General features: G+C 60.2%; 115 protein-coding genes and 3 pseudogenes (2 of these 118 cut by a window edge). 59 read left to right on the forward strand and 59 right to left on the reverse strand.

Annotated elements, in window-relative coordinates; genetic code table 11:
* The 5 genes in view from KX928_RS01690 to KX928_RS01710 are tightly spaced (at most 24 nt apart) and all read left to right on the forward strand, a layout consistent with a single transcriptional unit that may run on beyond the window.
* Positions 1–39, forward strand: the 3' end of a protein-coding gene (locus KX928_RS01690) for a Gfo/Idh/MocA family protein (RefSeq protein ID WP_219498152.1). 987 nt of this gene lie to the left of the window's left edge; the window shows 39 of its 1,026 coding nt (coding positions 988–1,026); its start codon lies beyond the left edge, outside the window; the stop codon is at positions 37–39.
* The gene (locus tag KX928_RS01695) at positions 17–904 is read left to right on the forward strand and encodes a phytanoyl-CoA dioxygenase family protein (RefSeq protein ID WP_219498154.1); all 888 of its coding nucleotides are present in this window, start codon (positions 17–19) and stop codon (positions 902–904) included. The genes KX928_RS01690 and KX928_RS01695 overlap by 23 nt, the downstream gene beginning before the upstream one ends.
* Before the next feature lie 24 nt (positions 905–928).
* Entirely contained in the window at positions 929–1,816 is an 888-nt protein-coding gene (locus tag KX928_RS01700) for an NAD(P)-dependent oxidoreductase (protein ID WP_219498156.1), read from the forward strand.
* 1 nt (position 1,817) lies between these two features.
* Positions 1,818–2,699, forward strand: coding sequence for a DMT family transporter (locus tag KX928_RS01705; protein WP_219498158.1), 882 nt, complete (start codon positions 1,818–1,820; stop codon positions 2,697–2,699).
* Complete coding sequence (locus KX928_RS01710) at positions 2,696–3,568, forward strand: sugar kinase (protein WP_219498160.1); 873 nt, start codon at positions 2,696–2,698, stop codon at positions 3,566–3,568. The genes KX928_RS01705 and KX928_RS01710 overlap by 4 nt, the downstream gene beginning before the upstream one ends.
* On the opposite strand, the gene KX928_RS01715 is transcribed toward KX928_RS01710, so the two are convergent.
* Together KX928_RS01715 and uxaC are read right to left on the reverse strand one after the other, a co-directional pair.
* Positions 3,555–4,772, reverse strand: coding sequence for a mannitol dehydrogenase family protein (locus KX928_RS01715; protein ID WP_219498161.1), 1,218 nt, complete (start codon positions 4,770–4,772; stop codon positions 3,555–3,557). The genes KX928_RS01710 and KX928_RS01715 overlap by 14 nt on opposite strands.
* Positions 4,772–6,184 (reverse strand): glucuronate isomerase, encoded by a 1,413-nt coding sequence (uxaC, locus tag KX928_RS01720; RefSeq protein WP_308342060.1) that lies wholly within the window; start codon positions 6,182–6,184, stop codon positions 4,772–4,774. Before uxaC ends, KX928_RS01715 begins: the two co-directional genes overlap by 1 nt.
* Before the next feature lie 64 nt (positions 6,185–6,248).
* On the opposite strand from uxaC, the gene KX928_RS01725 reads away from it, so the two are divergent.
* Genes KX928_RS01725 through uxuA form a run of 4 tightly spaced genes read left to right on the forward strand, consistent with a single transcriptional unit; the run spans position 6,249 to position 10,523 of the window.
* On the forward strand, positions 6,249–7,289 hold the full coding sequence (locus KX928_RS01725) for a Gfo/Idh/MocA family protein (protein WP_219498166.1): 1,041 nt from the start codon (positions 6,249–6,251) through the stop codon (positions 7,287–7,289).
* The gene (locus KX928_RS01730; protein WP_219498168.1) at positions 7,286–8,293 is read left to right on the forward strand and encodes a Gfo/Idh/MocA family protein; all 1,008 of its coding nucleotides are present in this window, start codon (positions 7,286–7,288) and stop codon (positions 8,291–8,293) included. Before KX928_RS01725 ends, KX928_RS01730 begins: the two co-directional genes overlap by 4 nt.
* Positions 8,290–9,342, forward strand: coding sequence for a Gfo/Idh/MocA family protein (locus KX928_RS01735; protein WP_219498170.1), 1,053 nt, complete (start codon positions 8,290–8,292; stop codon positions 9,340–9,342). The genes KX928_RS01730 and KX928_RS01735 overlap by 4 nt, the downstream gene beginning before the upstream one ends.
* Positions 9,339–10,523, forward strand: a complete 1,185-nt coding sequence (uxuA, locus tag KX928_RS01740) for a mannonate dehydratase (protein WP_219498172.1) — start codon at positions 9,339–9,341, stop codon at positions 10,521–10,523. The genes KX928_RS01735 and uxuA overlap by 4 nt, the downstream gene beginning before the upstream one ends.
* Here uxuA and KX928_RS01745 read toward each other — a convergent pair.
* The 6 genes from KX928_RS01745 to puuE all read right to left on the reverse strand — a co-directional run bounded on the left by KX928_RS01745 (position 10,520) and on the right by puuE (position 17,852).
* Positions 10,520–11,758: a DNA recombination protein RmuC gene (locus KX928_RS01745; RefSeq protein WP_219498174.1), complete on the reverse strand. Its 1,239-nt coding sequence runs from the start codon at positions 11,756–11,758 to the stop codon at positions 10,520–10,522. The genes uxuA and KX928_RS01745 overlap by 4 nt on opposite strands.
* The gene (mutL, locus tag KX928_RS01750; protein ID WP_219498176.1) at positions 11,755–13,569 is read right to left on the reverse strand and encodes a DNA mismatch repair endonuclease MutL; all 1,815 of its coding nucleotides are present in this window, start codon (positions 13,567–13,569) and stop codon (positions 11,755–11,757) included. Before mutL ends, KX928_RS01745 begins: the two co-directional genes overlap by 4 nt.
* Before the next feature lie 102 nt (positions 13,570–13,671).
* Complete coding sequence (locus tag KX928_RS01755) at positions 13,672–15,099, reverse strand: uracil-xanthine permease family protein (RefSeq protein WP_219498179.1); 1,428 nt, start codon at positions 15,097–15,099, stop codon at positions 13,672–13,674.
* A 49-nt stretch (positions 15,100–15,148) separates the two neighbouring features.
* Complete coding sequence (locus tag KX928_RS01760; RefSeq protein ID WP_219498180.1) at positions 15,149–15,637, reverse strand: ureidoglycolate lyase; 489 nt, start codon at positions 15,635–15,637, stop codon at positions 15,149–15,151.
* A complete protein-coding gene (locus tag KX928_RS01765) occupies positions 15,634–16,446 on the reverse strand; it encodes a bifunctional allantoicase/(S)-ureidoglycine aminohydrolase (protein WP_219500050.1) in 813 nt (270 codons plus the stop codon). Before KX928_RS01765 ends, KX928_RS01760 begins: the two co-directional genes overlap by 4 nt.
* Positions 16,440–17,852 (reverse strand): allantoinase PuuE, encoded by a 1,413-nt coding sequence (puuE, locus tag KX928_RS01770; protein ID WP_219498182.1) that lies wholly within the window; start codon positions 17,850–17,852, stop codon positions 16,440–16,442. The genes KX928_RS01765 and puuE overlap by 7 nt, the downstream gene beginning before the upstream one ends.
* 249 nt (positions 17,853–18,101) lie before the next feature.
* Between puuE and deoC the strand changes: the two genes are divergently transcribed.
* Entirely contained in the window at positions 18,102–19,106 is a 1,005-nt protein-coding gene (gene deoC, locus KX928_RS01775) for a deoxyribose-phosphate aldolase (protein WP_219498184.1), read from the forward strand.
* Positions 19,107–19,129: 23 nt separating this feature from the next.
* Complete coding sequence (locus tag KX928_RS01780; protein ID WP_219498186.1) at positions 19,130–21,472, forward strand: aldehyde dehydrogenase family protein; 2,343 nt, start codon at positions 19,130–19,132, stop codon at positions 21,470–21,472.
* Positions 21,473–21,558: 86 nt separating this feature from the next.
* Here KX928_RS01780 and KX928_RS01785 read toward each other — a convergent pair whose 3' ends face one another.
* The 7 genes from KX928_RS01785 to KX928_RS01815 all read right to left on the reverse strand — a co-directional run bounded on the left by KX928_RS01785 (position 21,559) and on the right by KX928_RS01815 (position 30,115).
* Positions 21,559–22,857, reverse strand: a complete 1,299-nt coding sequence (locus KX928_RS01785; protein ID WP_257883555.1) for a M16 family metallopeptidase — start codon at positions 22,855–22,857, stop codon at positions 21,559–21,561.
* Positions 22,858–22,874: 17 nt separating this feature from the next.
* Complete coding sequence (locus KX928_RS01790; RefSeq protein WP_219498188.1) at positions 22,875–24,209, reverse strand: M16 family metallopeptidase; 1,335 nt, start codon at positions 24,207–24,209, stop codon at positions 22,875–22,877.
* 111 nt (positions 24,210–24,320) lie between these two features.
* On the reverse strand, positions 24,321–24,821 hold the full coding sequence (locus KX928_RS01795; protein ID WP_219498190.1) for a DUF3035 domain-containing protein: 501 nt from the start codon (positions 24,819–24,821) through the stop codon (positions 24,321–24,323).
* A 51-nt stretch (positions 24,822–24,872) separates the two neighbouring features.
* Entirely contained in the window at positions 24,873–25,358 is a 486-nt protein-coding gene (gene lspA / locus KX928_RS01800; protein WP_219498191.1) for a signal peptidase II, read from the reverse strand.
* A 14-nt stretch (positions 25,359–25,372) separates the two neighbouring features.
* Positions 25,373–26,959: a bifunctional phosphoribosylaminoimidazolecarboxamide formyltransferase/IMP cyclohydrolase gene (gene purH / locus KX928_RS01805; protein WP_219498193.1), complete on the reverse strand. Its 1,587-nt coding sequence runs from the start codon at positions 26,957–26,959 to the stop codon at positions 25,373–25,375.
* 19 nt (positions 26,960–26,978) lie between these two features.
* Positions 26,979–28,724, reverse strand: coding sequence for a heparinase II/III family protein (locus tag KX928_RS01810; RefSeq protein ID WP_219498195.1), 1,746 nt, complete (start codon positions 28,722–28,724; stop codon positions 26,979–26,981).
* A gap of 119 nt (positions 28,725–28,843) precedes the next feature.
* Positions 28,844–30,115 carry an RsmB/NOP family class I SAM-dependent RNA methyltransferase gene (locus KX928_RS01815; RefSeq protein ID WP_219498197.1) on the reverse strand — a complete coding sequence of 424 codons (1,272 nt, stop codon included), beginning with the start codon at positions 30,113–30,115 and terminating at the stop codon, positions 28,844–28,846.
* 85 nt (positions 30,116–30,200) lie between these two features.
* On the opposite strand from KX928_RS01815, the gene KX928_RS01820 reads away from it, so the two are divergent.
* On the forward strand, positions 30,201–30,395 hold the full coding sequence (locus tag KX928_RS01820) for a DUF1674 domain-containing protein (protein WP_219498199.1): 195 nt from the start codon (positions 30,201–30,203) through the stop codon (positions 30,393–30,395).
* An 85-nt stretch (positions 30,396–30,480) separates the two neighbouring features.
* Here the strand turns inward: KX928_RS01820 and KX928_RS01825 are convergent, their stop codons facing one another.
* Positions 30,481–30,828, reverse strand: coding sequence for a dihydrodipicolinate reductase (locus KX928_RS01825; protein ID WP_219498201.1), 348 nt, complete (start codon positions 30,826–30,828; stop codon positions 30,481–30,483).
* Between the two features lie 83 nt (positions 30,829–30,911).
* Positions 30,912–31,718 (reverse strand): 4-hydroxy-tetrahydrodipicolinate reductase, encoded by an 807-nt coding sequence (gene dapB / locus KX928_RS01830; protein ID WP_257883556.1) that lies wholly within the window; start codon positions 31,716–31,718, stop codon positions 30,912–30,914.
* 101 nt (positions 31,719–31,819) lie between these two features.
* Here dapB and rbfA point away from each other — a divergent pair, with 101 nt between their 5' ends.
* The 12 genes from rbfA (at position 31,820) to KX928_RS01890 (ending at position 42,016) form a co-directional block, all read left to right on the forward strand.
* Positions 31,820–32,233: a 30S ribosome-binding factor RbfA gene (gene rbfA, locus KX928_RS01835; RefSeq protein ID WP_219498205.1), complete on the forward strand. Its 414-nt coding sequence runs from the start codon at positions 31,820–31,822 to the stop codon at positions 32,231–32,233.
* On the forward strand, positions 32,230–32,970 hold the full coding sequence (locus KX928_RS01840; RefSeq protein WP_219498207.1) for a phosphodiester glycosidase family protein: 741 nt from the start codon (positions 32,230–32,232) through the stop codon (positions 32,968–32,970). Before rbfA ends, KX928_RS01840 begins: the two co-directional genes overlap by 4 nt.
* Positions 32,971–33,062: 92 nt before the next feature.
* On the forward strand, positions 33,063–33,974 hold the full coding sequence (gene truB, locus KX928_RS01845; RefSeq protein WP_219498209.1) for a tRNA pseudouridine(55) synthase TruB: 912 nt from the start codon (positions 33,063–33,065) through the stop codon (positions 33,972–33,974).
* 187 nt (positions 33,975–34,161) lie between these two features.
* Positions 34,162–34,650, forward strand: coding sequence for a hypothetical protein (locus KX928_RS01850; RefSeq protein WP_219498211.1), 489 nt, complete (start codon positions 34,162–34,164; stop codon positions 34,648–34,650).
* A 78-nt stretch (positions 34,651–34,728) separates the two neighbouring features.
* The gene (locus KX928_RS01855) at positions 34,729–35,250 is read left to right on the forward strand and encodes a DUF1643 domain-containing protein (RefSeq protein WP_219498213.1); all 522 of its coding nucleotides are present in this window, start codon (positions 34,729–34,731) and stop codon (positions 35,248–35,250) included.
* A 103-nt stretch (positions 35,251–35,353) separates the two neighbouring features.
* Positions 35,354–36,082 (forward strand): calcium-binding protein, encoded by a 729-nt coding sequence (locus KX928_RS01860; protein WP_219498216.1) that lies wholly within the window; start codon positions 35,354–35,356, stop codon positions 36,080–36,082.
* A 196-nt stretch (positions 36,083–36,278) separates the two neighbouring features.
* Complete coding sequence (rpsO, locus tag KX928_RS01865) at positions 36,279–36,548, forward strand: 30S ribosomal protein S15 (protein ID WP_219498218.1); 270 nt, start codon at positions 36,279–36,281, stop codon at positions 36,546–36,548.
* A 168-nt stretch (positions 36,549–36,716) separates the two neighbouring features.
* Positions 36,717–37,307, forward strand: a complete 591-nt coding sequence (locus tag KX928_RS01870) for a LysE family translocator (protein WP_219498220.1) — start codon at positions 36,717–36,719, stop codon at positions 37,305–37,307.
* Positions 37,308–37,378: 71 nt separating this feature from the next.
* A complete protein-coding gene (locus KX928_RS01875) occupies positions 37,379–37,807 on the forward strand; it encodes a potassium channel family protein (RefSeq protein ID WP_219498222.1) in 429 nt (142 codons plus the stop codon).
* Positions 37,808–38,155: 348 nt separating this feature from the next.
* Positions 38,156–40,294, forward strand: a complete 2,139-nt coding sequence (gene pnp / locus KX928_RS01880; protein WP_219498224.1) for a polyribonucleotide nucleotidyltransferase — start codon at positions 38,156–38,158, stop codon at positions 40,292–40,294.
* Positions 40,295–40,443: 149 nt separating this feature from the next.
* On the forward strand, positions 40,444–41,463 hold the full coding sequence (locus KX928_RS01885; protein WP_219500054.1) for an SGNH/GDSL hydrolase family protein: 1,020 nt from the start codon (positions 40,444–40,446) through the stop codon (positions 41,461–41,463).
* A 94-nt stretch (positions 41,464–41,557) separates the two neighbouring features.
* On the forward strand, positions 41,558–42,016 hold the full coding sequence (locus KX928_RS01890) for an Lrp/AsnC family transcriptional regulator (RefSeq protein WP_219498226.1): 459 nt from the start codon (positions 41,558–41,560) through the stop codon (positions 42,014–42,016).
* A gap of 32 nt (positions 42,017–42,048) precedes the next feature.
* Here the strand turns inward: KX928_RS01890 and KX928_RS01895 are convergent, their stop codons facing one another.
* Positions 42,049–42,702, reverse strand: coding sequence for a peroxiredoxin (locus KX928_RS01895; RefSeq protein ID WP_219498228.1), 654 nt, complete (start codon positions 42,700–42,702; stop codon positions 42,049–42,051).
* Positions 42,703–42,862: 160 nt separating this feature from the next.
* Here KX928_RS01895 and KX928_RS01900 point away from each other — a divergent pair, with 160 nt between their 5' ends.
* Together KX928_RS01900 and KX928_RS01905 are read left to right on the forward strand one after the other, a co-directional pair.
* Positions 42,863–44,290: an aldehyde dehydrogenase family protein gene (locus tag KX928_RS01900; protein ID WP_219498229.1), complete on the forward strand. Its 1,428-nt coding sequence runs from the start codon at positions 42,863–42,865 to the stop codon at positions 44,288–44,290.
* Between the two features lie 170 nt (positions 44,291–44,460).
* On the forward strand, positions 44,461–45,495 hold the full coding sequence (locus KX928_RS01905; protein ID WP_219500056.1) for an IS110 family RNA-guided transposase: 1,035 nt from the start codon (positions 44,461–44,463) through the stop codon (positions 45,493–45,495).
* A gap of 374 nt (positions 45,496–45,869) precedes the next feature.
* On the opposite strand, the gene KX928_RS01910 is transcribed toward KX928_RS01905, so the two are convergent.
* The gene (locus tag KX928_RS01910) at positions 45,870–47,516 is read right to left on the reverse strand and encodes a winged helix-turn-helix domain-containing protein (protein WP_219498231.1); all 1,647 of its coding nucleotides are present in this window, start codon (positions 47,514–47,516) and stop codon (positions 45,870–45,872) included.
* Between the two features lie 100 nt (positions 47,517–47,616).
* On the opposite strand from KX928_RS01910, the gene KX928_RS01915 reads away from it, so the two are divergent.
* Positions 47,617–48,201, forward strand: a complete 585-nt coding sequence (locus KX928_RS01915) for a nickel-binding protein (RefSeq protein WP_219498233.1) — start codon at positions 47,617–47,619, stop codon at positions 48,199–48,201.
* Between the two features lie 152 nt (positions 48,202–48,353).
* On the opposite strand, the pseudogene KX928_RS24290 reads toward KX928_RS01915, so the two are convergent.
* The 12 genes and pseudogenes from KX928_RS24290 to KX928_RS01980 all read right to left on the reverse strand — a co-directional run.
* Positions 48,354–49,079: pseudogene (locus KX928_RS24290) on the reverse strand (IS5 family transposase); the annotation flags it as partial.
* 189 nt (positions 49,080–49,268) lie between these two features.
* Positions 49,269–49,694, reverse strand: coding sequence for an SRPBCC family protein (locus KX928_RS01930; protein WP_219498237.1), 426 nt, complete (start codon positions 49,692–49,694; stop codon positions 49,269–49,271).
* Positions 49,691–50,008, reverse strand: a complete 318-nt coding sequence (locus KX928_RS01935; protein ID WP_219498239.1) for an ArsR/SmtB family transcription factor — start codon at positions 50,006–50,008, stop codon at positions 49,691–49,693. Before KX928_RS01935 ends, KX928_RS01930 begins: the two co-directional genes overlap by 4 nt.
* 101 nt (positions 50,009–50,109) lie before the next feature.
* Positions 50,110–50,757 (reverse strand): RluA family pseudouridine synthase, encoded by a 648-nt coding sequence (locus KX928_RS01940; RefSeq protein WP_219498241.1) that lies wholly within the window; start codon positions 50,755–50,757, stop codon positions 50,110–50,112.
* A gap of 45 nt (positions 50,758–50,802) precedes the next feature.
* Positions 50,803–53,247 carry a GcvT family protein gene (locus KX928_RS01945; RefSeq protein WP_219498243.1) on the reverse strand — a complete coding sequence of 815 codons (2,445 nt, stop codon included), beginning with the start codon at positions 53,245–53,247 and terminating at the stop codon, positions 50,803–50,805.
* A gap of 12 nt (positions 53,248–53,259) precedes the next feature.
* Positions 53,260–54,150 (reverse strand): homocysteine S-methyltransferase family protein, encoded by an 891-nt coding sequence (locus KX928_RS01950; RefSeq protein WP_219498245.1) that lies wholly within the window; start codon positions 54,148–54,150, stop codon positions 53,260–53,262.
* Positions 54,147–56,594, reverse strand: a complete 2,448-nt coding sequence (locus tag KX928_RS01955; protein WP_219498247.1) for a GcvT family protein — start codon at positions 56,592–56,594, stop codon at positions 54,147–54,149. The genes KX928_RS01950 and KX928_RS01955 overlap by 4 nt, the downstream gene beginning before the upstream one ends.
* A gap of 3 nt (positions 56,595–56,597) precedes the next feature.
* Positions 56,598–56,972 (reverse strand): GFA family protein, encoded by a 375-nt coding sequence (locus tag KX928_RS01960; RefSeq protein WP_219498248.1) that lies wholly within the window; start codon positions 56,970–56,972, stop codon positions 56,598–56,600.
* A 1-nt stretch (position 56,973) separates the two neighbouring features.
* Complete coding sequence (locus KX928_RS01965) at positions 56,974–57,594, reverse strand: LysE family translocator (RefSeq protein WP_219498251.1); 621 nt, start codon at positions 57,592–57,594, stop codon at positions 56,974–56,976.
* Positions 57,595–57,607: 13 nt separating this feature from the next.
* Positions 57,608–58,180, reverse strand: a complete 573-nt coding sequence (locus tag KX928_RS01970; RefSeq protein ID WP_219498252.1) for a helix-turn-helix domain-containing protein — start codon at positions 58,178–58,180, stop codon at positions 57,608–57,610.
* Positions 58,181–58,320: 140 nt separating this feature from the next.
* A complete protein-coding gene (gene msrC, locus KX928_RS01975; RefSeq protein WP_219498254.1) occupies positions 58,321–58,779 on the reverse strand; it encodes a free L-methionine (R)-S-oxide reductase MsrC in 459 nt (152 codons plus the stop codon).
* Between the two features lie 4 nt (positions 58,780–58,783).
* Positions 58,784–59,956: a thiolase family protein gene (locus KX928_RS01980; protein WP_219498256.1), complete on the reverse strand. Its 1,173-nt coding sequence runs from the start codon at positions 59,954–59,956 to the stop codon at positions 58,784–58,786.
* A gap of 81 nt (positions 59,957–60,037) precedes the next feature.
* On the opposite strand from KX928_RS01980, the gene KX928_RS01985 reads away from it, so the two are divergent.
* The 3 genes from KX928_RS01985 (at position 60,038) to KX928_RS01995 (ending at position 62,704) form a co-directional block, all read left to right on the forward strand.
* The gene (locus tag KX928_RS01985; protein WP_219498258.1) at positions 60,038–60,376 is read left to right on the forward strand and encodes an STAS domain-containing protein; all 339 of its coding nucleotides are present in this window, start codon (positions 60,038–60,040) and stop codon (positions 60,374–60,376) included.
* 39 nt (positions 60,377–60,415) lie between these two features.
* Positions 60,416–60,853: an ATP-binding protein gene (locus KX928_RS01990; RefSeq protein ID WP_257883483.1), complete on the forward strand. Its 438-nt coding sequence runs from the start codon at positions 60,416–60,418 to the stop codon at positions 60,851–60,853.
* A gap of 273 nt (positions 60,854–61,126) precedes the next feature.
* On the forward strand, positions 61,127–62,704 hold the full coding sequence (locus KX928_RS01995; RefSeq protein ID WP_219498262.1) for a gamma-glutamyltransferase family protein: 1,578 nt from the start codon (positions 61,127–61,129) through the stop codon (positions 62,702–62,704).
* 36 nt (positions 62,705–62,740) lie between these two features.
* On the opposite strand, the gene hspQ is transcribed toward KX928_RS01995, so the two are convergent.
* On the reverse strand, positions 62,741–63,067 hold the full coding sequence (gene hspQ, locus KX928_RS02000) for a heat shock protein HspQ (RefSeq protein WP_219498264.1): 327 nt from the start codon (positions 63,065–63,067) through the stop codon (positions 62,741–62,743).
* A gap of 247 nt (positions 63,068–63,314) precedes the next feature.
* Here hspQ and KX928_RS02005 point away from each other — a divergent pair, with 247 nt between their 5' ends.
* Entirely contained in the window at positions 63,315–63,902 is a 588-nt protein-coding gene (locus tag KX928_RS02005; protein WP_219498266.1) for a transglycosylase SLT domain-containing protein, read from the forward strand.
* Positions 63,903–63,908: 6 nt separating this feature from the next.
* Here the strand turns inward: KX928_RS02005 and KX928_RS02010 are convergent, their stop codons facing one another.
* From KX928_RS02010 to KX928_RS02025, 4 genes are all read right to left on the reverse strand, one after another.
* Positions 63,909–64,514: a LolA family protein gene (locus tag KX928_RS02010; protein WP_219498268.1), complete on the reverse strand. Its 606-nt coding sequence runs from the start codon at positions 64,512–64,514 to the stop codon at positions 63,909–63,911.
* A 120-nt stretch (positions 64,515–64,634) separates the two neighbouring features.
* Positions 64,635–67,454, reverse strand: a complete 2,820-nt coding sequence (locus KX928_RS02015; protein WP_219498271.1) for a DNA translocase FtsK — start codon at positions 67,452–67,454, stop codon at positions 64,635–64,637.
* A gap of 17 nt (positions 67,455–67,471) precedes the next feature.
* Complete coding sequence (locus KX928_RS02020; RefSeq protein WP_219500060.1) at positions 67,472–68,653, reverse strand: aminotransferase class I/II-fold pyridoxal phosphate-dependent enzyme; 1,182 nt, start codon at positions 68,651–68,653, stop codon at positions 67,472–67,474.
* A 109-nt stretch (positions 68,654–68,762) separates the two neighbouring features.
* Entirely contained in the window at positions 68,763–70,091 is a 1,329-nt protein-coding gene (locus KX928_RS02025; protein WP_219498273.1) for an amidase, read from the reverse strand.
* A gap of 49 nt (positions 70,092–70,140) precedes the next feature.
* On the opposite strand from KX928_RS02025, the gene KX928_RS02030 reads away from it, so the two are divergent.
* Positions 70,141–71,403, forward strand: coding sequence for an FAD-dependent monooxygenase (locus KX928_RS02030; RefSeq protein ID WP_219498276.1), 1,263 nt, complete (start codon positions 70,141–70,143; stop codon positions 71,401–71,403).
* Here KX928_RS02030 and KX928_RS02035 read toward each other — a convergent pair.
* From KX928_RS02035 to KX928_RS02055, 5 genes are all read right to left on the reverse strand, one after another.
* On the reverse strand, positions 71,400–71,585 hold the full coding sequence (locus KX928_RS02035; protein ID WP_219498279.1) for a Trm112 family protein: 186 nt from the start codon (positions 71,583–71,585) through the stop codon (positions 71,400–71,402). The two genes, KX928_RS02030 and KX928_RS02035, sit on opposite strands and share 4 nt — an antisense overlap.
* Entirely contained in the window at positions 71,582–72,226 is a 645-nt protein-coding gene (locus tag KX928_RS02040) for an LON peptidase substrate-binding domain-containing protein (RefSeq protein WP_219498281.1), read from the reverse strand. The genes KX928_RS02035 and KX928_RS02040 overlap by 4 nt, the downstream gene beginning before the upstream one ends.
* A 27-nt stretch (positions 72,227–72,253) precedes the next feature.
* The gene (gene trxA / locus KX928_RS02045; protein WP_219498283.1) at positions 72,254–73,171 is read right to left on the reverse strand and encodes a thioredoxin; all 918 of its coding nucleotides are present in this window, start codon (positions 73,169–73,171) and stop codon (positions 72,254–72,256) included.
* A gap of 52 nt (positions 73,172–73,223) precedes the next feature.
* Positions 73,224–74,012: an exodeoxyribonuclease III gene (locus tag KX928_RS02050; RefSeq protein ID WP_219498285.1), complete on the reverse strand. Its 789-nt coding sequence runs from the start codon at positions 74,010–74,012 to the stop codon at positions 73,224–73,226.
* A gap of 272 nt (positions 74,013–74,284) precedes the next feature.
* Positions 74,285–74,971 carry a response regulator transcription factor gene (locus KX928_RS02055; RefSeq protein ID WP_219498287.1) on the reverse strand — a complete coding sequence of 229 codons (687 nt, stop codon included), beginning with the start codon at positions 74,969–74,971 and terminating at the stop codon, positions 74,285–74,287.
* Between the two features lie 161 nt (positions 74,972–75,132).
* Here KX928_RS02055 and ribA point away from each other — a divergent pair, with 161 nt between their 5' ends.
* Positions 75,133–76,221 carry a GTP cyclohydrolase II gene (gene ribA, locus KX928_RS02060; protein ID WP_219498289.1) on the forward strand — a complete coding sequence of 363 codons (1,089 nt, stop codon included), beginning with the start codon at positions 75,133–75,135 and terminating at the stop codon, positions 76,219–76,221.
* Entirely contained in the window at positions 76,218–76,715 is a 498-nt protein-coding gene (locus KX928_RS02065; protein WP_219498290.1) for a L,D-transpeptidase family protein, read from the forward strand. The genes ribA and KX928_RS02065 overlap by 4 nt, the downstream gene beginning before the upstream one ends.
* Positions 76,716–76,733: 18 nt before the next feature.
* Here KX928_RS02065 and KX928_RS02070 read toward each other — a convergent pair whose 3' ends face one another.
* Together KX928_RS02070 and KX928_RS02075 are read right to left on the reverse strand one after the other, a co-directional pair.
* Positions 76,734–77,387 carry a YggS family pyridoxal phosphate-dependent enzyme gene (locus KX928_RS02070; RefSeq protein WP_219498292.1) on the reverse strand — a complete coding sequence of 218 codons (654 nt, stop codon included), beginning with the start codon at positions 77,385–77,387 and terminating at the stop codon, positions 76,734–76,736.
* Between the two features lie 104 nt (positions 77,388–77,491).
* On the reverse strand, positions 77,492–78,439 hold the full coding sequence (locus tag KX928_RS02075; RefSeq protein WP_219498294.1) for a porin: 948 nt from the start codon (positions 78,437–78,439) through the stop codon (positions 77,492–77,494).
* 286 nt (positions 78,440–78,725) lie between these two features.
* On the opposite strand from KX928_RS02075, the gene KX928_RS02080 reads away from it, so the two are divergent.
* The 4 genes from KX928_RS02080 (at position 78,726) to holA (ending at position 83,344) form a co-directional block, all read left to right on the forward strand.
* The gene (locus KX928_RS02080; RefSeq protein WP_219498296.1) at positions 78,726–79,232 is read left to right on the forward strand and encodes a DUF3576 domain-containing protein; all 507 of its coding nucleotides are present in this window, start codon (positions 78,726–78,728) and stop codon (positions 79,230–79,232) included.
* An 86-nt stretch (positions 79,233–79,318) separates the two neighbouring features.
* Positions 79,319–81,880, forward strand: coding sequence for a leucine--tRNA ligase (gene leuS / locus KX928_RS02085; RefSeq protein ID WP_219498298.1), 2,562 nt, complete (start codon positions 79,319–79,321; stop codon positions 81,878–81,880).
* Positions 81,867–82,346: an LPS assembly lipoprotein LptE gene (lptE, locus tag KX928_RS02090; RefSeq protein WP_219498300.1), complete on the forward strand. Its 480-nt coding sequence runs from the start codon at positions 81,867–81,869 to the stop codon at positions 82,344–82,346. The genes leuS and lptE overlap by 14 nt, the downstream gene beginning before the upstream one ends.
* Positions 82,343–83,344 carry a DNA polymerase III subunit delta gene (holA, locus tag KX928_RS02095; protein WP_219498302.1) on the forward strand — a complete coding sequence of 334 codons (1,002 nt, stop codon included), beginning with the start codon at positions 82,343–82,345 and terminating at the stop codon, positions 83,342–83,344. Before lptE ends, holA begins: the two co-directional genes overlap by 4 nt.
* Here the strand turns inward: holA and KX928_RS02100 are convergent.
* Complete coding sequence (locus KX928_RS02100) at positions 83,341–83,769, reverse strand: GFA family protein (protein WP_219498303.1); 429 nt, start codon at positions 83,767–83,769, stop codon at positions 83,341–83,343. The genes holA and KX928_RS02100 overlap by 4 nt on opposite strands.
* A 129-nt stretch (positions 83,770–83,898) precedes the next feature.
* Between KX928_RS02100 and KX928_RS02105 the strand changes: the two genes are divergently transcribed.
* Positions 83,899–84,483 (forward strand): glutathione S-transferase family protein, encoded by a 585-nt coding sequence (locus tag KX928_RS02105; protein ID WP_219498305.1) that lies wholly within the window; start codon positions 83,899–83,901, stop codon positions 84,481–84,483.
* On the opposite strand, the gene KX928_RS02110 is transcribed toward KX928_RS02105, so the two are convergent.
* Complete coding sequence (locus tag KX928_RS02110) at positions 84,462–85,646, reverse strand: TIGR03862 family flavoprotein (RefSeq protein WP_219498306.1); 1,185 nt, start codon at positions 85,644–85,646, stop codon at positions 84,462–84,464. The two genes, KX928_RS02105 and KX928_RS02110, sit on opposite strands and share 22 nt — an antisense overlap.
* A complete protein-coding gene (locus KX928_RS02115) occupies positions 85,643–86,977 on the reverse strand; it encodes a mechanosensitive ion channel family protein (protein ID WP_219498308.1) in 1,335 nt (444 codons plus the stop codon). Before KX928_RS02115 ends, KX928_RS02110 begins: the two co-directional genes overlap by 4 nt.
* 73 nt (positions 86,978–87,050) lie before the next feature.
* Between KX928_RS02115 and KX928_RS23910 the strand changes: the two are divergent.
* Positions 87,051–87,179, forward strand: a pseudogene (locus tag KX928_RS23910) (HNH endonuclease); the annotation flags it as partial.
* Positions 87,180–87,236: 57 nt separating this feature from the next.
* Entirely contained in the window at positions 87,237–87,695 is a 459-nt protein-coding gene (locus KX928_RS02120) for a hypothetical protein (RefSeq protein ID WP_219498310.1), read from the forward strand.
* Between the two features lie 273 nt (positions 87,696–87,968).
* On the opposite strand, the pseudogene KX928_RS02125 reads toward KX928_RS02120, so the two are convergent.
* A pseudogene (locus tag KX928_RS02125) lies at positions 87,969–88,931 on the reverse strand (IS1595 family transposase).
* 105 nt (positions 88,932–89,036) lie between these two features.
* Between KX928_RS02125 and KX928_RS02130 the strand changes: the two are divergent.
* Both KX928_RS02130 and KX928_RS23915 read left to right on the forward strand, forming a co-directional pair.
* On the forward strand, positions 89,037–89,246 hold the full coding sequence (locus KX928_RS02130) for a DUF6471 domain-containing protein (RefSeq protein ID WP_219498312.1): 210 nt from the start codon (positions 89,037–89,039) through the stop codon (positions 89,244–89,246).
* Positions 89,247–89,966: 720 nt separating this feature from the next.
* Entirely contained in the window at positions 89,967–90,149 is a 183-nt protein-coding gene (locus KX928_RS23915) for a hypothetical protein (RefSeq protein WP_308342244.1), read from the forward strand.
* A 5-nt stretch (positions 90,150–90,154) separates the two neighbouring features.
* Here the strand turns inward: KX928_RS23915 and KX928_RS02135 are convergent, their stop codons facing one another.
* Both KX928_RS02135 and KX928_RS02140 read right to left on the reverse strand, forming a co-directional pair.
* Positions 90,155–90,763 (reverse strand): enoyl-CoA hydratase/isomerase family protein, encoded by a 609-nt coding sequence (locus KX928_RS02135; RefSeq protein ID WP_219498314.1) that lies wholly within the window; start codon positions 90,761–90,763, stop codon positions 90,155–90,157.
* Positions 90,760–91,509, reverse strand: coding sequence for an SDR family oxidoreductase (locus KX928_RS02140; protein ID WP_219498316.1), 750 nt, complete (start codon positions 91,507–91,509; stop codon positions 90,760–90,762). Before KX928_RS02140 ends, KX928_RS02135 begins: the two co-directional genes overlap by 4 nt.
* A gap of 131 nt (positions 91,510–91,640) precedes the next feature.
* On the opposite strand from KX928_RS02140, the gene KX928_RS02145 reads away from it, so the two are divergent.
* The 6 genes from KX928_RS02145 to lpxK all read left to right on the forward strand — a co-directional run bounded on the left by KX928_RS02145 (position 91,641) and on the right by lpxK (position 97,952).
* Positions 91,641–93,164: a DUF2125 domain-containing protein gene (locus tag KX928_RS02145; RefSeq protein ID WP_219498319.1), complete on the forward strand. Its 1,524-nt coding sequence runs from the start codon at positions 91,641–91,643 to the stop codon at positions 93,162–93,164.
* A gap of 123 nt (positions 93,165–93,287) precedes the next feature.
* Entirely contained in the window at positions 93,288–94,634 is a 1,347-nt protein-coding gene (locus KX928_RS02150) for a TldD/PmbA family protein (RefSeq protein WP_219498321.1), read from the forward strand.
* The gene (locus KX928_RS02155; RefSeq protein ID WP_219498323.1) at positions 94,621–95,415 is read left to right on the forward strand and encodes an inositol monophosphatase family protein; all 795 of its coding nucleotides are present in this window, start codon (positions 94,621–94,623) and stop codon (positions 95,413–95,415) included. The genes KX928_RS02150 and KX928_RS02155 overlap by 14 nt, the downstream gene beginning before the upstream one ends.
* Before the next feature lie 58 nt (positions 95,416–95,473).
* Complete coding sequence (locus KX928_RS02160) at positions 95,474–95,716, forward strand: DUF4170 domain-containing protein (protein ID WP_219498325.1); 243 nt, start codon at positions 95,474–95,476, stop codon at positions 95,714–95,716.
* 6 nt (positions 95,717–95,722) lie between these two features.
* Positions 95,723–96,970 carry a 3-deoxy-D-manno-octulosonic acid transferase gene (locus KX928_RS02165; RefSeq protein ID WP_219498326.1) on the forward strand — a complete coding sequence of 416 codons (1,248 nt, stop codon included), beginning with the start codon at positions 95,723–95,725 and terminating at the stop codon, positions 96,968–96,970.
* Positions 96,957–97,952, forward strand: coding sequence for a tetraacyldisaccharide 4'-kinase (gene lpxK, locus KX928_RS02170; RefSeq protein WP_219498328.1), 996 nt, complete (start codon positions 96,957–96,959; stop codon positions 97,950–97,952). The genes KX928_RS02165 and lpxK overlap by 14 nt, the downstream gene beginning before the upstream one ends.
* A 3-nt stretch (positions 97,953–97,955) precedes the next feature.
* Here lpxK and KX928_RS02175 read toward each other — a convergent pair whose 3' ends face one another.
* Genes KX928_RS02175 through KX928_RS02185 form a run of 3 tightly spaced genes read right to left on the reverse strand, consistent with a single transcriptional unit; the run spans position 97,956 to position 100,268 of the window.
* Entirely contained in the window at positions 97,956–99,077 is a 1,122-nt protein-coding gene (locus KX928_RS02175) for a CaiB/BaiF CoA transferase family protein (RefSeq protein ID WP_219498330.1), read from the reverse strand.
* Entirely contained in the window at positions 99,077–99,745 is a 669-nt protein-coding gene (locus tag KX928_RS02180) for a DsbA family protein (RefSeq protein WP_219498332.1), read from the reverse strand. Before KX928_RS02180 ends, KX928_RS02175 begins: the two co-directional genes overlap by 1 nt.
* A 13-nt stretch (positions 99,746–99,758) precedes the next feature.
* On the reverse strand, positions 99,759–100,268 hold the full coding sequence (locus KX928_RS02185) for a DUF721 domain-containing protein (RefSeq protein WP_219498334.1): 510 nt from the start codon (positions 100,266–100,268) through the stop codon (positions 99,759–99,761).
* 85 nt (positions 100,269–100,353) lie between these two features.
* Here KX928_RS02185 and mutY point away from each other — a divergent pair, with 85 nt between their 5' ends.
* The 3 genes from mutY (at position 100,354) to KX928_RS02200 (ending at position 103,149) form a co-directional block, all read left to right on the forward strand.
* Positions 100,354–101,430, forward strand: a complete 1,077-nt coding sequence (gene mutY, locus KX928_RS02190) for an A/G-specific adenine glycosylase (protein WP_219498337.1) — start codon at positions 100,354–100,356, stop codon at positions 101,428–101,430.
* A gap of 71 nt (positions 101,431–101,501) precedes the next feature.
* Positions 101,502–102,653, forward strand: a complete 1,152-nt coding sequence (locus KX928_RS02195; protein WP_219498339.1) for an alkane 1-monooxygenase — start codon at positions 101,502–101,504, stop codon at positions 102,651–102,653.
* A gap of 70 nt (positions 102,654–102,723) precedes the next feature.
* Positions 102,724–103,149 carry a response regulator gene (locus KX928_RS02200; RefSeq protein WP_219498341.1) on the forward strand — a complete coding sequence of 142 codons (426 nt, stop codon included), beginning with the start codon at positions 102,724–102,726 and terminating at the stop codon, positions 103,147–103,149.
* 146 nt (positions 103,150–103,295) lie between these two features.
* Here KX928_RS02200 and KX928_RS02205 read toward each other — a convergent pair whose 3' ends face one another.
* The 3 genes from KX928_RS02205 to KX928_RS02215 form a co-directional block, all read right to left on the reverse strand.
* Positions 103,296–104,393, reverse strand: coding sequence for a site-specific DNA-methyltransferase (locus KX928_RS02205; protein WP_219498343.1), 1,098 nt, complete (start codon positions 104,391–104,393; stop codon positions 103,296–103,298).
* 86 nt (positions 104,394–104,479) lie between these two features.
* Positions 104,480–105,109: a ribonuclease HII gene (gene rnhB / locus KX928_RS02210; protein ID WP_219498345.1), complete on the reverse strand. Its 630-nt coding sequence runs from the start codon at positions 105,107–105,109 to the stop codon at positions 104,480–104,482.
* Between the two features lie 169 nt (positions 105,110–105,278).
* A complete protein-coding gene (locus KX928_RS02215; protein ID WP_219498347.1) occupies positions 105,279–105,764 on the reverse strand; it encodes a hypothetical protein in 486 nt (161 codons plus the stop codon).
* Positions 105,765–105,938: 174 nt separating this feature from the next.
* On the opposite strand from KX928_RS02215, the gene KX928_RS02220 reads away from it, so the two are divergent.
* From KX928_RS02220 to KX928_RS02240, 5 genes are all read left to right on the forward strand, one after another.
* The gene (locus KX928_RS02220) at positions 105,939–106,226 is read left to right on the forward strand and encodes a hypothetical protein (protein WP_219498349.1); all 288 of its coding nucleotides are present in this window, start codon (positions 105,939–105,941) and stop codon (positions 106,224–106,226) included.
* A complete protein-coding gene (locus KX928_RS02225) occupies positions 106,198–106,902 on the forward strand; it encodes a winged helix-turn-helix domain-containing protein (protein ID WP_219498351.1) in 705 nt (234 codons plus the stop codon). The genes KX928_RS02220 and KX928_RS02225 overlap by 29 nt, the downstream gene beginning before the upstream one ends.
* Before the next feature lie 53 nt (positions 106,903–106,955).
* Positions 106,956–107,441 (forward strand): hypothetical protein, encoded by a 486-nt coding sequence (locus tag KX928_RS02230; protein WP_219498353.1) that lies wholly within the window; start codon positions 106,956–106,958, stop codon positions 107,439–107,441.
* 75 nt (positions 107,442–107,516) lie between these two features.
* Positions 107,517–108,293, forward strand: coding sequence for an HpcH/HpaI aldolase family protein (locus KX928_RS02235; RefSeq protein WP_219498355.1), 777 nt, complete (start codon positions 107,517–107,519; stop codon positions 108,291–108,293).
* A gap of 68 nt (positions 108,294–108,361) precedes the next feature.
* Positions 108,362–109,384, forward strand: a complete 1,023-nt coding sequence (locus tag KX928_RS02240; protein ID WP_219498358.1) for an aspartate-semialdehyde dehydrogenase — start codon at positions 108,362–108,364, stop codon at positions 109,382–109,384.
* A 143-nt stretch (positions 109,385–109,527) separates the two neighbouring features.
* On the opposite strand, the gene KX928_RS02245 is transcribed toward KX928_RS02240, so the two are convergent.
* On the reverse strand, positions 109,528–110,190 hold the full coding sequence (locus KX928_RS02245) for a winged helix-turn-helix transcriptional regulator (protein ID WP_219498360.1): 663 nt from the start codon (positions 110,188–110,190) through the stop codon (positions 109,528–109,530).
* A gap of 81 nt (positions 110,191–110,271) precedes the next feature.
* Here KX928_RS02245 and KX928_RS02250 point away from each other — a divergent pair, with 81 nt between their 5' ends.
* Positions 110,272–111,375 (forward strand): NmrA family NAD(P)-binding protein, encoded by a 1,104-nt coding sequence (locus tag KX928_RS02250; protein ID WP_219498362.1) that lies wholly within the window; start codon positions 110,272–110,274, stop codon positions 111,373–111,375.
* Between the two features lies 1 nt (position 111,376).
* Positions 111,377–111,670 (forward strand): DUF1330 domain-containing protein, encoded by a 294-nt coding sequence (locus tag KX928_RS02255; RefSeq protein ID WP_219498364.1) that lies wholly within the window; start codon positions 111,377–111,379, stop codon positions 111,668–111,670.
* An 84-nt stretch (positions 111,671–111,754) separates the two neighbouring features.
* Here the strand turns inward: KX928_RS02255 and KX928_RS02260 are convergent, their stop codons facing one another.
* From KX928_RS02260 to KX928_RS02270, 3 genes are all read right to left on the reverse strand, one after another.
* Positions 111,755–112,507: an AraC family transcriptional regulator gene (locus tag KX928_RS02260; RefSeq protein ID WP_219498366.1), complete on the reverse strand. Its 753-nt coding sequence runs from the start codon at positions 112,505–112,507 to the stop codon at positions 111,755–111,757.
* Between the two features lie 195 nt (positions 112,508–112,702).
* Positions 112,703–113,305 carry a class I SAM-dependent methyltransferase gene (locus KX928_RS02265; RefSeq protein ID WP_219498368.1) on the reverse strand — a complete coding sequence of 201 codons (603 nt, stop codon included), beginning with the start codon at positions 113,303–113,305 and terminating at the stop codon, positions 112,703–112,705.
* Between the two features lie 245 nt (positions 113,306–113,550).
* Positions 113,551–113,849, reverse strand: partial view of a hypothetical protein gene (locus KX928_RS02270; protein WP_219498371.1) — the 3' portion only. 112 nt of this gene lie beyond the right edge of the window; the window shows 299 of its 411 coding nt (coding positions 113–411); its start codon lies beyond the right edge, outside the window; the stop codon is at positions 113,551–113,553.

Genomic DNA, 113,849 nt, shown 5'->3' on the forward strand with positions numbered 1-113,849 from the left:
GTGGAAGGAGTATCAGATGCCCGAAACGCTCACGCCTGATCAAATCGCCCTTTATCGCGAACAAGGTTATCTGGTGCTGGAAAATCAGATACCCGATGCATGGCTGACCCGCATCCATCGCGAAATAGCCCGTTTCGAAGACGAAGCGCGCGGGATGACCGCCAGCAATGACCGCCTCGATCTGGAGGACAGCCACACCCCGGAAGCGCCACGGCTGCGCCGCATCAAGCTGCCCCACCAGATTTCGGACGTGATGCGCGACTTGATGTATTCGGACCATATTCTGGCGCCCGCCCGGGATCTGATCGGCCCGAACCTGCGGCTGCACACGACGAAGCTCAACATGAAGTCGGCAGGTTACGGGGCAGCGGTGGAATGGCATCAGGACTATGCCTTCTATCCGCACACCAATGACGATATTCTGGCCATCGGCGTGTTGATCGACGATATGGCGGCGGAAAACGGGCCGCTTATGGTCTACCCGGGATCGCACACAGGCCCGGTTTACGACCACCATGTCGATGGCGTGTTCGCCGGGGCCATGATACCGGAAGAGAACGGGCTGGCCCCGCAGGACGCCGTGCAGCTCACCGGCCCCGCGGGCGCCATCAGTATCCACCATGGGCGTATCGTGCACGGGTCCGCGCTCAATACGTCTGACAGGGCACGGCGCATCCTGTTTTACGAAATGATGGCCGCGGACGCCTTTCCGATCATGGGATCGATGACCAAGTGGGACGGGATCGAGGATTACAACAGCCGGATGCTCTGCGGCGAACCGACACTGAATCCGCGCCTGAAGGACATTCCGGTACGCATTCCGCAACCGCAACCGGACGTGCCAATCTCGATTTATGAGATTCAGAAGGGTCTGAGAAAACGGTCTTTTGACACCATCGACTAACCGCAACCGCGAAAAGGACAGGTTATGACACAGCCAAAAATCGGATTTATCGGTCTCGGCCTTATGGGCGCGGCCATGGTGGGGCGTTTGCAGGACAAGGGCTACTCGCTCACGGTGACCGCCAACAGGTCGCGCCCGAATGTCGATGCCGCCGTGGCGCGTGGCGCAACCGAGGTCGCAACCGCGCGCGATGTGGCGGCTGCCAGTGACATCGTGATGCTGTGCATGGACACAAGCGACAGCGTGGAATCGCGGATGCGCGGAGATGAGGGCGTAATTGCCGGGCTGTCATCCGGGGCTATTGTCATCGATTTCGGGACGTCATTGCCCGGCAGCACCCGCACCCTGGGCGAAGAGGTCGCGGCGGCCGGAGGCACCTATCTGGATGCGCCGCTCGGTCGAACGCCGACACATGCCAAGGACGGCCTGCTGAACATCATGACGGCGGGCGACAAGGACGCCTTTGACAAGGTGGAGCCGGTCCTGAAGGATCTTGGCGAAAACGTCTTTCACCTCGGTGCGTTGGGGGCAGGTCATACGATCAAGCTGATCAACAATTTCTTCGGCATGACGGTTGCCAATGCGATGGCCGAAGGCTTTGCCATGGCCGATGTCGCCGGTATCGACCGCGCACAGCTTTATAGCGTGATGGCAGCGGGTCCGCTGCATTCCGGCATGATGGATTTCGTGAAAGGCTACGGCGTGGACGGCGATCCCAACCAGCTGGCCTTTGCCATCAAGAACGCCGCCAAGGATGTAGGCTATTACGCCCGCATGGCCGAAGAGGCGGGCGTGGACAGCATCATGTCGAAATGCGCCCTGACAGCGCTGCGCGAGGCGACCGAGGCTGGCCACGGCGATGATATGGTCAGCCAGATGATCGACTTCTTTGCCGATAAAATGAAGCCGTAGCGTGGCCGTCACCGCAGGCCTGCTGGAAGATCGCCCGCATTTCGGCATCATGCTGATGCTTTGCGCTTGGCTGCTGTTTGCGCTGGTGGATACTGGCGCGAAATGGCTGGTCATCGCGGGGTTTCCGGCTTTCCAGCTGGCTTTCATGCGGTATTTTGGCCATTTCGTCATCTCGATCGCGGTCATCGCCAGGGGAGGCATCGAGCGTGACCGTTTTCAGACCGGGCACATGTGGCAGGTGATCAGCCGCGCGATGCTGCTGATCACGGCGACCCTCTCCAACTTTTATGCGTTGAACTTTCTGCCGCTAACCGTGACCTCGGCGATCATGTTCTCCAGCCCTGTCATCGTGTGCCTTCTGTCGTGGCCGCTGCTGGGAGAGCGTGTGGGCCCCTGGAGATGGTTCGCGATCATGCTGGGGTTCGGCGGCGTGCTTGTCGTTATCCGCCCCTTTGGCGAAGCGTTTCACATCGCCATGTTGATGCCGCTCTACAATTCGGTCAGCCTGGCTCTCTATTCGATCATGACCCGGAAACTGGCAGGCGTCGTGGCGACCGAAACCATGCAGTTCTACATGGGGGCCTTGGGCACAGCCGTGATGCTGCCCTTTGCGATCTGGGCCTGGGAATGGCCCACCAACCTGCTTGATTGGGCGGTGTTGATCAGCCTTGGTGTCTTCGGCTGGGCCGGGCACCAATTGCTGACAAACGCACATCGCTTCGGTTCCGCCAACACGCTCATGCCGTATACGTACTCCTTCATGATCTACCTCTCGATCCTGAGCTACTTTGTGTTCGACCACCTGCCCGACCAATGGACGGTGGTGGGTGCCGCGATTATCGTCGTCTCAGGCCTGATCATCTGGAAAAGAGAGCAGCGATGACCAGAGTTGCCTGCGTCGGCGAAGCGATGATTGAACTGTCGATGAATGGATCGACCGCACAGGTTGGCGTGGCCGGTGATACGCTCAACACGGCGGTCTACCTCAAAAGGTCCGCGCCGGAGCTGGCGGTCGATTACATGACTTGCCTCGGGGACGATCCCTTCTCGCGAAAAATTCGTGACTTCATTGCCGAACAACATATCGGGTGCAGCGCAATCCAGGTCATCCCGGGGAAGTCACCGGGTCTCTACGCCATAACCACCAACGCCGAAGGTGAACGCGCCTTTACCTATTGGCGCAGCGCGTCCGCCGCCCGGGATATGTTCCAGAAGAACAGTGCCTTCGACTTCTCCGCGCTGAATACCTATGACGTCATCTACCTGTCCGGCATCACCATGGCGATCCTGCCGCACCCCGTACGTCTGGCGCTTGTTGCGCATCTGCAAGACACCGACGTGCAGGTCGTTTACGACAGCAATTACCGGCCGGGGCTGTGGGAAGATCAGCGCACCGCGCAGGAAGTTACCCGCGCGCTCTGGGCGCGTGCCGATATCGCGCTCCCCTCGATCGACGACGAAATGGCGCTGTTTGACGAGACAGAAGCGCAGGTTGCGGCGCGCTGCCAGCGATTGGCCGCGACCGGTGCTTTGAAACGCGGTGAACGGGGGCCGTTGTGTTTGGGCACGGATGTTACGCAACACTACCCGGTGGCCGCCACTGTTCTGGATACAACCGCCGCGGGGGACAGTTTCAACGGCGGTTATCTGGGCGCGATCCTGACCGGACGATCGCAAAAGGATGCCTTGCGGGCCGGGCACGATTGCGCGGTGCGGGTGGTCCAGCACCGCGGCGCGATCATTCCTGAATAACCGCCGCCAGATCGGCTGCATCAATCAAGGCCAAGATATCCGCATCCGGCCCCCCGGCTGCAATGACCCGCGCGATCTCCGGTCCCAAGGGATCCTGCACCGCACGGTTTGCCGCCGTCTCCGCCCTGCAGAATGCAAGCCAGGCCCGCACACCCCGACCCAACGCCGGGGCCGTGATGTCATCCGCATGCAACGCGCGGAGGCTCTCGAACATCCGGTACGGCAGCTTTTGCGAACCATCCATCGCGATCTGCCTCAGGCTGTGGTTGATGTGCGGATTGTCAAACCGCGCAATCAGGGCCTCGGCATAGGCAAGCGCTTTCGCTTGCACCTCAGGCGCGAGCGTTTGCGCGGCCTCCGCCATCAGGGCGCGCGCCTCGGCACGTAACCTGCTGTCACCCACCGCTTCGTGTACATAATCGTACCCGGCCAGTATCCCGGCATAGGCCAGCATCGAATGCGCCGCGTTCAGCATGCGCAGTTTGCGCATCTCGTGCGGGGCCACATCGGTAACGAATTGGACATCCCGCCACTCCGGGCGGGGACCGGCGAAACTGTCTTCGATCACCCATTCGCGAAACGGCTCGGTCGGAACGGCCATCTTGTCGCCCGTCACCTGCCGCAGCGTGTCCGTGGTTGCCGGGGTGATCCGGTCAACCATGCTGTTGGGGAAGGTCACGCGGGACGTGTCCAGCGGAAGCGCCGCGCGCGCGGCGAACTCCTGAACCGCGTTGCGCAGCGTGTCCCCATTGTCATTGCGATTGTCGCAACTGAGCACGGTGACCGGCGCCCTCCGCCGCGCAAGCCCATGCGCCAGCAAACCGATTACCGTGCGCGGCCCACGGCCTGAGAGATCTCCGGCAATCAGCGGATCGGACGTGTCCAACCTGTTGTCAGCGCCAAGGTGGTAGCCTTTCTCCGTTACCGTGACGGAGATGATGTGGACATCCTCTGCCACGATCTGGACCAACACCGCCGCGGGGTCTTCTGGCGCCACGAGGATGTCGTCGAACACGGTAATACGCTTTGTGCCCTCTCCCTGAATGGCAAGGGTGTAGTCAAACCCCTGTGCCGCCAGCCCGTCGCGAACAGCAGCGGACCGCAGGCTTACGCCAGTCACCGACCAGCCGCCCGCATCCTGTGTGTAATCAGCCAGATGCGCCCGGCAGAAGTTCCCGACACCGATATGAAGAATGCGGGGCATCAGCCGGACAATCGATAGGCGTCGCGGGCCAGATCGGTCGCCAACAGGGTCGCCAGTGCACGCGCATCGGTCATGCCACAGGCGCTTCTGGCAACCTGCTCGCTCAAATGCAGCGCCACGCCGCGCCGCCAGAGATCATGGCGGGCGGGAATCGACAGGAAGGCCCTCGTATCGTCGTTGAAGCCTGCGAGATTGTAATAACCTGCCGTCTCGACAACCTGATCGAAGTACCGCGCGATGCCAGCGGCGCTGTCGTGGAACCACCACGGCGGTCCGATGCGCAAACAGGGCCAGTGGCCGGCCATCGGGGCCAACTCGCGCGCGTAGGTTGTCTCGTCCAGGGTAAACAGGATCAGGGTGAACTCCGGGGCGTTGCCGACACGGTTCAACAAAGGCTCCAGCCCGCGCACCCAATCGGTGGCAACAGGGATATCAGCCCCCTTGTCACGACCAAACCGCGCCATCACGGCCTGGTTGGTGTTACGCCTGCTGCCGCCATGGATCTGCATGACCAGCCCATCCTCCACCGACATCTGCGCCATTTCGATCAGCATATGGCCATAAAATCGTTGCGCATCTTCCGCCGATCCGGTGCCTGCCCGCAGGCGCTGGAATAGTGTCTCGGGCTCGGCCAGCCATTCGGTGTAAACAGCCTCGATCGCATGATCCGTTGCGGTGGCGCCTGCAGCGATGAAGACGGCGCGACGCTGGCGCAGCGCGGTGAGATACCCATCGAAAGTACACGTGTCTGCCCCGGTCAGAACCGCCAACTGGTCGAGATTGGTGCGAAACGAAGGATCTGCCGGGTCAAGAAGGCTGTCGGGGCGGAAGGTGGGGATCACCCGCCCCTGCCAATCGCTGTCACGAATGGCCTGATGGTGCGCGAGGTCATCCAAGGCGGCGTCCGTTGTCGCCAGAACCTCAATACCGAAACGGTCAAACAACGCCCGGGGGCGGAAATCGGGATGCGCAAGTTTCTCGGCAATCTGGTCGTAGACCTGGTCGGAGGTCGCCGCCGACAAAGGCGTGGAGATGCCAAGCGTTTCGGTCAGGACATAGCTGATCCAGAATCGTGAGGGCGTGCCGAGGAAAAGATGCCAGTTGCTGGCAAACAGCCGAAAGACATCGCGTGGATTGGCCGCCCCTCCGGCGGAGCCTATGCCCAGATCGGCCAAATCCGCCCCTTGCGAAAAAAGCATCCGGAATACGTAGTGATCCGGAACAACCAGAAGGGCGGCCGGGTTCGCAAAAGCCTCGTCATTGGCAAACCATGCCGGGTCGCAATGCCCATGCGGCGAGACAATCGGCGCATCGCGGATTTCTTCGTAGAGCAGGCCAGCGTCACCGGTCAATATCTGCACATATGCCCCCAGAAATCCTGTATTTTTGCTGACAATACCACGAATTTTCACGAGTGCATCTTTTGCTTGGCCTTTTGTCGGTTTCCTGCAAATCTCGCCGCAGCTGGGAGGAGACATGAGGATTGCGCTGATCGGGCTGGGCATGGTGGCAGATACCCATCTGGCCGCAATTCAGCATTCTGACAAAGGGCTTCATCTGGTAGGGGTGTTCGGGCGCGATCCTGGACGCGCGCAGATGTTTTCCGACAAGGCGTCCGGCGCGTTGGGATACCCGGTTGCCCGCTTCACCACCGCCCGCGAGATCGCAAACAGCCCGGAAATCGACTTCGTGATCCTTGCGACGCCACCAGACGCGCGCCATGAAATCGTTGACATGATGGCTGCGGCGGGCAAGCCGATCCTGATGGAAAAACCCATCGAAAGGACCCTCGCTGCCGCCAATAAAATCGTCGCCACCTGCGCCAGCCAACAGGTGCCGTTGGGGATCGTGTTCCAACACCGTGCGCGGGCTGGATCGCAAGCCATGAAACAAAAGGTGGACGCAGGCGTTCTGGGTCAGATAGCCACGGTGGATATCAGGGTTCCCTGGTGGCGCGAGCAAAGCTATTACGACGCGCCCGGGCGGGGCACATACGCGCGCGACGGCGGTGGCGTGATGATCAACCAGGCCATTCACACGCTGGATCTTGCGCTGTGGGTGCTGGGCCCCGTTCTGAATGTGCAGGCCCTGATGCGCAGCACTCCGCTGCATCATCTTGAGGCGGAAGACTGGGCCGGCGCCCTGTTCGAGATGGATAATGGCGCAATCGGCACGCTGATGGCGACCACAGCCGCCTACCCGGGCGGCGCGGAAAGCCTGAGTGTGCAAGGCACCAAGGCGTCCGCACATCTGGCGTCGGGCGTTCTGACGGTGACCCTCATGGATGGTCGTATCGAGACGATCGGATCGCAGGCCGACACCGGCGGCGGCGCTGATCCCATGGCCTTTACGCATGCGTGGCACCAGACGATCATCGAAGATTTCGCCAACTGCCTGAAAAGCGGCGCACCCCCCATCGCGGACGGTCACAGCAGCCTTGCAGCGCACCGCGTCATTGACGCCATGGAACGGGCGACCGTATCCGGAGAACGTACAAAGGTATCGCACGCAACATGACCCTTTCCTTTGTCGCCCTCGGGCTGGATCACAGACACATCTACGGCATGACAGAAAACATGCTTGAGACCGGCGCGCGCTGCGTGGGTTACTGGACCGAGGGTACGCCCGAAACACTGCGAGGTTACACCAAGCGGTTCCCCGACATCCCGCGCATTGAAAGGCTGGAGGCCGCACTGGATTGCGGTGCATCGCTTGCCTTGATCTCCGCCATTCCGGCGGACCGGGCGGCACTCGCCATTCAGGCGATGCAGCACGGCATGGATGTCATGACCGATAAACCCGGCTGCACAACGCATGCGCAACTTGACGATATCAAAGCCTGCGCGGCACGGACCCGGCGCATCTGGTCCGTCAATTTCTCCGAACGGTTTGAAGTGCCCGCCGTGACGCGAGCGACCGAACTCGTCGAGGATGGGGCCATCGGCAGGGTCGTGCACACGGTCGGTTTGGGACCGCACCGGCTGAACCGCGCAACCCGTCCCGATTGGTTTTTCCGGCGCGCAAGCTACGGCGGCATTCTGACGGACATCGCATCGCACCAGATTGACCAGTTCCTGCACTTTACCCGCGCAACCGACGCCGAGATCACGCACGCCTTCGCGGCCAACCACGCCAACCCCGACGACCGGGAGTTGCAGGACTTCGGTGAGCTGTCTTTGCGCAGTACAAATGCCTCCGGTTTCATTCGGGTGGACTGGTACACGCCTGACGCATTGCCGACATGGGGGGACGGGCGTCTCACGCTTCTGGGCACGCAAGGGTATATCGAGCTCCGGAAATATGTGGATGTCGGGGGGGCTACGGGGACCGATCACGTCGTTCTGGTGAACGGGGACCGGTGCGAAAAGATTGACGCAAGCGGCGCGGGTCTGCCTTACTTTGAACGGTTTGCACATGATCTGGCCAACCGCACGGAGACGGCGATGACACAGCAGCACTGCTTTACCGTCATGGAACTGGCATTGAAGGCGCAGCGCATGGCCGAAGGGGCGTCGCGGTGACCCGCGTTGCCATTCTTGGCGCTGGGATCGGGCGGGAACATCTCGCCGCCTATCGCGACCTGCCCGGGCGATTCACTGTTGCGGCTGTCGTCGATCAGGACGCCAAGCGCGCCGAGAGCATTCGAGGGGGCGACAGTTTTGCGGTGCAGACGGATCTGCAACTGGTGCTGGAAGATCCCGGTATCGACCTCGTGGATGTCTGTTTGCCGCCTCATCTGCATGTCCCCGTGACCGTTCGGGCGCTGGCCGCCGGCAAACATGTCATTTGTGAAAAGCCGCTTGCGACCTCGATGGCCGATGTCGACCGGATTAGGCAGGCGGCAGCCCAAAACGGCAAACAGGTCTTCCCTGTGTTCCAGTACCGGTGGGGCCCTTCCCTCACGCAGCTGCGCAGATTGATCGCAACCGGGATGGCCGGGCGTCCGCACGTCGGCGCGATCGAGACTCACTGGAAACGCGGGGCGGATTATTACGCGGTGCCCTGGCGCGGAACCTGGGCCGGGGAGCAAGGTGGCGCGGTTTTGGGCCATGCCATTCACAACCACGACCTGATGACCCATTTCATGGGACCGGTTGCCGCCGTTTCCGCAATGACGGCAACGCGGGTAAATGACATCGAAACGGAAGATTGCGCGGCGCTTAGCTTTCAGATGCAAAATGGTGCCCTGTGCACCAGCAGCATCACCCTTGGGGCGGCAACCGATGAAACGCGCATCCGTCTGGTGTTCGAGCATCTCACGGCCACCTCCGGCACGGACCCATATGCGCCCGGCAGGCAGGCATGGGCGTTCACCGCCCGTATTGCCGAAAATCAGCAGCGGATCGACGCCGCACTGGCGGATATGCCGCCGGAGCCTGCGGGCTTTGCCGGGTTCCTGAGTGAAGTCGCCGCCGCCCTTGCTGGCAAGGAACACAGCGCCGTATCGCTGGAAGACGGGGCCGCATCCATCGAACTGGTCACGGCCATCTACGATGCGGCGCAGCGGGGCGCGCGTGTCAGCCTGCCGCTGACGCCCGCGCATCCGCTGTACGGAGGATGGCATTCATGAAGCAATGCTGGCGCTGGTTTGGTCCAAACGACAAGATTGCCCTCGGCGATCTGCATCAGGTCGGCGTGACGGGGATCGTGACGGCGCTGCATCACCTGGCGCCCGGCATCGCCTGGTCAGAAAAAGAAATCAGACAGCGGCAGAACCTGCTGCACTCCGCCGGTTTTACGTGGGATGTTGTGGAGAGCCTGCCGGTGTCAGAGGCCATAAAAACGCAAAGCACCGATGCGAACGACCATCTGGAGACCTATAAATCCAGCCTGCGCGCCCTGGCAAAATGCGGCATCAAGACAGTTTGCTACAATTTCATGCCCATCCTCGACTGGACCCGCACCACATTGCGCGCACGCCAACCTCATGGCGGCAAGGCGATGCTGTTCAGCTTGCTGGATTTCTCTGTATTCGATCTGCTTATCCTGAAACGTCCGGGCGCGCCCGAAGACTATTCGCCCGCGCTGAGGGCCGCGGCCGAGCGCCGTTTCCGATCTCTCTCCGATGCGGAGCGGCTGACCCTGAAACAGACAATCATCGCCGGATTGCCCGGCGCCAACGACACCTGGACGCTGGAGGATGTCTCCGCGCGTCTGTCCACCTATAATGCCATCGGGCCGGAAAAACTCAGGGCGCATCTGTTCGATTTCCTGTCCGAAGTCGCCCCGGTCGCGCAGTCACTGGGGCTACGGCTGTGTTGCCATCCCGACGATCCGCCCTTTGGCCTGCTTGGTCTGCCCCGTGTGATGTCCTCGACCGCGGATTACGCACGGGCGTTGGCAGCTGTCGATATGGCGGCCAATGGCGCGACGCTCTGCACGGGGTCACTAGGCGTTAATGCCGCCTTCGATGCCCCGGAATTCGTGCGCAGGCTGGGCGCGCGCATTCATTTCGCACACCTGCGCAACACCAAAAGACTGGACAGCCATGACCCTGCCCGGCCCGACTTCTTCGAGGCCGCGCATCTGGAGGGCGACACTGATATGGTGGCAACTGTGCGTGCCTTGATGGCGGAGCAGGACAGACGCCGGACAGAAGGCCGAGCTGACTGGCAGATTCCCATGCGTCCCGATCACGGTCAGGAACTGTTGAGCGACCGCGACAGCGACAGCATGCCCGGCTACCCGTTGATCGGGCGGATGCGCGGGCTTGCGGAATTGCGCGGTATCATGGCCACCTGTTCGACCTAGTTGTCGGGTTTTGCCAACGGTACCACGTTTGCGGCCTCATCCGGAGAGAGCTCTTCAAAGTCAAAATTATCCAGCCGGTGCGCCCGCTTGCCCGCCTTGTCGGAACTGATCTTGATTTCCTCGATGTCCTTGGACGCCTGCGAAAAATGCCGGTCCAGATTGCCGACCCGCGTTCCCAGCCGGTCCACGTCTGCAACAAGCTTCGACAGCTCTGAACGAATGGCCCCGGCCTGTTCGCGCATCCGCGCGTCCTTCAGGATCGCGCGCATCGTGTTGAGCGTCGCCATGCAGGTGGTCGGGGACACGATCCAGACGCGTGCATCAAACCCCTTGCGCACAAGATCCGGGAAATTCGCGTGAAGCTCGGCGTAGACAGCTTCCGAGGGCAGAAACATCAGGGCGCCGTCAGCGGTTTCGCCGTCAATGATGTATTTGTCCGAGATGTCGTTGATGTGCTTGGTGACAGCCACCTTCAGCTTGGCGACGGCCTCTTTAAGCTCCCAGTCCGTATCGGCCGCGCGCAGCGCTTCGTAAGCTTCCAGTGGGAACTTGCTGTCGATGACGATCGGCCCCGGTGGGTTTGGCAAGTGAACCAGGCAATCAGCGCGTTTACCGTTACTCAGCGTGTGTTGCAGCACGAAGCTGTCTTTCGGCAGCGCCTTGGATACGATATCGCGCAGCTGTATCTCGCCGAAGGCCCCCCGGGTCTGTTTATTGCTGAGGATATCCTGAAGCGACAACACATCGCCTGACAGCTTGGTAATATTGTCCTGTGCCTTGTCGATGGCCGCAAGCCGCTCCTGCAACTGCGTCAGCGAGGTGGTTGTCTGTTTGGAGGACCCGTGCAGTGCTTCCTTCATCCGCTCCTGCATTTCGGACAGGGATCGCGCGGATCTCAGCGCGTTGTCGGACAGGCGATCCTGCATCTGCTGCTGCACGGTGGCCAGGCGGGCCTCAACCGTCTGGATCACCTGTGTTTGCGCATTTGCCTGCGTATCGGAGACCGTCTGCAACCCGCCCCGCAATTGTTCCTGACCCGCGCCCAATTGCTGGACATGCTGGCCCAGGGCGTTGATCTGCTGTGCCAGCGGCGCGGTCATGCGCGCGCTGCGTCCGGCGGCGCGTACCGCCACGACCAGCAGCAGTAAAATCAACGATACGACGCCGGCAGCAACCAGCGAGACCATCACGGCCGGATCGCTCAGCACGTAGGTATTTCCTGCAATTTCAATCATGTGCGCCCAAAGAGCCGTTCGATATCGCTCAGTTTCAGTTCAACATAGGTGGGGCGCCCGTGATTGCATTGTCCCGAATGGGGTGTCGCCTCCATTTCGCGCAGCAACGCGTTCATTTCGTCCGCCCTCATCCGCCGACCGGAGCGGATCGAGCCATGACAGGCCACGCGACTCAGGATCGCCTCGATCCGCGCTTGCACCGTGTTGCTGCTGTTCTGATCGGCCAGTTCGTCAAGTATGTCGAGCACCATGGCGCGCGCATCCACTGACCCGAGAATTGCTGGCGTTTCCCGCACCGCGATGGCCCCTCCACCAAATGGTTCAATGCCTAAACCAAATTTCTCAAGCTCGGGAGCGATGTCCATCAATCGGGCGCAATCACCTGTTGAAAGTTCAATGATTTCCGGGATCAGCAAGGCCTGGGAGGCAACGCCTTTCTCAGCCATCTGGCGTTTCAGCTTCTCGTAGACCAGTCTTTCGTGCGCGGCATGCTGATCGACAATCACCATGCCCGTCGCGGTCTGGGCGATGATGTAGTTTTCATGCACCTGCCCCCGTGCGGTGCCCAAGGGGTAATCCTCATCGGTGGTCGCCTCCTGAGGTGCCTCAGGTACCTCTACCCTGCCCCAAACGGGGGCGGTTTCCTGGAAAACCGGCGCAGCCGGGCGCGCCGGGCGTGACTCCATCTGGTAGATGCGCGCGCCTGTTGGTTCCGGCCTCATCGCACCCAAAGTTGCGCCGGCCACTGTTGTCGATGCGCGATGCCCTGCATCCGCCAAGGCATGCCGCAGGGCCGACACGATCAGACCGCGTGCCAGACCCGGGTCGCGGAAACGCACCTCGGACTTCGCGGGATGCACGTTCACGTCCACAAGGGTCGGATCACAGTCGATAAATAGCGCGGCGGCCGGGTGCCTGTCGCGGCTCAGAAAATCGAAATACGCCCCGCGCAGGGCACCGACAAGCAGTTTGTCTCGCACCGGTCTGCCATTGACGAAAAGATACTGCGCGACCGCTGATCCACGCGAATATGTTGGCAAAGCCGCAAAGCCTGTCAGGTGCAACCCTTCGCGCTCTGCATCGATTGGCAGCGCATTCTCGGCAAACTCCCGTCCCAGTACCCGTGACAGGCGGCCATGCAAAGCGTCGAACAAATCACCCTGTTCAGCATCCGCGCGAAAAACCTCACGGCCGTCCCCGCCGCCCGATACGTCGCGCAAAACGAACCGGACGAAGGGTTCGGCCATGGCCAGCCGCTTGATGACGTCCCCGATCGCCTGCGCCTCTGCCCGGTCGGTGCGCAGAAATTTCAGCCGCGCAGGCGTTGCATAGAACAGATCGCGGAGCGTGACGGTGGTTCCGGTGTTCAGGGCGGCAGGCTTTGGCGCGCCCATCTTTCCGCCCGTGACGGTAATCTCCACCCCCGCCGCATCCTGCGCCCGGCTGGCCAGTGTCAGGCGACCAACAGCACCGAGCGACGGCAAGGCTTCGCCGCGAAACCCGAAGGTGTGAATGTCCAGCAGGTCAGAGCCGTCGATTTTCGACGTGGCGTGACGCGAGAGGGCGAGCGGCAGATCCGCCTCCGTCATCCCGCAGCCATCATCCTGAACCCGGATCAGGGTTTTGCCGCCATCGGCGTAGTCAATTGTGATCCGATGCGCGCCCGCATCCAGCGCGTTTTCCACCAGTTCCTTCACGGCAGAGGCCGGGCGTTCGACAACTTCACCCGCTGCGATACGGTTGATCGCACCTTCGTCAAGTTGCCGAATAACGGGACGCGTATCGCCTATATTGGGGTCCAGAGAAGCCATACCGCTAAGTCTAGCATGCCTCTGGCCGATTCTAAAACCGGATTCACGATGATTAGCGTGCGCAAGACTGCCCTGCCCGCCGCCCGATTTATGGATGCGTCCCTACTTGTGCGGCAAGCTGCCCTTTGCCGCGCCCGACATACCGCCCGAGACCTCCTCCGTCGCCTCATCAGCCAGATCCTCCGGCAGGACGAGGTTCAGAATGATGGCGATGAAGGCCGCGGGTAACAGGCCGCTGGTCATGAGAATGCGTAGCGTGTCGGGCAGGTGCTGTACCGCACCCGGTTCCAGTTGCAGCCCCAGACCAATGGACAGCGAAATGGCAAAAATCACCATATTGCGCCGGTTCCAGTCAACGTCAGACAGCATCGAGATGCCTGCCGCGACAACCATCCCGAACATGACGATGACGCCGCCACCCAGAACCTCGATGGGAATGGTGCGTATCAGGCCACCGACCTTTGGTACAAGACCGCACAGAATAAGGAAGATTGCACCACAAGTCACCACGTGGCGGCTCATCACTCCTGTCATTGCAATCAGACCAACGTTCTGGCTGAAGGACGTGTTGGGGAAGCCACCGAATATCCCGGCAATCGCCGAGCCCAGGCCGTCCGCGTAGGTGGCACCGGAAATCTCCTTGTCCGTGGCTTCGCGCCCGGCACCCCCCTTGGTGATCCCGGAGACATCTCCGACCGTTTCAATGGCAGAGATGAAGGCCATCAGGCAGAAACCCAGCACTGCGGCGAAGGAGATTTCGAACCCGTATTTGAAGGGTTGCGGCAGCGCGAAGGCGGCGGACCGCGCCCATGACGACCCAATCGCTTCGAAGCTCAGCATACCAACCATCAGGGCGTAAAAATACCCGACGATCAGGCCGATCAGGACAGCGGAAACCGACAGCATGCCCTTGCTGAAAAACTTCAGACCCAAGGTGACGAAAATCACCACCAGTGCCGCTGACCAGTTCAACAGGCTGCCGTATTCCGGTGTGCCAATTGCCGGTACGCCCCCGGCTGCATATTGGATACCGACCTTGACCAGTGCCAGCCCGATCATCGTGACCACCAGTCCGGTCACCAAGGGCGGCAGGGCAAAGCGGATTCGGCCGATGAAGAAGCCCAGAACGGCGTGAAACAGCCCGCCGATCAGCACACCGCCAAAAAGGGCTGCAAGCGCGTCCACTCCGCGCCCGGCAACCAGCGGTATCATGATCGGGATGAAGGCAAAGGACGTCCCCTGAACAATCGGCAAAGCCGCCCCCACCGGCCCCACGGTGACGGTTTGCAGCAACGTCGCAACACCGGCAAAAAGCATCGACATCTGAATGAGGTACAGCAGTTCCGGGAAATCGGGAGAGTTCGAGCCAAAGCCGAACCCGGCCGCGCCGGCAATGATGATCGCAGGTGTCACGTTGGACACAAACATGGCAAGCACATGCTGGATGCCCAACGGGATCGCCTTCCCCAGAGCCGGTGTGTAGTTCGGATCGCGCAGTTGCTCTGCCGTGCCAATGGATTGATCGGTCATTTTGTGTCCCCGTGCTGCCGGATTGTTCCGTTGTCCTCAGTGAGCCAAACTATGGAAGCACCCGGTATGGCGGATCAAGCAAAACCTCCTGCAGATTTGGTGTGTCGCCAATTCGGTCAATGACTGCAAACAATCCGGGCGACGCCAGCGGTGTCAGCACGCCGTGCCAGATCCCTTTGTGGAAATTGACCCCCTGATGTGGTTTCGTAAGAAAGGCGCGTGGTTTGCCGGGGCGATCGTCTTCATCCGCTGCAACGATTACCAGAAACGGGTTTTCCGTCATCGGCACAAAGGCCTGACTGCCTTCCGGGTGCCGCTCCATCAGATCAAGGACATAGGGCATGCTCCGAGGCTCTGCATTAAACAGGCTGATGCCCGCGCGACCGTCTTTCCCGAAATCCAGCATGGCGCGATCATGGTACCTGTCGCACAGGCCGGCGTTGATTATCCTGTCCGGCGCGCCCGCGCATTCCAGGACATCCCCGAACGGCGCAAAGCGCTCCGCCGTAAGGAATTCGCAATGAATATCAATGCTCACAGGCGCACATGACGGTTCACGTCCTTGTAAAGCAGGTAACGGAACGGCTCCGACCCGGTTGCAATACAGGCTTGCGGACAAAACGCGCGCAGCCACATGAAGTCGCCGGGGCCGACGCTGACCCAGTCCTTGTTCAGAAGATACTCCGCTGTCCCCTGCAGCACATAAAGACCATGCTCCATGACATGGGTTTCCGCAAAGGGAATGCGCCCGCCCGGCTGGAACGTCACGATGTTCACATGGCAGTCATGCGCGAGGTCCGCTGGGTCCGCAAACCGTGTGGTCGCCCAGACCCCATCGCAGTCGGGCATGGGCGTTGGCGCGACCTCGGCATCTGATGTCACAAACGCCGCCGGCACCACGACACCGACGGCGGGCTCATACGATTTGCGCACCCAATGCGCCTGAAAAGGTGTGTCACCGGTGTTCCAGAGCGTCCATCGGTCTCCGGGCGGGATGTAGGCGTAGCTGCCCGCAGACAAGCTGTGTTTCGCGCCGTTGATGACCAGATCCGCCTGACCGCGCGCCACAAAGAGGATGGCTTGAGCTTTCGCATCGGGTTCGGGCGTGTCCGAGCCGCCACCGGGTGCCAGTTCCAGCGCATATTGCGCGAATGTCTCCGCAAAGCCACTAAGGGGACGTGCCAGTATCCACGCGCGTGTCTTGTGCCAGCCGGGAAGAAAGCTCGTGACGATATCGCGCTGCGTTACCGCCGGAAGCACGGCGTAGCAGTCGGTAAAGATCGCTGTGCCCTCCGGGTTGATAGACTGATCCGGCAAACCGCCGGGCGGGAATGCATAGCTCACAATAGGGCCTCCAACCGAAGCGCCGCGATCCGTTCGACCTGACGGCAGGCTTCATCAAATTCTGTATCGGTCTCGTTGTCCAGCCGCCGCCCGAAGGCGCGCAGGATACCGGCTTTGTCATGGTCCCTGGCCGCGATTATGAAGGGAAAGCCGTGCTTTTCCACATAGGCCGTGTTGAGCTGTTGAAACGCCGTGCGTTCCGCATCCGTGAGCGCATCATGCCCGGCACTTGCCTGTTCTTGGGTACTGTCGTCCGTCAGCCGTTTTGCCGCGGCCAGTTTCCCGGCCAGATCAGGATGCGCACGCAAGACGCCTTTGCGCTCTTCAACGGTCGCGGCGCGGAAAATGCGGGAAAGCGCTGAATGCATACCAACCGGCGTGTCATGCGCAGGTCCAAGCTCCAGATCAAATGCCCGTTCGGCGATCCATTCCGAATGTTCGAAAACTCCGCCGAAAGCCGATATGAAATCGGCCTTTTTCATTTGTGATGGGCGGGTTGGTCTGGTGGGGGGATGTGTTCTGCGCCAGTGTTCCGCGATGTCGATGCGGCGCGCGCACCACACGCCCTCGAACACCTGAATATACTCGATGAAGCGTCTGACCGCCTGTGCCCGGCCGGGTCGCCCGGCCAGACGGCAGTGCAATCCGACGGACATCATTTTGGCGGCCCCGGCAGCGCCCTCGGCGTAAAGCACGTCGAAACTGTCGCGCAGGTAGGCGAAGAACTGATCGCCGGAGTTGAACCCCTGCGCCGTGGCAAACCGCATGTCGTTGCAGTCCAGCGTGTAGGGAATGATCAGCTGGTCGCGGCGCCCGGCCCTGATCCAATAGGGCAGGTCATCGTCGTAGGTATCCGAGATGTATTCGAACTGGCCGGTTTTCGCAGCAAGATTGACGGTATTTTCAGAACAACGACCGGTGTACCAGCCACGTGGGCTTTCACCTGTCACCTCCCCGTGCAGGCGGATCGCCTCCATCATGTCCGCCGCTTCATCGGCTTCGCTGAAGTCCTTGTAATCGATCCATTTCAGCCCGTGGCTGGCGATTTCCCACCCGGCAGACTGCATCGCCGCCACCTGCTCGGGCGCGCGCGCCATCGCAGTTGCAACCCCGTAGACCGTCACCGGCACACCAGCACCGGTAAACAACCTGTGCAGGCGCCAGAAACCTGCCCGGGCGCCGTAGTCGTAAATGGATTCCATGTTCCAGTGACGCTGACCGGGCCATGGCTGTGCTCCGACGATTTCCGACAGGAACGCCTCCGATGCGGCATCGCCATGCAACAGACAGTTTTCGCCCCCTTCCTCGTAGTTGAGGACAAACTGCACCGCGATCCGGGCGTTGCCGGGCCATTGTGCATCGGGTGGGGTGGCTCCATAGCCTGAAAAATCCCTTGGGTAGCGTTTCACAAACCGTCTCCTGCGCTCATCCGGCCATTGAATACCGGAGCGGAGCGTGTTGCAAACCGTATCTGGGGTGGTCAGCACCGATGTCCGACCTTGAAAACCTGGCGCGAGTGTCAGTTCGAACGTGACGGCCAGACACCTGTCGTGCGCACTACGACCTGCCTGAATCGCGTTGCTGACGTGACGCTCTCTTGCTTGCCATCAGGCGCACGCCATGCGAATTTGCGCAGATGCTCGACGAGGAAGCCCGAGATGCTCAGCCAAAAACCGCAAACCGCCAACACGACAGCCGGTCACCAGTTGCCACAGGTCACCGAGCCTCGAAATCCCGGCATGGCGCTTGATATGAACTGGGTGCGCAGTCTTCAGGCGAACACCTCGGCGATTGAGCGGCGGGCCGCCAGCCTGCCTGCGCGACGGTCGGTTAAAAAGCAGCATCAGGCGGCGTGGCTTTTGCGTGCGGTCACCTGCATCGACCTCACCACCTTGTCCGGCGACGATACCGAGGACCGTGTCGCGCGGCTCTGCGCCAAGGCGCGACAGCCGGTGGCGCAATCCTTGCTGGACGCTCTGGGCATGGGGCCGATCACGACCGGGGCCGTGTGTGTCTATCACGATATGATCCCGGCCGCGGTTCGGGCGCTTGAGGGCTCCGGCATCCCCGTGGCCGCAGTCAGCACCGGCTTTCCCGCAGGCCTGTCACCGTTCCATTTGCGCATCGCCGAGATCGAGGAAAGCGTCAAGGCGGGTGCCGCCGAGATCGATATCGTGATTTCGCGGCGGCACGTTCTGTCCGGCAATTGGCAGGCCCTCTATGACGAGATGCGCGCGTTCCGGGCAGCCTGTGGCGACGCGCATGTAAAGGCGATCCTTGCGACCGGCGAACTGGGATCGCTGCGCAATGTGGCGCGCGCGTCGGTGATCTGCATGATGGCTGGCGCTGATTTCATCAAGACTTCCACGGGCAAGGAGAGCGTAAATGCCACCCTGCCGGTCTCTTTGGTGATGATCCGCGCTATCCGGGACTACTATGTGCGCACGGGGTATCGCGTTGGATACAAGCCCGCCGGCGGCATTTCCAAGGCCAAGGATGCCATCACCTATCTGGCCCTCATCAAGGAGGAGCTTGGCGACAGATGGCTGCAGCCTGATCTCTTCCGGTTCGGCGCCTCGTCGCTGCTGAACGACATCGAGCGTCAACTCGAACATCACGTGACCGGCGCCTACTCCGCCAGCTACCGTCACCCAACCAGCTGACTTGATTTGAAAGGGCCGCGGTTATGACTATTTCCGAGATCTTTGAAACGATGGATTACGGCGTTGCACCGGAAAGTGCGGCAGACGCACTGGCGTGGCTGGTCGATCAGGGGGATCGGTTTGGCCATTTCATCGACGGCGCTTTCACCGAACCGGGCGGCGGGTTCGAGTCTCGCAACCCCGCAAACGGCGAAGTGCTCGCCACGCTTACCCAGGCCACGCAGGCGGACGTCGATGCCGCGGTGAAAGCCGCCCGGCGCGCCCACCCCAAGTGGGAGGGCCTCGGCGGTCATGGTAGAGCGCGATACCTGTACGCCCTTGCGCGTCTGCTACAAAAGCACAGCCGCCTGTTCGCGGTATTGGAATCGCTCGACAATGGCAAACCGATCCGCGAAAGCCGCGACATCGACATCCCCCTGGCACAGCGGCACTTCTACTTTCACGCTGGCATGGCGCAGCTGATGGAAGATGAGTTGCCAGACCGGGAAGCGCTCGGGGTGTGCGGACAGGTTATCCCCTGGAATTTCCCGTTGCTCATGCTGGCGTGGAAAATTGCACCGGCATTGGCCATGGGCAATACCGTTGTCCTGAAACCGGCAGAATACACATCCCTCACGGCCCTGCTTTTCGCCGATGTCTGCCGTCAGGCCGGGCTGCCCAAAGGCGTCGTGAACATCGTCACCGGCGATGGTTCGGTTGGCGAGATGATCGTGGCCGCCGATGTCGACAAGATCGCCTTCACCGGCTCCACTGCCGTAGGCCGGCGTATCCGCGAAGCCACGGCGGGCAGCGGCAAGTCGCTGACACTGGAGCTGGGTGGCAAGTCTCCCTACATCGTATTCGACGATGCCGACCTCGATTCGGCGGTTGAAGGTCTGGTCGATGCCATCTGGTTCAATCAGGGGCAGGTTTGCTGCGCCGGCTCACGTCTGCTGGTGCACGAACCGGTGGCCGAGGCCTTCCATGCCAAATTGCGCGCACGGATGGATAAACTGCGTGTCGGCGACCCCTTGGACAAGAGCATTGATGTCGGCGCTATCGTCGATCCGGTCCAGCTCAAGACAATCACCGATCTGGTCGCGTCGAACACGGCAGGCCAGACGCATGTAGCCGCCGCCGCTTTGCCGGTTGAGGGCAGTTTCTATCCCCCCACGCTCATTACCGGCCTCAACCCGGCGGACAGGCTGATGCAGGAGGAAATCTTCGGACCGGTCCTCGTGTCCACCACCTTCCGGACGCCTGCCGACGCGGTCGCGCTGGCCAACAACACCCGTTACGGCCTGGCTGCCACGGTCTGGAGCGAGAACATCAATCTCGCACTCGACATCGCGCCCAAGCTGGCCAGCGGCATTGTCTGGATCAACGGGACCAACCTGATGGATGCGGCCGCAGGTTTCGGTGGCATACGCGAAAGCGGGTTCGGACGCGAAGGCGGATGGGAAGGTCTGTCGGGTTACACCCGGCCCAAGGGCACTTCGAAACCACTCAAGGAGGTTTCCGCGTACACCGGGGATGGGACACCCGCCGACCCCATAGACCGCACGGCAAAGCTCTACATCGGTGGCAAACAGGCACGACCGGATGGCGGCTACTCTGCACCGGTCTGGGGGAAATCAGGCGCGCTGCTGGGGCACGCATCGCTTGCCAACCGCAAGGACCTGCGCAACGCGGTCGAAGCCGCGCAGGCCGCGCAAGGCTGGTCCCGAACCACGGGGCATCTGCGGGCGCAAATTCTCTATTACATGGCGGAAAACCTTTCGACGCGGGCCGCTGAGTTTTCGCACCGCTTGGATACCATGCAAGGCGGCAGGCAGGGTCACAAGGAGGTGGACGCGGCGGTCCGACGCCTCTTCACCTACGCCGCATGGGCGGACAAATACGACGGACAGGTGCACGGTGTGCCGATACGCGGTGTGGCGCTCGCGATGAAGGAGCCGGTTGGCGTCATCGGCGCTGTCTGTCCGAACGAGGCGCCGTTACTCGGGATGATCTCCTGCATGGCCCCCGCGATGGCAATGGGCAACCGGGTCATTTTGTGCGCGTCTGAACCCTTCCCGCGCGCGGCCACCGATTTCGTTCAGGTGCTGGAGACGTCAGATGTTCCCGCCGGTGTCGTCAATGTCCTCACCGGTCCTCACACCGATGTGGTGCCCCATATGGCGGCCCATATGGATATTGACGCCGTCTGGTCGTTCGGCAGCAGGGATCTGAGCGGCGTGATCGAAAAAGCCAGCGCAACCAACCTGAAACGCACATGGGTCAATCACGGTATGGCCCGTGACTGGATGGGCAGCGCGGGGCAAGGCAAGGAGTTCCTCGCTGCGGCGACAGAGGTCAAGAACATATGGGTGCCCTACGGGGAGTGACGCCCGACATACGCGCTAGCACTCGGCCCGATCGGGCCGAGGACATCGCGTGGCGCGTCAGCGCCTCAATCTGATTGCAGCCGGGTCTAGTTGGCCGGTGTGCTTTGCAGCCCCGCCGGTTGCCCCACCACAACGAAATGCAACCCCTCGGGATCCAGCAGTTCGGCCGCCACGCGCCTTACATCTCCCAGCGTCACTGCTTCCACACGCTCGTTTCGGGTGGCGATATAATCTGTCGGCAACCCCAGCATCTGCATTCCCACCATGATCCGGGCAATCGGCCCGTTCCCGTCAAATCGCAGGGGATACGCACCGGTCATATAGGTTTTCGCATCATCCAGCTCGGCTTGGGTAACCCCTTCTGCCGCGGCTTTTGCCCATTCCGCACGAATGACCTCGATGGCCTCGGCGATCCGGTCATTGGCCGAACTCACCGATCCAAGGTAGATCGCCGCCAGGTCCTTCGGCACGAGATAAGAATACACGCCATAGGTAAGCCCGCGCTTCTCCCGGACTTCTTCCATCAGGCGGCTTTCGAACGATCCTCCGCCCAGCACCTGGTTCAGCACGCTGGCGGTAAAGAAATCCGGATCCTCCTGCGCCATGCCGGAATGCCCGAACAAGGCGACGGATTGCGGCGTGTCGAAAGGCACGACGGTGATGCCTCCGGGGATGGTGACCTCCGCTGCGGGTGGCATTGGCGCGCCCTCTGCGGGCAGGGCATCAAGAAGGTCATCCACGAGAGCCGTCAGTTCTTCCGGCGTGATGTCACCAACAGCGCCAATATAAATTCGATCCCGCGCCATCACCGCCCGATGGGCCGCGACCAGATCGTCGCGTGTCAGCGCAGAAACCGATTGTTCGGTGCCGCTCGGCGAACTGGCATATGGATGGTCTCCAAAAGCGATCTGGTCAAACGTCCGGCTGGCGATGTCATTGGGGTCCTTGGCCTCGGCGCTGATGTTTGCCAGAACCTGACCCCGCACCCGTTCAATCGCCTCGTCATCGAACCGAGGCATCACCAAAGCCGCGCGCAGCAGCGCAACGGAGGCATCCTTATTTTCGGTCAGAAAGCGCGCGGACACCGATAGGGAGTCGTCTCCTACATCAAACCCGAACGACGTGGCCAGCGCTTCGCCGGCGCGCGCAAAGGCGCGGGCGTTCATGTCGCCGGCACCTTCTTCCAGCAATGCCGTCATCAGGTTGATCGCGCCACGTTTGCCCGGGGCATCCAGCGATGCACCGCCGCGAAACCGGATTTCGAGCGCAACGAACGGGATGGAATGATCCTCCACCAGCCACGCGGTCAGGCCGCTGTCCGAGGTGACTTCCTGGATCTTGACTTCCGCATGCGCGGGCACCGCGATGGCAAGGACCATCATCATCGACAAAGCAAAACGGATCACTGGGTCACCTCCTCACGCATCAACCAGCCGGTTACGGAGGCGCGTATGTCAAAAACATCGCGCGCAACCTGAACGATATCCTCTGCGGTTACTGCCTCCAGTACGTCCGGCCATGCCTGCACGTCCTCTACCGTCAGCCCGGATGCCAGCGCCTGCCCGTATCTGTTAGCGATGCGGTCAACGTCATCGCGGGCATAAATCTGATCCGCCCGGATTTGCAGTTTGATGCGCTCAAGCTGCTCGGCATCGACGCCGTCGACAAGGAAGTCCACGAGTGCTGCGTCCATCGCGTCTTCGGCTTCCTGCAGGCTGATGCCTGATCGCGGTACCGCAAGGATGGTGAAGGTTGTGTCATCCAGCGAGACACCCCGGTAAAACGCACCCGAGTAAGTCGCGATCGGTTCATCGAATTGCAGGGCATTGGCCAGGTAAGAGGTGGTACCGCCGCCAAGTATTTCCGCCAGGATCGTCAGCGCCGCGGCGGCTTTCTGATCTCCCGGGTCGCGCTCAGGTGCGAGATAGGAGCGCCTGACATAGGGCTGGGCGACACGCGCATCGCGAAAAATCAATCGGCGCTCCGCCGTCTGCGGAGGCTCCTTTGTCCGGATGCGTTCGGGCAGGTCGGGATTGGCCGGAATCACCCCGTAGTATTTTTCCGCCAGCCTGCGTACATCTTCTGGCGTCACATCGCCGGAAACCACAAGGATCGCATTGTTCGGAGCATAGTAGGTTTCGTAAAAGCTCAGCGCATCCTGCATATCCAGCGTGCGCATTTCGTGCATCCAGCCGATGATCGGCACGCCGTAGCGGTGATTGAGATACTGGGCAGCGCTCATCTGTTCGCCAAAGAGCGCGCTGGGGTTGTTTTCCGTGCGCTGGTTGCGTTCTTCTATGATCACGTCCCGCTCGGTGCGGATGTTGTCCTCGGTCAGGCGGATGTTGCGCATCCGGTCCGATTCCATGCTCATCATCAACTCCAGCCGATCGGCCGCCACGCGCTGGAAGTAGGCAGTATAATCATAGGATGTGAATGCGTTGTCGCGCCCGCCGTTACGCGCCACCGTCGCTGACAACTCCCCGGCTTCCAGTTTATCGGTGGCCTTGAAAAGCAGGTGTTCCAGAAAATGCGCCACGCCGGATGACCCCTTGGGTTCATCCGCGCTGCCCGCCCGGTACCAGACCATGTGCTGCACCACCGGTGCGCGGTGATCCTCCACCACGATGACCTGCATCCCGTTGTCGAGCTCGAATGCAGTGACGGCCTCGTTATCCGCGGCCAGAAATCCGGGGAGCAATGAGAAAAAAGCTGCAAGCGCAGTCAGTCTGATCATGAGACGTCCTTTATGTGATCAATCACGTGCTGTCGCCCCATGAGGTACATCCCCACGGCACAGGTTCAAGGCGTCCTGTCACGAAAGTGAGCGCGGGCGCTCCGGGATGGCTCAATTGAGCGGCGGATAGCTCGGTGTTCGTGCCCCGGCGCGGCGCCACCGGCTTGCAACCACTTCCGCATCGAGTATTTCACGTCGGTACGCCTGATTATAGCGATCTTCCGGGAACAACCGGAACTGGGTAAAGCGCGCCTGACGGCGGCGGAAATCCGCGTCCGCGTCCGCCAGATCCTGGCGGATGTTCGGGGAAACGCCGAAACGGCTGGCTGCGGTCACCAATGCGCCGTCGGATGCGGGAATGCCAGCTGACTGCGCGGGTTTACCGCCCAGGGCGATCACGGCATCATCCAGCGGATTGTTGTCGGTTCGATTGGCCTGTCCCGGCGTCGGCACGGGCAGCGCAGTCAGATCGTCCGGAGTTTCCAGCGCCGCCTTCGGTTCAATGATGAATTCATCCGGCCCGCGCGAATTGGACCGCAGATCCCGCAGGCCCTTGTTTGCACAGGCGCTGAGCGTTGCAGTAATCAGTATGAGGGCCAAAATCCGGCGCATGTCAGGTCTCCTCGCGGTCAGTTTGTTGATACGCCAAGCGAACGGGCAATGTCACTGGCCTTTTTTGACGGGCGCTTTTCCGTCGGGTGTCAGAAACACCAGTGCGATTGCACCCCCAAAAATGAAGACATCCGCGAGGTTGAACACAAACGGATTGTCGATGCCGCAACAGGACATGTTCAGAAAGTCCAGAACATACCCGTAAAGAAGCCGATCCAGCACATTCGCAAGGGCACCGCCGATCAGGATGCCTGCACCAACTCTTGCCAAAGTGCCGAGAGCTTGACGACGCACCCAAACGGCAACGGCAATGCAAATCGCCACCGCCAGCACGATCAGGACCCAGCGACTGGCCTCTGATCCATCTCCAAACAGTCCGAAGTTGATGCCCCTGTTCTCTCCGTAGCGGAAATTCAGTACCGGCGGCAAAACGTCGATAGACCGGATGCGCGACAATTCCATCACGTGAATGACCAGGTATTTGCTGAGTTGATCAACGACGAAGGCGGCGATGGCAGCCCAAAAGACCGTGCGCATGGGGGCTCCTGTCGTCAGTGTCTGAAGTGGCGCATGCCGGTGAACACCATGGCGAGACCCGCGTCATCCGCCGCGGCAATCACCTCATCATCCCGCATGGACCCGCCGGGCTGGATCAGCGCGGTTGCGCCTGCTTCGGCGGCCGTGATCAGACCGTCTGCAAAGGGGAAGAAGGCATCGGATGCCACAACCGAGCCTTGCGTCAGCGGTGCGGGCAATCCCATCGCGTCGGCCATGTCCTGCGCCTTGCGTGCGGCGATGCGCGTGCTGTCCACGCGGCTCATCTGGCCGGCACCCACGCCCACTGTCGCGCCATCCTTCACATAGATGATCGCATTGGATTTCACGTGTTTCGCGACGGTCCAGGCAAAAAGCAGATCGGCCATCTCTTGCTCTGATGGTGCGCGTTTGGTCACAACCTTCAGATCGTCCACGGTGATGCGCCCGATGTCCTTATCCTGCACCAGGTACCCGCCAGAGACCTGCCTTACCGCTAATGCGGCGACTTCCGGGTCGGCCAACCCATCGGTGGTCAGAAGGCGCAGGTTCTTTTTCGCCCCAAAGATGTCGCGTGCTGCTTCCTCCGCACCGGGCGCAATCACCACTTCCGTGAATATCCCGGAAATCTCTTCCGCCGTTGCCGCATCCAGCGGCTGGTTCAGCGCAATGATGCCCCCAAAGGCCGAGGTCCGGTCGCAATCGAAAGCACGGCCATAGGCCTCTTTCAGCGTCTTACCGCGCGCGACCCCACAAGGATTGGCATGTTTGATGATTGCGCAGGCAGGCCCCTGCGCCGGGTCAAATTCGCTGACCAGTTCAAACGCCGCATCCGTATCGTTGATGTTGTTGTAGCTCAGCTCCTTGCCCTGATGCTGGGTCGCTGTGGCAACGCCGGGGCGGTTCGAGCCATCTGTGTAAAAGGCAGCGGCCTGATGCGGGTTTTCCCCGTAGCGCAGGGATTGCGCCAATGCGCCGCCAAATGTCCTGCGGCGCGGGGGTTGCCCCACTTCACCTGCCATCCATGTACCGACGGCCGTGTCATAGGCCGCTGTGCGGGCATAGGCGGTTTGCGCCAGACGCTGACGCAGGGCGTAGGTGGTTTGGCCGCCATGCGTCTCCAGTTCCGCGAGAACCGCGGCGTAATCTTCAACGTCGACCACAACCGTCACGAACCCGTGGTTTTTCGCCGCAGAACGGATCATCGCCGGACCGCCGATATCGATATTCTCGATCATTTCAGCATATGCCGCCCCTTTCGCCAGCGCCGCCTCGAAGGGATAAAGGTTTACCACCACCAGATCGATGGGACTGATCTGATGCGCCTCCATCGCGGCTTGGTGATCGTCGTTGTCGCGCAGCGCCAGAAGACCGCCGTGCACCACCGGGTGCAGGGTTTTCACGCGACCATCCATCATTTCCGGGAAGCCGGTCACATCAGCCACGTCGCGTACATTCAGCCCGGCATCGCGCAAGGCTTTCGCAGTACCCCCGGTCGACAGCAGTTCCACACCGCGCGCCGCCAGTGCCTGACCGAGTTCCACCAGTCCCGTCTTGTCAGATACGGAAAGAAGCGCGCGGCGCAGCGGTGCAAGGTCGGTCATGAATATCGGTCCTCAAAGGCTATTCGGTCAGGTCAGGCGTATCCTGGCTGAGATCCCGCACGCCAATCGCAGTTTCCTGCGCCTTGGACAAGGACCAGCGGACACGCGTGGCGTATGACATAGCCCGGCCCGAAAGGACAATCTGATTTGCGCTGCGCGGCTTCAGACGCCCGGTTTCAAGATAAACCGACGGCTGCAGGCTCAGGTTTTGAGCACCATCATGCCTGAACACCCAGATTTCACCGCTTTTGAGCGCCATTGATATGGCCGCCCCGCCAAGATCGAGTGTGGCATCGACCTCGGGGTGCAGATGGAACCGGATATCGAACAAAATGCCCTGTAGCTTGGTCGCGTCCAATGCGCGGTCAAAGCGGCGCTTCTCATTGTCATCCAGCGCCAGCAACATGTCCTCCCCGGCCATTGCACGGCCGTCGAAGGTCATCTCGAGCGTTCGGGCGTGGGTCAGCCCGTGGGTGTCGACGAAGCCGTTGTGTCCTCCCTGAAATCGCAGACCGTCGCTGACATGTCCGATCTCTATGGGTACGCGCGAGGGGCCTTCGATAAGCTCCTCGCGGCCCGCCGCACGGTCAACATCACCCAGGCGCGCGCTTGAATAGCCGTCCAGCGACAGGGTCGAATGCGAGGGGGTCGCGCGCCCGGCGCGCCGCCAGTCGGGACCAAAGGACCGGCCCGATCCGCAGTTCACGACCAGCGGGCGACGCCCCGAGGTCAGCTCAAACGCCAGCGTCGAGGCATGCGCGTTAAAGGAGGCGCGTCCTTTCGGCGGCTTGCTGGCATCAATGATGACGCTCGTACGCCCTGCCGAAAGCCTTGCGAACCCCATCGACAGGCCGTCCGGCTGCCGTGTTTTGACACGCGCCTGCGCCAGCGCGTGATCCAGCCATCCCTCAGGGCCACGGCCCCCGCCGTGAAACCGCGCAAGACCGCCATCCGAATGCCGCAAGGTGCGCAGTGTCGGCGCGATCCGTTCTATGGCGTCCAGATGCTCCTGCGGGGTGGCGTGCCCGGCGTCGGAGAGTGCCGCGGCCGCCCAGGTGAGCAGGGTGAAGACGTCCAGCAATTCTTCCGGGTTGCGCGTCGGCAGACCACCCTCTTCGTCGATCTGGGTCCGGCACTCCCTGGCCAGCGCCTTGACGGCGGGCAAGGCGACCGCCTCCATCCCTTCCAGCGACAGACCGGCGTAGATCAGACCGGTCAGTGCTTCGAAGCGGGGCAGACCGCTCGCCGCCCCATGCCACCGGCGCGCCAAAAAGTGCGTTTGCTGATTGAGGCTGCGGTAAAAGGCGTCGCTGTCAGGCGCATCCTGCCCCTGCAACATGAAAAGTGCGTGGTTGATCCAGCGGATCAGGCGTCGCCCGGTCAGGTCGGGCGTCCAGCCCGGACCGCGCCCGCGCCCGTAGCGGTCGATCCAGCCCCAGAGCCACAGGCGCGCGGCGTTCCGGGCTGCCGCATCTCCGACAGCCGCAAGATCATCGAGCCAGGCGAACCCATGGATTTCCTGCTCGTAATCGCTGTTTGGTGTCGGCAGATCCCACAACGCGGCATCCTTGTGTTCCAACAGGTGACCGGCGAACAGGAAGTTGCCCGCCAACAGCTGGCGTCCCTTTGCAAAACTACCGATCGTGCGCGGCTCCGGTGACGAAACAAAGCCCACGGCGCGGGTCCGCATACGCCCCGCACGCGCGGCGTGCCAGCGGTTGAGGAAATGCACCTTGCGGGCGGCAAAACTTCGGTTTTCGGACATGTGGGTCTCTGCCTGGGGACGCTCTGACGGCGTTTGGGCATATGTTAGCGCGGTGCAACACATGAGTCACCGGCTTATCTTAACGGAGTCTGATTTTGCCGGTAACGGCATTTGCCGCCTTACACGGCCTTGCGCAGGCACGCCATGTAAAAGCCATCCATCCCGCCCCGGTCAGCCCAGAAATCCGGACGCAATCGAAGCCCCCCCTCCTGCGTGACCCATGCGGGTTCAATACCCGGGCACTCCAGCGCGGCGAGATCGGCACGCATGTCCGTATGACGCACCAGCGCCTCGTCCACCTGCACCTCACCCTCGTCGGGCAGCAGTGAACAGGTGCAGAAAACCAGCCTGCCGCCGGGTTTGAGCAGGCGCCACGCATGGTCGATCATCTGCGCCTGCAACGCGATCAGATCTCCGAATTCAGATCCATCCTTGGCATGCGGCAGATCCGGGTGACGTCGAATGGTGCCTGTGGCCGAACAAGGTGCGTCGAGCAGGATCGCGTCGTATTGCCCGGTTGTTTGCAGCGCATCCTGCACGACCAATCGGGCGGTGAGGCCGGTCCGGGCGAGGTTTTCTTCGACCCGTGCCATGCGACCGGCAGAATCGTCGACCGCGGTCACCGTCGCACCCGCCGCCGCAAGCTGCATCGTTTTGCCCCCCGGCGCGGCACAGAGATCGAGTACATTTTCACCGGGTTTCGGCGCCAGCAGCCGGACAGGCAGCGCAGCGGCGGCATCCTGAACCCACCAATCACCCTCGGCAAACCCCGGCATCGCGGTCACCTGGCCCGCACCCGCAATCCGCACCGTGCCCGTGGGCAGAAGCACACCTCCCGTGGCTCTGGCAACGGCCTGCGCGTCCCCGCGGGCTGTCAGGTCCAGCGGCGCACCCGCGAAATGCACCTGTTCCATGGCTGCCATGGCCTCTGCCCCCCACGCCTGAACCAATGGCCCGCGCAACCATTTGGGCAAGCGCGGCGCCCGCAGGGCATCCCACGCCTCTGGCCCGTCGGCGGCAATTTTCCGCAACACGGCGTTTGTCAGCCCTTTGAGGTGACCAAGCCGCGGATGCCGTGACACCAGTTCGACCATCGCATTCACCACACCATGCGCCGCAGCGCCCTGGCACAGCTCCACCGTGCCGACACGCAGCGCGTTGCGCACCGTCAGCGGCGGATACTTCGACAGGTGTTTTTGCAGCAACCGATCTGCCCGTTCCAATCCGCGCAAGGTGTCCAGCGCCAGGCGTGACGCACGCGCGCGGTCCTCGGCGGGTAGTTTGTCCAAGGCACCGGCACCGGTGAGTTCAGACATCAAGCGCCCCTCTCCCAATATATGGTCAAGCAGGTAGACAGCGCTTTTGCGCGCCGGGACGCCTGTGTCGGACATGTTTGCGGCTCCATTGGATGATGGCGGGTTGTCTGCGCCAAGGACGGGCGTATATCAAGGGCAGGACACGCAGGAAAGATGCGAAATGACCGACGACAGCACAGCACCTGACGATCAAAAGCCCCTGCCGCCAGCCGCACAGCGTGCCCTGGCCGAAGCTGCGGAGCGCCGCCGCAAGGCAAAAGACGTGCAACTGCCTACCGAGCTTGGTGGGCGGGACGGGCCGGAACCGGTGCGATACGGCGATTGGGAAAAAAAAGGAATTGCCGTCGACTTCTAGGTCTTGCCCTCTCAGCCCGTGCCAATGCCCGGTACGGGCGCATGGCGTACGCGCGCAGCGCGTTCAATTTAACAGGACGCGCCTCTTACCGGAGGCGGAATTCAGCTGAATCGCCAGCGCCCCGGTCAGACGTGAAGCGAATTCGGTTTTCTTTCGCCTGCACTTCCTGACAGTTGTATCCCAGTGCGTCGCCGCCCCAGAAGAGATCACGGCAGAAATAGCCTTCTCGCCAAGTCCAGTTGCCCGACACCTCCCAGGCCGCGCCCACACCAGAAATGTCACCGTTCGGCGAGACCTCCAGTTTCACAAAGGGCCGTTTCAGCTCCTTGCCGACAACCAGTGACACGAATTCTTCCTGGCTTGTTACCTTGGCAAATTCCGCGGAAGCGGTTGTTGCCGTAAGGATGGCGAAGGCACTGATGATCGCACGCATTTGACAGAACTCCGATCAAGGACTTTCGACATATACGCAGCAGGTCGCTTTTTGGTTTCAAATTACCCGCACCGGTCGGCGATTTATTGCCCAGACAGGCCCAGAACATCCAGCATGTCGTATTGGCCCGGTGGTTTCCCCGCGGTCCAGAGCGCCGCCTTGATCGCACCGCGCGCGAAAACCGATCTGTCAGACGCCAGGTGACGCAGCACAATGCGCTCTCCGGCAGCCGCGAACATGACGTCATGCTCGCCGATGATATCACCACCCCGAATGGCGGAAAATCCGATGTGCCCACGCCGACGCGCGCCGGTGATACCGTCGCGCACACGGTCCGCAACCGCATCGAGAGCGACGCCGCGCCCTTCGGCTGCGGCCTCCCCCAGCATCAGCGCGGTGCCTGACGGGGCATCGATCTTTTGATTGTGGTGCGCCTCAATCACTTCGATATCGTAATCGTCGTCGAGGGCGGCCGCGACGCGTTTGGTTAATTGCACCAGAAGGTTGACGCCGAGGCTCATGTTCCCGGCACGAACGATGGCCGTGCGCTCCGCGGGGCCTGACAGCCGGGCAATCTCTTCCGCCGTCATGCCGGTCGTGCCGATCACATGCGCAACGCCGGTCAGCGCCGCCGCCTCGGCCACTTTCAGCGTTGCCACCGGCGCCGTGAAGTCGATCACGACGTCGGCACCCTCCAACGCCGCCGCCATATCATCTGTGACGGACACCCCTGTCGCCGCGCCGCCCATCGCATCGCCCAGGTCGCGCCCGATCCATTCGTGGCCCGCCCGTTCAATTGCGCCCACAAGCTGGGTCTGCTCCGACGCGGCGATCGTCTCCACCAGCATCCGACCCATGCGCCCGGAGACACCCGTCACAACAATTCCCATCCGCTTGCTCACGCCGTGCTCCTTACCCTGCGATCCCGAACCCTGCTTATCGCGGGCAAGCCCGCTTGGCAAAGGCCTGATGAAGGCTTAGATGGGGGCGCATGGGAAAGAACAAATTTCACGACGGGCCCGGCCCGTCCCAACGTCAGCTCCGCGTGGGTGAGACCATTCGCCGGGCCTTGTCCGACGTGTTAGCGCGGGGCGATGTGCATGATCCCGACCTGAATCGTCTGTCGATCACGGTCGGCGAAGTGCGCACATCGCCTGATCTGAAAATCGCGACCGCCTATGTTTTACCGCTCGGCGGGCAGGGCCAGGACGAGGTGATCGGCCTTCTTGCGCGCAATAAGGGTGAACTGCGCCGCATCGTCTCCAAGAAGCTGTCCTTGAAGTTCGCGCCCGATCTGAGGTTTCAGCTGGATGAAACCTTTGACCGCATGGATCAGACGCGCGAGATGCTGAACCGGGCGGATGTGCGCCGCGATACCGCCGGTGAGGAGAAGACTACGGAATGATCCGCGCGATGTGGCTGGCAGGAGCACTCATCACGGTCGCCCAGGGCGCAGCCGCCGTGGAATGTGCATCGGTCATCTTTCAGGAGGCGCGCTACAGCATTTGCGAAGTCGATGCCACCGTCGAAGATCTGGAGCTGTTTCTTTATGACGATGCAGGCGATCCTCTGGGCCAGTTTGCCACTGTTGACGGCGCACTTGCTGAGCAGAACAAGCGGCTGATCTTTGCGATGAATGCTGGCATGTATCACGAAAACCGCGCGCCCGTAGGCCATTACGTCGAAGATGGCAAGGAGATCATGCGCGTCATTGACACCGCCGGTCCGGGGAACTTCGGTCTGCTGCCCAATGGCGTTTTCTGCCTGCGTGAGGGTCGCGCTGATGTCTTTGAGACAACACGCTACATCAAGGATGACCCCCGGTGCGAGGACGCCACACAATCCGGCCCCATGCTGGTCATCGACGGCGCGTTACACCCTCGGTTTCTGGCTGATGGAACCTCCAAATACATTCGCAACGGTGTCGGTACGTCAGCGGACGGCACTCGCGCCTATTTCGCGATCTCCGACGAGCCGGTGAATTTTCACAGCTTTGGCCTTCTCTTCCGGGACCATATCAAGGTTCCCAATGCTCTTTACTTTGACGGCAATATCTCGCGACTGTATGCGCCATCGCTCAAGCGGAGCGATTTTGGTTTCAGCCTCGGACCGATCGTTGGGGTTGTTGCGCCGATCGAATAGTTTTCGGCCCTTTCGGGTGATCGTGTCGAATTCCTCTGGCCGTCGGACGGCTTGGCGGGTATTGGCCCCGGTGCACGAAAATCGAGGAACACATGGGACGCAGACGCAAGGGCAGAGACATTTCAGGGTGGATGGTCGTGGACAAGCCCTCGGGGCCGACCTCCACTGCCGTCGTCAACAAGGTCCGCTGGGCGTTGGATGCGAAGAAAGCAGGCCATGCCGGTACCCTCGACCCTGCGGCGACCGGCGTTCTTGCGATCGCGCTAGGCGAGGCGACCAAGACGGTGCCCTACGTCACGGATGCGCTTAAAGCCTATGAGTTTACGGTACGTCTGGGTCAGGCCACGAACACCGATGACGCCGAAGGCGAAATCATCGCGGAAAGCGCATTGCGTCCCGATGACGCTCAGATCAAAGAGGCCCTGAGCGCGTTTGTCGGCGATATCGAACAAGTGCCGCCCCAGTATTCCGCCGTCAAAATCGACGGGGAGCGGGCTTACAAACGTGCCCGCGACGGGGAAGAGATGGAGATCGCTGCCCGTCCGCTTTACGTTGAAAGCCTGTTGCTGATCGACCGTCCGAATGCTGACCACGTGGTGTTGGAGCTGACATGCGGCAAAGGCGGTTACGTGCGCTCCATTGCGCGCGACCTCGGCCAGACGCTGGGATGCCTAGGCCATGTCCGCGCGTTGCGGCGCATCTGGTCCGGCCCCTTCGATGCCAGCGACGCTCTGACACTGGACCAGATAGACGCGATGGCGCAGACGCCCGCGCTTGATGAGCACCTGCGTCCGCTGGAAGAGGCCTTCGTGTCGCTGCCGGAAGTGAAAGCCACCCGGGAAGGGGCGACACGTCTGCGCAATGGCAACCCCGGCATGGTTCTGGCGTCAGACGTTGACTACGGCGATGAATGCTGGGCGTCCTATGACGGGCGCGCGATTGCCATTGGGCGCTACAAATCAGGTGAGCTGCATCCAAGTCGCGTGCTGAATATTAAGAACTGATCAGTTCCAAATATTTCAATCTGTCGCAATTCTCGCGCCGATGTCAGCGGAATCGCTAGAATATTTCAGAATTTGTTACGAAAATTCCACGCCGGGTAAGCCTTGTGTGAGGAGACTGCAAAGCCGGGGCCGAGACTGCCATATCGATGTCAGACGACCGATAAACCTCCCAACCTGGAGCCCTGATATGAAACGCACTGCTCTTTCCATCCTGACCGCCGGCGCTTTTGCCACCATCGCATTCGACTCCTTTGGCCAAGCCCTCAGCCCGCTGTTCGGCTATGCCAAACTCGCGCCTGTCGGCCTGGCTGGCGCCACTCTGAAATCCGTTTTCGGATCGGCGCCCTCCGGTGCTGCGTATCTTCTGCACACTCTCACCGGCCTTGTTTTCTATGTGGTCGGCTATCTGGCCATCGCCCGGCCGATTCAACGCGCGGTTCTGCCGCAACTGCACTGGGGCATAACCGCAGCCGTCTACGGCGTTGCCCTATGGGCATTTGCGCTATACGGCATGGCGCATCTGGTCGCCGGCATGAAACCCTTCCTTGGGTTTACCGGCATCACATGGGTCGCGCTCTGGGGCCATATTGTCTACGCGCTGGTGGCAGCCGCGGTTCTTGAACTGCGCGGCGAAGTCTTTGATATTCCGGGAAAACGCGTTCCTGCGCACGGCTGAAAGAGGCAATGACACTGGCAGGCCGCAAACCGCCGGTGCGGCCTTGTTTCGCGTCCCGAGTACTGGCATTACGCCGGTATGCTGACACGGACGCATCAGGACGCGACAACATGGTCGGAAGCGGTCTATTCCGACTGCGAACGCTATCGATATCGCCTTGTACGGGTCTGGGATGACGCTCTGCCCCGGGTTACCTTCGTCATGCTGAACCCCTCGAAAGCAGACGAGATCCGCAACGACCCGACGGTGGAGAGGTGCCAGAGGCGCGCGGAACACCTTGGATTTGGCGCGTTCCAGCTAACCAATATATTCGCCTGGCGCGACACCGATCCCATGGCGATGCGCCGTGCCAGGGAACCTGTGGGGCCCTGCAATGACGACATCCTGCTGACGTCGGCTCGCTGGGCCGATCAGGTCGTTGCTGCGTGGGGTGTCCACGGGGCGCATCGGGCACGTGGCGATGAGGTCGCCCGGCTGCTGACAGACGCGGGACACACCCTGTTTCATCTCGGCCTGTCTAAAGCCGGACACCCCCGGCATCCGCTGTATCTGCCATACGCCAGACTGCCCGAACACTGGGCCCATACCGGCGGCAGTTAACCCCTTGGTTAGATTTTGGGCGTAATGCTTGGCCACCGTGTGATGTGTAAGGCACCACCCTGTCCGGGTGCCGTGCCAGAGCGCAATAATGAGGTTTGACGTCATGCTTTGGATGGCAGGATTAATGGGTCTGGTAGGGGTTGGGGCAGCATCGCTTGTTGCGATCAAGCCGGATGAGATCGAGGATGAACACGAAGACGGCGCGCTCGAAGACGATGGCTATACCGCCGATACAATCGATCTGTTTGACCAGTTCGACACGCTGGATGTGTCTCAGATCCTGGGCGGTGACGCGGATGAAGTGATCACCGGCACCTCCGACACCGATTTCATCGAAGGTGGTGAGGGCGACGACAGGATTGACGGTGAGGGCGGGTCTGATCTGATATTCGGCGGGATCGGCAGCGATATTCTCAATGGTATCGTCGATGACCCGGATTATGCCGGGATCACCGATACCGACGCGTCCGACTATCTGAACGGCGGCGATGGTGATGATCTTCTCATTCTCGGGGCCAATGACATTGCCGTCAGCGGCGCCGGAGACGACGAGTTTCTGCTGGGCGATTGGATCACTGAGGGGAAGGGCGTGGAAATTCTCGACTATGAGCCCGCGCACGACAGTCTGATGCTGGTGTGGGACGACACCAGCGCCACTGCGGATGAACCCGATGTCAGCGTCAACCCCGATCCTGATGATCCGGAAGTCATGCATATCTCGATGAACGGGGTCAGCGTGGCGGAAATCTATGGGGACACAGAACTCAGCGTCGCAGACCTGACCTTGATACCGCTCAGTTCGGCGGAGGCGATTGGTCTGGAGCCCGTCTGACCGGGCCGTTCCGCGCCGCAGGCCGCAACCTGACATCCGGTACCGCGCGATTCTTCAATTGCCATTCGCGGCGAAGGCGCTTATACGCGCGCATCGCCGAGCGGAATCTTCCTCAAAGCGATTTCTCCACGGGCCTGTGCTGGACGACATCCCGGCCTGAGCCATTCCTGTAACTCTTTTTGAAAAGGAGACCCCGATGTCGATCACTGCCGAAGACAAAGCACGCGTGATGAAAGAATATGCAACCAAGGAAGGCGACACAGGCTCGCCCGAAGTTCAGGTTGCCATCCTCAGCTCGCGCATTGCAACGCTTACCGAGCACTTCAAAACCCACAAGAAAGACAACCACGGCCGCCGTGGTCTGCTGAAGATGGTGGCCACGCGCCGCAAGCTTCTCGACTACGTCAAAGGCAAGGACGAGGCCCGTTACCAGGATCTCATCAAACGCCTTGGCCTGCGCCGCTGAGTTTCATCTGATCCGGTGGGCTGGCCGGTCATAGCAGCGACCCCGGTCGGTGCCGACGACCCGACAGCCCGCCCGTTTCGAAATCATGAAAACCGCGCCTCGCAGGGTGCGGTTTTTTTCTTGGCTCTATGCCCTTTACGCCACCGGAGGTGCTCGTAGAGTACGCACATGCTCACTTTCGCCGCCGCCGTATTCTTCCTTATCATCACACCCGGCCCCGGTGTGCTGTCGACGGCGGGCGTCGGCGCGGCTTTTGGCGCCAGAGCCGGTGCGCGCTATGTGGGCGGTCTGTTCATCGGCACCAATCTCGTCTCTCTCGCGGTGGTCAGCGGACTGACGGCAGCGCTTCTTGCCGACGACCGCCTGCGCACAGTCCTGTTTTTCGCCTCGATCACCTACCTGGCCTATCTGGCCCTGCGGATCGCCTTTGCCGGGAGCAAGGTTGCTTTCATAGAGCGGCAAAACCCACCGGGCGTGCTGGGCGGGATCGTTTTGCAGGCAATCAATCCAAAGGCCTACGCGGTCAACACGGCCTTATTCACGGGGTTCAACTTCTGGCCGCAAAGCCTCGCCACCGAAATCGCCCTGAAGTTTCTGATCGTGAACGCGATCTGGATACCGATCCACTTTGCGTGGCTTTGGCTGGGCATAACGCTGCAACGGATGAACCTGCCGACCCGGGTGCAACGGATCATCAACATCGTCATGGCGTCGTCGATGATGGCAGTCGTGCTGCTGGCGGCTATTGCGCAGAACTGACGGTATTGGACATCGCCGCCCCGACACCCTAGATCAGTCCGAAACCCGAAACAGCTCAGACCTGGACCGTAATGCTCGTACTCTTCCAGATCATCTTTGGCAGCACCGTATTGCTGATCTGCGCACTCCTGCACATTCTGATCATTGCGCGCCTTGTCCGGCATTTACGCAACAACGATCATTTCTCCGAGGATCGTACCACACGGCATCAAATCCTGACCGTCTGCGCATTGTTCCTGGTGCTCCTGCTGTCGCACACCCTGCAAATATACATCAGCGCTTTCTCGCTCTGGGCGGTCGGTGCCCTGCCCGGATATGAAGCGCCGATCTATTATTCTCTGGTCACCTATACCACCGTGGGATACGGCGATGTGGTGCTGGACCCCGGTTACCGGATTGCCGGGGCGATGGTGTCGGTCACCGGCATCCTGATGTTCGGAATGACCACCGCCTTTGTCGTTGGACTGTTCAGCCGAATTCTCGATGAAAAAGGGCCGTGAACAGACACTGCGGACCGGCCAAAGCAAGACGCGGCGCACCCGCAGGCGCGCAGACTGGGATCTGACCAATATCGGCATGCTCCCCGTCACCGAAGCGGAAAGTCACGTGTTCATGTCACGATGCGCTCTTGCGCGGCTGCGTTATCCGCGCTGTCAGGCTGCGGCAAATCCCTTCAACGAAAGGCCGAACGCTGCGTAAACCCTCCCTTTCCAAGGGCTGGTTTCTCGTGTACGTACGCGCAATCTGAAAGCCGGCGCCCGGACCTCAGCGCCGCCAAAAGAAGATATCGGGGTCAGGGGGAATTCGCCCCCTATGCAATGGCCCAAGGGCCAACACAGGAAACGTAGATGTTTAACGTAACGACAAAATCGATGCAGTGGGGCGAGGAAACGCTCACACTGGAAACCGGAAAAGTGGCCCGTCAGGCGGATGGGTCGGTGATTGCAACACTGGGCGAGACCAGTGTCATGGCGAACGTCACCTTCGCCAAGAAACAAAAACCGGGTCAGGATTTCTTTCCGCTGACCGTTCACTACCAAGAGAAATACTACGCCGCCGGTAAAGTACCGGGAGGCTTCTTCAAGCGCGAGGCGCGCCCGACTGAAAAAGAAACGCTGACCGCGCGTCTGATCGACCGGCCACTGCGCCCGCTGTTCGTCTCGGGCTTTAAAAACGAAGTCCTGGTGATGTGCACCGTGCTCAGCCACGATCTGGTCAATGATCCCGACATCGTGGCGATGATTGCCGCCTCTGCCGCGCTGACCATCTCCGGCGCGCCCTTCATGGGTCCGATTGCCGGTGCCCGCGTCGGCTTTGAAGACGGCGAATATGTCCTGAACCCGACCGTTGACGACATGCAGGACCTGCGCCTGAACCCTGAACAACGCCTTGATCTGGTGGTTGCCGGGACCAAAGACGCGGTGATGATGGTCGAATCGGAAGCTTACGAGCTCAGCGAGGCGGAAATGCTCGGCGCAGTTAAGTTTGCGCATGACAGCCTGAAGCCCGTCGTCGATCTGATCATTGATCTGGCGGAAGATGCGGCGAAAGAGCCGTTTGATTTTCAGCCCGCTGACTACTCCGAGCTTTCCGCCGCAGTGAAAGCAGCAGGCGAGACGGACATGCGCGCGGCCTTCGCGATCTCTGACAAGCAGGAGCGGACCACCGCCGTCGCCGCTGCGCGCGACAAGATCATGGAAGCGCTGAGCGAAGAGCAACTGGAAGACCCCAACCTTGGGTCCGCGATGAAAGGTCTTGAGGCCTCTATCCTGCGCGGCGACGTGGTGAAAACCGGCAAGCGGATCGACGGTCGGAAAACCGACGAGATCCGCGATATCGTCTGCGAAACCGGCATGCTGCCCCGGACCCATGGTTCGGCGCTTTTCACCCGTGGTGAAACGCAAGGTCTGGTCGTGACCACGCTGGGCACCGGCGACGACGAGCAGTTCATCGACGCGCTGCATGGCAACTTCAAATCGAACTTCCTGCTGCACTACAACTTCCCGCCCTATTCGGTCGGTGAAGCGGGCCGCGTGGGCCCTCCGGGACGCCGCGAAATCGGCCACGGTAAGCTCGCCTGGCGCGCGTTGCAGGCGGTTCTTCCCGCCGCGACCGACTTCCCCTACACCGTGCGCGTGGTCTCCGAGATCACCGAATCCAACGGGTCGTCGTCGATGGCATCAGTCTGCGGCGGCTCGCTGTCGATGATGGACGCGGGCGTGCCGCTGAAGAACGCGGTGGCCGGTGTTGCGATGGGTCTGATCCTCGAAGAAGACGGCTCCTATGCGATCCTGTCGGACATCCTGGGGGATGAAGACCACCTTGGCGACATGGATTTCAAGGTTGCGGGGACGGAAAACGGCATCACCTCGCTGCAGATGGACATCAAGATCGCCGGCATCACGCCAGAGATTATGGAAAAAGCCCTTGCACAGGCCAAGGACGGCCGGATGCACATTCTGGGCGAGATGAACAAGGCACTGACCGGTGCCGCGGACTTCTCGATCCACGCGCCGCGCATCGAGACGATGCAGATCCCAACGGACAAGATCCGCGAAGTGATCGGTTCGGGTGGCAAGGTCATCCGCGAAATCGTCGAAGTCTCGGGCGCCAAAGTGGACATCAACGACGAAGGCACCATCAAGATCGCGTCTCCGAACGGCGATTCGATCAAGAAAGCCTACGACATGATCCACTCGATCGTGGCAGAACCCGAAGAAGGCATGATCTACACCGGCACCGTGGTGAAAATCGTCGACTTTGGCGCTTTCGTGAACTTCTTTGGCAAGCGCGACGGGCTTGTGCACGTTAGCCAGATCGAGAACCGTCGCCTGAACCATCCGTCCGACGTTCTCAAGGAAGGTCAGGAAGTGAAGGTCAAACTTCTGGGCTTCGATGATCGCGGCAAAGTGCGTCTGTCCATGAAAGTCGTCGATCAGGAAACCGGCGAAGAGATCAAGAAAGAAGAAGCCCCCGCAGAAGAGTAACCTGCGCACTTCTTGAAAAAGAGCATAGACCCGGCCATTGTGCCGGGTCTTTTTTTATGACGTGGCGTCCTGCAAAGCTGCCGCAGGGTCATGCTGGGCGGATGATAATTCGATGCTAATTTGCGACACATCGCTTGGGAGGGCTGATCATGAAATCAGGAATAATCGCCACGACAATTGCGCTCGGCCTGGCAACGGCAACCCATGCCAGCCCGCTGACGAACATCTTCACCAGCTACTATGCGTTCGGGGACAGCCTGTCTGACAACGGCAAAGTGGGCCCGGGCGTGTTGTCCGCCCCCAGCCTTGACGGGCGCTTTTCGAACGGAAAAGTCTGGACCGAAATTCTCGCCGACGATTTCGAAGCAGCGGGCAACGACAACCAGAACTACGCAATCGGCGGCGCAACCGCGGGACCGGTTGACACACCCCGGACCCCGATATCAACCTTCGCGGGCCAGATTCAGGCTTTCTCTGCAAACCTGTTTCTGGACACGGCGGTGCCACCGTTCTTCGATGCGATTGAGCCGGGCAGCAACCCGTTGGCCTCGGTTTGGTTTGGCGCAAACGATCTGTTTAACACGCTCGAAGGGGAGACACGGCTGGAGGACGCGCGCAGGGCTGCAAACCTGCTGACCCAGCAGGTTGCCGGTATTGCGACTGCCACGCGTGGTCTGTTTGATGACTTCATCATCCCAAATCTGCCGAACCTGGGGCTCACCCCGTCCTACGCCCTCTTTGACACCGCCAATCAGGAAAACGCGACGAATGCGACACTGGCGTTCAATGCACAGCTGAAAAGCAATATTGCAGATCTGCGAAACGCGGGGCTGAACATCTACACCATCGATACCCTGGGCCTGTTTGATGCGGTCCTGAACGATCCATTGGGACCGGAAGGGATCTATGATTTCGCGAATGTCACCCTGCCATGCACGATCAGTTTTGCCTCAGATATTGGGACAAACTGCGTTACTGATGGTGGTTTGACGCTCGGGCAGGTCGATAGCTTCCTCTTTGCCGACGCGGTGCATCCCACGGCGGCCACACATCGCATTCTCGCCGAGCAGGCGCAGGCCGCGGTTGTGCCTCTGCCAGCGTCTGCGTTCCTCTTGCTCACCGGGTTTGGACTGATCGGGGTGGTTGCAAAGCGCCGCCGCGCCGCCTGAGCCATCGCGATATAAGGAAACCCCCGCTGTCCGCCGGGGCTTTCCTCATGCTCTCGCGCAAGATATCGTCAAAATATTCCAAGCGGGCGGCAATATGAAAATTTCCAACTCGGATCGGCAGCTATTGCGGGAAATTCAACGCGATTCCAGCCTGTCGCTTGCCCAGCTGGCGGAACGCTGCGGAATGGCCCAGAGCACCGTGTGGCGCAGACTTCAGGAATTCGAAAATGCCAGTCTGATTACCGCGCGGGTTGCCTTGCTGGACCCGGCCCAGGTGGAGTGCAAACTATGCGTTCTCGCATCGATCACGCTGACAGACCATTCTGAGAAAACCGTTTCGGGGTTTGCCAGGTTGATAGAAGGCCATCCCGAAATCGTGGAGTGTTTCGCGACGTCGGGCAAGGCGGATTACCAGATGAAAATCCGGGTGACAGACGTTGAAGCCTACGAATACTTCATGACCCACACGTTGTTGCGCAATGCGATTGTCCGCGAGGTTCATTCCAGTTTCGTTTTGAAGGAATTGAAGTCGACAACCGAATTGCCGATTTGAGGCGGCGTATGCGACGCCGCCTCATCGCGCGGTTACTCCGGCGCCTTGGTTGTCCGCAGGTACGGCAGGATCTTGTTGAACTCGCCAAACTTCGCCTTGGCGTCTTCGTCCGACACCGTCGCGGGGATGATCACGTCATCCCCGACATTCCAGTTGGCCGGTGTGGCAACGCCTTTGCCAATCGACATCTGCAATCCGTCCAGCGCGCGCAGAACTTCGGCAAAGTTGCGGCCCACGGTCATGGGGTAGGTCATCGACAGTTTCAGCTGCTTGTCCGGGCCGATGATAAAGACCGACCGTACTGTCGCGCTGTCCGCAGGCGTGCGACCGTCTGGCAGGTAGGCTTCGGCCGGCAACATGTCGAAGGCTTTGGAGACTTCCAGCCCGTCGTCCGCGATAATCGGGAAACCCGCCTTGGCACCGCCGACGGTCTCAATATCGCCTTTCCATTTCTTATGATCCTCGACCCCGTCCACGGAGACGCCGATCACCTTTGTCCCACGCTTCTCCCATTCGTCGGCCAATTGCGCGACGGCCCCGAACTCGGTTGTGCACACCGGCGTGAAATCCTTGGGGTGCGAAAACAGAATCGCCCAGCTGTCGCCGATCCAGTCATGTAATTGGATCGTGCCTTGGTCAGTTTCGACCGTCAAATTCGGAACAGTGTCGTTGATGCGCAAGCCCATGGTGTCCTCCGGTGCAATGCTAAGAGTATCTCGTGCCGTTAACTTAATATGTTCGGGCGCGTCTTTCATCCCCTCTCTTGCAGAGGGTAACGGCGAATGACAGAGTGCCGCGAATCCCCCAGCACCCCGGCACGCGGTGCAACAGAAAAGGACAGAGCCCATGTTGGAAAAACGTGATTTCTATATCAACGGTCAGTGGGTTGCCCCGGCCAAGGCAAATGACTTTGCAGTGATCGATCCATCGACGGAAGAGCAATGCGCGGTCATCTCTCTGGGGGATCAGGCGGATACGGATGCCGCTGTTGCGGCGGCCCGTGCGGCTTTTGACAGCTGGTCGCAAACCAGCAAGGAAGAACGCACCGCCCTCATGCGCCGCCTGCTTGACATCTACAACGCCCGTTCCGAAGAGATGGCACAGGCGATGTCGATGGAAATGGGCGCGCCGATGGAACTGAGCCGCAACCAACAGGTCGGCGCGGGCAGCTGGCATCTCGGCGGGTTCCTCAAGGCCTTCGAAGATTTCAGTTTTGAACGGGATTTTACGGCGACCGAAAAGACCCTGCTGGAACCAATCGGCGTCTGCGCGCTGATCACGCCGTGGAACTGGCCGATGAACCAGATCATCCTTAAAGCCATTCCCGCGATGGCAACCGGCTGCACGATGGTGCTGAAACCATCAGAGATTGCGCCCCTGTCGGGCCTGCTGTTTGCCGAGTTTGTGCATGAGGCGGGTTTCCCTGCGGGCGTGTTCAACTTGGTCAATGGCGATGGCGCCGGTGTGGGCAGTCAGCTTTCGGCACATCCCGAAGTGGACATGGTCAGCTTTACCGGCTCCACCCGTGCCGGCATCGCGATTTCCAAGGCCGCTGCCGACACTCTCAAGCGCGTCAGCCTTGAGCTGGGAGGCAAGGGGGCGAACATCATCTTCGAAGATGCCCATCCCAAGGCGGCCAAGGCGGGTGCTGTCCGCTGTTTCCGGAACACGGGGCAGTCCTGCAACGCGCCCACGCGGATGCTGGTGCATAAATCCCGTTACGACGAAGCGGTTGAGATGGCAGCCGACACGGCCAACAACACGCATGTCGGCCCTGCCTCGGAAGAGGGGAAACACATCGGTCCCGTTGTTTCCGAAGCGCAATTCAACAAGATCCAGAAGCTGATCGAGGTTGGTATGGGCGAAGCGCGTCTCGTGGCAGGAGGCCTCGGCCGACCGGACGGGTTGAACCGGGGATACTACGTGAAACCCACCGTGTTTGCGGATGTCACCAACGATATGACCATCGCGCGCGAGGAAATCTTTGGACCGGTGTTATCGATCATTCCGTTTGAGAGCGAAGAGGAAGCGATCGCGATCGCCAATGACACGCCCTACGGGCTGACCAACTATGTCCAGACCGAAGACGACGAGAAACGCCGCCGCGTGGCGCGCCGTCTACGCTCCGGCATGGTCGAGACAAACGGTCAGGGCTTTGCCCAAGGGTCCCCGTTCGGTGGCTACAAACAGTCCGGCAACGGCCGGGAAGGGGGCACCTTCGGTCTGGAGGAATTCCTCGAAGTCAAAGCGGTTTCCGGCTGGGCGGCAGAGTAAAAACACATTGGACGGAGGCGCCCGGTACATCCGGGCGCTTCCAAATGGTGTTTCCGCGTTTTTTTTTGCGTCCGCTTCGCGGGACAAAGCATGAGTAATCGGGCTGACCAGGTTGCAGGGTCAGGTTCTTGATAGAGTTGCAGTGGTTTCTGCAATTTGAGGAGAACGAAATGGATTACTTTGTTGGCTTGGACGTATCGCTCCGGTCGGTGGCGGTCTGCGTGATTGATACCAACGGCAAGCACGTCTTCGAACGTTCTGTTGCTTGTGAGATTGAAGACATCGTGACCTGCCTGCGGGATGTGCCGACAGGGCAGTGTCAGATAGGTTTCGAGTCTGGCGCTATGAGCCAGCATCTTTACTTTGGGCTTCGGAAAGCAGGGTTCGATGTGGTCTGCATGGAGGCACGCCAGGTCAATGCGGCGCTATCGGCGATGCGCAACAAAACCGACAAGACAGATGCCCGTGGGATAGCGCAAGTGCTTCGGTCCGGGTGGTATAGCAAGGTCTTCATCAAGAGCCGGGAGGCACATGCCTACCGCGCACTGCTGAGCAGCCGGAAGGCCGTTCAAAAGAAATGCATTGATCTGGCCAATGAGGTTCGGGGGCTGTTCCGGGTCTTTGGCTTGCGTCTTCCGTCACGCGTGGATCAGGGGTCCTTCGACGAGCGTGTCAGGCCATTGATTGAGGCTGATCCAGATTTGTCGCGCGCCCTGCTGCCGCTACTGGATGCCCGCGCGATGCTGTACAAGACTTACCGAGAACTGGATCGACGCGTGAAGCAAGCCGCCAGTCATGATGCGATCTGCCTGCGCTTCATGGCGATCCCAGGCGTCGGGCCGATTGCCGCACTGACCTTCCGGGCTGCCGTCGATGATCCGGCACGGTTCACCAGTTCTCGGACGGTTGCTGCGCACTTCGGGCTGACACCACGAAGATACCAGTCTGGTGAAACCGACAATCCGGGCCGTATCTCCAAGGCTGGTGATAGCGATGTGCGAGCAACGCTCTACGCCGCCGCCAATGCGATGATGATGCGCTCTGTGGCCAGCTCCGAGATCAAAAGTTGGGGCCTTCGGCTGATGCGCCGCAAAGGTCGCCGCCGGGCTGTCGTTGCTGTCGCCCGTAAGTTGGCCGTCATCATGCACCGGATGTGGGCCGACAATACCGAGTTCCGTCACCGCGCTTTGGAGGCTGCCGTATGACCTGACACCTTCACAAGATCGAAGACGGGATCGTCCCTCACCGGACGAGGTCTGTGGATGACGCCGAATATTGGTGCTGCGACTGACAAGCGCGAGACGAAGCGGGGCGCTCCACGTCCATTCCGACACATGCATGCAGCGACCCAACCGAACCGGGTCATCAATGACTGCGAAGAGAAGTGTGACCCGGATGAAGGACAGTGATCCCTACAGCAAAGAAATGAATCGATGAAATGAGCTTGACCCAAACGCCCGATTAGAGAAGCCTCATTTCGCTGCAGCTGCGCCAAAGTCCGCTTTAAGTCTGACAAATATGCGACCGCTGCTCGCCAACAGGCGGTCAAAGTGGTTAGAAATCTGGCTGAAGTGGCTTGTCAATCTCTGATTATTTGTTGGAGAGCATCATCAAGCAACTGACGACGATCTTCGGATGCAAAAGGTGCCGAGGCTACGAACTGCTCAACCTGAAAACCCGGGCGTTGAGCGCGCAAAGCTGCGAGCACTGAATTTGCCCGTTCATGCTCTCCCAGTTCGGCATAGGTGGCAGCGAGCAAGACGAAAGCTGCCGCAAAACCAGGAGCTTCCTCAACTGTCATCTCCAGCAACGCGCGCGCGGTTTCTGCGTCACCAAGCTGAAGATGGACGTGTGCCTCAATCCAGTCAAGTCGCGCCGGATGATGGGGGTGCAATCGTTTGGCGTGCTGGATCGCTTCGCGCGCCTCTTCAAGATCGCCGCCGTAAACAGCCGCCTCGGCCAGGATGGCGTAGCCCTCGGCGAAGTTCCGGTTGAGTTGAATCGAATGTCTCGCTGCCGCAAGTGCCTTGTCATTTTCTCCGATGGCAAGGTTCAGGATTGCCAGCGCGAAATAGGCATTCGGGATGTCGGGGTCGAGTTGTATTGCTGCGATGGCGGCCTGAAGCCCCGGTTGGACAGACTGCCGTTGTGATGGGGCAGCATAGTCGAACATCATGTCGCGCCCATATGCGACAGCAATGTAGGCGTGTGCACGTGCATAGTTTGGTTCAAGCTCGAGCGCTTTTTCGAAGTATTCGCGGGCTCGGGCGTTGCCTTCGATTGTGCCTTCCCGCAATGGCTCCAGACCGCGCAGTAACATGAAATAGGCGTCTGTCGCCACGCGCGATGGCACCACGTTGGCTTTGAGCGAAAGTGACAGAGCGTCAACGATTGCGCGCGTCACATCTTCCTGGACATCGAAGGGGTCCTGCCGGATCCGATCAAATCGCTCGGCCCAAACACTCACGCCCTCGAAGGGGTCGATGAGGGAAACATTGATGCGCACCCGGTCGTTGGAGTGCCGCACGGTTCCGCGCACAAGATAACGCACACCAAGATTGTCAGCGATCTCCCTGAAACCTACCTCGGCTTGCGGAAAGTCGCCACTGGACGCATAGGCGATCACTGTCAGATCCGCTATCTTGGCGAGGTCGGTGGTCAAATCCTCGCTGAGACCATCCCCAAAAAATTGCAACTCGTCGCCACCGCCAAGATTGACAAAAGGCAGAACCGCGAGCGTCTTGTCGGGCACAATTCGAGGCGGAACAATGACTGCGCTATCAGCATCAAATCCGCCGGAACCAGAACTCTGCCAAAGGCCCAGACCCGAGGCAAACAGCACGAAAGCCCCGACCGCTGCGATCAGGCGAAGGCTGATGTGAGGCAGGCCTGTTGGGCGATCCGCTGATGCCGCCGCAGCGACCAGCCGATAGCCAATTTTTGGATAGGTTTCGATCACGTCTTTTCCGAGCGCACGACGAATATCACCGATGCACTGGATCAATGAGTCGTCGGTCGTTGCGATGTCCTTCCAGACCGCTCGAATCAGCGCTTCGCGATCAACCACCTCTCCTGCCCGATAGGACAGCACCGCAAGGACATCGGCGGACTGTTTCCGCAGGTGTATCGGTGCGCCGTCCGTTGCGGTAAGTGCACCGGTTTCAAGGTCGTATCGACCCTGACCAATCATCAAAACGCGTGATTTCGGAGCGATTTCGGAAGTCATTCAGGACATTTCAGCTCGGATTTCGCCACCAATGTAGTCGGTTTCGGGCAGTATAGCCACGCAAGCCACTAAGCGCTAAATTTCAACTATGGAGGACCATATGTTCAAGTTCCCCTCTTTCCGCGCCGTGCTGGTTGCGGCTCTCTTCACTCCCGTTGCCGGATTTGCCGGCCAGTTTGTTGTTGAACTTGAAGCCCCCTTCAACGCCCCCTCTGAGGCGTTGATGCAACAGGCAGGTGTGAGCGTCGACGAAACGTTGTCCGCTGGCCCTGACAGCTATGTCGTATTGACAGCCAATGACGAGGACGCGGTGCGCGACCTGTTTCAAGCCGCCGCCATCACGCCCGAGAAAATCTCGGAAGTGCTCTTCATCAACTCGCCCACCGTTGGCGGTGGTCAGGCTGCCGGTGCAGAGCCGCGCGACGGGCATCAGGTTTTTGTCATCGAACGCCCCATTCCTGGTGTCGGCTTCTTCGGGCTGGACAAGAAAGAGAAGATTTCGAAAGGCTCGAATGCGGCAGTAGCCAAACTTGGCGATGTGATCGAATGGGATCACTCCTATCTGACCAGTGAAGGGACGTATTGCATCTACCGGGCCGACAATCCCGATACCCTGCGCGAGCATGGCGCATTGGCTGGAGCGCCGATCGGAAAAATCACGCCCGTCAGCCAAAAGGCTAACTAACTGGCCCATTAAAGTAGTGTAATTCTGTTGCTGCTCCGATCAAATGTCGGGGCAGCTTCAATTGGGTCACACGACGAGTTCGATTCCACGGCACGAGTGTAGCTTGCACCGAAAGCCGTCATTGGTTCGAAGCGCAGCATTAGGGTCTGGACTCAATTCAGCCAGCACCTGATCGCGAAGATGTGGATCATGGAGAGGAAGTTTCGCTTCAGCTTGTCATAACGCGTGGTCAACCGCCGCATGTCTTTCATCCGGCAAAAGAACCGCTCAACGGGGTTACGCATTGCATAGATGTCCGGGTCATGGGGGATCGGCACTTTGGCGTTCGACTTTGAAGGGATCACGGCGACCGCACCTTCATCGGCGATCGCTTGTCGGATGGCAGCGCTGCCATATGCCTTGTCCGCGACAATGGCCATTGGCGTCGCGTCCCAGTCCAGAAATGCATCAAATGCCTTGCTGTCATGGGTTTGAGCGCCGGTCACATCGATCCGCAGTGGCCGCCCGAATGCATCTACGGCGGCATGAACCTTACTGCCGCGACCGCGGCGTGAGCGTCCAATACCTTGTGAAAGCTCCCCCCTTTTGCGCCTGCCGCCGAGCGGTGTGCCTTGACGATAGAGCTATCACGAAGACCAAGGCGTCCGCGCATTCCGTGGCCAAGGCCTCGAATATCCCCCGCCAAATCCCGCGCTCACCCCACCGAACATAGCGGTTGTAAACGGTTGTGTGCGGGCCGTATCGCTCCGGCAGATCGCGCCATGGTGCGCCCGTGCGCAGAATATAGAAGATGCCGTTGAGCACCTGCCGGTCGTCCTTGCGTGCCGGGCCGCGCCCTTTCGGGGGAAGTAGCGGTTGCACAACCGCCCATTCCTCATCGCTCAGATCAAATCTTGCCATAGTCACCGCCTTTTTTCAGGCAGTGAATCAGAGACTTAGAATGGCATCAAGCCTGCGGCGAATTGAGTTCAGACCCTAGTGCCTCAGGGCTCGAAGCCAGCATGCAAACACCATCGTGTCTCGAATTGAACAGCGCCACCGTTTCCGGCAGCGCTGCGCGTCTCGGCTCACGCTGGCACAGGCTCGTGGATCGCCTCACGCATCTCGATGAAATGCTTGTCCCATCCATTGTCCAGCGCCAGCACCAGATCGAAGGCTTCGGCGGTGGCCGGCAGGCCGGAGTGTTCCAGCGACAGTTGCGTGCCACCAGGCACTTCGGACAGTGTCCACTTCACGAGGCTGACCTCATCGCCCATCGGTTTCACAGTAAAGGTATATTCAAGGTACTCAGGTTTGCGGGCGGCCCTGACCTCTCCCCAGATCAGCAGATCGCCACTTTTTGTGCCGTACATTTCAAGTTTCTGACCCGCTTCGAGCGTCTTTTTGGGCGCGTGGAACCATTTGGCAAGCTTGTCCGGCTCCGTCAGGAAGGCCCAGACATCGGCCCGCGAGGCTTTGAGGAAAATGGTTTTGCGCAATACAGGGTCTGTCATTTCTTGTCCTTTTCGATGACTGTCTTGAGAGTTGAGAGGCGATCATCCCAGAAGGTGTCGAAGAACTTCAGCCAGTCCACGACGGGATCAATGCCGTTTGGATTGAGAGTGTTGATGCGCTCTCGTCCGCTTGCGCGAACTGTGATCAGACCGCCGTCTGACAATACGGTCAGGTGTTTCTTTACGGCGGCCCGGGTCATGTCGAAATTTTCCGCGACTTCGGAAATCGTCAGATCCCGGCCCCGCAGCATGACCAGGATGCTGCGTCGTGTCGGGTCCGCCAAAGCGCGAAAAGTAGCTTGTTCCGGGGACATGTGTCTTCCTATATGATACCTGATGGTATCTCTTTTATGAAACCATAAGGTATCATGTCAAGCAGTTTCTTTTCTTTGGATCGGCGAAATCGATCGGGCGATCAGAAGGGCAGCTGTGCGCGGAATTTCATTGACCGACCACCTTGCGGGTGATTGAACCGCAGCTCCTGGCTATGCAGCATCAGGCGGCTGAAATCACGCGCGGGCCCCGTGGCGTAAAACGGGTCGCCCAGGATCGGGTGCCCCAGGCTCAGCATATGGACCCGCAGTTGATGACTGCGTCCCGTATGAGGCTGCAACCGCACGCGCGCCGTATCGCCATCGTTCTTGAGAACGCGCCAGTCGGTTTGCGCGGGTTTACCCGTTTTGTGACACACCATCTGTTTGGGACGGTTGGGCCAATCGACAATCAGCGGCAGATCGACTGTCCCCGTCTTTTCCAAAGGCACCCCCCAGACCCGGGCGACATAGGTCTTCTTGGTCATGCGTTTTTCAAACTGCAGGCCCAGGTGCCGCTGCGCGTGCGGGGTCAGCGCAAAGATCATCACACCGGATGTATCCCGGTCCAGCCGGTGCACCAGCAACGCATCGGGAAAGGCCGCCTGTACGCGGGCGAGCAGGCAATCGGCCAGATGCGGCCCCTTCCCCGGCACAGACAAAAGCCCTGCCGGTTTATCAACCAGCAGGACCTCTGCGTCTTCGTGCAGGACCACCAGCGGGTCGTTGGGCGGGGCGTAGGCAAAATCCATCCCGCCTGATCTCAGATGTTGCGCGCAGATACAAGCGTCCCGCGTTCAGGCCTTCACCCGCTCGGACCTGGGATCATACATTGGTTTCAGCGACGCCTCTGCCTTCACCAGCGTACCCGCCACGTCGATGTGGTAGTCAGACGCCAGAACCTCGGCCGCTGCTTCCCCCGCGCAGGGAACATAGCCCAGCCCCATCGCACCGCCGAGCGTATGCCCGTATGCCCCCGACGCCAGATAGCCTACGATCTCGCCATTCCGCATGATTGGCTCGTTATGGTAGAGCAGTGGTTCGGGATCTGTCAGCCTGAACTGCAACAGGCGTTTCTTCAGACCCTCGTCTTTCTTGCGCAACACCGCGTCACGTCCGATGAACGACGGTTTGTCCGTCTTCACGGCAAAGCCCAGCCCGGCCTCCAGCACGTGGTCCTCGCAGGTGATGTCATGCCCGAAATGGCGGAACCCCTTCTCCATCCGCGCGCAATCCATCATGTGCATGCCGCAAAGCTTCAGGTCGAGCGCCTGCCCGGCTTCCATCAGTGTCTCGAACACATGGCCTGCCATGTCGGTGCTCACGTAGACTTCCCAGCCGAGCTCTCCCACATAGGTCACCCGGTGCACCCGCGCGAGGCCCATCCCAAGCTCGATTTCCTGCGCGGTGCCAAAGGGGTTCACATCGTTGGAGAAATCATTGGGCGACACCATCTGCAGCAACTCGCGCGATCGCGGACCCATGACCGCCAGCACACCTTCGCCCGCGGTCACATCGGTGATCACAACGTTGAAATCACCTGCGTGCCGCATCATCCATGCCTGATCCGCCAGCCGGGTGGCGGCTGGCGTTACAACCAGAAACGCCGTTTCGCTGATCCGCGTCACGGTCACATCCGCTTCGATCCCGCCGCGCGGGTTGAGGAACTGCGTGTAGACGATCTTGCCAGCGGGAACGTCATACTGGCCCCCGCCCACATGGTTCATGAAGGCCACCACATCGCGCCCCTCGACCCGGATCTTCCCGAACGACGACATATCGTACATGCCGACGTTATTACGGACCGCCGCGACCTCTTCAGCCACGTTGTCAAAGAAGTTCTGCCGCTTCCAGCTGTACTCATATTCCGCCGTCTGATCAGGCCTGGCGATCCAGTTGGCGCGCTCCCAACCCGCAAGCTCCCCCATCACCGCACGATTGTCGCGCAGATGCTGGTGGAAGGGCGAGCGGCGGATGCCCCGCGCCGTTTCCTTTTGGCGGAAGGGGAAGTGGTCCGCGTAAAGCAGGCCCAAAGTCTCTTTCGACCGCTCGAAGAGATAGGTCTTGTTGCCCTGAAACGGCTGCATCCGGCTGATGTCCACATCGCCCAGATCAAAGGGTTTCTCGCCAGCTTCAATCCATTGCGCCAGCGCCATGCCCGCGCCGCCGGCCGACTGGATGCCGATGGAATTGAAGCCTGCCGCCACCCAGAAGTTATCCAGCTCTGGTGCCAGGCCCAGGTGGTACGCATCGTCGGGCGTAAAGCTCTCCGGCCCGTTGAAGAAGGTGTGGATGCCCGCCTCCGCCAGCATCGGCATCCGCGCCACCGCCCGCTCGAGGATCGGCTCGAAGTGGTCGAAATCCTCCGGCAGCTGATCGAATTCGAAATCTGCCGGAATGCCGTTCATACCCCAGGGTTTCGCATTGGGCTCGAAGGCCCCGAGCAGCATTTTGCCCGCGTCTTCCTTGTAATAGGCGCATTCATCCGGCACCCGCAGCACCGGCAGCTGCGTCAGCCCCGCAATCGCCTCGGTCACGATGTAAAAGTGCTCGCAGGCATGCAGCGGCACGTTCACCCCGGCCATGCGGCCGACCTCATGCGCCCACATGCCGCTGCAGTTCACCACCATATCCGCCGTGATATGGCCGCTCTCGCCGCCCTGCTCCCAATCGACGCCGGTGACGCGGCGGCCGTCCTTCACGATACCCGTGGCCCTGGTGCGCTCCAGCACCTGCGCCCCGCGCTGGCGCGCGCCCTTGGCCAGCGCCAGCGCGATATTCGCCGGGTCCCCCTGCCCGTCCTTGTCGAGATAAACTGCGCCGGTCACGCCCTCAGTGTTCAGATGCGCGTACCGCGCCTTGACCTCGGCTGGCGAGATTTCCTCGACCTCGACACCGAAGGCCCGCGCCATCGCCGCCTGCCGCAGGATTTCCTCGCGCCGTTCCTCGGTTAGCGCCACGGTGATCGACCCGCAGCGCTTGAAGCCGGTGGCAACACCCGTCTCTTCTTCCAGATTGCCGTAAAGCTCCTGGGAGTACTTCGCCAGCCTGGTCATATTCGCGGTTGCCCGGAGTTGCGCGATCAGCCCGGCCGCATGCCACGTGGTGCCGGAAGTCAGCTGCTTGCGCTCCAGCAGAACCACGTCTGTCCACCCCAGTTTGGTCAGGTGATAAGCAACAGAGCAGCCGATCACGCCGCCCCCGATGATGACAACGCGCGCATGAGACGGTGGCACAGCCATGTGAGGATTCCTTTAAACGATTGTGTGACCGGCAGCCTTCAGCCGATGTGCGATTTCTGCGATATGCGCGGGGCTGACTTCGCAGCAGCCGCCCACGATAGTGGCCCCAAGGCCTACCCACTCCAGAACATATCCGGCGTAAGCGCGGGGTCCCATGTCGCGCCGCGCTGTCAGCGCATCGACAGTGGGTTTCTCTTTCAGAAAATCCTCGGTGATCTGTTCGAACGCATTTGCGTAACCCCCAAAAGGTTTACTCAAGCCCGCGATGATCGGCAGCGCCTGCGTGACCGCCTCGGGGGCGGAACAGTTGATCAGTACCGCATCCGCGGTCGAGGCCACGTCCAATGCGTCGGACAGCGGCTCACCCGACCGCAGATGCGTACCATCCGTGTCCGACACTGTCAGGGACAGCCAGACGGGCAGGTCGGTTGTACGCGCACCTGCCATCGCATCCTGCGCATGGGCGACAGACGCGACCGTCTCCAGGATCAACAGGTCGCAGTCCGCGGCCAGCGCCTGCGCCACCTCCGCAAACAGCGGCACGGCAACATCCGGTGCGGGGTGCAGATCGGGCCGGTAGCTGGCGCCCAGCGGACCGATGCCGCCTGCAATACGTCCTGACCCATGCGCCTTCCGTGCCGCCTGCGCCTCCGCCACGGCCATGGCGTGCAGCGCGCCAAAGCGGGCTTCCATACCAGTTCCGTCCAGACGGTCGTGGTGGATCGCGTAGCTGTTGGTGGTGGCAATCGTTGCACCGGCGGCAAAGAAGTCGGCATGCACGCCCTGCACCATGCCGGGGTGGTCCGCCATGACCTGTGTCGACCAGAGCGGTGTCGGCCGATCTCCTGCACGGTGGACCAGCTCCTGCCCCATGCCGCCATCCAGAAGTGTGATCCGCGTCATGCACGGATCCTTTCGTTCTCCGGATCCCACAAGGGCTGGTCGGGTTGCACCGTCGCCTTACAGCGCTTGCCGTATATCTCAACCTCCACCTCGGTTCCCGGTTCGGTCAGGTCCTTGCGCAACATGGCCAGGGCGACAGATTTATTGATCCGGTATCCCCAATCGCCGGAGGTGGTCTCTCCGACCACGTCGCCATTGTGAAACAGCGGCGACATGTATGGCGCGTCCTGCTCCGGTGCATCGACGATCAGCGTGACAAACTGTTTCTTCACACCCTGCTGCTTCTCGTTCAGCAGCGCCGCCTTGCCGGGGAAGTCCTGTGGTTTTTCAAAGCGGATAAAGCGCTCCATGCCGCCTTCAAGCAGGGAATAGTCGGTGGAAAGATCCCCCTTCCACGCGCGATAGCCTTTCTCGATCCGCATCGAGTTCAGTGCATACATGCCGAAGGGGGTCGCCCCTGCGGCCAGCACCGCATCGTAGAGCGCGGGGATATCAGCATTGGCGGCGTGGATTTCCCAGCCTAATTCGCCCGCAAAGGAAACCCGCGCCAGCAGGCAGTCGAGATCCCTGATCCGGGCGCGCTGGATGGACAGCCAGCTGGCAGTCAGATCGGCCTGCGCGCCCATCGCCTCGAACAGATCGCGCGCCTTCGGCCCGGTGACGATCAATGTCGAATACTCGGTGGTGTGGTCGCTCAGGTCGAGCCCCTCGGGCAGGTTCCTCTTCAGCACCTCGAAATCGTGCCATTGCGCCGCGGCAGCGGTAATCAGGGTGAAATGCTCATCGTCGTGGCGCAGCACCGACATCTCGGTCAGAATACGGCCACGGCTGTCCGGGAAATAGGCCAGATTCATCCGCCCCTGCTTGGGCAGCGCGCCCGCGATCAGCCCGCGCAAATACTCCGCCGCACCCGCGCCGGTGAGGTTGAACCGCGAGAACCCCGGCAGATCCAGAACGCCCACATGATCGCGCACGGCTTCGACTTCGGCCTTCACGCGCGGGGCCCAGGGGCCGCCCCGATCCCAGGTGTGCGTCGCGTCCTCGGAAGTGTCATCGCCCGCCTTGGCGAACCAGTTGGCCCGCTCCCAGCCGTTGTATGCCCCCATTTGCCCACCCAGTTCGCGGATTCTGGCATCAACAGGCGACAGTTTCTTGTCGCGCCCGGCGGGCCATTCGTGATGTGGAAAATGAATCGCGTATTCGTGGCCATAGGTCTCCAGCGCCTTGGCAAGGCAGTAGTCGTGATCGGCGTAATCGGTGTAACGGCGTGGGTCTACCGCCCACATGTCGAGCTCGGTCTTGCCATGCATGATCCATTCGCTGAGCACCTTGCCAGCCCCGCCCCCCTGCGCGATGCCGAAGGTGAAGGAATGCCCCTCGAAGGCGTTCCTGACGCCCGGCATCGGGCCGATCATCGGCAAACCATCGGGCGCGTATGGAATCGGCCCGTTGATGTTGCGCCCCACGCCGGCGGTGCCCAAGAGCGGCAGCCGCGCCATCGCGTCCTCGATGTAGAATTCCAGCCGCTCCAGATCGTCGGGGTAAAGCTGGAAGGAGAAATCCTCCGGCATCGGGTCGTCGGGCGTGACCCAATGCGCCTTGCAGTTGCGCTCGTAGGGCCCGAGGTTCAGGCCGGTCTTTTCCTGCCGCAGGTAATAGCTGATGTCCACGTCGCGGATGATCGGCAGCTTGCGCCCGGTCTCGGCGCTCCAGGCCTCCAACTCAGGGATCGGCTCGGTCAGGAAATACTGGTGCGACATCACCACCATCGGCACAGTGCGCCCGCCGAAGGGTTTGAACATCTCGCCCAGGCGCTGCGCGTAGTAGCCCGCGCAGTTCACGACCTTTTCACAGCGAATGTCACCCTTGCCGGTCTTCACGATCCACTCGTCGCCATCGCGGTCGATGCCCGTCACCGGACAGAAACGCTCGATCCGCCCTCCTGCCGCGCGCGCGCCCTTGGCCAGTGCCTGGGTCAGCTGTGCGGGGTCAATATCGCCATCGAGCGGATCCCACATACCGCCCTTGATCTCATGGGTTTCCATGAAGGGATGATGCTGCAGCAGTTCCTCGGGCGTGCAGATGTTCATCTGCAACCCCTGCGCCCGGCCCATGCCCGCCACCCGCTCGAACTCCTGCATCCGCTCTTTCGAATGCGCCAGCCGGACCGAACCGGTGACATGGTAGTTCATCGGATAATCCACGTCCTCGCCCAACGTCCGGTACATCGACGCGGAATAGCGCTGCATGTTCATCACCGCCCAGGAGCCTGCGAAATTCGGCACATTGCCCGCTGCGTGCCAGGTCGATCCGGCGGTCAGTTCGTTCTTTTCCAGCAGCACACAGTCTGTCCAGCCCGCCTTGGCGAGATGATAGAGAGTCGAGGTGCCGACAACGCCGCCCCCGATGATGACAACCCGCGCTGTGGTCGGAAAATCCGCCATGATTTAAGTCTCCCTTTGCGGCTCGTCGGCCGCGATGCTGTAGTAATCACCTTTCGTGGCGGTGTGGATGTGGCCGCGCAGGCGCAGCCCCGTCGGCCCGTCGATCGAGCCGGTGGAAAAACAGATGAAATCGTCGTCCTCATGCTCCCAGAATAACGCCGAGCCGCAGGTCGGGCAGAACCCCCGCCGGGCCTTGTCGGAGGACTGGAACCAGCGCACTTCGCCCTCGATCTCCAGCGCGCCATCCGCGACATAAGACGACGCCCAGACATGCCCCGACTGCTTGCGGCACTGCGTGCAATGGCAGGCAGCGGGTGCGCCGGGCTCCCCTTTGGCCGTGTAGGTCACGGCCCCGCAGAGACAGCTTCCGGTGATCATCTCAAGTCCTCCCCGGTGTGGCCGAGGTGCCCAAAAGCACCCCGTAAATCACGAAACAGGCCGCCAGCACGCGGCGCACCCAGATGTTGAAAACAGCCCCCAACGCAGCGCGCCCCAGCCCCGCACCGAGCAGCGTGAACCCGGTGTAGCTCAGCGCGGTGATGGTCAGCGCGGTGGGCACGATCACCGCCATCTGCTCCCAGATCGGCACGCCCGGCTGTACGAACTGCGAAAAGGCGGCGAGGTATCCGGCGACGCTCTTGGGGTTGATCGTGGCGACGGCCAGCGCGTGCAGGTAGACCGATTTCGCCGGGCGGTCACCCACGACAACGGGCCGTTTTGCGAGTATCCAGCCGCGCACACCGAGGTAGATCAGGAACCCCGCGCCAATGAGCTTGGCGATGAAGAACCCTGTCGGTGAGGCCGCGATCAGCGCGGTGATCCCCAGCGCCGACAGCAGCAGAAACAGGCTGGCCTGTGTCAGAATCGCCAGCACCCCCATCATCGCGCGCGGAAAGCTCAGATGCATGCCGTTGGCGATGCAGTTGACAGCATTCGGTCCCGGCGTGGTGACGAACACCACCCAGAACAGCGCGAAGATGGCCCAGGCTTCGAAACTCATACCACGTGCTCCATCAATACACGGGCGGCGCGATCACCCAGATCGCCACAGCGGGGTCATCGTAGGGATTTGCCCAGCGAAACGGTTCTCCGCGGATGCGAAAGCTGTCTCCGGGCTCGATGGTGTGGGTGATGCCGCTGATTTCCACGTCCAGTCGGCCCGAGATCAGGTAGCCCACTTCCTGCGTCGGCCGGGTCACTGTGTCGGTGATGCGGCTGTGTGGCTGAAACGTGGAATGCACCATCTCGAAGTCGTCGGTAAGGTCCGGCGAAAGCAGTTCCTCGACCAGCCCCGCGACCGTGCTGCCGATCTTGCGTCGAGCGGTCTTGCGCACCACGTATCCGGCCTCCGCCGCCGGGGCCGCGGCATGGCGGAACAGGATCGAAACAGAGACATCCAGCGCCCCGGCAATGGCCCGCAGATCGGTGATGGATGGTTCGGACTTGTCCCGCTCCACCTGGCTTAACCATCCCACGGAGCGGCCCAGAGCTTCGGCCAGATCCGACAACGTCATGCCCCGTGTCTTGCGCAAGGCACGCAGATCGGCGCCAAGCGTGTCAGGGTGTGAGGGTAAATCGTGGCGCATAGCTCGTCATGAAAAAATCGCTGATTTGTTCACGTTAACGATTCTCGTGAAAAAATCCAGAATAATTTCACGGCAAATGTTCTCATGGTGCCCGGGCAATTTGCCGCAATACCCTTGCGCGGGGTCACCAGCATGGCCGATCAGGAAACGCGTGCGAAAACAGACTTCAGAATGCCGGACAGCGCCTGGGCGTCCTCTTGTCGAAAAGCGTCCGGCTTATCACTGTCGATGTCGAAGACGGCAATCAGGTCGCCAGCGGCATTGGTTACCGGCAGCACCAGTTCCGAACGGGTCGAGCTGGCGCAGGCGATGTGACCTTCGAAAGCCTCCACATCCACTATAATCTGGATTTCCCCGGTCCGGGCGGCCGCTCCGCAGACCCCTCTGGAAAACGGGATAACAAGGCACCCGTGACCACCCTGGTACGGGCCGATCTTCAGAAGCTCCGGTTCGGTAACACGATAGAAACCGGTCCAGTCGAAGCGGTCATCGGAATGGTGAACTTCGCATGTGACCGTGGCCATCAGGGCCACGCTATCCGTCTCCCCTTCGGTCAGTGCGGCAATGGATTTCGCAAGTGCGCCGTAATCTGCTGTCATCGCTTCAGTCTCTTTCAATCGCGATCGCCGTGCCCTCACCGCCACCGATGCAGATCGCCGCAATCCCGCGTTTCGCGCTGCGTTTTTCCATCGCGTTCAGTAAGGTGACCATGATCCGCGCCCCGGACGCCCCGATGGGGTGCCCCAACGCGCAGGCACCGCCATTCACATTCACGATCTCATGGTCCAGGCCCATTTCGCGCATGAATGCCAAGGGCACCACGGCGAAGGCCTCGTTCACCTCCCAAAGGTCCACGCTCTCCTTGCTCCAGCCGATCCGCTCCAGCAGCTTTTGGGTAGCGGGGACGGGCGCGGTCGTGAAAAGACCCGGAGCCTGCGCATGGCTTGCGTGCCCGACAAGACGGGCGCGCACCGTTAGCCCCTGCACCGCTGCAGCCTCGGCCGACGCCAGAATCAAAGCCGCCGCACCGTCCGAGATCGACGACGAATTCGCCGCGGTGACCGTGCCGCCCTCTCTGAACGCGGGCTTGAGCTGGGGGATTTTTTCCGGGCGCGCCGATCCGGGCTGTTCATCGGCGGAAACCGTCACAGTGCCCTTGCGCGATGTGACATCGACCGGCGAAATCTCTGCGCTGAAAGCCCCGGAGGACTGCGCCTCCAGCGCCCGCGACAGAGACCGCAGCGCGTATTCGTCCTGCACATCGCGCGTGAATTGATACATCTCGGCACAGTCTTCGGCGAAGGTGCCCATCAACCGGCCCTTGTCATAGGCATCCTCCAGACCGTCCAGGAACATGTGATCGATGACCTGACCATGTCCCAGACGCGCACCGCTGCGCATTTTCGGCAACATGTAAGGGGCGTTGGTCATGCTCTCCATGCCGCCTGCAACCATCACGTCAGACTGACCCAGCGCAATCTGATCGAAGGCGATCATCGCGGCTTTCATGCCGGACCCGCACATCTTGTTCAGGGTTGTTGCGGGAATGTCTTCGCCAAGGCCCGCCTTGAATCCGGCCTGCCGAGCGGGTGCCTGACCCTGCCCCGCCGGCAGAACGCATCCCATCAGGACTTCCTCAACCTGCGCAGGCCCCGATGCCGCGATGGCGGCTTTGATTGCGGCCCCTCCCAAATCTGACGCGTCAAGACTGGCGAAATCGCCCTGAAAACCACCCATGGGTGTTCTTGCTGCTCCTGTAATCACGACGTCGCGCATCCGTTGGGCTCCCGTTATTGCTAAATGGATTAGTAAGAATTGCCCGGTAAAGAGCAAGTGTCGGATTTATCAGGGTATATAATGCAACTCTCGACCAAAACAGAAGAACAGTTGCGCATCGTTTCCGTCCAGGAGTCGCGCATCGACGCCGCCGTGGCGATTGAATTCAAGGATGCCATGCGCGCCGAGACGGACGGCGCCTCGGACACTGTCGTGCTGGACCTCAGCGAGGTGCAATTCATCGATTCCAGCGGTCTGGGCGCCATCGTCGCGGCGATGAAGCATTTGGGCGCTGAACGGCGCATGGCGCTGGCCGGGCTGACTCCAACTGTTGAACGTGTTTTCAAACTGACCCGGATGGATACGGTTTTCAGTGTCTTCAGCACGGTAGATGGCGCGCTCAGTGCATTGCGAAACTGATTTTCCGACAGAAAAAGGACTGATCACATCGTCATGGTAATGCTGTCGCCCTTCGAAGTATCTGTGAATAGTAGCGAACTGGCGGTGCGTGAGGCATTGCAGGATTTCCTGCAAGCACTGGATCCCCTGAAACTGGATATAGAAGAATCGGGAACTGTTGAACTGGTGCTGGCGGAAGTGCTCAACAACATTGTGGAACACGCGTATCCGTCACCGGCGCCATCCGGCTCGATTGGCATCAGATGCGTGCATCACAATGACGGGCTTCACCTGACCATCACCGACCACGGCCAAGCGATGCCGGACGGCACCGCTCCCCTCGGTCGCCAGGCCGCGCTTAATGTCGATCTCATGGATCTGCCCGAAGGGGGTTTCGGCTGGTTTCTGATACAGGATCTGGCCCGGGACGTGACCTACACGCGGGTTGGTGAAGAAAATCAGCTCACGATGCGCCTCGCCGTCGCCATGCACGCCTAAACCACTTTTTAAGACCTGAGGCACCAGGTCATAATTCTTCCGCAATCTTCCCCCAAAGCGCCCCCTTGCCATCATATTGCCGCCTTGATCAATCGGCATATTGATCCTTGTAGCTGCATATAGCTTCCCTCGGCGCTGCGCGTAATAGCCCCCACCCAGTGCGCGGCGTCGAGGACCATACCTCCCGGAAAATTGATCACCTTGACGTCTGCGGCGTGGACATCACCGTGCCCGCCGTTACTTTGCACCCAACACGCAATAAAGGGGTCGACGATGCGCGATTTTCATTTTCCCGGGCGCTCGCCCGTTCTGGCAACCAATGGCATGTGCGCCACGTCCCACCCACTTGGCGCAAAAGTTGCCGTGAACATTCTGGAGCGTGGTGGAAACGCCATGGACGCGGCCATCGCCGGAGCCATCATTCTGGGAATTTGCGAACCGCAGATGACGGGGATCGGCGGCGATTGCTTCGTCCTGTGGCAAGAATACGGCGGTGGGCAGATCAAGGCCCTCAACGGCTCAGGGCGGGCGCCCGCAGCGCTTGATGCGGCGCACTTGAGAGATGCGGGCGAAACCATCGTGCCCATTCAGAGCCCGCATGCCGTAAGCATCCCCGGCGCCATTGATGCTTTCTGCCACCTGTCGGACACCGTTGGCAAACTGGGGCTGGATGCCCTTCTCGCGCCCGCAATAGTCGCTGCGGAAAACGGTGTTCCTGTGGCGCACCGCGTGGCGTTTGACTGGGCACGCGACGCTTGGGTTCTGCAAGGCAAGGCGCGAAACTACTATCTGGTGAACGGAGAAATCCCGCAACCCGGCCAGATTTTCCGAGCCCCGCAGCAAGCCGAAGTGTTGCGGCGCATTTCGGCGCAGGGCCGCGATGCTTTTTATACGGGCGAAATCGCCGAAGACATGGTCGCCACGCTGAACCTGCTGGGAGGGCGCCATGTGATGGAGGATTTCGCCAATGTCGCGGCGACGCCCACCGACCCCATTTATGGCGCGTACAAAGACATTGATGTGGTCGAGCATCCACCAAACGGGCATGGTGCCACCGCGCTGCTGATAATGAACATTCTGGCGCAGTTTGACATCGCGGCGATGGATCCGTTTGGTGCAGAGCGCACGCACATCGAGGCCGAAGCCGCAAAGCTTGCCTATGACACCCGCAACAGGTTCCTGGCCGACGCCGATTACATGACCCGTCTGGACCACATGCTGGACGTCGAGACAGCGCAGCACCTTGCAGCGCTGATCGACCCGAAGACGGCGATCAGGAATGCCACCGAAATCTCGGAGAACGTGCACAAGGATACCATCTACATCACCGTTGTAGACCGGGACGGGATGTCGGTCTCGCTGATCTACTCTATTTTCAATGGCTTCGGATCGGGCATCGCGTCGGACAAGTTTGGCATATTGCTGCAAAATCGCGGGTCGGGCTTTACGCTTGAAGAAGGTCACCCCAACGAGCTCAAGGGCGGTAAGCGGCCCATGCACACCATCATTCCCGGCATGATCCGCCGCAATGGAAAGGTTATTATGCCCTTCGGCGTCATGGGCGGAGCCTATCAGCCAAACGGTCACGCCCGGTTTGCCTCGAACCTTGTGGATTTCGGGATGGACCCGCAAACGGCCATTGACGCGCCCCGCGCTTTCTCCGACCGGGGAGACATGAAGGTTGAGCGCGGATACTCGGATCAGGTGCGCCGGGAACTGGCGGATATGGGTCACGATGTCAGCATTCCCGAAACACCCATCGGCGGCGCACAGGCCATTCTGATCCGCGAGGATGGTGTACTCGAAGGCGCCAGCGATCCGCGCAAAGACGGGTGCGCGCTGGGGTTTTGATCACGGTGTTGGCAAGCGGCCCACGGCCCGCGGTAATCAGTTCAGCTGAAAATGCAGCGGGTAGGCACCATTCTGGAACGGGCCAAAGAGATCCGGAATATCCGGATGATCAACCGGTTCTCCGGAATAATCCGCGATCAGGTTCTGCTCTGACACGTAGGCGACATAGTAGCTTTGGTCATTTTCCGCCAGCAGGTGGTAGTAGGGCTGGTCTTTGACCGGTCGGCTGTCCTCGGGGATCGCCTCATACCATTCCTCGGTGTTCGCAAATTCAGGGTCCACGTCAAAGATCACCCCGCGAAAGGGGTGTTTCTTGTGGCGGACAACTTGCCCGAGGTGATATTTTGCACGCGTTCTCAACATTACCAACAAGCCCCCTACCGTTCATTTTTACACGCTTCAAGAGGTATTTGTCCAATCACAGCCTCCTGTAACGGGGAAACAGTCTGTGAACGCCCCGCAGACAGTGCAAACCCTCCTTGCGCCGCCTGAGGCGGGTGGTCACGAGGGCAGATAATTCAGTTTCCACCCTAAACATGTAGAATTCGTGATTTCCCAAAGCATGATTTTCCGCTAAACTGAGACAAAACATATAAGAAGCGAGAGGCAGATGAGCAGAACTCTTCGCGCTATGATACTTGTACTTCTGGTGGCTTCCTGCGGTGGCGGCCAAGGTAGCGCACCGCGCCACCTCGATGATGCGTGCAAGATCGTGCAGCAGCGCCCCGAATACATAAAGGCATTCCGCAATACGGAACAGAAATGGGGTGTGCCGGTGCACGTCCAGATGGCAACCATCCATCAGGAGAGCAAATTTATTTCCAATGCCCGGACGCCGCATCGTTATGCGCTGGGTGTGATCCCGATGGGTCGCCAGTCGAGCGCATATGGATATGCGCAGGCGCTGGACGGCACATGGGAAGATTACCAGCGCGACACGGGTCGTCGTTTCGCACGCCGTGACCGCATTCGGGACGCATCTGATTTCATGGGCTGGTATATGAACACCAGTCAGCAGCGTAATGGCATTCCTTTGTGGGATGCGCGCAACCAGTACCTTGCCTACCACGAAGGTCACACAGGCTATGCCCGCGGATCCTACAACCGCAAATCGTGGCTGCTTCAGGTGGCTAACAAGGTAGACGCGCGCGCAGATGTCTACCAGACGCAGCTGGCAACCTGCAATTTGCGCCGCTGACGCACGTTACCGGTCGCGTTCGCGCAACGCGCGCCCGGGATCGAACAGGGAGTTGCGCAATGAGAGACCGGCCTCGAACTCTCCAAGAATGACCGTGGTCTGCCCGCCATTTGCATCGTCGATGATCCATTGTCGCAATTGCACCGGATTGTCGGTGAAGCTCATGCGGATGGACCCGGTATCGGGGTTGTCGGGGTCCTGGGCCGTCACAATGGTGGCAGTGCCATCGTAGTCATGGCCCGTCACCATCCTGGCCCGTCCAAGATTGACCTGCCGCGCAAGGATCAGGGACAAGGGCGTCCGGCTTAAAGGATAGCTTTCCGGCGGTTGGTTGGATTTTTTGTCAATAATCACGACAGTGTTCGCATCGGCAAGCACAAGCGCCTGTTCCGGCGGATCATATTCAAACCGCATTTTCCCCGGTCGCTTGATGAAGAGCTTACCGCTGCTGATCGTACCGTCATCGTTGATCTGCGTGAACGCCCCCTGCGCCGTTATTAGATCATTCAGATAACCGGAAATCTCGTTCAGTGACAATTTCTCCGCCAGGGCGGGCATTGCGGAAAAAATGCCCAGACAGGCAGTCAGAATGGCAGGGATCAGGCGTTTCATCCAAAGCTCCTTGAGCATCGTTTCATGGGCATCAGATAGGCATGACCTCCGTGTTATGCGATATCAACGGCAGAAATGATCACGCTTCCACCATTGGTGCAGGAGGGAACGCCCGATCGGTCAGCCTTGTTCCGGCACCAGAATTTCGCGCTTGCCGACGTGGTTGGCCGCCGACACCAGGCCCTGCTCTTCCATCTGCTCCACCAAACGCGCGGCCTTGTTGTACCCGATGGCCAGTTTCCGCTGGATGTAGCTGGTGGAGCATTTTCGATCCCTGATCACAACCTGAACGGCGGAATCGTACAGCGCATCTTCACCGTCGGTATTGCCCCCCAGACCCAGCACCGCGTCAATGTCATTTTCCTTGTCCTCGGAGGGTCCTTCGACCACACCCGAGACATAGTCCGGCTCGCCGTAGGCCTTGAGGTGGTTCACGATCTCTTCGACCTCTTCGTCGGACACGAAGGGGCCGTGGCACCGGGTGATCTTGGCACCACCCGCCATGTAGAGCATGTCGCCCATGCCCAGCAGCTGCTCGGCACCCATTTCACCCAGGATCGTGCGGCTGTCGATTTTCGAGGTCACCTGGAAGGAAATCCGCGTCGGGAAGTTGGCCTTGATCGTGCCGGTAATCACGTCAACCGACGGGCGCTGCGTGGCCATGATCAGATGAATGCCGGAGGCACGTGCCATCTGCGCCAGACGCTGGATACAGGCCTCGATCTCCTTGCCCGCGACCATCATCAGATCCGCCATTTCGTCCACGATCACCACGATATAGGGCAGCGCCTCGGGCGTGTTCTCTTCAGTCTCGAAAACCGGTTCTCCGGTTTCCTCGTCAAAACCGGTCTGCACCGTGCGGGTGAACAATTCGCCCTTGGACAAGGCTTCGCGCACCCGCCCGTTATAGCCTTCGATGTTCCGGACACCCATCTTGGACATCTTCCGGTACCGCTCTTCCATCTCGCCAACGACCCATTTCAGGGCCACAACCGCCTTTTTAGGATCTGTCACCACAGGGGAGAGGAGATGAGGAATGCCATCGTAAACGCTGAGTTCCAGCATCTTGGGGTCGATCATGATCATCCGGCACTCTTCTGGCGTCAGCTTGTACAGCAGCGACAGGATCATCGTGTTAATGGCCACCGATTTACCGGACCCGGTGGTCCCGGCAATCAAAAGGTGAGGCATCTTGGCAAGGTTGGCCACGATGGGGTCACCACCAATATCCTTGCCCAGTGCCAACGGCAGACGCATGTTGCTGTCACCGAAATCACGGGCCGAGAGGATTTCGCGCAGCACCACCTTCTCGCGGCTCTCATTGGGCAATTCGATGCCGATCACGGACCGGCCAGGAACCGTGGAAACACGCGCTGACAATGCCGCCATGGACCGCGCGATATCATCGGCCAAACCGATCACACGAGACGCCTTGAGGCCCGGCGCGGGTTCAAGTTCGTACATCGTCACAACCGGACCGGGACGCACCGCGACGATCTCGCCCTTGACACCGTAGTCATCCAGAACCGATTCCAACATGCGCGCATTTTCTTCGAGGGCTTCGTCGCTCAGATGCAAACGCGGCACTTCGATGGGATTCTCCAGCAGGCTGAGCGGCGGCAGTTCAAACCCCGGGTGCGTGTCGTCGAAGGACAGTTTGGGCTGTGCTTCGGCCCGCGCGCGGGATGAGGGCTGAACCGGCTTTCGATTGAGCTGCTGGATCACGCGGCGCGGTTCGGTGGTGGGAATGCTCGGCGCGTCGAAGTCATCCGTTTCCATCAGAGGATCCACCAGATCCATCTCTTCCGGCACGGGAGGAATGGCCATTGCCTGATGCGACGTCAAAGGCGGCTCGGCGCGGGCACCGGAGGTATCGAGCACCAGTGCATCGGGGCCGCGACCCCGGCCCTTTGTCAACGGCGCGGTGGCCGGCACGTGCACAGCGGCGCTGGACCGCGCGCGCGACTTGATGACATCGGCAATGCGCGCCTTGATGCGCTCTTCACCGGGGGCATCGTCGTAATCCACATCCGGGTCATATTCGACGAGCTCCTGCTCCGGCATCGTTTCTGGCCGCTTCACCAGACCGGGAAGGCGCGACAACAAACCGGGTCTCGCCTCTGCCGGATCTTCCTGGAACTTCGGAACCGCCTGAACGGGGGCCACTTCGGTGTGGATCGTAGCATCGGCCACCGCCTGCACTGCCGCCGCGCGTGCTTCTTTTGCCTGCGCACGCCGTTCCGCGTGACGGGCCGACATGCTTTGCGCCGTGTTCAGGGCACCGCTGGCACCCCGTCCGACCACCGCCATGAGCCCCGCATAGATCATGATCAGACCCACAAGCAGAAAGCGGCCAATGCGCATCAGTTCAGGCTTCGTAAACCCGGTGACAAAGGCCCCAAGCGCGAGGATGCCAACGGCCATCAGGAGAGACATCAGCTTGACGGTAAACACCGATCCGATGGGCAAAAGCGTCAGCAACGCGCCCATCACGGTATCACCGAACAATCCGCCAAGACCAAAACTATGTGTGTCCAGCCAATTGCCGTCCGGTGTCAGCGTCGCGGCATAAATCGCCCCCAATGCAATCGCGATCGGCGCAAAGATCAGCCTGCCGATTGCGCGGTCGGCCCCAAGGTGCAGGGCAAACCGAACGCCCCATGCCAGAAGCACCACGCCGATGCCCCACGCGCCCCATCCAACGATCATGAAGAGCGGTGCCGCCAGAGACGCCCCGGTCCGCCCCAGCCAGTTCTGCACGGGCGCATCGGTGGACACCATCCAGTTCGGGTCATCCGGTGTATAAGATGCGATCATCGCGCAGGCCATGCAGCCCAAGGCGATCAATACGAGGCCAAACAGCTCCTTGCCGCGCTTTTCGACGGCCTCGGCCATGTTGCTGTCCAGCAACGGGTCGCGTCCACGTGTCTGATATGCCATCTTACGATCCCTCATTCTTATTGCGGGTAAAGGCAGTCACGGATCAATTCGATCCCGCGCGCCGTTTCCGCCTTTGGGGCTACCATCGCAGCCCTGATGTAGCCTTGTCCCGGGTTTTCCCCGTGATACTCCTGGGCGAGATACCCGCCCGGCAAAACGCGCACGCCGGTCTCTCGCCATAGCTTTACCGCCGCGGCTTCGTCATTCTCGACCGGCAGCCACAAGAAGAAACCTGCCTCCGGGCTTGCATAACCGGGCACATTGCCCAGCACCCGATCCGCGATGTCGTACTTCTCGACGTACAGCCGGCGATTTTCGACCACATGCGCCTCGTCGTTCCAGACAGCCGCCGCTGCAGCTTGCAGCGGTAACGGCAGAGGCGCACCTGCGTAGTTACGCAATTGTTTGATTTGTCTAATATTCTCCGCGCCACTTGCGACAAATCCCGACCGCAGACCGGGCAGGTTCGACCGCTTTGACAGGGAATGGAAAATCACCACGCGGTTGAGATCAACGCCCATATCCTGCGCCACCTGCAAGGCGCCGACCGGCGGTGTTTCGCGGTAGATTTCCGAATAGCACTCGTCCGCGAAAATCCTGAAGTCGTGTTTTTCGGCAAGTCCAATCAGATCGCGCCAATAGTCGGTGGTTGCCACCGCCCCCTGAGGGTTTGCCGGAGAACAGATGTAGGCTGCGGTTGTGCGGTTCAGCGTCTCCGCTGGCAGGCTCGCAAAATCGGGCAGATGACCGGTGTCGCGGGTCGCCGGCACCATGATCGGATCTGCGGCAACCGACAATGCGGCAATCATGTAAACCTGATAGAACGGGTTCGGCATCAGGATAGCCGGTTTTCGCCCGTCCTTGGTTTCAGGGCACAGCGCCATAACGGCGTTGTACAGGCCTTCGCGGGTACCGTTCAGAGCCATGACCTGATTGTCGGCATCCACCGGCACACCGTAGCGCCTGTTCACGAAACCGGCGATTGCCTCACGCAGTTCGGGCGATCCGTCATTCGGCGGATAGCTGTTAAAACCTGCTGCGTTTTCCGCGATGACGTCCGTTACCCACGCCGGGAAGGCATGTTTCGGTTCTCCAATTGTCATATGGATCGCCGGGCCGCCACCTTCGTGAACGTCCAAAAGCGCGCGCAGGCGCGGCCACGCATGCGCCGGAAGGTTCGAAAACCGCTCAGGATACACCATCAAAACTGCCTCAGGTCGGGATCGTTCGTGTCCCGTTTATCTCAAAGTACCCAAGCCAGCCGCCTGCGTCCACAAAAACGCGCAGCTTTCTGTCAATTTGTGGCTTTTAGGACAATGCGGCTTCGGCAGCGGCACCGACCCGCAACAGCGCCCCTTCGCAGTCCGGCGGTGCCATCATCATCAGGCCACAACTTGGCGTGCCTGTCGGCAAAGTCAGCGCACAAAGCCCCATCAGGTTGCCGATCCTTGTATTGCGCAAGGCCAACAGATTTTCCGAGACATAATAATCGTGGTCGGTATTCAGGCGGTCGAGGTCGGGGGGCAGAATCGGCGCGGTCGGCAGAATAACCGCGTCATACCCCGCAGCCGCCTGATCATAGGCCACACGGGCCGCTTTCAGGGTCGCCCAGGCCGCAACATAATCGGGCCCTGAGAAGTTTTTGCCGAGGCGGAAACGCTGAAGAATCTCACTGTAAAGAGCATCGGGGTTTGCCTCGATCACCTCACGCCAAAGGCCGTAAGCCTCTGATGTATATAAGCACGTGGATTGCGCCATGGCGGTTTCGACTTCGGGCACGTTGATCCGGTCCACGCGGGCGCCAGCGTTGTGAAGCCGCACAACCGCGCTTTGAAAGGCGGCCATTGGCGCGTCGCGAACGTCCTCCATGGCGACGGTTTCCAGAATGGCAACGCGCTTGCCCCTGAGCGTTGCGCCAAGGAGGTCAAACGGCTTGCGTCCCTCCATCGCGGCCAGCAGCAAGTTGGCGTCTTCGACCGACCGGCAAAGGGGGCCCACCGTATCGAACTGCAGGGCCAGCGGCACGACGCCTTCAAGACTCAACCGCCCCGAAGTCGTCTTGAGGCCAACCAGATCATTCCATGCGGACGGGATACGGACCGATCCCCCGGTGTCAGAGCCGATGCCCGCCGCCGCAAGGTTGAATGCAACGGAAGCCGCAGCGCCGGACGAGGAGCCGCCTGACACCGCAGCCGTATCGTTGACGCAGGGCGCTGTCGCCGTACTTGGATTATGGCCCAGCCCGGAAAATGCCAATTCGCTCATATGGGTCTTTCCCAGGCAGATCAGACCGGCGGCCGTGGCATTTTGCAAAACGCGGGCATCGCAATCAGGCACACGTCCTTTCAAAAGGTTTGAACCGGCTTCGGTCGCCACTCCCGCTGTATCAAACAGGTCTTTCCAGCTGATCGGCACACCATCCAGCGCGGACAACCTGTGCCCGGATGCCGCACGCACCGCCGCGGCGGCAGCTTCCGACAGCGCCCTGTCGGCTGTTGTTCGTGCGTAGATTCTGGGTGTGAATTCATGCGTGTCGATGGCGTCCAGAAAGGTCTCGGCCAGGGCAACAGGGTCGATCTCGCCCGCACCAATGCCGCGGCCCAGATCTGCCGCTGTCATTTGCAGCCATTTTTGCATGACGTGTCCCCTCCAGTACCCTCGGCAAAGGGTAGCGACGCTTGCGCGCATGGACAATCCCCTGCACTCGGCCCTATTGAGACCTATGGCATTTGATTGCGACATTCTGATCGTTGGCGGCGGGCTGAATGGCCCCACATTGGCCCTGGCATTGGCGAGCGCCGGACAATCCGTGATAATCGTGGATGCCTTGCCGCTCAAAACGCGCAGAAAAGCGGGCTTTGACGGGCGTTCCTATGCGCTGGCCCTGACATCCGCCCGGCTGTTACGGGCGCTCGGCGTTTGGGACATGGTCGAGGATGACGCGCAACCGATGCTCGACATCAAGGTCAGCGACGGACGTGCCGGGGAAGGCCCATCGCCCTTTTTCATGCATTTCGACCACGCCGAGATCGAAGAGGGCCCGATGGGCTACATGGTCGAGGACCGGCACCTGCGCCCCGCGCTGCTGGCAGCGGTAGAAAAATCTAAGGCGGTGCGCCAGATCAACGGGGCCAACGTCATAGCGCAAAAGGCCGATGCGACTGGAGTCTCGGTATCCTTGTCATCGGGGAAGGAACTGCGTGCAAGGCTGCTGGTTGGCTGCGACGGGCGCGGGTCCGGCACGGCAGAGCGCGCCGGGATCAAGCGCACGGGCTGGGGCTATGACCAGACCGCGCTGGTCTGTGCGCTGGAACACGAACTGCCGCACAACGGAATTGCACATCAGTTTTTCATGCCGCCGGGTCCCTTGGCCATTCTGCCGCTCAAGGGCAATCGATCCTCTATCGTCTGGAGCGAAACAACCGAGAATGCCCGTAAAATCAATGCGATGGCCGACGACGACTATCTGGACGTTCTGCGGCCACGCTTTGGCAGTTTTCTGGGTGACATCTCGCTGGCAGGCGCGCGTTTCACCTATCCGCTGTCGCTATCGCTGGCACATGACCTGATTGCACCGCGGATTGCGCTGGTAGGAGACGCGGCACATGGCGTTCATCCGATAGCCGGTCAGGGACTGAATGCAGGGATGCGGGATGTTGCGGCCTTGGCAGATGTTATCGCCGACGCCGCGCGCAGGGGTGAAGATATCGGCGCATCGGCTGTTTTGGCGCGATATCAGCAATGGCGCAGATTTGACAACTCCGCTCTGGCCATTGCCACGGATGCATTTAACCGGTTGTTTTCCAATGACAACCCCGTGCTTCGGGGTGTGCGGGACATCGGCATGGGGCTTGTGGGGCGTCTGCCGGGCTTGCGCCGTGGGTTTATCCGCGAAGCTGCTGGTCTGACGGGTGATTTGCCGCGGTTGCTGAAGGGTGAAAAGCTCTAGTCCAAAGTGCGGGCTTCGTCGACCAGCATCACCGGAATGCCGTTTCGGATCGGATAGGCGAGGTTTGCGGCATTGGAGATCAGCTCTTGGTTCTCCGCATCATATTTCAGCGTCGTCTGGGTGCGCGGGCAAATCAACGCCTCCAGCATTCTGCGGTCGAATTCCACAACTGTTTCGGTCACTGGATCATCTCGCTCTCGCTGCCGCCACGCAGCTGATATTCAATCAGGGTGACTAGCGTTTCCCTCCGCGTCGGCAGGGATGGTGCCTCCAGCAGCGCCTGCTTGTCCTCGGGATCAAAATCCAGCATCATCGAGAGGGAATTGATCAGCAATTCGTCGTCCGCCTCTTTCAGCGTGTCCCAATCGGCGGACAGTTGGCGCGCGTCAAAGAACCGTTCCAGCAGTTTCAGAAAACCCGGGCGTTGGAAACAGGGGTCTTTCTCGTCAGGTCCGAGATCGCGATCAAACCCGTCCCAGTTCACTTCGCACCGGCGATAAGGCGTAAAACCCTGCACTTCCTGCACCACCCGGAACCGGGAGATCCCGCCCAGCGTGATCAGGTAGCGACCGTCTTCCGTCTCCGAAAACTGGGTGATACGTCCGGCGCAGCCAATGGTTTGCAGCCCGTTCTCCTTGCGGCCTGGCACTTCATTCGGTTGCACCATGCCAATCAGACGCGTTGATGTTTTCAAGGCGTCTTCGAGCATTTGCAGGTAGCGCGGTTCGAATATGTGCAGAGGCAACCGAGCACGCGGCAATAACAACGCGCCAGGCAGTGGAAAGATGGCAATTGTGTCAGGAAGCTCTGCGGCTTTTATCATAAAAGACCACCTAGCCCGCGCGGCGCATCAGGCAAATATCATCGAGCTCAATTTTCGGCGTCCATTCAGCATGATCGGATCGTTGGGTTTGAGCGCTTCGAATATCGTGAAAAGCTGCGATTTTGCGGCACCATCATTCCAGTCGCGGTCGCGTCGAAAGAGTTCAAGCAACTGGTCGACCGCGCCCTCGATGTCATTATTCGCATGCATCGCCAGCGCCAGATCAAACCGCGCCTGACTGTCATCCGGGTTCGCTTCCACGGCCGCGCGCAGATCGTCAACCGGTCCGGCATCCTCGGCCTGACGTGCCAGTTCAAGCTGCGCATGGGCCGCTTCCAACTCAGGTGATTTGGAGATCTCCGCAGGCGCGCCGTTCAAAATCGCCTCGGCCTGATCCAACTCGCCCAGCGTGATATGCGCCCGCACCAGACCACCGTAGGCACCCGCATGGTTCGGGTCTTCGCCAAGGATGGCCGAAAACGTCTGGGCCGCATCCGTCACGGCGCCTTCCGCCAGCATCTCCTCTGCGGCGGCGATGGCTTCGCTCATCGCTTCGCCCGGTGCTTCGCCGCCGCCGGCCTTGGCGACCCGGTCAACAAACGCCTTGATTTCCGATTCGGGCACGGCACCCTGGAACCCGTCGATGGGTTGTCCCTTGTGGAATGCGTAGACGGTCGGGATCGACTGGATCTGTAACTGGCCTGCGATCATCTGGGCTTCATCGACATTGACCTTGACCATCTTGACGGCCCCCTTGGCCGCGCGGACAGCGCTTTCCAGTTGGGGCCCGAGGGTTTTACAGGGGCCGCACCACGGCGCCCAGAAGTCGACAATCACGGGAGTGTTCTGCGACGTCTCAATTACATCCGCCATGAATGTGGCTTCCGTGGAATCTTTGATCAGATCATCAGCCGCGGGTGCTGCGTTCAGGTTCAGGTCCATCATTCTTTTGTCCTTGCATGTGCGACAGAGCTTATATGGGAGGCGTCAGCTCTTTTCAAAGGTCAAAACTGGCAAATACCGGCGCATGGTCGCTTGGCTTTTCCCAACCACGGGCATCACGCAAAATCCGGCTGGAATGCCCTGCCTGTTCAATGTCCGCACTGGCCCAGATATGGTCAAGCCTGCGGCCCTTGTCAGCGCCGTCCCAGTCCTTGGCGCGGTAGGACCACCAGCTGTAGAGACGCCCCTCGGGAATATCGCGCCGGGTCACATCGACCCACCCGCCGGCCTCCTGCGTCTCTGCCAGGTGCTCAACCTCGACCGGCGTGTGGCTGACAACCTTGAGCAGCTTTTTGTGATCCCACACGTCATCTTCGCGTGGCGCAATGTTCAAGTCCCCGACCAGAATGGATTTTTCGGGCCGGCTGTCGCGAAACCAATCCCGCATATCGGTCAGGTAATCGAGTTTCTGGCCAAATTTCTCATTCACCGACCTGTCGGCGACATCTCCTCCGGCGGGTACGTAGAAATTGTGAACGGTCACACCGTTTTCCAGTGTTCCGGCAACATGTCGGGCGTGACCCAGGGTGGCGAAGTCCTGTGAGCCTGCTTCGGCCATCGGGATCTTGGAGAGAATAGCAACGCCGTTATAGCCCTTCTGTCCACGGGCAACGACATGGCCATAGCCCGCCTCCGCGAAGGCGTCGAGCGGCATCTTGTCAACCGGGCTTTTGCACTCCTGCAGACACAAAACATCCGGGCTTTCTTCGGCAAGCAGCTTCAGAACCAGCGCTTCCCGCAAACGGACGGAATTGATGTTCCAGGTGGCAAGGGTAAATGACATGGCTGCTCTCCCGATAGTGTTGCGGCACAGTAACGGGCGACGAAGGGCTTCGCCATGCCGAACCGTGCCTCGGGCGCAATCTTCTGCCGACCGGGCGCACAATGGTCATGTTCCGGGTGACGCCTGGAAAAAAAGGGCCGGGCACAAGGCCCGGCCAAGTCCAACAGGGAGGTACATGTCATTACCCGGACATGCACGGGATGTCGTAGGACGCGGCGAACCACGCCCTGAATGCAAGATAGCTTGGGTATGGTTAACAAAATCCAAACATCTTACGCCATAAGACGATATCCGCCCGATTCGGTCACAAGAAGGCGCGCATTGGACGGATCTGGTTCAATTTTTTGACGCAACCGGTAGATGTGGGTTTCCAGCGTATGGGTCGTGACACCCGCATTGTAGCCCCAGACTTCGTGCAGAAGCACATCGCGCGGGACCACGCCATCGGTAGAGCGATACAGGAACTTCAGGATATTCGTCTCTTTTTCCGTCAGACGCACCTTCTTGTCGTCCTCGGTAACCAGCATTTTCATCGACGGCTTGAATGTGTAATGCCCCAGTTGGAACACCGCATCCTCGGATTGCTCATGCTGGCGCAACTGGGCGCGAATACGGGCCAGAAGCACCGGAAACTTGAAAGGTTTGCTGACATAGTCATTGGCACCTGCGTCCAGACCCAGGATTGTATCGGCATCACTGTCATGACCCGTCAGCATCAGAATAGGGCTCTTTACACCCTGTTTGCGCATCAGGCGGCACAGCTCACGCCCATCGGTATCCGGCAAGCCCACATCGAGGATCACCAGATCATAAAGCGCTTCCTTGGCGCGCACCATCGCGTCGGCACCATTGGCGGCTTCAAAGACATCGAAATCTTCGGTCATGATCAACTGTTCGCTCAGCGCTTCGCGCAGATCGTCATCGTCATCGACCAAAAGTATCTTTTTGAGTTGTGCCATCAGCTATCTCCCTAAACTGGCATAGAGATGTGTGCGAATTGCCTTTGTGGCAAGCTTGGGCCGAAATCTCTCACGCTGTCGTGTGATAACCCCCGGCAAATGTTTCAATTCCGGCATATTTAGCCTAGATCAGGCAGAGAATAGACAGGCATTGTAACATCATGAGCATCGGTCCGGACATCATAGAACGCCTTTCAAGGGCCCGCGCTGACTTGCGCATGGGCGTGCCCGTCGTGCTGGAAAGCACGCCTTCCGTGATGATCCTCGCGGCAGAGACTTTGAGCCCGGCGCGCCTGCAGAACGTCCGGTGCTTGCCCGGCAGAGCGGTGCTTGCCATTACGGCAAGACGCGCTGAAACACTCAAGGCCCGCGCCTATGACGGCGATCTTGCCCGGGTGGTTCTGCCCGCCGATGCCTCACTGGACTGGATCAGGGGTATCGCCGATCCGGCGGGAGACCTGATGACGCCGATGAAAGGCCCGCTGGCCTGTGATCGGGATGGCGACGCCACCGCGCATCGTGCCGCCCTGCAACTGGTCAAATCCGCGCGTTTGTTGCCAGCAGCGGTGGTCATACAGGTGGAGGAAGGGCCGGCGTTTGCCGCCAATCACGGCTTGACGTGCCTGCCCGTGAGAGAGACGCTGCCGGTTCTGAACGAACGCAGCCCGCTGCATCCGGTTGTCAGCGCACGACTGCCACTTGAGGTATCCGAAGCCGGGCGGCTGCACGTGTTTCGTCCCGAGGACGGCGGCGAGGAGCACTATGCCATCGAAATCGGCAGGCCGGATCGGTCGCACCCGGTCTTGACCCGGCTGCATTCGGCCTGTTTCACCGGGGATCTCATGGGGTCGCTCAAATGCGACTGCGGCCCACAACTGCGCGCGGCGCTGGCAAAAATGGGGCAGGAAGGTCACGGCATCCTACTTTACATGAACCAGGAAGGTCGGGGGATCGGGCTGGCCAACAAGATGCGTGCCTACTCACTGCAGGATCAGGGGTTCGATACGGTAGAGGCCAATCACAGGCTTGGGTTTGAAGATGACGAGCGGGATTTCCGGCTTGGCTCGGACATCCTGACCGCCCTGGGCTTTGCGTCGGTCAGATTGCTGACGAACAACCCAGAAAAAGTTGCCATGATGCAGGCCAGCGGCATCGACGTTGTCGACCGCGTGCCGCTGCAAGTGGGAGAGAACCGGCACAACCAGGCCTATCTGGCGACCAAGGCCAACAAGTCGGGCCACCTGTTGTGACGCGCGATGATCTCGTGGTGACACCGCGCGGCCTGCGGTTTGCGGGCAGGACATATCCCTGCACAATTGGCAAATCGGGAGTGACGCGGAACAAGCGCGAAGGCGACGGCGCAACACCCCGTGGCACGCACCATATCATTGGCATGCTCTATCGCCCCGACAGGATCGCGCGGCCTGCGGGCTGGGCGCTGCCGATAGGTCCGCGCGATCTTTGGTCTGACGATGTGACCGACCCGAACTACAACATGATGGTCAGGGCGCCCTATGCGCCGAGCCACGAAAAGCTGCGGCGTGCCGATCCTCTCTACGACCTCGTTATCCTCACTGATTGGAACTGGCCCTACGCTGTCAAAGGGCGCGGATCGGCGATTTTCATTCACCAGCATCGACGACCCGGGTATCCGACGGAGGGATGCATCGCCTTGTCCCGCGCGCACCTGCACGATATTGCGCGGCGTATCACCTATGGCACGCGGCTGATCGTCAGCCGGTAACGTGAGAACCGGGGTGCCTCAGGCGACCACCCGCTCGCCGAATATCGCGGAGCCCACGCGCACATGGGTCGCGCCGAGCTTGATCGCTTTTTCGAAATCACCGCTCATCCCCATGCTGAGCCCTTCCAGCCCGTTTCTTTCGGCAATTTTGGCGAGCAATGCAAAATGCAATGAGGGTTCTTCATCCGCTGGCGGGATACACATCAGCCCCTTGATGGTGAGGTCTAAACCCCTGCACTCGTTCACAAATACGTCTGCGCCTGACGGCAGAACGCCCGCCTTCTGCGGTTCCTCGCCGGTGTTGATCTGAATAAAAAGCTCAGGGCATGTGCCGGTTTCCTGGGCAAGGCGGGCACAGGTTTTGGCCAGTTTCGGGCGATCCAGCGCGTGAATACTTTCGAACAACTCAAAAGCCTGACGGGCTTTGTTCGTCTGTAGCGGGCCGATCAGATGCAGATCGATGCCATCGAACATGTCCCGGAATGCCGGCCATTTACCCGCCGCCTCCTGCACCCGGTTTTCCCCAAAACAGCGGTGACCTTGGTTCAGAACCGCCTCAACCCGTTCGTTGGGCTGCACTTTCGACACCGCGATCAGCTTGACCGACCCCTCGGGACGGTCGGCTGCACGCAACGCCTTTTCGACGCGGTCAGAAACCTCCTGCAAACTCATCCCGAACTCCGTTTTTCCTAGGACGTCACAAGATAATACCTGTGCCCAAAAGAAAAGGGGCAGACCCGAAGGCCTGCCCCAAATGTCAGGTTGTTGCGGTCAACTTAGAAGTTGAAGCGCACACCCAGGTCGGCAATGGTGTTGCCGGCTGCGTTGGAACCCGCCATACCGGACAGGGACACGCCGCCACCCAGGGAGTGGGTGAAGCCCAGACCGTAGGATGTGTCGTTTGCGTCGTCACCACCGGTGGACACGGATGCCACAACGTTTGTTGCTGCGCCAACTGGGATGGATGTCGATGCACCGAATACGGTGTCGTCGTCGCCATCAAAGTCGGAGATCAGGAAAGAAACGTCTGCGATGCCCAGGGTACCGGACAGTGTGGCAACCCACCAGTCGTTCTCAACTGTGGAACCTGCACCTTCGAACTGACCGACAACCGCGCCCAGTGTCCAGGCGCTGAATGTGTAGGATGCGCCGATTTCGAAGGAGTCGCCGAACGCTGTCGCGCCTGCGCCGCCGAGGTTGTCAGTGTGGTCGTCTGTGTAAGACGCCATGACTTTGAAGTCGCCCATTTCGTACAGAACGTTGATACCGTTGTTACCAGCACCTGTGCTGGAGAACGCTGGCAGGGAAACGCCGCTGTTCGCGTACTGACCGGTTTGACCAACAAGACCGGGCTCGTAGCCGAAGTAGTTAACAACGTTCGCGGCGTCTGTTACGCCGGAGATGTTACCAACACGAACACGCAGACCGCCTGTGTTAACCTGGAAACGCGCGCCGCTGAACACACCTTGGTTGGCGGAGTTGTTGGCGTTTTCGTTTGCTTCAACACGGATACGAGCAGCGAAACGAACACCGCCGTCTGTTTCTGTCGAAGAGTCGATGTTCAGGCGATACCGGCTCTCGATGCGTGTTTCCTCTTGAGTGCCGCCACCGCGATCTTCTTCGTAAAGGATACCAAAGCGGCCGTACCCGCCGAATGTTGTTTCTGCTGCTACGACGCCGGCTGTACCCACCAGAGCTGTTGTAGCGATGAGAAGTTTTTTCATGAACTTGTCCTCGGTTGCTATTCTTTGTCCAACGGGGGAATCCCTTTTGAACCTGCGCTGTGTTTCGCTCTAAAAGCCCCCCTTTTGCAAGAACTTGGAGAGCCCCCGTGTGAGAGTCGAAAAAAATGGTGCAGCTTTGCCACACTCCTTTCAACCAGACCGGGGGCACGCGCAGCCTGAGGGAGATTGGCCGGCAGGATGGCGCAGATATTAGGGCCACAACGCCCTTGTCCCTCCACCTACACTTGGATTAACGTGCTGCTCAAATTGGGCAACGGGCATCCTTATGACAGTATCAACTATTTTCCGGCTTTTCGGAGCGATCGCCATCGCTGTCGCGTTGTCCGGATGTGGCGGCGGGTCGCGTACAGACCAGCAGAGCGAAAGTCAGCGGCCTGACGCCGGTATCGACGACGACACAACGCGGATCGTGGAAGGTGGCGGCGGAGAAGGCACGACAATCTGGGATGCATTCCGTCGTCAGAACACGGAAATCACTGTTGCTGTTAACAAATACCTGTGGTCCGCCTCCCTCGAAGTGCTCGACTTCCTGCCGGTTCAGTCAGTTGATCCCTTTACGGGTGTGATCATCACCGGCTTCGGTACGCCGCCCGGTGGCGGGCGTGCCTACCGGGCGACCGTTCTCATCAATGACCCCGCGTTGGACGCGCGGTCGCTCAACGTGTCGGTTCAGACCAGAAGCGGCCCTGCGAACGTGGCGACGGTACGCGCCATCGAGGACGCGATCCTAAGCCGTGCGCGTCAACTCCGGATCGCTGACAACAGACTTTAAGGGACCCACCTGACCCTTTTCCAACTCAGCGCCGGGCACCGTGAAAAGACGGCTCCCGGCGCTCTCACGTTAAGAAGGACGCACATATGACGCGTTACACCCCCGCAGAGATCGAAGCCCGCTGGCAGGAGGTCTGGAACCGGGATGAAATCTTCAAGGCCGTGCGGTCGGACGACAAGCCAAAGTACTATGTGCTTGAAATGTTTCCCTATCCATCGGGGCGCATCCACATGGGGCATGTGCGCAACTACACCATGGGTGACGTGATCGCGCGGTACAAACTGGCTACGGGGCACAACATTCTGCACCCCATGGGCTGGGACGCCTTCGGGATGCCGGCAGAAAACGCCGCGATGGCCATCGGCGGACACCCCAAGGACTGGACATACGGCAATATCGCCGACATGCGCGCGCAGATGAAGCCGTTGGGTCTCAGCATCGACTGGTCCCGCGAATTTGCGACCTGCGACCCTGAGTACTACGGCCAGCAACAGGCGCTGTTTCTCGACTTCCTCGAGGCCGGGCTGGTCTACCGCAAGAACGCCGTGGTGAATTGGGACCCGGTCGATATGACCGTGCTGGCCAATGAACAAGTTGAGCAGGGTCGCGGCTGGCGCTCGGGCGCGCTGGTCGAACGCCGCGAACTCACGCAGTGGTTCTTCAAGATCAGCGACTATTCGGAAGAGCTGCTTGACGCGCTGGACACGCTGGAGAACTGGCCCGCCAAGGTGCGCCTAATGCAGGAGAACTGGATCGGCAAGTCGCGCGGCCTGCAATTTGCCTTCTCCACCAAAGGCGCCCCGGAAGGGCACGACCGGATCGAGGTTTACACCACACGCCCCGATACGCTGATGGGCGCGTCCTTCGTTGGTATCTCACCCGATCACCCGCTGGCAAAAGTCCTTGAGCGTGAAAACGACGAGATCGCGGATTTCTGCGCCGAGTGCCGCAAGATCGGGACAACCGAAGAGGCGATTGAGACCGCGGAAAAGCTGGGGTTCGACACGGGTATCACCGTGCGGCATCCCTTTGACACCGCGCATGAATTGCCCGTCTACATCGCCAATTTCATTCTGATGGATTACGGCACCGGCGCGATATTCGGCTGTCCGGCCCATGACCAGCGCGATTTCGATTTCGCCACGAAATATGGGTTGCCGATTATCTCGACATATCTTCCGTCGGAAGACAGCCCAGACCAGTTGGAGGCGGCCTACGTCCCGCCCAAGACCGAGAAAGTCTTTTACAACAGGGGCTTTGCCGGAGAGCCCCACCAAACGGGGCTCGACGGAATAGAGGCTTCGATCGACTTCTGCGAGGCGAACGGCGTAGGACAGGGGGTCACCAAGTACCGGTTGCGTGACTGGGGCCTGAGCCGACAGCGTTACTGGGGCTGTCCGATCCCTGTGGTGCATTGTGACGATTGCGGCGTGGTGCCGGAGAAGAAAGAGAACCTGCCAATCGAACTGCCCTATGACGTGACGCTCGATGTGCCCGGCAACCCGCTGGACCGGCACCCGACATGGCGCGACGTGTCCTGCCCGTCCTGCGGCAAACCGGCCAAGCGCGAGACCGACACGATGGATACCTTCGTCGACAGCTCTTGGTACTTCGCCCGCTTCACGGCCCCGGACGCCAAAACGCCCACGGTGATGGAAGACGCCGCGTACTGGATGAACGTCGACCAGTATATCGGCGGCATTGAGCACGCGATCCTGCATCTGCTCTACTCGCGCTTCTTTGCGCGGGCGATGCAGATTACCGGGCATCTGCCGGAATCTGCAAAAGAGCCCTTCGATGCGCTCTTCACGCAGGGGATGGTCACACATGAAATCTACCTGACACGCGACGAACGCGGGCGGCCGGTCTACCACCTGCCAGAAGACATTCACTGGACCGAATCCGGGGCACGGCTTGGTGCCGACGGGCCGGAGGTAGAAGTGATCCCCTCCGCTAAAATGTCAAAATCCAAGAAGAATGTTGTCGATCCTGTCAATATCATTTCTGCCTATGGCGCCGATACTGCGCGTTGGTTCGTGCTTTCCGACAGCCCGCCCGAGCGCGACGTGGAATGGACGGCCTCGGGAGCCGAGGCGGCCTTCAAACACCTGACACGTGTCTGGAATCTCTGCGACCGGATCGGCCAGATGGACAAGAGCGCTCCGGGCACGGGCGATGATGACCTGCTTCGGGCGATGCACAGTTGTATCCACGATGTGACCATGGGCATCGAAAGCTTCGGGTTCAACGCGGCGATTGCGAAGCTCTATGCTTTCACCGCCACCTTGCAGAAATCCAAGGCTGGCCACGCGGCGCAACGGCAGGCCATCATGACCCTGGCGCAGCTCATGTCACCCATGACCCCGCATCTGGCGGAGGACATCTGGGCACATCAGGGGGGGGATGGTCTGGTCACGACCGCCGCGTGGCCGCAGGCGGATGAGGCCATGCTGGTCTCCGATACCGTGACGCTGCCTATTCAGGTCAACGGCAAGCGCCGCGCTGAAATCACGGTGCCAGCCGAGATGCCCAAAGAAGAGGTTGAAAAAGCCGCTCTTGCGGATCAGGCTGTGCAGCGAACGCTCGACGGGGCAACGCCCAAGAAAATCATCGTCGTGCCCGGACGGATTGTGAATGTCGTTGTTTAAGCGCATACCATCTTTGCTGCTCCTCGTAAGCCTGTCGGCCTGCGGTTTCACGCCGGTCTACGGAACCGGCGGGTCGGGAACCAAGCTGCAGAACAACGTCGAGGTGTCCGAGCCGGATACGCTGAACGGCTTCCTGCTGACCCAGCGGATCGAAGAACGCCTGGGCAGATCGGCAGACCCCGCCTACCAGCTCAATGTCGCGGTCCGGACGAACCAAGAAAATCTGGCGGTGGACAGTGAAGGCAACATCACGCGCTACAATCTTCTGGGATACGCTGAATTCGCCCTGCTCGATACAACGGCCGGCGGGGTGATCGTCTCCGGATCGGTCGATAACTTCACGGGCTACTCGGCGGCTGGTACCACGGTTGCGACGCAGGCCGCAGAGCGCGATGCGCAAAGACGCCTGATGGTTCTTCTGGCCGATCAGATCACGACCCGGGTACTTTCCGCGGATCTGCAATGAAGCTCTCTGCCCGGGATGCGAACAGTTACTTTGCCAAACCGGATGCATCAAAAACCGGTCTGTTGATCTATGGCACCGATGCCATGCGGGTTGCCCTGAAACGGCAGCAAATGCTGAACGCCCTGCTGGGTGAGGGTGCGGAGGAAGAGATGCGGCTTACGCGCCTGAACGGCAGTGAGCTGCGCAAGGACCCGGCCCAGCTGATGGATGCCGTGAAGGCGATTGGCTTTTTCCCCGGTGCACGTGCGGTGTTTGTGGAAGAGGCGAACGAAAACTGCGCGCCGGCCGTTCTGGCAGCGCTGGAGGACTGGCAGCCGGGCGATGCGCAGATCATTGTGACCGCAGGCGGCCTGAAGCCGACATCCAAGCTGCGCAAGGCTTTTGAGGGTCATCCACAGGCCTATGCAGCAGCCATCTACGACAACCCGCCCACACGCGAAGAGATAGAGATCGCGCTGCGCGACGCAGGTCTCGGGCAGATCCCCGGCGAGGCCATGGGCGCTATGAACGATCTGGCGCAAACTATCGATCCCGGCGATTTCCGCCAAACAGTTGAAAAACTGGCGCTTTACAAGATAGGCGACAACGCCCCCGTCTCTCTGGACGACATTGCAGCCTGTGCGCCGACTTCCACCGAGGCTGACGTCGATGACGTTCTGATGGTCGTGGCCGATGCCCGGGCGCATGACATCGGCCCTGTGATGCAGAAACTTGTGGCGCAGGGTGCGACGCCCGTTGGATTGTGCATTGGTGCGATGCGGCATTTCCGAGCCCTGCACCGCGCCGCCTCGGACACCACGGGGCGGCCGACCATTTTTGGCCCCAATCGTGACCGGATGCTCGCCCAGTCGCGCCGTTGGGGGCCCGCAAAGCTGGAAACAGCCATTACCCTGCTGACCGATACCGATCTGCAGCTGAGATCCGCCGGTCAGAATGCCCCGGGCATGGCGCTGGTGGAACGCACGTTCATCCGGCTGGCAATGCTCGGCGGGCGCTAGTCTTTCGGTGCAAACATAGCCATCACCTCTTCGGCGGTCATCTGGTGGGTTTTTTCGCTGAAACTGTAACCGCTTGGCTTTTCGTCGATAAAGAGTTCACCGGTGATCGGAACATCCTTTGCACCCTCAAGCGTGCCATACCCGAAGTGATACGTGCCCTCGTGCGGGCCGGGTGCCGTTACCCGATAGTAGACACTGCTGCCGCAGGTTTTGCAAAATGCCCGCTCCGCCCAGGGCGACGACGCATAGGTTGTCAGGTTGTCGGCCCCAGTGAAGCTGACACCATCTGAGGGCACTTCCATACCAAGGAAAACGCCCCCGCTCCACTTGCGACACATGCTGCAATGACAGGCGCCGATCTCCTTGGGAGTGGCAGTCAACGTGTATTTCACGGCGCCACAAAGGCATCCACCGGTTTCCGACATTTCCAAGCTCCTTTTGTTTTAGATTATGAATGTCTTATCGCCCAACCTACTGACAATTTCTGTCAAGAGTTGCACGCTCCTTTCGGGCGTGCAACTGTCCGCGCGACACCCTGCAAGCGAGACCGTCAGATGTACAAAGTCATTGGCACCACGAAATCCCGCGCCTTCCGCGTGATGTGGCTGTTACACGAGATCGGCGAGCCGTTCGACCACATAACCGCACTCCCGCGATCAGAAGAGGCGGTGCGATTCAATCCGACCGGAAAGGTTCCGTCGTTGATAGACGGGGAGGCGGTGTTGACGGACTCAGTGGCCATCATGACGTATCTCGCAGACAAGCACGGCAAGCTGACCGCACCGGCGGGAACCGTGGCGCGGGCAAGACAGGACGCCATGACACTGTGGCTGATTGACGAGTGGGATGCCATTTTGTGGTCAGCCGCCAAACACAGCTTCGTTCTGCCGGAAGAGCAGCGCATGCCGGCCATAAAGGCCTCTCTCAAGTTCGAGTTCGAGCGATCCACGACCCAGCTGTCCAACAGGCTGGATGGCCCGTTCCTGATGGGCGATCAGATTACGATACCGGATATTCTGGCGTGCCACTGTCTGAATTGGGCGATTGGCGCCAAGTTTCCCCGCACTGACGACAAGCTCTTTCACTACGCCAAATCCCTCAGGGAGCGACCGGCCTTTCAGGCGGCATCGGCCACGTAGCGGGCGGCTTCTTTGCCCGCCCACCGTCCCGTGGCCAGACAGGCCGTGATCAAATAGCCGCCGGTGGGGGCCTCCCAGTCGAGCATTTCCCCAGCACAGAACACCCCCGGTCGCGCCTTCAGCATCAGGCCCGGGGTCAAGGATCCGAAGGACACGCCGCCCGCCGTGGAAATCGCCTCATCCATGGGCAACATCCCGGCATACCTGATGGGAAGCGCCTTGAGCGTTTTTACCCAGGCGTCCTGCTGCAAGGTAGCTCCCTGCGTCATTTCAAAGAACAGACTTGTCTTGGCAGGCGGCAGGCGCAGCGTGTTCTTTAACCACTGCGAAAGTCTCGTCTTCCTGGGTTTGGCGGACAGCTGTGCCTGCAAATCTGCCGCCGGGCGATCCGGTGCCAGATCGACGGTGAGGACCGCACCCTCGCGCAGGGCCGGCGTCAGCGCGTAGATACCGCCCCCTTCAAGTCCCCGTGCGGAAATCACCGCTTCCCCCCGCGAGGATACATCACCGGCCTGCCACCGCACTGCTTTCAGCGCACATCCGAAATGCGGTGTCATATGATCGCTCCATGCCACGCAAAGCCCCGCGTTGGCTGATGCAAAGGGGGTGATGTCGATGTCCCGGGGCTCCAGCAGACCGACCCACGCGCCGTCTGATCCGAGGCGCGCCCAACTGGCCCCGCCCAAGGCCAGAACGGTCACATCCGCCGGAATTGCTTCCGCACCGTCGGGGCCGTGAAACGCCGCCATATCATCCTGCCAACCCTGCCAGCGCATATTCGTGCGGATGACCACACCGGCACCGGTTAAACGTTGCGCCCATGCCCGCAACAGCGGGGACGCCTTCATGGCTGTGGGAAAGACCCGCCCGGTTGAGCCGGTGAAAACCTCCTGCCCCAGCCCCCGCGCCCACGCCTGAACGGCATCCGCATCAAAAGCCCGCAACATAGGCGCCAAAGCCTCGGCCGCCTCAAGATAGTTCGGCAATGCGACGTCCGAGCTTTTATCCATGGCAAGGTTCAGACCGGATTTTCCTGCCATCAGTAACTTGCGGCCAATCGATGGTTTGGCCTCGCAGACCGTCACCTGCAGGCCGGCATTGGCGAGTTCCTCAGCAGCCATCAGACCGGCAGGCCCGGCACCAATAACCAAGGCGCGGCTCACCCCTGCACCTGAGGCAGGGACCCTTTCAATTCCACGACACGCTGCGGATAGGGAATTTCGATGTCATGGTCTTTCAATGCGTTCCAGATCAGGAACAGCACATCCGAGGTGTATTTGTTGGCGCCGTCATCAATGCCGTTCACCCAGAACTCGACGGCGAAATCTATCCCGCTGTCGCCGAAACCGCGCAGCTCACAGTCGGGCGGGAAGGGTGTGTCCAGCACGTCGGGGTGGGTGGAAACGGCCGCCTCGATGATGCCGGGAACAAGATTGATGTCCGTGTCATAGCTTACGGAGAAGGGGGCCTCATAACGATTGGCCGAGCCGGAGTCCGAATAGTTGACCACCCGCGTGGTTATGAAATCCTCGTTCGGAACGACAATCCAGCGGCCATCGAAGGTTTCCAGAATCGCCGCCCGTGCCGTCATCTTGACGATCTGACCGGACTCGCCGCCGTCCAGTTCCACGAAATCGCCCACCGTCGCCTGACCTTCGATCAACAGGATCACACCTGAGATGAAGTTGGATGCGATCTTTTGCAGACCAAACCCGAGACCCACGCCGATCGCACCCCCAATGACGGCCAAGGCGCTCAGGTTGATCCCCATGATATTGAGGAGCAGCAGGAAGGCGATACCGAAGATCGTGAACTCCAATACCTTGGCGGTCAGCTGGCGCAGCGACGGGCGCATGTCTTTCTGGTTTTCGATGAACTGCGTGGTCTGCCTGTTGGACCATCCCCCCAGCCAGAAAAGGACCCCCCCGGCGATCACGCCGCGCACAAGCGACATCACAGTAAAGGAGATGTTGCCGAGCGATATGGTCAGTTCGTTGAGCTTCCCGATCAGCGGATCAAGCAAGCCAACCGCATAGAGCGCGGCGACCGGGATCAACACGTAGCGGCCCAGCAGGTTCAGGAACGGGTCCTTTATGATCTCGCGCACCAGCGTCCGGACGGCGAGGAAAAGGAAAACGCGCTTGCCAAAGGCAATCACTGCCCCACTGTCAAAGACGGATCGGACAACGCTTTCACCAATGGCCGTGAACAGATATGCCAGCAGCGGCAACAGCAAAGGCAGGGTCAGCAATGCCGCGCGGCGCCCCTGTGCCAGATAGCTGTCGGCCTCCGGGGCTGGTGTCAAAACCCGGGTCAGAAATCCGCGAAGTCTGCGCGCCGCTACAACGGCCAACAGATAGGCCACGATCAGCAGTGCAAACTGAGACCAGGCCGCGGGGCTCAATGCCCAGGACTTGGCGAGGTCCCACGCCTGCAATGCATAGTCCACAGCCTGCTGAACGATTTCAGGTTGGCTGGCCAGATCGAATTCCATGCGGCACCCCTCTTTTCAACACGCGCGCTACCGCTAGAGTCATGCCTGTCAGCGCCCTGAGGAGCAAGCCCAGATGCCCGATCCGATCTGCCCGCTGTGTGATCGGCCGATCCCGCCGGATGTTAAGCAGAGCCTTCACCACCTCGTTCCAAAGCTCAAGGGAGACAAGGGCGGGCCCACCGTCCTGCTCCACCACATCTGCGGCCTTATGTATCAAGCGCACCAAGCATAACACACTGGATTCCTGTATTGAATCCCTATGACACGCAGATACTTTCGCCCGCTAAAACTCAAGACTGTAGTTGATACCCTGCACTTCATCCGGCAGGAGATAGTCCGCGACGACCGCGACGGGCTGGAGCACGTTGATGCCCTGCTACGCATGTACGGTGCAGAGCCTATGGCACTCAACATGCCGCGCAAGGCGCCCAAGGACTTCCGTAAGGGCGAACTGAGGCGGATGGTGCTGGAAGCTCTCAGGGAGGGGCCACAGACGGGTGCAGAGATAGCCAAGGCGGTGAACGCCAGAAAACCGCACATGGACTACAAGAGGGTCTACAAACGTGTGTACATCTGCCTATGGGCGCAGAAGCAGCGGGGACTTGTAGGGCATGAAGGGCGGTTGTGGAAAAGGGGCGACCAGCGCCGCCCCCCTGTCATTTGTCTTGACCGGGAGGAACATCAGGCTTTCCGCCCTGTCCCTTGCCCGGTTTTGTAGGTTGTGGCGCGTTTCGCGCGCCAAGGCCCAACCCGAGGCCAAGTCCAAGTCCCATGATGGAACTCCTGTACTCAGGAGCCATCGACCGACTTGACGTTCCACGCCAAAGGTGAGATTCTTGTGATGTTCGAACACGCGGGGTCGGCCAATGACTCCGGTTATGGTCGTAGGGTCTCACCACCCTGCGGCCATAATAGTTTCAACGGGCGCTCAGAGTCCATAGTTCTTGATTTGTTCTATACCAGCGATAGCTTTCGACACAAAATCTTGTAACTAGGATGCCCGCTGCCAATACCCTTTCCACTTGCGCGACACGGGCGAACCCATCGCGTTACTGACCACGATCTGCGCCAGTGTGCCGTTGTCGGTGCGGCGGTTGTCTTCCAGCCATGCGGCGTAGTTTGCGTACTGGTGAGGTACTGCGGGCTGACGTGGTGATGTTGACCCTGCACCATGCGGCGCAGGCGGCTGAAATAGCTTTCCACCATGTTGGTGTGCTTGCCGTGGTCGCTGTACATTTCCGAGTGGTTCACGCGGTCAACGTGCCAACCTGAATGCAGCAAGTCCCAATGGCTTGCCTCGTCTGCTGACATAGTCGCCATGCGGCTCACGTTCTCGTTTGCCAACGCAACACCGTCAGCCTCAGAGGTAGAGATAACAGGCAGCGTGCGGCCATCGCGCTCACGTAAGGCCACCACAACTCGGCGTTTGCCGGTTTGGTTCTTTTTCAAGCCGCGGTCTTACCGATCTGCCTTGAAGTTCTCCGGGCGGATATGACCGCCAAAGTACGCCCCATCAATTTCAACGTGGCCTTCAAGCACTTCGCCTGTCTGTACTTCCAGTGCCATCGCTTCACGCAGCTTATGAGCCAGCACAAAGGCTGTCCTTATACTGGCAGTCCAGATCGCGGGAAAGCTGGATCATAGACACACCCTTGGATGTGTTCACGGTGATGCAGATCACGGCCAGCAGGTCAACGAAGGCCATCTTGCGTGAAGCAAAGATTGTCCCGCTGGTCACACTAAACTGATGGTGACAGTCTTTACATTTGAACATACGGCGCGTGGTGATCTTGTAGGCCTCATCGAAGCCACAGCATGGGCAAACGGCTTCACCGTCTGTCTCGGGCCAACGCATCTGGCAGAAGGTCTCATAGGCCGCGTCCTCGCCAGCATTGTAAATCGAACGCAGTGAAAGCGTCCGAGATGATGCTGAAAGGAGGAAGTGCTGTGCCATTGTACTCTCTGTGATTACCTATATCACAAATCTAGTACGTATAGATCACGTTTACAATGGCAAATATCACATTTATAGTGCCTTTATCATTAATGGAGGCATATCATGCCAGATCAGAGTGATTGGGAAGCCAAAGCAGCAAACATTTTGAAGGCGGAACTAAAGCGGCAGGGCGTTACCTACGCCCAGCTTGCTGAGTTGATTGGCGACAAAGAGCCAAACGTCCGCAACAAGCTTTCTCGCGGGAAGTTTAGCGCGGCGTTTCTTCTTCAGTCTCTTGATGCGATTGGGAGGACTGATCTGCAATTGCAGTAGGCGAGTCTATTCCTGGAAGGGCGTCTTGCTGCGGCAGTGGGCTTATCCAATTAAGCCATTGCAAATGAAGTATTTGCGGAACTTCAGTCGGCTTGAAGAATAACGTTACCCGGTGAAAAGTGCAGTTTCGAAACGAGCAGTTCTTGAAAATAAACCCATTGTAGAATGTTCGCTCACCCGACAAAGCGACAGCATCCACCAACCCCGGTCTAACGTCATTTATCCCGTTGTTATCTGCCAAAAAAATGTTTGCTGGGCCAACAATCTCGCAATCAACGAAGTTTTTGCCATCAACTATTGGGTTGGAAGGCAGGATGAAGTCATTTAGGTATATACGCTTACCCTCAAAAACCTTTGCTAGCGGGTCAACGCCCCCGTTTCCTGAAAGAATTTGGCATCGTACCGCGCGCGCACAGAGCGCTGTTGGCCTGTGCCGTATATGAAAACAGCTACAGCATAGGCGAGCAATCCCGCGAACCCGGCGATAACCCATGACAGGGGCGCATATTCACTGAACACTCCAGCCGCCTCCGCTGCCCATGCAGGAAGGGCGAAGCTGCCCACTGGAGCCAGCAAACTCCAAATCACTGTTGCGAGCGAAAGCCTCCACTCGAAGTGCATGAGAAATGTGTTTATCCACCTGAACATGACTGGACCATGCCGCAGCGCTTCGGTGATGTGGAGTCCTAATCATCTCCGGCGCCTTGGTGCGTTTGATACATAAGGCCGCACATCCGCCACCGTGAAATCCACGCGACGCTGACGGAGGCTGAACTGGCCCGCGACTTTTGCACGGTTGACGCGTTGCGCAGTCATCCGCGATTGCAAAAGTTCATTGGCTGGGTGTCGCGGCGGCCACCGGGGTTCAGTTCCCGGGTGCCCGGGGGGCGGCGCAAAAGATGATCCGCCTAGGCGCACATGTTTTTGATGCCACGGGCAATGTCGGGCGCTGCCGCAAGCGTGTCGGTGGCCAGTAGGTGCGCATGGGCGATCAGGTCGCCCGCTGGTAAAATCCGGTCGATCAGCCCGTATGACAGGGCTTCATCAGCGGTGATTTTCTGACCGCCCATCAGGATCAGTTTCGTCCTTGCAGGCCCGATCAGGGCGGACATGCGGATCGGATCGCTGGGCTGCGGCAGAAACCCCAGCTTCATCACAGGATAAAAGAACCGGGCCTCGGGCACCGCAATCCGGATGTCACAGGCAAGCGCCATTCCCATGGCACCGCCAGCAAGGGTTCCGTTTAGTGCGGCGATGGTCAGCCCGGGCAAATCGGCGATCGCGCCCGACAGATCTTCCCACAACGCGGAGGTGGCAAGACCCGCGCGCGCCGCTTCCAAGTCGGCTCCGGCGCTGAAGATACTGCCCCTGCCCGTCAGAATCACCGCCCGCGCCGCATGCGCCGCCCGCATGGTCTGCACCAGCGATGTCAGCATCTCTTTTGTCAGCGCATTGGCCTTGTCGGGGCGGTTCAGCGTGACTGTCCAAAGATCCGCCTCGTGGGAAACGTCGATCATACGAGGCCGACCTTGCGTCGAATATCCTCGTCCCGCAGGGAGATTTCCTGACCACACCACACGTCTGCCTCCGCGCTGCACATCCAGAGCAATGCGCGCGCGGGCCAATCAGCGGGAATGTGGACGTCCCAATCCAACTGGCTGACGGGATTGACCCCGCTTGACCTGATCTCGCGCTGCATCTGTGTGGCCACCGTGCCCGGGGACAGGCCGATGGCGCGAATGCCATGCGCGGCCTCCTCCTTATCGAGACAGCGGGTCAGCATGTTCACAGCCGCCTTGGACGCACAATAGTGGCTCCATGCTTCGACCGGCCCGTGGGCCGCGCCGGAACTGATCGTCAGGATGGACCCGCCACCATTGGATTTCATGATCGGAACCGCGGCACGCATCCCGTAAAAGACACCCTTGAGATTGATGTCGATGACATCCCCCCATGCTTCCGGCTCTGCCGCCGACAGATGTGCGATCGGTTCGATCACCCCTGCATTGTTGATCAGCACGTCAAGCCCGCCGAAGGCATCCACGGTTGTTTCCACCGCCGCGGAAACTTCCCGGTAGCTGGCGACATTGCAAGGAATGGCAATGGCTTTTTCGCCGATCTCACCCGCCAAATCCGCAATTTCCCGTTGCCCGCGCGCCAGTAGTGCAACATTGGCCCCCGCATTGGAGAATACGCGGGCCGCTTCTGCGCCAATGCCACGGCTTGCGCCCGTGATCAGAATCGTTTTTCCGTTCATGTCCATTTGGATTGCTCCCGTTTCTGCGTTCAAACCGTGGTAAAGTGCTGCGCATCAAGGGTCCAGACCTGGTGCCTCTTGACCATCGCGGGGGCTTGGCAGACCATGCGCGCAACAGCTTTAATAAGGATTCACCGATGTCAATTTTCAACCTGCGTTGCACGACCGGTGCACTGCTTCTCGTGTCCACCTCTCAGGCAGCATACGCCGATATCACCGCACAGGACACATGGAATGACTGGAAGTCTTATTTCAGTGGCGTCGGCTACACCGTCACAGCGACGGAAACCCAGGCCGGCGATACGCTGACGGTTTCCGATATGATCTTTACCGCTCCCGGATCAGAGGAAATCGGCACCATGTCGATGACATTGGATCAGGTGTCCTTCCGCGAAAACGGCGACGGCAGCGTCGATGTGATCTTCCCGGAGGTATCTCCGATCCGTATCGCCGCGGTGGATCCGGATGGTGGTAAGGTTGATATCAGCATGGAAGTCCGCCAGTCGGGCATGGCTGCCACGGTGTCGGGCGAACCGACTGATATGACAAGTGTATACACCGCCCGGGCGGTCGAAATGCTGTTGACCGAAATCACCGTGGATGACGAGACGCTCAGCACCGAGGATGCGGCTGTCCGGTTCGTCATGGAGGGCCTGTCCGGAACCAGCCGGACAACGCTGTCTGACATGCGGACCTACGACCAGCGCATGCAGGCGAATGCGGTGAATTATGACGTTTTTTTCATTGATCCGGAAGGCGGCGGTTCAGCGGAGATCGACGGCAAAGTCGATGGTATCAGCTTTGCCGGAACCAGCGTGTTGCCGCTGGCCGTCGTGGATGCTGGCGACATGTCAGGGCTGTTGACCGCCGGCCTGAAGGTCGATGGCGCTTTCACCTTCTCCGGCGGCTCATCGAACACGAAAGCCGTCGAGAATGGGGTTGAAACCTTTGCGGCCCGGACGTCGTCGTCAGGTGGCACGCTGAACATGCTCATGGGGTCTGATGGCCTGAGCTATTCAGCCATTCAGAAAGACATCAAGGTGGCGATGACCGCTCAGGATATTCCGGTGCCTGTCGAATTCGGCATGGCGGAAGGCGCGTTCAACATTACGATGCCGCTGCAGAAATCCGAGGAAATGAATGATTTTGCGTTCGGGTTCTCCCTCAGCGATTTCTCGATGTCCGATCTGCTGTGGGGCATGTTCGACCCGACAGCACAGTTGCCGCGTGATCCGGCGACCGTGATTCTCGATCTGACGGGCAAGGCCCGCCTGCTGTTTGATTTTCTTGATCCCTCAGCGGCTGTCGTCTCCGGCGATCCCAACATAACACCCGGAGAAATCGGGTCGGTTGACATCAATCGGCTGCAAATCACCGTGGCTGGGGCTGAGCTGACAGGTGACGGCGCATTCACTTTCGATAACTCCGGTCCCGTGGGGCCACCGAAACCGAACGGCGCTGTCAACCTGTCGCTTGTGGGCGGCAACAAGCTGCTTGATACGCTGGTGGGCATGGGGCTTTTGCCCGAAGAGCAGGCCATGGGCGCGCGCATGATGATGGGTATGCTTGCCGTGCCGGGCAATGCACCCGACACGATGAACTCAACAATCGAAATCAACGAGCAGGGACATATCATGGCGAACGGCCAGCGCATTCAGTAAGCCGCGGTTTCCCATAATCAAACGTTGCAAGAGGGGCGCCCGTGGCGTCCCTTTTTATGCCGCCCCTTGCAGTACCCAGCTCACACCGCTACCTGACAGTGAACTTGTCGCGGAGCAGACCTGATGTCCCAATCCCCTGAAGCCCTGGCCGCCCGATTGTTGCAAGCGGCCAAAGAGGCGGGTGCAGATGCGGCGGATGCCATGACCCTGCAAGGCACATCTCTGAGCATCGAGGTGCGGGCGGGCACGCTGGAGCAGGCGGAACGGGCGGAAGCCATTGATCTGGGCCTGCGGGTTTTTGTAGGCCAACGCAGCGCCACGGTTTCGGCCTCCGACGCGCGCGATGCCACCTTGCAGGAGATGGCCATGCGTGCGGTTGCCATGGCCCGCGAGGCACCCGAAGACGCCTTTGCCGGCATTGCTGCCGAAGAACAGCTGATCGATACAGCGGATGCCACGCATCTTGAGCTTGCGGACCCGGCCCCGGAACCATCGCCCAGCAGTCTGCAGGAGGATGCCGCGACCGCGGAAGCCGCCGCTCTTGAGAACGAGAACATCACGCAAGTGCAGTCCGCGTCGGCTGGATATTCATCGCGCGATATTCACCTGGCTGCGTCAAATGGTTTCTCAGGCGGATACCGCCGGACCAGCCGCGGTCTTTCCTGTGTCGCAATTGCAGGCACCGGCACCGGGATGGAGCGGGATTACGACGGCGACAGCCGGACGTTTCAGGCCGATTTGCGCAGCGCCGCTGAGATTGGCGCGCGGGCCGCGGAACGCGCTGTCGCACGGCTCGATGCGCGCAAACCGCCCACGGGTACGTTTCCCGTTCTCTTTGACGAACGCATATCCGCCTCGCTGATCGGCCATTTGCTGGTTGCGATCAATGGATCCTCTGTCGCGCGTGGCGCCTCGTGGTTGCGCGACGCTCTGGGGACCGCGGTTCTGCCCGCGACACTGTCACTGGTGGAAGACCCGCATCGCCCGCGGGTCTCCGGCTCACGCCCGTTCGACGCAGAGGGGTTGCCGACGGCCCGCAGGACCATCATCGACGGCGGCGTGCTGACCGGCTGGACCCTAGATCTGGCAACCGGGCGCAAACTTGGTTTTCCATCCACGGGCAACGCCGCCCGGGGGACATCTTCGGCCCCCAGCCCATCCAGCTGGAACGTCACGCTGAGCCAAGGCAGCGCCAGCCGCGATGATCTGATCCGTGACATGGGAACGGGTCTTCTGGTCACCTCGATGATCGGCTCCACGATCAACCCCAATACCGGTGACTATTCCCGTGGCGCGGCAGGCCTCTGGGTTGAAAATGGCGAGATCACACATGCGGTGAACGAATGCACCATCGCGGGCAACCTGCGGGACATGCTGCGCAGCGTCGTACCGGCAAATGATGCCCGCCAGCACCTCAGCCGCGTTGTCCCCTCGCTTCTGGTCCCGGGGATGACCCTTGCAGGCACCTGACCTCGCGCTCATTACCGATGCGATCCGGATGGCAGGCCGGGTGGCAACCAGCTTCACCGGACCGGCGGCGCAGTCATGGGACAAGCCGGGCGGAGCAGGACCCGTGACAGAGGCCGATCTTGCGGTGAATACCATGCTGGAAAGCGTTTTGCGTTCAGCGCGGCCATCCTATGGCTGGCTGTCCGAGGAAACCGAAGACAGCGCTGCCCGGATGAGCTGCGACACCGTTTTCATTATCGACCCGATTGATGGCACCCGCAGCTTTGTCGAAGGCTCCCGCACCTGGGCGCATTCGGTTGCAATTGCCCACCACGGGCAGATCACGGCGGCAGCGGTATACCTGCCGATGCGCGACAAGCTCTACTCAGCGGCCCTGGGCGAGGGCGCGTTTCACAATGGTGAACGTATCGCAGTGTCCCGGGCACCGGAGCTGAACAGCGCGCAGATTCTGGCGACAAAGCCGGCGGTTGCCCCGGATCACTGGCCCGCCGGTCTGCCCGGTTTCACCAGATCGCACCGGCCCTCGCTGGCCTATCGGCTGGGTCTCGTGGCAGAGGCAAAATTCGATGCGATGCTGACCTTCCGGCCCACGTGGGAATGGGATATCGCCGCCGGTGCGCTGATCGTGACCGAAGCGGGCGGTCTGTGCACGGACAAAACCGGGGCACCGCTGCGGTTCAACAATGCGAACCCGACGCTCAACGGGGTTATCGCATCGGGATCGCTCCTGCATGAACAGGTCCTCGCCGCCCTTGGCCCTGTGCCACCTGCCGCGCCTTGACCCCGGCGCGCATATACGCGACTTTCCGCCAGCATTCCCGGAACAAAGGACATCTCCCATGACGCAACGGCTGCATCTCGTTTTCGGTGGCGAGCTTGTCGATCCCACCAAGAACACTTTCAAGAACGTGGACGAGATTCACATCGTCGGAATTTTTCCCGATTATGCGACCGCCTACAATGCGTGGAAGTCAGAAGCTCAGAGAACCGTCGACAACGCCCATATGCGCTATTTCATAGCGCATCTGCACCGCTTGCGTGACGAGGAAGCCGCGGCCTCGCCGACCGAAGAGCTGGAGTGATCTCTCATGGGCCGCTCGTTCGGACTGGCGGCCTACCGTGCGCTGTCCCGCAGGTCGTCCAGTAAAGCATTCGTCCCCGCCGGCACGCGGCCCAAGGGCGATCTGGCGTGGATTCACGCGGCGGAACCGGACAATCTTCTGGCAATCGAAGACCTGGCACAACGCCTGTGCGCGGCGCGCTACGATCTGCACGTTCTGATCACCTTGCCGGACCGCGCCAGCCTTGAGAGGGCGACCAGAACCGGAAGTGACTGCAAACACATTTTCTTCGAAGAGGTCCCCTCCGAGCATCCGGCCGCTGTCGGTGCTTTCCTCGCCCATTGGGCGCCGGATGTCTGCATCTGGACATGGGGCAGGCTGCGCCCAAATCTCGTACATGAGGCCACTGAAGCCGACGTTCCCATCGCACTTATCGACGCGGACACCGGCGGTTTTGACGGGCGTCGCGACCGGTGGCTGCCGGATCTCTCCCGCGATCTTCTGTCCGGTTTCGAGGCGCTCATGGTCCGGACGGGTGCAGCGCTCCAGCGTCTTGAAACGCTGGGTTTGCGGCCAGACCAGATTGAACTGACGCCCCCATTGCAGGCCGGGGGACAGGTTTTGCCCTGCGAAGACGCCGATTTGACGGAGATGACACAGGCCCTGGCCGGGCGCCCTGTCTGGTTCGCCGCACGGGTGCAGCCTGATGAGGAGCGGGCGGTTCTATCGGCACACCGGCATGCATTGCGTTTTTCCCATCGCCTGCTGCTGATCCTGCATCCGGCCCGGACCACCGGGATCGCGAAACTGGCGCAGCACGCCAGCACCGATGGCTTCCGCGTCGGTATTCGAGGCACAGACGGTGACCCGACCGAAGCCATGCAGATTCTTCTGGTCGATGATGACGAAGACCTTGGATTGTTTTATCGGCTTGCACCCGTTTCCTTTCTCGGCAGCTCGCTGACATCCGGGCACGGCGGGTGCAATCCGTTCGAGGCAGCCGCCCTCGGATCGGCTGTTTTATATGGGCCCAACGTGCGCAAGTACCTGCCGTTTTACACACGGCTCGCCAATGCAGGTGCCGCACGCATCGTCAACGACGCGCAGACCCTGGGAACGGCCGTTACCCGGCTCATTGCACCCGATCAGGCGGCTGCGATGGCCCATGCGGGCTGGGACGTGATCAGCCACGGCGCGGCGCTCACCGACCGTGTCATCGACCTTGTGAACACGGCCCTCGACGGTCCGGTGGAGCGCACAGATGCGCACACCTGACTTCTGGTTTTCGCCTGCGGACCAGCCGGCCCTGCTGGCGCGCCTTCTCAGCCCCCTGGGCTGGGTTTACGCATGGGCGACCGCGCGACGGCTGGCACGGGGCGTTCCCCGGAAACTGGACATTCCCGTTGTCTGTGTCGGCAACATCAATGCAGGGGGAACCGGGAAAACGCCGACGGTGATCGCGGTCGTTGAGCATCTAACCGCCCGCCACCACAGGCCGCATGTCGTGACACGCGGGTATGGCGGCCGGCTCAGGGGACCAATCCGCGTCGATCCCGCCCGGCACACGGCAACTGACGTGGGCGATGAACCCTTGCTGCTGGCTGCATTCGCAGAAGTGTGGGTAGCCGAAGACCGCGCGGAAGGCGGCAAAGCCGCTCAGGCTGCAGGCGCGAGCGTGGTGGTGCTGGATGACGGCTTTCAGAACCCCGCCCTGCATCAGGACATCAGTATTGTCGTGGTTGATGCCCAGCGCGGGTTTGGCAACGGACGCTGCCTGCCCGCCGGTCCGTTGCGCGAACCCGTGGCGGTGGGTCTTGAACGCGCGGATGTCCTTCTGTCCATTGGCGATCCCGCCGCGCAACAGCATTTCAGGCCACAGGGTCTGCCCGCCGGGCTGGCGCATATGCGCGGCGAACTGGCACCGCTGCAAACCGGAATGGTATGGGAAAACGAAACCGTTATCGCCTTCGCCGGCATTGGCCATCCCGAGAAATTTTTTGATACGCTGCGCGGGTTGGGCGCCAATCTTGTGCATGCCGAACCGCTCGACGATCACCAACCCCTGACCCCGGCGCTCATGACCCGGTTGGAGACCGACGCGAAAGCACGCGGCGCACAGCTTGTCACGACCGAAAAGGATGCCGTGCGATTGCCCGCGGCGTTCCGCACCCGGGTGATCACCCTGCCCGTGCGCCTGAGCTTCGAGGCGGGCGCAAACCCGCTGGATGATCTGCTCGACAATTTGGCAGCACCGTAGCGGTCAGTCTTGTGGGTTGTTCTCGCCCAGCTTCGGCGCCGGTTTCTGCAAGTCCAGCTCCGCCTCGGAAAAGCTGAACGGCGACCGCACACCCGGCACCCCCTCGGTATCGAGCTGCATGCCCCGCGAACGCACCTGCGGATCTGCCATCACGTCGGCCATATCGTTGATGGGGCCTGCGGGAACGCCCTCCGCCTCACATGCCGCCAGCAGATCCGCTCGGGTGCGCTGGCAGGTTGCGGCAGTCAGCCGAGAGATCATCTCCTCCCGGTTGGCCAGACGGTTGGAATTCTTCAAGAACGCTGGCGCGGTCGCCATCTCGTCAAGACCCAGAAGCCTGCATAACCGCTGGTACTGGCTATCGTTTCCGGTTGCGATGATGACATGACCATCGGCGCAGTCGAAAACCTGATACGGCGCGAGGTTCACATGCGCATTGCCCATACGTTTCGGCGGTACGCCGGTCGTGAGGTAATTCAGTGCCTGATTGGACGTAACCGCGACCGCCACATCCATCAGGGACATGTCGATATGCTGGCCACGGCCCGTCTGATGACGTTGGTGCACAGCCGCCAGAATCGCCGTCGACGCGTAGATGCCGGTCAGAATATCGGTGATCGCGATACCGTATTTCTGCGGTTGCCCCTCGGGTTCACCGGTCAGCGACATAAGCCCCGACATGCCCTGGATGATAAAGTCATACCCCGCCCGCGACGCGTAAGGACCGGTGTGCCCAAATCCGGTAATCGAGCAATAGATCAGACCTGGAAACTCTTTCGACAGGCTCTCATAATCCAGCCCGTATTTCGCCAGCCCGCCGGTTTTGAAGTTCTCGATCAGGATATCTGCGTCGGCCAGCAGGGATTTGACCCGCTGCTGCCCTTCCGCCGTTCTGAAATCCGCGGTCACCGATTTCTTCCCGCGGTTGGCGGAATGGAAATAGGCGGCGGAAACATCCTCGCCCCGGGTCACGAAGGGTGGGCCCCATTGACGGGTGTCGTCCCCGGCCGGGCTTTCGACCTTGGTCACGTCGCACCCGAGGTCGGAGAGCGTCTGGCCAGCCCAGGGACCGGCCAGCACGCGCGCCAGTTCAACGACCTTCAGGCCGGCCAGAGGTGCAGCCATTACTCGGCCGCTGCGTCGATCAGCGCCGCCATTTCAGAATACGCCATGTTCGAGTATTTTTTGCCGTTGATCACAAAGCTGGGCGTGCTGTCGATACCGTCGGCCTCGGCATTTTCCTGGTACCATGCCACGAGGGTGCGGGCATTGTCACCGTCCTGCAGGCAAGCTTCCATCGTGTCGCCATCCAGCCCGGCCAAACGACCGATTTTGCGCAGTTCCTCCACGATGGCGGTCGGTTCACCGGCACGGGCCCAGTCAGACTGGCCGGCATAGATGAGATCCGTCATGCCAAAGAATTTTTCGGGCGTGCCGGCACAACGCGCGATCATCGACGCCCACAGGCCGTAACGGTCGAAATAGACCTCGCGGTAGACAAAGTTGATCTTGCCAGTGTCGATGTAGTCCGTCTTCAACTGCTTGTAGGCTCCGGCGTGGAAGGCCGCGCAATGCGGGCAGGTGTAAGACGCGTATTCGATCACGGTGACGGGCGCGTCGGGATTGCCCAGCGACATCTCAACAACTGTGGAGGTATCGATCTCCGCTGCTTCCTGCGCGTTTGCGGCTCCCAGGGGATCGGCGGGTGTTACCGAAGGGCTTGGCGACGTTACGAAATACGCCCCGATACCAAGCACAGCCACGGCTGCAGAGATCATCATCATACGAGACATCGCAGAATCCTTTTCAACGGTTTGTTTTGTTTAGAATGTTTTCACCCAGCCGCGCCAATGCGTCACGAAGTCCCGCATCATCCACCGGGCTGGCAGTTTCGGCGGCCTTTTTGCGCAACGCCGGGTCAACGGAGGCCGGTTTACCGGCGCGTGGTGCAGCCTCGAAAGCCACCTGGCCCTCGGCAAACCCGGTGGCCGCCGTCTGCGTCACGCGGATGCGTGCAATAGCATTGTAGCCGTAGACCGAGTTGACCTTCGCGCGCATCTGTTCCTTTTGCATATCGAGCATGGGCGCGTTCGATCCGGTGGTCAGCAAGGTCAGCGTGGCCCCCATACCGCCGCGCCCATACCCGACCTCAACCGGGCGCGATATCGCCGCGATCTCTTCGCCGACGATCTCGGCCCATTGCGTCAACAGACGGCTTTGGGCAAATCCCCGGTTCTCCGATGCCGCACGAATCCGACCCGTCAGCAGGCTGGCCGTGCGGGTGAAGCCTTTTGTACTGGCACGTCGGGGCGGCATCGCTATCTTCCTAGAAACACACTTGCGTGAACATAGCGTCTCTGCGCGCCAGCAACCAGACCAAGCAGCCGGATGATCATAAACATTGCGTGACATTTGCCCCGACCCCCTCACCCTGAGCGATAGCTTGCTGGACTGGTACGATACCCACGCGCGGCGCATGCCGTGGCGCGTTCCGCCCCGGGATCGCAAATCGGGTGTCATGCCTGATCCCTATCGCGTCTGGCTGTCCGAAGTCATGTTGCAGCAAACGACAGTGGTGACCGTCAAAGACTACTTCCACCGCTTCACGGAACGCTGGCCGACGGTGGGCGATCTTGCCGCCGCAAAAGACTCCGATGTGATGGGGGAATGGGCGGGGCTTGGATACTATGCCCGGGCGCGCAATCTGTTGAAATGTGCGCGTCAGGTGGTGAGCGATCATGACGGCAGATTTCCCGCAGATCACGCTGCATTGCTGACATTGCCGGGCATCGGACCCTATACTGCGGCCGCCATTTCATCGATCGCCTTTGATCTGCCCCATGCGGTGCTGGACGGGAATGTCGAACGCGTGATGGCGCGGCTGCATGACATTCACACGCCATTTCCCGTTGCCAAGCCAGAGCTGATGGCAAAAGCGGCGGCATTGACGCCGCAATCGCGCCCCGGCGACTATGCGCAGGCCGTTATGGATCTGGGCGCCACCATCTGCACCCCGCGCTCACCGGCCTGCGGCATATGCCCGTGGTCAGCACACTGCCGGTCCCGGAAGCTTGGCACCGCGGATGAGCTTCCCAAGAAGATGCCCAAGAAGACCAAACCCATGCGTCATGGCGTCGTCTACGTCGGGCGGCGGGCAGATGGCGCATGGCTGCTGGAAACGCGGCCCGACAAGGGATTGCTGGGCGGCATGCTGGGCTGGCCCGGCTCCGCATGGGTCGACAAAAGCACCGCCCTGCCAGATGTCCCGACCCCGGCAGCTGCTGCGTGGCGACAGCTGCCGGGGGAAGTGCGGCATACTTTCACGCACTTCCATCTGCACCTTTGCATCTGCGTGGCCGACCTGCCGCTCGACATCACGCCGGATATAGGCGGATTTGTCGCGCGGGACGTTTTCCGCCCCTCGGACCTGCCCACGGTCATGCGCAAGGCCTTCGATCTGGCCCGGACAGCGTTCTGAGCGTCGCGTCACGCTTGGATGATGCGGTAAAGATGGTCTAGATTGGCCCAACTTGATTTGCGGGACACGCGATGTATCAAAACCTGAGAACCATTCCCCTCTCCGAACTGGTCAGACCGTCACGGGCCGCGCCGTTCTGGATGTCCCTCCTGCTGGTTCCGTTTGCATGGATCGGGGCGATTTACGGTGGCTGGACGGTTTTTCTGCTGCCCGTGGTGAGCTGGTATCTCTTCTCCGCCCTCGATGCGGTTTTCGGTCGTGACGGCACAAATGCATATCCCGATGCGCCTGAGGAGGGGCTGTACTGGTACCGCGCCATCACGGTGATCTGGGCGCCCTTGCAGTTCTGCCTGCTGTTCAGCCTGATCTGGTATGTGCCACAGGCCGACCACCTGAACAGCCTGGAACGTATCGTCCTGTTTTTCGGCGTAGGCGTGATCACCGGCACTGTCGGGATCAATTACAGCCATGAGCTCATGCATCAGAAAAACAGGATGGAACGCTGGATGGCCGACCTGCTGCTGGCAATGGTCCACTATTCTCATTTCCGGTCCGAGCATTTGCTGGTGCACCACCGTTACGTGGGCACTCCGCGCGATGCGGTAACTGCACGCTACAACGAAGGTTTCCACCGGTTTTATCCCCGCGTTCTGAAGCAATCGCTGCAATCGGCATTTGCCGCGGAAAAACAGATGCTGGCCCGGCGCAACCTCCCGTGGCACGACTTCAGCAATCCGTTTTTCAAATACTGGGGGTTGCAGCTGCTGATGCTGATTCTTGCGTTTTCTCTGGGCGGGTGGTCCGGCTTGGGCCTTTTCCTCGTGCAGGCGGGAACGGCAGTCTGGCAACTGGAACTGGTCAACTACATTGAACATTATGGCCTGACGCGCAAACACCTCGGCGGCGGGAAATATGAACACGTCAAACCCCAGCATTCGTGGAACGCCGACCACCGCGTGTCGAACTGGTTGCTGATCAACCTGCAACGGCACTCTGACCACCATTACAAGCCGGACCGGCGCTACCCGGTGCTGCAGACCTACGCGGATGCCGAAGCTCCGCAGCTGCCCTATGGATACCCGGTCATGACAATGGTCGCGATGGTGCCGCCGTTGTGGCGCCGCGTGATGAATCCGCGTGTGCGCCGATGGCGGGAAATGTACTATCCGGAAATCACGGACTGGAACGCCTATACCAAGGCGACAAATCCGTCACCAGCCTGATGGCGGATACACTATCTTAAGGCTTGTGTGCGACACCATCCGCTTAGGTGGATCGACGTGAGAGCCAAAAATGCAGCAACTGAATGAAGCGATACGCCAAAGTGCGCCAACACGGACATGCCTGATTGTCGAGGATAGCAGCTTTGATCAGGAACGGATCAAACGCATTCTGGACAAGAGCTTCAAAGGGGTTTTTGTCGCCGTTGCGGCAACCATCGAGGACGCCCGGCAGCATATGTCGCGGTATCAGACCAGTTTCATTCTGCTGGACAATAATCTGCCTGATGGAACAGGCGCGAATTTCGCAATTGAACTCGCGCAAAACCCGGATTTCGCCAGAATTCCCATTGTGATCGTAAGCGATTGGCCAACCCCCTTCATGTTCGACAAGGCACAGTCTGCCGGGGTCATCCATGTGGTCAGCAAATCCGATTTCGGGGCACGTTACATCCACGCGGCGATGAACCACAGGGTTCAGCCGAAGCGGATGAACTGAACACCCGTCACGCGACCGACACAGCGACGTCAAGAGCCTTCCGGCCATCCACAAAAAAACCCCGCCACATGGGCGGGGTCAGGTGAGTGCCCACGAAGGCAGCCTCGTTCAGAAGGCCACAGGCACCGGCGGTGTTCAGTGAAGTCTTAGTTGGCCATCTCTGATCTGATCTGTTGGCGCAGAACGTCGATCGGGACTTTTTTACCTTCCCTCTTGTAGGTCCAGTACGTCCAGCCATTGCAGCTTGGTGCGCCTTCAAGATGTGCTCCGACCTGATGGATCGATCCTTTGACATCGTTGCCGATCAACGTGCCATCAGCGCGTACTTTGGCAATTTGACCCCGTGGCGAATATAATTCTTCGCCGGGGCGCAACATACCGCGTTCCACAAGCTGGCCGAAGGGCACACGGGGTTCGGCGCGTTTCGATGTCGAGACCTGAAGCGCTTCGCGATCAAATTTGCGCACTTTCGAGATACGTTTTTCCGCAACCTGTCGGTAGGCCACCTCCCGTTCGATCCCAATGAAGTCACGCCCCAGCATTTTGGCCACAGCGCCCGTTGTTCCGGTGCCAAAGAACGGATCGAGGATCACATATCCCGGGTTGGTCGACCCCACCAGCACACGATGCAACAGGCTCTCTGGTTTCTGTGTGGGATGGGCCTTTTCACCCTTGTCGTCCTTCAGGCGTTCATGGCCCGTGCAGATCGGCAGCACCCAGTCCGACCGCATCTGAATGCCTTCGTTCAGCGCCTTGAGGGCCTCGTAGTTAAAGGTGTATTTGCTGGCCTCATCCCGCCCGGCCCAGATCATCGTTTCATGCGCATTGGTAAAACGCTTGCCCCGAAAATTCGGCATCGGGTTCGACTTGCGCCAGACCACGTCATTCAGAATCCAGTAACCCTGATCCTGCAATGCCGCGCCAACACGAAAGATGTTGTGGTAGCTGCCGATCACCCAGATGGCGCCATTCGGCTTCAACAGCCGGCGCGCTGCCTTCAACCACGCGCGGGTGAAGTCATCATAGGCCTTGAAGCTGGAGAATTGATCCCACTCGTCATCAACGGCATCGACACGGCTGTTGTCCGGTCTGTGCAAGTCCCCTTTGAGCTGCAAATTATAAGGCGGGTCCGCGAAAATCAGGTCGATCGACGCTTCCGGCAGGCTGTTCATCATCTCGATGCAGTCGCCGTCAAGTATCGTGTTCAAAGGAAGCGCTGTGGCGCCTTTGGTTTTGGTCATCATGTTCTGCCTCTGTCCCGGTGCTTGTGCACTCGTTGGTTGAGACAAACATGAGTCAAAGGCGATTCGCGGTCAAATTCTTTTTTGAATCAAGGCTTTATGTTTTTATCTTGATACAACATATTGTGGACTGGCCTGAAGGTACGTCTATGGTGTGGGGTCGGACCAAGATTTCGAAGCGCGGATATGTGGCTTTTTGATCCATATCCCATGTTTGTCTCCCACCCATAACCCGGATGCTGTTGCGCTAAATCCACCATGATCCGGTCACGACATATTTTCGCCACAATTGAGGCCGCAGAAATCGACAGGCAGCGGGTGTCGCCCTTCACCACGGGCCGGGCAGAAATGTTCATTCCGCGCGGGATCATCGACCCGTCGATCAACACGTGGTCGGGGGCGACCTGCAAACCGGCCACGGCGCGCTGCATGGCGAGGTGGCTGGCTCGCAAGATGTTGTGCTGCTCAATCTCGGCAACACTGGCGTGACCGATGGCAACATCTGCGCAATCCATCAATGCATCGGCGAGAAGGGCCCGCTTTTTCGCGCTGAGCTGTTTTGAATCGTTCAGTCCGTCGGGAATGCACCGGGGGTTCAAGACCACTGCCGCCGCGGTGACAGGCCCCGCAAGGGGGCCCCGTCCAACCTCGTCGACACCGGCAACGCGCAGCTTGCCGGCGGCATAGGCGGCTCTTTCCATGTCGAAGTCAGGTCCCATAGCCTTGCATCCAATGATCTGCGGCGCGGCGCAAGCCCAAATGGAAAAACGCGCACCCGCTTGGGGTGCGCGTCACACTGGTTAAAGAAAAAGAAGGGAGCGCCCGAACGCCCCCTCCAGGTCAAAGCCGGTTTTTGGGGGACCCATCCGGCTTTGCATCGACACGTCCTTAACGGCGTGCCAATTGGTATCCGTTCTGGCGCAGGCAATAGGCGTCATATCCTGTCCGGCGATATGCATAGCCCGGAACCTTCACGCGCAGTTTGCAGGCCTTCGGCAGCTTTTCGACATGCTTGTACCGGTCTTCCAGACAGCTCCGCCCGAAATATCTGACACGCCCATCGCGCGTATCAGAGCTGCGCAGACACTCCCCGGGCAGCAATCGGCGATTTGCCCGGTGCGGCAAGGGGCGCGGTTTGAGGTCATAGGAACGGTTGTGGTTCTGATAAACGGGTGCCCGGTGCGTGTTTCGCGTGACCGCTTGCTGTTCCTTTTTGCGCTCATTCCGGTCGTGGATAACTTTGCCCACAATCGCGATTCCGGCGATAGCGGCCAGGGCACGCAGCAGGTCTTCGTCAGCGCGGGCGGGCGCACTGCCAATCGCGGTAACCGCCAAGGCGGCAGCGACAATGGTGGCAATAAATTTACGGTGCATCGGGATACCCTTTCAGAACTTTGACTTCGCCCTCCGAAGCGTCGGGGCTTGTGTCACTCAATCTGGGACTGCCCCAGTCTGACAGGCAATATCGTCGGGCTGTTATTCGATAACACGACGGCTAAGCGCCCTTTGTTATTGAATATCTCGGTGTTCACGCGCAGGATTGACGTCATGAGACACATGACACGTATCGTCTGCCTGGTCAGCTTTCTGGCATTGCCCCAGACGGGTTCGGCCGCCGATTGCTATGCCGATTACAAGGCCAAGCAAGATAACCCCTTGCGGTTACACTACGGTGTGGCGCAAATTTCCGAGTGTTCGAAGAAAACCGCGAGGGCAGAGCTGTCTGCGCGTCTGGCCGCGCAGGGGTGGACGTTGCTGAACATCGTTTCGGTGTTTGACGAAAGCGGGTTGGCGAAGAGGAAACAGAGTGCAGGACCCAACTACCTCCGCTTCTGAGATGCGTCGCTCCGGTGGCCGGATCGTCATTTTTGGAATAGTTGCTATCGTGTTCATCCTGCTGGTCGCGGCGGGCATGCTGTTCTGGGCGCTGCCGGACGGCAATGCCTTCAACGCGCGCGTCGAACAGCTGTTTATCGAGAACAACGACCTTACGGCCCAGGCGGAAATCAAGCTGCTGGAAATCCTGGCGCAGTCCGGCACGGCATTTTCAGACACGTTGATGAGCTACCGGCTGGTGATCTTCGTGCTGCTGGTCTTTGCCACTGCGATGCTGATTGCGGCGCTTGTGTTTCTGGTCATGCTGGTTGGATTTAACCGGCGCGTGGCGCAGATCGAACGCGCGGGCATTCAGGTCAATTCGCTGCTGATCAGTCGGGAAGAAAACACGGTCTATCTCAACAACCTCGGCTTCAAACTTACCGACGCAGCGATGGAGACGATGTCAGTTCTCGCAGAGGCCCGCATGGATGACGATGTGCTGTCGGGGTCCGAGATCGAGGGCATGATCTCGGGGCGGTCCGCGGTGGATTGCGAAGAAGCCGCCGGTGCCACGCGCATCAAGCGCTTGCGGGATACGCTGGGCAATCAGATCGTTTCGGAGCTGCTGGTCAAGAACATTGCCCGCCGCGGCTACATGCTGGCCATCGACAAGGACGTGATCAAGGTGATCTGAACGCGGGGTTCCGCAAAGCTTGCGCTATCGGGTCGGTTGGTTAGGTTGTCAGAATGCGACGCCTGAAAACATATACTCTGGCTATCCTGCTGACGGTGGCTGCCTGTCACGCGACAGCCCAAGAGCAGGACTATCGTGTCAACGCCGATGAAATCGATCCGGTGTCCTGCCTGCGCGCGGTATCGGCCTTGTCGAGCGCCTACCGGTATTCCCTGCAGACCGAATGCGTCAGTATCGCACTCAAGAAGTGTTCAGACGGATCGGAACCAGCGCTTTGTGCGGCGGAGGTTGTTCGGATGGTCGAGGGTTTTGTCGTTCAGTCCAGACCGATGCTGCCTGCCGTCATCGGTGCCTCGGAGTTCAAGGAGCGGGCCTATCGGCGCAGGCTGCAAAACCTTGATGCAAGGCTAGCAAAACCACAGGCCTGTGCGGATGCCGGCACTGCGTTCGACGAACAGGCCTGTAAAATCAGGTATTTGTCACTGATGACCTGGGATTTGCTGACGGCGGCGCGCATGGCCTACATCAGTTTGCGGTAGGCCATTTGCGGCTCTGGTCATTTCTTTCCATCTGAGCCTAGGTTGTGCGCAACAGTTTTCATGAGGATATCAACCATGCCCGCCCCGATCAATTCGTTCAAAAAAGCCCTCGCCGACGGGAAAACCCTGTTCGGCTGCTGGATGGGCCTGTCGGACCGGTATCCGGCTGAAGTCATGGGCAACGCCGGGTTTGACTGGCTGGTGATCGACGCAGAGCATTCGCCCAATGATCTGCGCACGATCCGCGACCAGCTGATGATACTCGATCACTCCGACAGCCACCCGGTCGTGCGCGTACCCATTGGCGAGACATGGATCATCAAGCAGGTTCTCGACGCCGGAGCCCAGACAATTCTTGTCCCGATGGTCGAAAGCGCCGATCAGGCGCGCCAGCTGGTGCGGGCCGTGCGGTATCCTCCGACCGGTGATCGCGGGGTCGGTTATTCGCTCGCCCGGGCATCGCAATTCGGCACCACCGAGAACTACGGCCCCACCGCCGACGCCCAGATATGTCTGCTGGTGCAGGTGGAAAATCGCAAAGGTCTGGCCGCATTGGACGAGATTCTCGAGATCGAGGGGATTGACGGTGTCTTTGTCGGTCCTGCGGATCTTGCCGCCGATCTGGGGCATCTGGAGGATATGTTCCATCCGGATGTGCAGAAAACCATCATGGATACGCTGGCGAAAATCTCGGCGGCCGGTAAACCCGCGGGAATCCTGACGACGAATGAAACCATGATCAACGACAGCCTGAAAGCAGGCGCGCGATTCGTTGCCGTTGCCCTGGACATCGACATGTTGTTGCAAACTGCCAGGAAAACGGCTGCCAAATGGAAGAACAACACGGTGTGAGGCCCTTCCCCCCACGACCTTAGGGGTATAAGAGGCGCGCACCATCACTTGAACATTGGAGTAAACAGATGGGTTACCGCGTCGTTGTTGCGGGTGCCACAGGTAATGTGGGCCGCGAAATGCTGAACATTCTTTCTGAACGCCACTTCCCCGTGGACGAGCTTGCCGTTCTCGCAAGCCGGAAGTCCTTGGGTACGGAAGTCAGCTTTGGCGAGAAGACGCTGAAGACAACGGACCTTGACACGTTTGATTTCACGGGTTGGGATATCGCGCTTTTTGCCGTGGGCTCAGAGGCGACCAAGCAATACGCACCCAAGGCCGCGAAAGCGGGCTGCATCGTCATTGATAACTCGTCGCTCTATCGCTACGACCCCGATGTGCCTCTGATTGTGCCGGAAGTGAACGCGGATGCGATCACCGGCTATTCCAAAAAGAACATCATCGCCAACCCCAATTGCTCGACCGCGCAGATGGTCGTGGCTCTCAAGCCGCTGCATGATCGCGCAACCATCAAACGCGTGGTTGTTTCGACCTACCAGTCGGTGTCGGGTGCGGGCAAAGAAGGCATTGATGAACTTTGGGATCAGACGAAGTCGATCTACAACCCGGTCGATGACAAGCCGGCCAGAAAGTTCACCAAGCAGATCGCTTTCAACGTCATTCCGCATATCGATGCTTTCATGGATTCAGGCGAGACCAAGGAAGAGTGGAAAATGGTCGCGGAGACCAAGAAGATCGTCGACCCGTCGATCAAGGTTACGGCAACCTGCGTCCGCGTACCCGTGTTCGTGGGCCATTCGGAGGCTGTGAACATCGAGTTCGAAGATCATCTGGACGAAGACGAAGCCCGCGAGATTCTGCGCGAAGCACCGGGCGTGATGGTGATCGACAAGCGCGAAGACGGCGGCTATGTCACGCCGGTTGAATGCGTTGGCGATTTCGCCACCTTTATCAGCCGTATCCGTCAGGACAGCACGATCGACAATGGTCTGAACCTCTGGTGCGTATCTGACAACCTGCGCAAGGGTGCTGCGTTGAACGCGGTCCAGATTGCGGAGTTGCTGGGCAACCGGGTCTTGCAAAAAGGGTAATCAGCCCACCCTGAACGAAACAAATAAGCCCGGAGGCATCGGAACCTCCGGGCTTTCTTGTCTTCGGCGTCAAGCAGGCTTGGTGCCGTATTCGGCTGCCGGAACCCTTGGGACCTGCCGACATGCGGGTTCCTGCTGACCAGCTACGCGCGCAGCAACGTCATTATGTCTGACATGACCTGAAGAAACGGTTGCTCCTGACCGCTTTTGTAGACTTCCAGCTCACTGTTGTTTTTGACAAATTCCTCTTGGCTCATCTCACCCTCCGCAACAGACAGCAGGGCGTGGTAGCGGGTTCGGAAAACAAGGTCCGGATTCTCCGCCCGCCCATATTCAACCGAGGCGCCACCATTCTCGACTTTCAGGATCATTTCCTCTCCGTCTACAATCAGCGCGGCGCGCAGGTCAACGTTGTCGGGTGCCACTCGGTGTGCAGCAGCACCCATGGTAAAGGCGACGGTGCGCAGGTTGCCCGGCTCAACGATATCGCCCTCCGCCGGAAACCTGCCGCCGAACATTGCCAGCTCAAAAAGGATGTCACGGGTCTTTCTGCCCAGGACGGTAAGGCTGTAGAGCGATGCGCCATGCGCGCCATCGGCTTTTTCCACCAGCCCGTCTGCAACCAGTTTGACCAGTCTTTCCGTCAGCAGGTTTGCCGCAATCCCGGTCAGCCCGCGCTGCAGGTCGGTGAAACGCGCCGGGCCGGCATGCAAATCGCGCAGGATAAGCAGTGTCCACCGATCCCCAATTCGGTCGAGTCCGCGTGCAACCGGACAGAGCAATTTATACGAACGCGGTTTCGCCATCTTCACCTCACGGATTTGTTACTTTATTTTTTAAAGTATCAGCTTTAGTTCTCTAATCAGAGATGAACCGGAGGCACTTTCATGTCAACAACCCCCAAGATTCTGGTGACCAGCGCAGCGGGCAAAACAGGTTTTCAGGTGGCGCTTCAACTCCGCGAGAAGGATGTGCCTGTCCGCGCTTTCGTGCGCCGGCAGGACGCCCGCGCCGACAGGCTCGCGGCTGCCGGTGCCGAGGTCTTCATCGGCAATCAATATGCGCTCACAGACCTGCGCCGGGCCATGAACGGCGTGCAGCGCGCGTACCAATGTGCGCCGACGGCACCCAACGGTCTTCATTTCAACGCAACCTTCTCCGCCGCGGCCTACGAAGCGCGTCTGGAGCATGTAGTCAGCCTCGGACAATGGCTCTCCAGCGTCGATCACCCATCGCTTTTCACCCGCGAAGTGTACATCAGTGACATTCTGATCGGTATGCGCGCGGAAATGTCTGTCACCATCGTCAACCCGGGCTGGTTCGCCGATAACTATCTGATGGGAATTGACATGGCGGCGCATCTGGGACTGCTTGCGATGCCGCTTGGCGATGGAACGGTCAAAAAAAACGCACCGCCGTCCAATGAAGATATTGCGCGCGTCGCCGTTGCTGCTTTGATGGACCCGGCAGCCCACGCGGGGCGCACATACAGACCAACAGGCCCCGTGCTTATGTCGCCAAATGAGATCGCCTCGGCGATGGGGCGGGCGCTGGGACGCAAGGTCACATATCGCGACATTTCTGATCGCATGATGCTCAAGGCGCTCAGGGCAGTGCCGCCGTCGAATTACTCCGAGGCCGCCGTCTCGCAGCTGGCCATCTATGCCGAGGAGTATCGGCGGGGCGCCTTCGCCGTGAACGCGCCGACAGAGGCTGTCGCCACGATCGGAGGGCAGGCACCGGAACTCTTTGAGGCGATCGTGCGCAGAACTGTCGCTGCGCGCCCGGACCTTGCGCGCAGTGGCCTGCGGTCACTGACCGCCCTTGGGGTTTTCGCCAAGATGCTTGTGACGCGCCCGCCTGATCTGGAACGCATGGCCGCCGACAGGGACTTCGTGCAACTGAAAACACCACGTCTGTGCCAGGACGACCCATCATGGCGCAAATCACACTCCCCCGACCCCGAAAACACACCCAGAGAGGCTGCATGACATGACCGCGATCATGATTTCCACAATTTCCGTCACTGATCCCAAGGGATTTCAGGATTACATGGCCAGAACACAGGCGGTGGCGCGCCCCTACGGTGCACAAATGATGTTTCGCGGCCAGAGAAGCGAAACCCTGTCCGGCAACGCATCAAACGGTGACATGGTGGTTGTGGTCTCCTTTCCCGATCTGGAAGCTCTGCAAAGGTGGCATGCATCACCCGAGTATCGGGAGATCATCGCGCTGCGGGACGCGAGCTCGGATCAAGTGATGACGGCTTACGGACCGATGTCTTAAAGGCACACATCCGGGATAGCAGATGAAGCGCCGCTCATTCTCTCGGCGTTCCGGGTATTTAGTATGATGAGCTGAAGCCCGGTTTCAGCGTCGGAGGCTGGCGCGGTATTCGGTTGGCGACATCTGCATGCAATCACGGAAAGCCGCGTTGAAACCGGACAGCGATCCATACCCCACCCGCAGGGCAATCTGGGTCACGGGCGCATCGGACATGGCAAGCGCCTCAACCGCGTTCATGATGCGGATGCGCCGCAATACCTCGCGCCACGTCATACCCATTTCGCTGGCAAATCGCCGGGCCAGCGCGCGCGACGACTGGTGAGTCAGCCGCGCGATCTCGTCGAACGTCGGGCTGTCATGCGCCCGATCTTCCGTCAGTTGAACGGCGGCTTTCAGCGCAGGTGACACCGGCATGGGTAAAACGCATTTGCTGGGGTGCGCGGACAGGTGCACCACCACCTCCGCCAAGGTGCCGAAGATGCGCGTTGCAAATGGTGACAGCGGTCCGCTGTCAGGGCCCCATTCCCGGCACGCCTTCACCAGCTCCCTTGCCAGCGGCGTCATATCGAAAACACTGAGTATTTGGTCAGGCGGCCCCATGAAAGCCGGTGAGAAAAGCACCGATGCGGAGGTCAGTCGCGACAAGACGGTTATCGTGACCGGGTGGTTCGCGCAGATCAGGGCTGCGCGCGCGGGCGGCAGCGTCCAGCGTTTTCCATCCGCTTCAAGCCGCAGCGTTCCTTCCAGCGCATAGAGCAGATAATGGCGATCCGTCTGGAATTCAGACGGGCCCGCCGGGTCGAAACTTCGGTGAAAGCAGTAAGCCTCTGGCTGCATGGTGTCAGTTTAGGTCCTCGATAGGCGCAGCGTCAAATCGCCGCCCAAGCGCAGGATCAGGACGTGGTGGAGAGACCCAACAACGCGTCACACCCCGAACCGCGTCCCGGTCCCGCATCAGGATCCGAAGGGTCGGATCCCTGCGGTCTTCTGACCCCGGCAAGGCGACATGCGCGACGAGCATTTCCGGTCCTTTCACGGCTCAGGTTTTTCGAAGACGTAGCCTTGGCTGGTCCGACTTGGCGGACCTGCGTCGAAATCGTGAACCGCAACGCCGCGCAACCCCGCATGGCGCGCAATGTCGCAAACCGCTTCTGGCTGAAACCAGCGATGGCGGAACCGCAGCCAGATCAGCCAGTTGCACCAATGCGGCTTTGAAACGACCAGATAGAGACGGCCACCGGGGCGCAGCTTACGTGCCAATAAACCCATTGCGAGGTGCGCCTCATCCAGGTGTTCAAAAACATGCGCGGCTAGAATTGCGTTGTAAGATATATCGTCCGCCAGATCCTCTAAGCTGCACTGCAGGACGGTCGGGAAGAGGCCCCGCCGCTCAAAATGTCGCCGCGCCTGTCTCAGCATCGCCGCAGACGGATCGAGCAAGGTCAGATCAGCGCTGCCACCGGCTTCGATCCACGAATCGGCGAAGATGCCGGTGCCGGTGCCAACATCAAGGACAGGGCCGCAGGCGCACGTGTTGGCCTTGAAGAATGCCCGGTAGGCACTGGCGTAGCCAAGCCGCAAGACGGTTCTGGTCCATGTCGGGGCAGCGCCCTCGTATTTGGCGATCACAGTCATGCCGGCAGTTTACGGCCCGCAAGACGCGTGCGCTTGCGTCAGTGTGCCAAAGATGGCCGTCCAGCTGCCAAAATCCGGGCTCAGATCAGGCGGTACCCGCGCTCGTCTTACCTGTCTCGCATCATGGCGGCGCTGAAAGAGACAGGCTGCGGGGAGTGCACGTCGTGACAGGTGAAGCACGGACCCCGTTTTACGGAACAGTTGCAGCGGAGCGACGGAGCAGATTGTATGACGACCACCGGTCCCTATTCGGAACGCGGGTCTTTCGGCTTTCCGGGACCGAACCTGCGCAGAAAGGTAACGTAGGAGAACCCCAGGTCAGCGGTGTTGCAAAGCTTGTGCCCACTCGTCTCTGTGTGCAGGGACAACCCGCCCCAGGCGATCTTCAGGTAGTATCCGTGCCGCCGCAGGCGCGTGTCGAGATCGTCCCAGTCCTCAGCTTCCGCCATGTCGCGAAAAAGTAGCTTCTGCAAAGCAAATATTAACCGCTCATCAACGACTTCGGCCTTTTTCCTGGCGCCTTTACGCGTTGCCAGATGCGATA

It is taken from the genome of Roseobacter insulae, from assembly GCF_019375555.1.
Classification (GTDB): domain Bacteria; phylum Pseudomonadota; class Alphaproteobacteria; order Rhodobacterales; family Rhodobacteraceae; genus Roseobacter; species Roseobacter insulae.

Coding starts and splice junctions, on each gene's coding strand:
- KX928_RS01695 (WP_219498154.1), top strand. CDS start 17: ATGCCCGAAACGCTCACGCCTGATCAAATCGCCCTTTATCGCGAACAA.
- KX928_RS01700 (WP_219498156.1), top strand. CDS start 929: ATGACACAGCCAAAAATCGGATTTATCGGTCTCGGCCTTATGGGCGCG.
- KX928_RS01710 (WP_219498160.1), top strand. CDS start 2,696: ATGACCAGAGTTGCCTGCGTCGGCGAAGCGATGATTGAACTGTCGATG.
- KX928_RS01715 (WP_219498161.1), bottom strand. CDS start 4,772: ATGCCCCGCATTCTTCATATCGGTGTCGGGAACTTCTGCCGGGCGCAT.
- KX928_RS01725 (WP_219498166.1), top strand. CDS start 6,249: ATGAGGATTGCGCTGATCGGGCTGGGCATGGTGGCAGATACCCATCTG.
- KX928_RS01730 (WP_219498168.1), top strand. CDS start 7,286: ATGACCCTTTCCTTTGTCGCCCTCGGGCTGGATCACAGACACATCTAC.
- uxuA (WP_219498172.1), top strand. CDS start 9,339: ATGAAGCAATGCTGGCGCTGGTTTGGTCCAAACGACAAGATTGCCCTC.
- KX928_RS01745 (WP_219498174.1), bottom strand. CDS start 11,758: ATGATTGAAATTGCAGGAAATACCTACGTGCTGAGCGATCCGGCCGTG.
- mutL (WP_219498176.1), bottom strand. CDS start 13,569: ATGGCTTCTCTGGACCCCAATATAGGCGATACGCGTCCCGTTATTCGG.
- KX928_RS01755 (WP_219498179.1), bottom strand. CDS start 15,099: ATGACCGATCAATCCATTGGCACGGCAGAGCAACTGCGCGATCCGAAC.
- deoC (WP_219498184.1), top strand. CDS start 18,102: ATGCTCAGCCAAAAACCGCAAACCGCCAACACGACAGCCGGTCACCAG.
- KX928_RS01780 (WP_219498186.1), top strand. CDS start 19,130: ATGACTATTTCCGAGATCTTTGAAACGATGGATTACGGCGTTGCACCG.
- KX928_RS01785 (WP_257883555.1), bottom strand. CDS start 22,857: ATGATGATGGTCCTTGCCATCGCGGTGCCCGCGCATGCGGAAGTCAAG.
- KX928_RS01790 (WP_219498188.1), bottom strand. CDS start 24,209: ATGATCAGACTGACTGCGCTTGCAGCTTTTTTCTCATTGCTCCCCGGA.
- KX928_RS01795 (WP_219498190.1), bottom strand. CDS start 24,821: ATGCGCCGGATTTTGGCCCTCATACTGATTACTGCAACGCTCAGCGCC.
- lspA (WP_219498191.1), bottom strand. CDS start 25,358: ATGCGCACGGTCTTTTGGGCTGCCATCGCCGCCTTCGTCGTTGATCAA.
- purH (WP_219498193.1), bottom strand. CDS start 26,959: ATGACCGACCTTGCACCGCTGCGCCGCGCGCTTCTTTCCGTATCTGAC.
- KX928_RS01810 (WP_219498195.1), bottom strand. CDS start 28,724: ATGTCCGAAAACCGAAGTTTTGCCGCCCGCAAGGTGCATTTCCTCAAC.
- KX928_RS01815 (WP_219498197.1), bottom strand. CDS start 30,115: ATGTCCGACACAGGCGTCCCGGCGCGCAAAAGCGCTGTCTACCTGCTT.
- KX928_RS01820 (WP_219498199.1), top strand. CDS start 30,201: ATGACCGACGACAGCACAGCACCTGACGATCAAAAGCCCCTGCCGCCA.
- KX928_RS01825 (WP_219498201.1), bottom strand. CDS start 30,828: ATGCGTGCGATCATCAGTGCCTTCGCCATCCTTACGGCAACAACCGCT.
- dapB (WP_257883556.1), bottom strand. CDS start 31,718: ATGGGAATTGTTGTGACGGGTGTCTCCGGGCGCATGGGTCGGATGCTG.
- rbfA (WP_219498205.1), top strand. CDS start 31,820: ATGGGAAAGAACAAATTTCACGACGGGCCCGGCCCGTCCCAACGTCAG.
- KX928_RS01840 (WP_219498207.1), top strand. CDS start 32,230: ATGATCCGCGCGATGTGGCTGGCAGGAGCACTCATCACGGTCGCCCAG.
- truB (WP_219498209.1), top strand. CDS start 33,063: ATGGGACGCAGACGCAAGGGCAGAGACATTTCAGGGTGGATGGTCGTG.
- KX928_RS01850 (WP_219498211.1), top strand. CDS start 34,162: ATGAAACGCACTGCTCTTTCCATCCTGACCGCCGGCGCTTTTGCCACC.
- KX928_RS01855 (WP_219498213.1), top strand. CDS start 34,729: ATGCTGACACGGACGCATCAGGACGCGACAACATGGTCGGAAGCGGTC.
- KX928_RS01860 (WP_219498216.1), top strand. CDS start 35,354: ATGCTTTGGATGGCAGGATTAATGGGTCTGGTAGGGGTTGGGGCAGCA.
- rpsO (WP_219498218.1), top strand. CDS start 36,279: ATGTCGATCACTGCCGAAGACAAAGCACGCGTGATGAAAGAATATGCA.
- KX928_RS01870 (WP_219498220.1), top strand. CDS start 36,717: ATGCTCACTTTCGCCGCCGCCGTATTCTTCCTTATCATCACACCCGGC.
- KX928_RS01875 (WP_219498222.1), top strand. CDS start 37,379: ATGCTCGTACTCTTCCAGATCATCTTTGGCAGCACCGTATTGCTGATC.
- pnp (WP_219498224.1), top strand. CDS start 38,156: ATGTTTAACGTAACGACAAAATCGATGCAGTGGGGCGAGGAAACGCTC.
- KX928_RS01885 (WP_219500054.1), top strand. CDS start 40,444: ATGAAATCAGGAATAATCGCCACGACAATTGCGCTCGGCCTGGCAACG.
- KX928_RS01890 (WP_219498226.1), top strand. CDS start 41,558: ATGAAAATTTCCAACTCGGATCGGCAGCTATTGCGGGAAATTCAACGC.
- KX928_RS01895 (WP_219498228.1), bottom strand. CDS start 42,702: ATGGGCTTGCGCATCAACGACACTGTTCCGAATTTGACGGTCGAAACT.
- KX928_RS01900 (WP_219498229.1), top strand. CDS start 42,863: ATGTTGGAAAAACGTGATTTCTATATCAACGGTCAGTGGGTTGCCCCG.
- KX928_RS01905 (WP_219500056.1), top strand. CDS start 44,461: ATGGATTACTTTGTTGGCTTGGACGTATCGCTCCGGTCGGTGGCGGTC.
- KX928_RS01910 (WP_219498231.1), bottom strand. CDS start 47,516: ATGACTTCCGAAATCGCTCCGAAATCACGCGTTTTGATGATTGGTCAG.
- KX928_RS01915 (WP_219498233.1), top strand. CDS start 47,617: ATGTTCAAGTTCCCCTCTTTCCGCGCCGTGCTGGTTGCGGCTCTCTTC.
- KX928_RS01930 (WP_219498237.1), bottom strand. CDS start 49,694: ATGACAGACCCTGTATTGCGCAAAACCATTTTCCTCAAAGCCTCGCGG.
- KX928_RS01935 (WP_219498239.1), bottom strand. CDS start 50,008: ATGTCCCCGGAACAAGCTACTTTTCGCGCTTTGGCGGACCCGACACGA.
- KX928_RS01940 (WP_219498241.1), bottom strand. CDS start 50,757: ATGGATTTTGCCTACGCCCCGCCCAACGACCCGCTGGTGGTCCTGCAC.
- KX928_RS01945 (WP_219498243.1), bottom strand. CDS start 53,247: ATGGCTGTGCCACCGTCTCATGCGCGCGTTGTCATCATCGGGGGCGGC.
- KX928_RS01950 (WP_219498245.1), bottom strand. CDS start 54,150: ATGACGCGGATCACACTTCTGGATGGCGGCATGGGGCAGGAGCTGGTC.
- KX928_RS01955 (WP_219498247.1), bottom strand. CDS start 56,594: ATGGCGGATTTTCCGACCACAGCGCGGGTTGTCATCATCGGGGGCGGC.
- KX928_RS01960 (WP_219498248.1), bottom strand. CDS start 56,972: ATGATCACCGGAAGCTGTCTCTGCGGGGCCGTGACCTACACGGCCAAA.
- KX928_RS01965 (WP_219498251.1), bottom strand. CDS start 57,594: ATGAGTTTCGAAGCCTGGGCCATCTTCGCGCTGTTCTGGGTGGTGTTC.
- KX928_RS01970 (WP_219498252.1), bottom strand. CDS start 58,180: ATGCGCCACGATTTACCCTCACACCCTGACACGCTTGGCGCCGATCTG.
- msrC (WP_219498254.1), bottom strand. CDS start 58,779: ATGACAGCAGATTACGGCGCACTTGCGAAATCCATTGCCGCACTGACC.
- KX928_RS01980 (WP_219498256.1), bottom strand. CDS start 59,956: ATGCGCGACGTCGTGATTACAGGAGCAGCAAGAACACCCATGGGTGGT.
- KX928_RS01985 (WP_219498258.1), top strand. CDS start 60,038: ATGCAACTCTCGACCAAAACAGAAGAACAGTTGCGCATCGTTTCCGTC.
- KX928_RS01990 (WP_257883483.1), top strand. CDS start 60,416: ATGCTGTCGCCCTTCGAAGTATCTGTGAATAGTAGCGAACTGGCGGTG.
- KX928_RS01995 (WP_219498262.1), top strand. CDS start 61,127: ATGCGCGATTTTCATTTTCCCGGGCGCTCGCCCGTTCTGGCAACCAAT.
- hspQ (WP_219498264.1), bottom strand. CDS start 63,067: ATGTTGAGAACGCGTGCAAAATATCACCTCGGGCAAGTTGTCCGCCAC.
- KX928_RS02005 (WP_219498266.1), top strand. CDS start 63,315: ATGAGCAGAACTCTTCGCGCTATGATACTTGTACTTCTGGTGGCTTCC.
- KX928_RS02010 (WP_219498268.1), bottom strand. CDS start 64,514: ATGAAACGCCTGATCCCTGCCATTCTGACTGCCTGTCTGGGCATTTTT.
- KX928_RS02015 (WP_219498271.1), bottom strand. CDS start 67,454: ATGGCATATCAGACACGTGGACGCGACCCGTTGCTGGACAGCAACATG.
- KX928_RS02025 (WP_219498273.1), bottom strand. CDS start 70,091: ATGCAAAAATGGCTGCAAATGACAGCGGCAGATCTGGGCCGCGGCATT.
- KX928_RS02030 (WP_219498276.1), top strand. CDS start 70,141: ATGGACAATCCCCTGCACTCGGCCCTATTGAGACCTATGGCATTTGAT.
- KX928_RS02040 (WP_219498281.1), bottom strand. CDS start 72,226: ATGATAAAAGCCGCAGAGCTTCCTGACACAATTGCCATCTTTCCACTG.
- trxA (WP_219498283.1), bottom strand. CDS start 73,171: ATGATGGACCTGAACCTGAACGCAGCACCCGCGGCTGATGATCTGATC.
- KX928_RS02050 (WP_219498285.1), bottom strand. CDS start 74,012: ATGTCATTTACCCTTGCCACCTGGAACATCAATTCCGTCCGTTTGCGG.
- KX928_RS02055 (WP_219498287.1), bottom strand. CDS start 74,971: ATGGCACAACTCAAAAAGATACTTTTGGTCGATGACGATGACGATCTG.
- ribA (WP_219498289.1), top strand. CDS start 75,133: ATGAGCATCGGTCCGGACATCATAGAACGCCTTTCAAGGGCCCGCGCT.
- KX928_RS02070 (WP_219498292.1), bottom strand. CDS start 77,387: ATGAGTTTGCAGGAGGTTTCTGACCGCGTCGAAAAGGCGTTGCGTGCA.
- KX928_RS02075 (WP_219498294.1), bottom strand. CDS start 78,439: ATGAAAAAACTTCTCATCGCTACAACAGCTCTGGTGGGTACAGCCGGC.
- KX928_RS02080 (WP_219498296.1), top strand. CDS start 78,726: ATGACAGTATCAACTATTTTCCGGCTTTTCGGAGCGATCGCCATCGCT.
- leuS (WP_219498298.1), top strand. CDS start 79,319: ATGACGCGTTACACCCCCGCAGAGATCGAAGCCCGCTGGCAGGAGGTC.
- lptE (WP_219498300.1), top strand. CDS start 81,867: ATGTCGTTGTTTAAGCGCATACCATCTTTGCTGCTCCTCGTAAGCCTG.
- holA (WP_219498302.1), top strand. CDS start 82,343: ATGAAGCTCTCTGCCCGGGATGCGAACAGTTACTTTGCCAAACCGGAT.
- KX928_RS02100 (WP_219498303.1), bottom strand. CDS start 83,769: ATGTCGGAAACCGGTGGATGCCTTTGTGGCGCCGTGAAATACACGTTG.
- KX928_RS02105 (WP_219498305.1), top strand. CDS start 83,899: ATGTACAAAGTCATTGGCACCACGAAATCCCGCGCCTTCCGCGTGATG.
- KX928_RS02115 (WP_219498308.1), bottom strand. CDS start 86,977: ATGGAATTCGATCTGGCCAGCCAACCTGAAATCGTTCAGCAGGCTGTG.
- KX928_RS02120 (WP_219498310.1), top strand. CDS start 87,237: ATGACACGCAGATACTTTCGCCCGCTAAAACTCAAGACTGTAGTTGAT.
- KX928_RS02130 (WP_219498312.1), top strand. CDS start 89,037: ATGCCAGATCAGAGTGATTGGGAAGCCAAAGCAGCAAACATTTTGAAG.
- KX928_RS02135 (WP_219498314.1), bottom strand. CDS start 90,763: ATGATCGACGTTTCCCACGAGGCGGATCTTTGGACAGTCACGCTGAAC.
- KX928_RS02140 (WP_219498316.1), bottom strand. CDS start 91,509: ATGGACATGAACGGAAAAACGATTCTGATCACGGGCGCAAGCCGTGGC.
- KX928_RS02145 (WP_219498319.1), top strand. CDS start 91,641: ATGTCAATTTTCAACCTGCGTTGCACGACCGGTGCACTGCTTCTCGTG.
- KX928_RS02150 (WP_219498321.1), top strand. CDS start 93,288: ATGTCCCAATCCCCTGAAGCCCTGGCCGCCCGATTGTTGCAAGCGGCC.
- KX928_RS02160 (WP_219498325.1), top strand. CDS start 95,474: ATGACGCAACGGCTGCATCTCGTTTTCGGTGGCGAGCTTGTCGATCCC.
- KX928_RS02165 (WP_219498326.1), top strand. CDS start 95,723: ATGGGCCGCTCGTTCGGACTGGCGGCCTACCGTGCGCTGTCCCGCAGG.
- lpxK (WP_219498328.1), top strand. CDS start 96,957: ATGCGCACACCTGACTTCTGGTTTTCGCCTGCGGACCAGCCGGCCCTG.
- KX928_RS02175 (WP_219498330.1), bottom strand. CDS start 99,077: ATGGCTGCACCTCTGGCCGGCCTGAAGGTCGTTGAACTGGCGCGCGTG.
- KX928_RS02180 (WP_219498332.1), bottom strand. CDS start 99,745: ATGTCTCGTATGATGATGATCTCTGCAGCCGTGGCTGTGCTTGGTATC.
- KX928_RS02185 (WP_219498334.1), bottom strand. CDS start 100,268: ATGCCGCCCCGACGTGCCAGTACAAAAGGCTTCACCCGCACGGCCAGC.
- KX928_RS02195 (WP_219498339.1), top strand. CDS start 101,502: ATGTATCAAAACCTGAGAACCATTCCCCTCTCCGAACTGGTCAGACCG.
- KX928_RS02200 (WP_219498341.1), top strand. CDS start 102,724: ATGCAGCAACTGAATGAAGCGATACGCCAAAGTGCGCCAACACGGACA.
- KX928_RS02205 (WP_219498343.1), bottom strand. CDS start 104,393: ATGATGACCAAAACCAAAGGCGCCACAGCGCTTCCTTTGAACACGATA.
- rnhB (WP_219498345.1), bottom strand. CDS start 105,109: ATGGGACCTGACTTCGACATGGAAAGAGCCGCCTATGCCGCCGGCAAG.
- KX928_RS02215 (WP_219498347.1), bottom strand. CDS start 105,764: ATGCACCGTAAATTTATTGCCACCATTGTCGCTGCCGCCTTGGCGGTT.
- KX928_RS02220 (WP_219498349.1), top strand. CDS start 105,939: ATGAGACACATGACACGTATCGTCTGCCTGGTCAGCTTTCTGGCATTG.
- KX928_RS02230 (WP_219498353.1), top strand. CDS start 106,956: ATGCGACGCCTGAAAACATATACTCTGGCTATCCTGCTGACGGTGGCT.
- KX928_RS02235 (WP_219498355.1), top strand. CDS start 107,517: ATGCCCGCCCCGATCAATTCGTTCAAAAAAGCCCTCGCCGACGGGAAA.
- KX928_RS02240 (WP_219498358.1), top strand. CDS start 108,362: ATGGGTTACCGCGTCGTTGTTGCGGGTGCCACAGGTAATGTGGGCCGC.
- KX928_RS02245 (WP_219498360.1), bottom strand. CDS start 110,190: ATGGCGAAACCGCGTTCGTATAAATTGCTCTGTCCGGTTGCACGCGGA.
- KX928_RS02250 (WP_219498362.1), top strand. CDS start 110,272: ATGTCAACAACCCCCAAGATTCTGGTGACCAGCGCAGCGGGCAAAACA.
- KX928_RS02255 (WP_219498364.1), top strand. CDS start 111,377: ATGACCGCGATCATGATTTCCACAATTTCCGTCACTGATCCCAAGGGA.
- KX928_RS02260 (WP_219498366.1), bottom strand. CDS start 112,507: ATGCAGCCAGAGGCTTACTGCTTTCACCGAAGTTTCGACCCGGCGGGC.
- KX928_RS02265 (WP_219498368.1), bottom strand. CDS start 113,305: ATGACTGTGATCGCCAAATACGAGGGCGCTGCCCCGACATGGACCAGA.